At 68.9% G+C, this 112693-nt stretch carries 110 protein-coding genes and 2 tRNA genes (2 of these 112 cut by a window edge); 51 read left to right on the top strand and 61 right to left on the bottom strand.

Going from position 1 to position 112693, the window contains the following annotated elements:
• From CQ034_RS11440 to CQ034_RS11420, 5 genes are all read right to left on the bottom strand, one after another.
• Positions 1 to 957, bottom strand: the 5' portion of a protein-coding gene (locus tag CQ034_RS11440; protein ID WP_105711134.1) for an AAA family ATPase. It extends 2031 nt beyond the left edge of the window; 957 of the gene's 2988 nt are visible here — the first part of the coding sequence; its start codon is at positions 955 to 957; the stop codon falls past the left edge of the window.
• Complete coding sequence (locus CQ034_RS11435) at positions 958 to 2127, bottom strand: exonuclease SbcCD subunit D (RefSeq protein ID WP_105711133.1); 1170 nt, start codon at positions 2125 to 2127, stop codon at positions 958 to 960.
• 110 nt (positions 2128 to 2237) lie between these two features.
• Positions 2238 to 3683, bottom strand: coding sequence for an MFS transporter (locus CQ034_RS11430; RefSeq protein ID WP_105711132.1), 1446 nt, complete (start codon positions 3681 to 3683; stop codon positions 2238 to 2240).
• 310 nt (positions 3684 to 3993) lie between these two features.
• Positions 3994 to 4476: a DIP1984 family protein gene (locus CQ034_RS11425; RefSeq protein ID WP_105711131.1), complete on the bottom strand. Its 483-nt coding sequence runs from the start codon at positions 4474 to 4476 to the stop codon at positions 3994 to 3996.
• Positions 4477 to 4528: 52 nt separating this feature from the next.
• Complete coding sequence (locus CQ034_RS11420; protein ID WP_029263834.1) at positions 4529 to 4837, bottom strand: GNAT family N-acetyltransferase; 309 nt, start codon at positions 4835 to 4837, stop codon at positions 4529 to 4531.
• 332 nt (positions 4838 to 5169) lie between these two features.
• On the opposite strand from CQ034_RS11420, the gene CQ034_RS11415 reads away from it, so the two are divergent.
• Genes CQ034_RS11415 through CQ034_RS11405 form a run of 3 tightly spaced genes read left to right on the top strand, consistent with a single transcriptional unit; the run spans position 5170 to position 7101 of the window.
• Complete coding sequence (locus CQ034_RS11415; RefSeq protein ID WP_105711130.1) at positions 5170 to 5877, top strand: winged helix-turn-helix domain-containing protein; 708 nt, start codon at positions 5170 to 5172, stop codon at positions 5875 to 5877.
• Between the two features lie 43 nt (positions 5878 to 5920).
• Positions 5921 to 6880 carry a DNA-3-methyladenine glycosylase gene (locus tag CQ034_RS11410; RefSeq protein ID WP_105711129.1) on the top strand — a complete coding sequence of 320 codons (960 nt, stop codon included), beginning with the start codon at positions 5921 to 5923 and terminating at the stop codon, positions 6878 to 6880.
• 23 nt (positions 6881 to 6903) lie between these two features.
• A complete protein-coding gene (locus CQ034_RS11405) occupies positions 6904 to 7101 on the top strand; it encodes a hypothetical protein (RefSeq protein ID WP_105711128.1) in 198 nt (65 codons plus the stop codon).
• 24 nt (positions 7102 to 7125) lie between these two features.
• On the opposite strand, the gene CQ034_RS11400 is transcribed toward CQ034_RS11405, so the two are convergent.
• Genes CQ034_RS11400 through CQ034_RS11385 form a run of 4 tightly spaced genes read right to left on the bottom strand, consistent with a single transcriptional unit; the run spans position 7126 to position 10941 of the window.
• Complete coding sequence (locus tag CQ034_RS11400; protein WP_105711127.1) at positions 7126 to 7881, bottom strand: ABC transporter ATP-binding protein; 756 nt, start codon at positions 7879 to 7881, stop codon at positions 7126 to 7128.
• The gene (locus CQ034_RS11395) at positions 7878 to 8921 is read right to left on the bottom strand and encodes an iron chelate uptake ABC transporter family permease subunit (RefSeq protein ID WP_258134185.1); all 1044 of its coding nucleotides are present in this window, start codon (positions 8919 to 8921) and stop codon (positions 7878 to 7880) included. Before CQ034_RS11395 ends, CQ034_RS11400 begins: the two co-directional genes overlap by 4 nt.
• Positions 8914 to 9900 carry an ABC transporter permease gene (locus CQ034_RS11390; RefSeq protein WP_105711125.1) on the bottom strand — a complete coding sequence of 329 codons (987 nt, stop codon included), beginning with the start codon at positions 9898 to 9900 and terminating at the stop codon, positions 8914 to 8916. Before CQ034_RS11390 ends, CQ034_RS11395 begins: the two co-directional genes overlap by 8 nt.
• 48 nt (positions 9901 to 9948) lie before the next feature.
• Complete coding sequence (locus tag CQ034_RS11385; RefSeq protein WP_105711124.1) at positions 9949 to 10941, bottom strand: siderophore ABC transporter substrate-binding protein; 993 nt, start codon at positions 10939 to 10941, stop codon at positions 9949 to 9951.
• Positions 10942 to 11041: 100 nt separating this feature from the next.
• Between CQ034_RS11385 and CQ034_RS11380 the strand changes: the two genes are divergently transcribed.
• From CQ034_RS11380 to CQ034_RS11360, 5 genes are all read left to right on the top strand, one after another.
• On the top strand, positions 11042 to 11809 hold the full coding sequence (locus CQ034_RS11380) for a siderophore-interacting protein (RefSeq protein ID WP_091035461.1): 768 nt from the start codon (positions 11042 to 11044) through the stop codon (positions 11807 to 11809).
• A 91-nt stretch (positions 11810 to 11900) separates the two neighbouring features.
• Positions 11901 to 12287 carry an MmcQ/YjbR family DNA-binding protein gene (locus CQ034_RS11375; protein WP_105711123.1) on the top strand — a complete coding sequence of 129 codons (387 nt, stop codon included), beginning with the start codon at positions 11901 to 11903 and terminating at the stop codon, positions 12285 to 12287.
• A 32-nt stretch (positions 12288 to 12319) separates the two neighbouring features.
• Positions 12320 to 12724, top strand: a complete 405-nt coding sequence (locus tag CQ034_RS11370; RefSeq protein WP_105711122.1) for a VOC family protein — start codon at positions 12320 to 12322, stop codon at positions 12722 to 12724.
• Positions 12725 to 12999: 275 nt separating this feature from the next.
• Positions 13000 to 14169 (top strand): RtcB family protein, encoded by a 1170-nt coding sequence (locus CQ034_RS11365; protein WP_105711121.1) that lies wholly within the window; start codon positions 13000 to 13002, stop codon positions 14167 to 14169.
• Positions 14170 to 14365: 196 nt separating this feature from the next.
• Positions 14366 to 14632: a hypothetical protein gene (locus tag CQ034_RS11360; RefSeq protein ID WP_258134189.1), complete on the top strand. Its 267-nt coding sequence runs from the start codon at positions 14366 to 14368 to the stop codon at positions 14630 to 14632.
• A 12-nt stretch (positions 14633 to 14644) separates the two neighbouring features.
• Here CQ034_RS11360 and CQ034_RS11355 read toward each other — a convergent pair whose 3' ends face one another.
• The 3 genes from CQ034_RS11355 to CQ034_RS11345 form a co-directional block, all read right to left on the bottom strand.
• Positions 14645 to 16105 (bottom strand): MFS transporter, encoded by a 1461-nt coding sequence (locus tag CQ034_RS11355; RefSeq protein WP_105711119.1) that lies wholly within the window; start codon positions 16103 to 16105, stop codon positions 14645 to 14647.
• A gap of 55 nt (positions 16106 to 16160) precedes the next feature.
• The gene (locus CQ034_RS11350) at positions 16161 to 17501 is read right to left on the bottom strand and encodes a M20/M25/M40 family metallo-hydrolase (RefSeq protein ID WP_105711180.1); all 1341 of its coding nucleotides are present in this window, start codon (positions 17499 to 17501) and stop codon (positions 16161 to 16163) included.
• Positions 17502 to 17569: 68 nt separating this feature from the next.
• The gene (locus CQ034_RS11345; RefSeq protein ID WP_181156296.1) at positions 17570 to 18391 is read right to left on the bottom strand and encodes a MerR family transcriptional regulator; all 822 of its coding nucleotides are present in this window, start codon (positions 18389 to 18391) and stop codon (positions 17570 to 17572) included.
• Between the two features lie 152 nt (positions 18392 to 18543).
• On the opposite strand from CQ034_RS11345, the gene CQ034_RS11340 reads away from it, so the two are divergent.
• The 3 genes from CQ034_RS11340 (at position 18544) to CQ034_RS11330 (ending at position 20131) form a co-directional block, all read left to right on the top strand.
• Entirely contained in the window at positions 18544 to 19281 is a 738-nt protein-coding gene (locus tag CQ034_RS11340; RefSeq protein ID WP_105711179.1) for an SDR family oxidoreductase, read from the top strand.
• A 69-nt stretch (positions 19282 to 19350) separates the two neighbouring features.
• Entirely contained in the window at positions 19351 to 19617 is a 267-nt protein-coding gene (locus CQ034_RS11335; RefSeq protein WP_105711117.1) for a glutaredoxin domain-containing protein, read from the top strand.
• 100 nt (positions 19618 to 19717) lie between these two features.
• Positions 19718 to 20131 (top strand): VOC family protein, encoded by a 414-nt coding sequence (locus CQ034_RS11330; RefSeq protein WP_105711116.1) that lies wholly within the window; start codon positions 19718 to 19720, stop codon positions 20129 to 20131.
• An 11-nt stretch (positions 20132 to 20142) separates the two neighbouring features.
• Here CQ034_RS11330 and CQ034_RS11325 read toward each other — a convergent pair whose 3' ends face one another.
• From CQ034_RS11325 to CQ034_RS11275, 11 genes are all read right to left on the bottom strand, one after another.
• On the bottom strand, positions 20143 to 21657 hold the full coding sequence (locus tag CQ034_RS11325; protein ID WP_029263815.1) for a CdaR family transcriptional regulator: 1515 nt from the start codon (positions 21655 to 21657) through the stop codon (positions 20143 to 20145).
• A complete protein-coding gene (locus CQ034_RS11320) occupies positions 21654 to 22682 on the bottom strand; it encodes a DUF917 family protein (RefSeq protein WP_105711115.1) in 1029 nt (342 codons plus the stop codon). The genes CQ034_RS11325 and CQ034_RS11320 overlap by 4 nt, the downstream gene beginning before the upstream one ends.
• A gap of 10 nt (positions 22683 to 22692) precedes the next feature.
• A complete protein-coding gene (locus CQ034_RS11315; RefSeq protein ID WP_029263813.1) occupies positions 22693 to 23811 on the bottom strand; it encodes a DUF917 domain-containing protein in 1119 nt (372 codons plus the stop codon).
• Positions 23808 to 24908: a DUF917 domain-containing protein gene (locus CQ034_RS11310; RefSeq protein ID WP_105711114.1), complete on the bottom strand. Its 1101-nt coding sequence runs from the start codon at positions 24906 to 24908 to the stop codon at positions 23808 to 23810. Before CQ034_RS11310 ends, CQ034_RS11315 begins: the two co-directional genes overlap by 4 nt.
• Position 24909: 1 nt before the next feature.
• Complete coding sequence (locus CQ034_RS11305) at positions 24910 to 26457, bottom strand: hydantoinase/oxoprolinase N-terminal domain-containing protein (RefSeq protein ID WP_029263811.1); 1548 nt, start codon at positions 26455 to 26457, stop codon at positions 24910 to 24912.
• Between the two features lie 40 nt (positions 26458 to 26497).
• Positions 26498 to 27835: a cytosine permease gene (locus tag CQ034_RS11300; protein WP_105711113.1), complete on the bottom strand. Its 1338-nt coding sequence runs from the start codon at positions 27833 to 27835 to the stop codon at positions 26498 to 26500.
• Between the two features lie 243 nt (positions 27836 to 28078).
• The gene (gene thrC, locus CQ034_RS11295; RefSeq protein WP_105711112.1) at positions 28079 to 29482 is read right to left on the bottom strand and encodes a threonine synthase; all 1404 of its coding nucleotides are present in this window, start codon (positions 29480 to 29482) and stop codon (positions 28079 to 28081) included.
• Between the two features lie 89 nt (positions 29483 to 29571).
• Positions 29572 to 30078 (bottom strand): methylated-DNA--[protein]-cysteine S-methyltransferase, encoded by a 507-nt coding sequence (locus CQ034_RS11290; RefSeq protein WP_105711111.1) that lies wholly within the window; start codon positions 30076 to 30078, stop codon positions 29572 to 29574.
• Between the two features lie 91 nt (positions 30079 to 30169).
• Positions 30170 to 30934: an rRNA adenine dimethyltransferase family protein gene (locus tag CQ034_RS11285; protein ID WP_105711178.1), complete on the bottom strand. Its 765-nt coding sequence runs from the start codon at positions 30932 to 30934 to the stop codon at positions 30170 to 30172.
• Between the two features lie 225 nt (positions 30935 to 31159).
• Positions 31160 to 31762, bottom strand: a complete 603-nt coding sequence (locus CQ034_RS11280; RefSeq protein WP_105711110.1) for a response regulator transcription factor — start codon at positions 31760 to 31762, stop codon at positions 31160 to 31162.
• Positions 31759 to 32958 carry a sensor histidine kinase gene (locus CQ034_RS11275; protein WP_105711109.1) on the bottom strand — a complete coding sequence of 400 codons (1200 nt, stop codon included), beginning with the start codon at positions 32956 to 32958 and terminating at the stop codon, positions 31759 to 31761. The genes CQ034_RS11280 and CQ034_RS11275 overlap by 4 nt, the downstream gene beginning before the upstream one ends.
• Before the next feature lie 156 nt (positions 32959 to 33114).
• Between CQ034_RS11275 and CQ034_RS11270 the strand changes: the two genes are divergently transcribed.
• The 5 genes from CQ034_RS11270 (at position 33115) to CQ034_RS11250 (ending at position 36645) form a co-directional block, all read left to right on the top strand.
• Complete coding sequence (locus tag CQ034_RS11270) at positions 33115 to 33657, top strand: hypothetical protein (protein ID WP_029263804.1); 543 nt, start codon at positions 33115 to 33117, stop codon at positions 33655 to 33657.
• A 94-nt stretch (positions 33658 to 33751) separates the two neighbouring features.
• The gene (locus CQ034_RS11265) at positions 33752 to 34090 is read left to right on the top strand and encodes a helix-turn-helix transcriptional regulator (RefSeq protein ID WP_105711108.1); all 339 of its coding nucleotides are present in this window, start codon (positions 33752 to 33754) and stop codon (positions 34088 to 34090) included.
• Positions 34090 to 34758, top strand: coding sequence for a cation transporter (locus CQ034_RS11260; protein ID WP_105711107.1), 669 nt, complete (start codon positions 34090 to 34092; stop codon positions 34756 to 34758). The genes CQ034_RS11265 and CQ034_RS11260 overlap by 1 nt, the downstream gene beginning before the upstream one ends.
• Before the next feature lie 35 nt (positions 34759 to 34793).
• Positions 34794 to 35699, top strand: a complete 906-nt coding sequence (locus CQ034_RS11255; RefSeq protein WP_105711106.1) for an SDR family NAD(P)-dependent oxidoreductase — start codon at positions 34794 to 34796, stop codon at positions 35697 to 35699.
• A 40-nt stretch (positions 35700 to 35739) separates the two neighbouring features.
• Positions 35740 to 36645 carry an arginase family protein gene (locus CQ034_RS11250; RefSeq protein WP_105711105.1) on the top strand — a complete coding sequence of 302 codons (906 nt, stop codon included), beginning with the start codon at positions 35740 to 35742 and terminating at the stop codon, positions 36643 to 36645.
• Positions 36646 to 36663: 18 nt separating this feature from the next.
• Here CQ034_RS11250 and CQ034_RS11245 read toward each other — a convergent pair whose 3' ends face one another.
• The 3 genes from CQ034_RS11245 to CQ034_RS11235 all read right to left on the bottom strand — a co-directional run bounded on the left by CQ034_RS11245 (position 36664) and on the right by CQ034_RS11235 (position 39909).
• Positions 36664 to 37944: a hemolysin family protein gene (locus tag CQ034_RS11245; protein ID WP_105711104.1), complete on the bottom strand. Its 1281-nt coding sequence runs from the start codon at positions 37942 to 37944 to the stop codon at positions 36664 to 36666.
• A gap of 94 nt (positions 37945 to 38038) precedes the next feature.
• Positions 38039 to 39061 carry a TerC family protein gene (locus tag CQ034_RS11240; protein ID WP_105711103.1) on the bottom strand — a complete coding sequence of 341 codons (1023 nt, stop codon included), beginning with the start codon at positions 39059 to 39061 and terminating at the stop codon, positions 38039 to 38041.
• 197 nt (positions 39062 to 39258) lie between these two features.
• The gene (locus tag CQ034_RS11235) at positions 39259 to 39909 is read right to left on the bottom strand and encodes a GntR family transcriptional regulator (RefSeq protein ID WP_029273773.1); all 651 of its coding nucleotides are present in this window, start codon (positions 39907 to 39909) and stop codon (positions 39259 to 39261) included.
• 464 nt (positions 39910 to 40373) lie between these two features.
• Between CQ034_RS11235 and CQ034_RS11230 the strand changes: the two genes are divergently transcribed.
• The 6 genes from CQ034_RS11230 to CQ034_RS11205 are packed head-to-tail and all read left to right on the top strand — an operon-like array spanning position 40374 to position 46421.
• The gene (locus CQ034_RS11230) at positions 40374 to 41321 is read left to right on the top strand and encodes an ABC transporter ATP-binding protein (RefSeq protein ID WP_105711102.1); all 948 of its coding nucleotides are present in this window, start codon (positions 40374 to 40376) and stop codon (positions 41319 to 41321) included.
• Entirely contained in the window at positions 41311 to 42075 is a 765-nt protein-coding gene (locus CQ034_RS11225; RefSeq protein ID WP_181156295.1) for an ABC transporter permease, read from the top strand. The genes CQ034_RS11230 and CQ034_RS11225 overlap by 11 nt, the downstream gene beginning before the upstream one ends.
• Positions 42072 to 42746, top strand: a complete 675-nt coding sequence (locus tag CQ034_RS11220; RefSeq protein WP_105711100.1) for a TetR/AcrR family transcriptional regulator — start codon at positions 42072 to 42074, stop codon at positions 42744 to 42746. Before CQ034_RS11225 ends, CQ034_RS11220 begins: the two co-directional genes overlap by 4 nt.
• 53 nt (positions 42747 to 42799) lie before the next feature.
• On the top strand, positions 42800 to 45067 hold the full coding sequence (locus tag CQ034_RS11215) for an FtsX-like permease family protein (RefSeq protein ID WP_181156294.1): 2268 nt from the start codon (positions 42800 to 42802) through the stop codon (positions 45065 to 45067).
• A 5-nt stretch (positions 45068 to 45072) separates the two neighbouring features.
• A complete protein-coding gene (locus CQ034_RS11210; protein WP_181156293.1) occupies positions 45073 to 45813 on the top strand; it encodes an ABC transporter ATP-binding protein in 741 nt (246 codons plus the stop codon).
• 11 nt (positions 45814 to 45824) lie between these two features.
• On the top strand, positions 45825 to 46421 hold the full coding sequence (locus CQ034_RS11205; RefSeq protein WP_105711097.1) for a DUF1349 domain-containing protein: 597 nt from the start codon (positions 45825 to 45827) through the stop codon (positions 46419 to 46421).
• A 17-nt stretch (positions 46422 to 46438) separates the two neighbouring features.
• Here CQ034_RS11205 and CQ034_RS11200 read toward each other — a convergent pair whose 3' ends face one another.
• On the bottom strand, positions 46439 to 47380 hold the full coding sequence (locus CQ034_RS11200; protein WP_105711096.1) for an alpha/beta fold hydrolase: 942 nt from the start codon (positions 47378 to 47380) through the stop codon (positions 46439 to 46441).
• A 110-nt stretch (positions 47381 to 47490) separates the two neighbouring features.
• Here CQ034_RS11200 and CQ034_RS11195 point away from each other — a divergent pair, with 110 nt between their 5' ends.
• The 3 genes from CQ034_RS11195 to CQ034_RS11185 all read left to right on the top strand — a co-directional run bounded on the left by CQ034_RS11195 (position 47491) and on the right by CQ034_RS11185 (position 50128).
• Positions 47491 to 48465, top strand: coding sequence for a YafY family protein (locus CQ034_RS11195; protein ID WP_105711177.1), 975 nt, complete (start codon positions 47491 to 47493; stop codon positions 48463 to 48465).
• 45 nt (positions 48466 to 48510) lie between these two features.
• Complete coding sequence (locus tag CQ034_RS11190) at positions 48511 to 49035, top strand: hypothetical protein (RefSeq protein WP_146114835.1); 525 nt, start codon at positions 48511 to 48513, stop codon at positions 49033 to 49035.
• 91 nt (positions 49036 to 49126) lie between these two features.
• Positions 49127 to 50128, top strand: coding sequence for a LacI family DNA-binding transcriptional regulator (locus tag CQ034_RS11185; protein ID WP_181156292.1), 1002 nt, complete (start codon positions 49127 to 49129; stop codon positions 50126 to 50128).
• On the opposite strand, the gene CQ034_RS11180 is transcribed toward CQ034_RS11185, so the two are convergent.
• From CQ034_RS11180 to CQ034_RS11160, 5 genes are all read right to left on the bottom strand, one after another.
• On the bottom strand, positions 50082 to 52682 hold the full coding sequence (locus CQ034_RS11180; protein ID WP_105711093.1) for an alpha-L-rhamnosidase: 2601 nt from the start codon (positions 52680 to 52682) through the stop codon (positions 50082 to 50084). The genes CQ034_RS11185 and CQ034_RS11180 overlap by 47 nt on opposite strands.
• The gene (locus CQ034_RS11175; protein ID WP_181156291.1) at positions 52679 to 53809 is read right to left on the bottom strand and encodes a glycoside hydrolase family 99-like domain-containing protein; all 1131 of its coding nucleotides are present in this window, start codon (positions 53807 to 53809) and stop codon (positions 52679 to 52681) included. Before CQ034_RS11175 ends, CQ034_RS11180 begins: the two co-directional genes overlap by 4 nt.
• 14 nt (positions 53810 to 53823) lie before the next feature.
• Positions 53824 to 54612, bottom strand: a complete 789-nt coding sequence (locus tag CQ034_RS11170; RefSeq protein ID WP_105711091.1) for a carbohydrate ABC transporter permease — start codon at positions 54610 to 54612, stop codon at positions 53824 to 53826.
• Between the two features lies 1 nt (position 54613).
• Positions 54614 to 55522, bottom strand: coding sequence for a carbohydrate ABC transporter permease (locus CQ034_RS11165; RefSeq protein WP_181156290.1), 909 nt, complete (start codon positions 55520 to 55522; stop codon positions 54614 to 54616).
• 73 nt (positions 55523 to 55595) lie between these two features.
• Entirely contained in the window at positions 55596 to 56915 is a 1320-nt protein-coding gene (locus tag CQ034_RS11160) for an ABC transporter substrate-binding protein (protein ID WP_105711089.1), read from the bottom strand.
• Between the two features lie 163 nt (positions 56916 to 57078).
• Here CQ034_RS11160 and CQ034_RS11155 point away from each other — a divergent pair, with 163 nt between their 5' ends.
• On the top strand, positions 57079 to 59337 hold the full coding sequence (locus tag CQ034_RS11155) for a right-handed parallel beta-helix repeat-containing protein (protein WP_181156289.1): 2259 nt from the start codon (positions 57079 to 57081) through the stop codon (positions 59335 to 59337).
• Positions 59338 to 59625: 288 nt separating this feature from the next.
• Here CQ034_RS11155 and CQ034_RS11150 read toward each other — a convergent pair whose 3' ends face one another.
• Complete coding sequence (locus tag CQ034_RS11150) at positions 59626 to 60201, bottom strand: VanZ family protein (protein WP_105711087.1); 576 nt, start codon at positions 60199 to 60201, stop codon at positions 59626 to 59628.
• A gap of 291 nt (positions 60202 to 60492) precedes the next feature.
• On the opposite strand from CQ034_RS11150, the gene CQ034_RS11145 reads away from it, so the two are divergent.
• The 3 genes from CQ034_RS11145 to hrpB all read left to right on the top strand — a co-directional run bounded on the left by CQ034_RS11145 (position 60493) and on the right by hrpB (position 65275).
• The gene (locus tag CQ034_RS11145) at positions 60493 to 60921 is read left to right on the top strand and encodes a MarR family winged helix-turn-helix transcriptional regulator (RefSeq protein ID WP_029263791.1); all 429 of its coding nucleotides are present in this window, start codon (positions 60493 to 60495) and stop codon (positions 60919 to 60921) included.
• 112 nt (positions 60922 to 61033) lie between these two features.
• Entirely contained in the window at positions 61034 to 62635 is a 1602-nt protein-coding gene (locus CQ034_RS11140) for an SPFH domain-containing protein (protein WP_105711086.1), read from the top strand.
• 84 nt (positions 62636 to 62719) lie between these two features.
• Complete coding sequence (hrpB, locus tag CQ034_RS11135) at positions 62720 to 65275, top strand: ATP-dependent helicase HrpB (protein WP_105711085.1); 2556 nt, start codon at positions 62720 to 62722, stop codon at positions 65273 to 65275.
• Between the two features lie 19 nt (positions 65276 to 65294).
• Here the strand turns inward: hrpB and CQ034_RS11130 are convergent, their stop codons facing one another.
• The 4 genes from CQ034_RS11130 to CQ034_RS11115 all read right to left on the bottom strand — a co-directional run bounded on the left by CQ034_RS11130 (position 65295) and on the right by CQ034_RS11115 (position 69181).
• Complete coding sequence (locus CQ034_RS11130; protein WP_105711084.1) at positions 65295 to 66029, bottom strand: ABC transporter permease; 735 nt, start codon at positions 66027 to 66029, stop codon at positions 65295 to 65297.
• Complete coding sequence (locus tag CQ034_RS11125) at positions 66026 to 66808, bottom strand: ABC transporter ATP-binding protein (RefSeq protein WP_105711083.1); 783 nt, start codon at positions 66806 to 66808, stop codon at positions 66026 to 66028. The genes CQ034_RS11130 and CQ034_RS11125 overlap by 4 nt, the downstream gene beginning before the upstream one ends.
• 51 nt (positions 66809 to 66859) lie before the next feature.
• Complete coding sequence (locus tag CQ034_RS11120) at positions 66860 to 67615, bottom strand: AAA family ATPase (RefSeq protein ID WP_029263786.1); 756 nt, start codon at positions 67613 to 67615, stop codon at positions 66860 to 66862.
• A gap of 69 nt (positions 67616 to 67684) precedes the next feature.
• Positions 67685 to 69181, bottom strand: a complete 1497-nt coding sequence (locus CQ034_RS11115; protein ID WP_105711082.1) for an L-serine ammonia-lyase, iron-sulfur-dependent, subunit alpha — start codon at positions 69179 to 69181, stop codon at positions 67685 to 67687.
• Between the two features lie 125 nt (positions 69182 to 69306).
• Between CQ034_RS11115 and CQ034_RS11110 the strand changes: the two genes are divergently transcribed.
• Entirely contained in the window at positions 69307 to 69588 is a 282-nt protein-coding gene (locus tag CQ034_RS11110) for a hypothetical protein (protein WP_105711081.1), read from the top strand.
• Positions 69589 to 69681: 93 nt separating this feature from the next.
• Here the strand turns inward: CQ034_RS11110 and CQ034_RS11105 are convergent, their stop codons facing one another.
• On the bottom strand, positions 69682 to 71412 hold the full coding sequence (locus CQ034_RS11105) for an L-aspartate oxidase (protein ID WP_105711080.1): 1731 nt from the start codon (positions 71410 to 71412) through the stop codon (positions 69682 to 69684).
• A 71-nt stretch (positions 71413 to 71483) separates the two neighbouring features.
• On the opposite strand from CQ034_RS11105, the gene CQ034_RS11100 reads away from it, so the two are divergent.
• The gene (locus tag CQ034_RS11100) at positions 71484 to 72419 is read left to right on the top strand and encodes a LysR family transcriptional regulator (RefSeq protein WP_105711079.1); all 936 of its coding nucleotides are present in this window, start codon (positions 71484 to 71486) and stop codon (positions 72417 to 72419) included.
• Positions 72420 to 72533: 114 nt separating this feature from the next.
• Here CQ034_RS11100 and CQ034_RS11095 read toward each other — a convergent pair.
• A tRNA-Arg gene (locus CQ034_RS11095) sits at positions 72534 to 72606 on the bottom strand.
• Between the two features lie 64 nt (positions 72607 to 72670).
• Positions 72671 to 73255, bottom strand: a complete 585-nt coding sequence (locus tag CQ034_RS11090; protein ID WP_029263781.1) for a hypothetical protein — start codon at positions 73253 to 73255, stop codon at positions 72671 to 72673.
• A gap of 130 nt (positions 73256 to 73385) precedes the next feature.
• On the opposite strand from CQ034_RS11090, the gene CQ034_RS11085 reads away from it, so the two are divergent.
• Positions 73386 to 74225: an SDR family oxidoreductase gene (locus CQ034_RS11085; RefSeq protein WP_105711078.1), complete on the top strand. Its 840-nt coding sequence runs from the start codon at positions 73386 to 73388 to the stop codon at positions 74223 to 74225.
• 15 nt (positions 74226 to 74240) lie between these two features.
• On the opposite strand, the gene CQ034_RS11080 is transcribed toward CQ034_RS11085, so the two are convergent.
• The 8 genes from CQ034_RS11080 to CQ034_RS11045 form a co-directional block, all read right to left on the bottom strand.
• Entirely contained in the window at positions 74241 to 75101 is an 861-nt protein-coding gene (locus tag CQ034_RS11080; protein ID WP_105711176.1) for a hypothetical protein, read from the bottom strand.
• A complete protein-coding gene (locus tag CQ034_RS11075) occupies positions 75101 to 75346 on the bottom strand; it encodes a hypothetical protein (protein WP_029263778.1) in 246 nt (81 codons plus the stop codon). The genes CQ034_RS11080 and CQ034_RS11075 overlap by 1 nt, the downstream gene beginning before the upstream one ends.
• Before the next feature lie 109 nt (positions 75347 to 75455).
• On the bottom strand, positions 75456 to 76109 hold the full coding sequence (locus CQ034_RS11070) for a GntR family transcriptional regulator (RefSeq protein WP_258134184.1): 654 nt from the start codon (positions 76107 to 76109) through the stop codon (positions 75456 to 75458).
• Between the two features lie 136 nt (positions 76110 to 76245).
• Entirely contained in the window at positions 76246 to 76887 is a 642-nt protein-coding gene (locus tag CQ034_RS11065; RefSeq protein WP_105711076.1) for an NADPH-dependent F420 reductase, read from the bottom strand.
• Between the two features lie 68 nt (positions 76888 to 76955).
• Positions 76956 to 77897: a GNAT family N-acetyltransferase gene (locus CQ034_RS11060; protein ID WP_181156287.1), complete on the bottom strand. Its 942-nt coding sequence runs from the start codon at positions 77895 to 77897 to the stop codon at positions 76956 to 76958.
• Positions 77898 to 77913: 16 nt separating this feature from the next.
• Positions 77914 to 78348: a Fe-S cluster assembly sulfur transfer protein SufU gene (gene sufU, locus CQ034_RS11055; protein WP_105711074.1), complete on the bottom strand. Its 435-nt coding sequence runs from the start codon at positions 78346 to 78348 to the stop codon at positions 77914 to 77916.
• Complete coding sequence (locus CQ034_RS11050) at positions 78345 to 79652, bottom strand: aminotransferase class V-fold PLP-dependent enzyme (RefSeq protein ID WP_105711073.1); 1308 nt, start codon at positions 79650 to 79652, stop codon at positions 78345 to 78347. The genes sufU and CQ034_RS11050 overlap by 4 nt, the downstream gene beginning before the upstream one ends.
• Positions 79653 to 79694: 42 nt before the next feature.
• On the bottom strand, positions 79695 to 80075 hold the full coding sequence (locus CQ034_RS11045; RefSeq protein ID WP_105711072.1) for a helix-turn-helix domain-containing protein: 381 nt from the start codon (positions 80073 to 80075) through the stop codon (positions 79695 to 79697).
• Positions 80076 to 80164: 89 nt separating this feature from the next.
• Between CQ034_RS11045 and CQ034_RS11040 the strand changes: the two genes are divergently transcribed.
• Both CQ034_RS11040 and CQ034_RS11035 read left to right on the top strand, forming a co-directional pair.
• Complete coding sequence (locus tag CQ034_RS11040) at positions 80165 to 80557, top strand: nuclear transport factor 2 family protein (RefSeq protein WP_029263771.1); 393 nt, start codon at positions 80165 to 80167, stop codon at positions 80555 to 80557.
• Between the two features lie 62 nt (positions 80558 to 80619).
• Entirely contained in the window at positions 80620 to 81267 is a 648-nt protein-coding gene (locus CQ034_RS11035) for a LysE family translocator (protein ID WP_029263770.1), read from the top strand.
• 19 nt (positions 81268 to 81286) lie between these two features.
• Here the strand turns inward: CQ034_RS11035 and CQ034_RS11030 are convergent, their stop codons facing one another.
• Positions 81287 to 82087 carry a DUF1206 domain-containing protein gene (locus tag CQ034_RS11030; RefSeq protein WP_105711175.1) on the bottom strand — a complete coding sequence of 267 codons (801 nt, stop codon included), beginning with the start codon at positions 82085 to 82087 and terminating at the stop codon, positions 81287 to 81289.
• A 64-nt stretch (positions 82088 to 82151) separates the two neighbouring features.
• Positions 82152 to 82787: a GyrI-like domain-containing protein gene (locus CQ034_RS11025; protein WP_105711071.1), complete on the bottom strand. Its 636-nt coding sequence runs from the start codon at positions 82785 to 82787 to the stop codon at positions 82152 to 82154.
• 307 nt (positions 82788 to 83094) lie between these two features.
• On the opposite strand from CQ034_RS11025, the gene chvE reads away from it, so the two are divergent.
• From chvE to CQ034_RS11000, 5 genes are all read left to right on the top strand, one after another.
• Positions 83095 to 84246: a multiple monosaccharide ABC transporter substrate-binding protein gene (gene chvE, locus CQ034_RS11020; RefSeq protein WP_105711070.1), complete on the top strand. Its 1152-nt coding sequence runs from the start codon at positions 83095 to 83097 to the stop codon at positions 84244 to 84246.
• 64 nt (positions 84247 to 84310) lie between these two features.
• Positions 84311 to 85852 carry a multiple monosaccharide ABC transporter ATP-binding protein gene (mmsA, locus tag CQ034_RS11015; protein WP_105711069.1) on the top strand — a complete coding sequence of 514 codons (1542 nt, stop codon included), beginning with the start codon at positions 84311 to 84313 and terminating at the stop codon, positions 85850 to 85852.
• Positions 85849 to 87027: a multiple monosaccharide ABC transporter permease gene (gene mmsB / locus CQ034_RS11010; RefSeq protein WP_105711068.1), complete on the top strand. Its 1179-nt coding sequence runs from the start codon at positions 85849 to 85851 to the stop codon at positions 87025 to 87027. The genes mmsA and mmsB overlap by 4 nt, the downstream gene beginning before the upstream one ends.
• A gap of 37 nt (positions 87028 to 87064) precedes the next feature.
• A complete protein-coding gene (locus CQ034_RS11005; RefSeq protein WP_036304176.1) occupies positions 87065 to 88243 on the top strand; it encodes an ROK family transcriptional regulator in 1179 nt (392 codons plus the stop codon).
• Entirely contained in the window at positions 88240 to 89019 is a 780-nt protein-coding gene (locus tag CQ034_RS11000; protein ID WP_029263763.1) for an ATP-binding cassette domain-containing protein, read from the top strand. Before CQ034_RS11005 ends, CQ034_RS11000 begins: the two co-directional genes overlap by 4 nt.
• Positions 89020 to 89046: 27 nt before the next feature.
• On the opposite strand, the gene CQ034_RS10995 is transcribed toward CQ034_RS11000, so the two are convergent.
• The 3 genes from CQ034_RS10995 to CQ034_RS10985 form a co-directional block, all read right to left on the bottom strand.
• Positions 89047 to 89910, bottom strand: coding sequence for a GyrI-like domain-containing protein (locus tag CQ034_RS10995; RefSeq protein ID WP_105711067.1), 864 nt, complete (start codon positions 89908 to 89910; stop codon positions 89047 to 89049).
• Between the two features lie 93 nt (positions 89911 to 90003).
• On the bottom strand, positions 90004 to 90138 hold the full coding sequence (locus tag CQ034_RS10990; RefSeq protein WP_081859865.1) for a methionine/alanine import family NSS transporter small subunit: 135 nt from the start codon (positions 90136 to 90138) through the stop codon (positions 90004 to 90006).
• Positions 90135 to 91757: a sodium-dependent transporter gene (locus tag CQ034_RS10985; protein WP_105711174.1), complete on the bottom strand. Its 1623-nt coding sequence runs from the start codon at positions 91755 to 91757 to the stop codon at positions 90135 to 90137. The genes CQ034_RS10990 and CQ034_RS10985 overlap by 4 nt, the downstream gene beginning before the upstream one ends.
• Positions 91758 to 91913: 156 nt before the next feature.
• Between CQ034_RS10985 and CQ034_RS10980 the strand changes: the two genes are divergently transcribed.
• Positions 91914 to 92426, top strand: coding sequence for a hypothetical protein (locus tag CQ034_RS10980; RefSeq protein WP_105711066.1), 513 nt, complete (start codon positions 91914 to 91916; stop codon positions 92424 to 92426).
• A gap of 47 nt (positions 92427 to 92473) precedes the next feature.
• Here CQ034_RS10980 and CQ034_RS10975 read toward each other — a convergent pair whose 3' ends face one another.
• Both CQ034_RS10975 and CQ034_RS10970 read right to left on the bottom strand, forming a co-directional pair.
• On the bottom strand, positions 92474 to 93148 hold the full coding sequence (locus CQ034_RS10975) for a haloacid dehalogenase type II (RefSeq protein WP_105711065.1): 675 nt from the start codon (positions 93146 to 93148) through the stop codon (positions 92474 to 92476).
• Positions 93149 to 93206: 58 nt separating this feature from the next.
• Positions 93207 to 93295: transfer RNA gene (locus tag CQ034_RS10970), tRNA-Ser, on the bottom strand.
• A gap of 186 nt (positions 93296 to 93481) precedes the next feature.
• Here CQ034_RS10970 and CQ034_RS10965 point away from each other — a divergent pair.
• The 5 genes from CQ034_RS10965 (at position 93482) to CQ034_RS10945 (ending at position 100826) form a co-directional block, all read left to right on the top strand.
• Positions 93482 to 94192, top strand: a complete 711-nt coding sequence (locus tag CQ034_RS10965; RefSeq protein WP_105711064.1) for a potassium channel family protein — start codon at positions 93482 to 93484, stop codon at positions 94190 to 94192.
• 187 nt (positions 94193 to 94379) lie between these two features.
• A complete protein-coding gene (locus CQ034_RS10960) occupies positions 94380 to 95855 on the top strand; it encodes a DUF2252 domain-containing protein (protein WP_105711063.1) in 1476 nt (491 codons plus the stop codon).
• Positions 95852 to 96577 carry an ion channel gene (locus CQ034_RS10955; RefSeq protein WP_105711062.1) on the top strand — a complete coding sequence of 242 codons (726 nt, stop codon included), beginning with the start codon at positions 95852 to 95854 and terminating at the stop codon, positions 96575 to 96577. Before CQ034_RS10960 ends, CQ034_RS10955 begins: the two co-directional genes overlap by 4 nt.
• Positions 96574 to 98187: an MFS transporter gene (locus CQ034_RS10950; protein WP_105711061.1), complete on the top strand. Its 1614-nt coding sequence runs from the start codon at positions 96574 to 96576 to the stop codon at positions 98185 to 98187. The genes CQ034_RS10955 and CQ034_RS10950 overlap by 4 nt, the downstream gene beginning before the upstream one ends.
• A 44-nt stretch (positions 98188 to 98231) precedes the next feature.
• Positions 98232 to 100826: a glycoside hydrolase family 78 protein gene (locus CQ034_RS10945; protein ID WP_105711060.1), complete on the top strand. Its 2595-nt coding sequence runs from the start codon at positions 98232 to 98234 to the stop codon at positions 100824 to 100826.
• An 87-nt stretch (positions 100827 to 100913) separates the two neighbouring features.
• Here the strand turns inward: CQ034_RS10945 and CQ034_RS10940 are convergent, their stop codons facing one another.
• The 3 genes from CQ034_RS10940 to CQ034_RS10935 form a co-directional block, all read right to left on the bottom strand.
• Positions 100914 to 101297, bottom strand: coding sequence for a helix-turn-helix domain-containing protein (locus tag CQ034_RS10940; protein ID WP_105711059.1), 384 nt, complete (start codon positions 101295 to 101297; stop codon positions 100914 to 100916).
• Complete coding sequence (locus CQ034_RS19435; RefSeq protein WP_146114834.1) at positions 101294 to 101635, bottom strand: type II toxin-antitoxin system RelE/ParE family toxin; 342 nt, start codon at positions 101633 to 101635, stop codon at positions 101294 to 101296. The genes CQ034_RS10940 and CQ034_RS19435 overlap by 4 nt, the downstream gene beginning before the upstream one ends.
• Positions 101636 to 101752: 117 nt before the next feature.
• Positions 101753 to 102760: a LacI family DNA-binding transcriptional regulator gene (locus CQ034_RS10935; protein ID WP_181156286.1), complete on the bottom strand. Its 1008-nt coding sequence runs from the start codon at positions 102758 to 102760 to the stop codon at positions 101753 to 101755.
• Between the two features lie 142 nt (positions 102761 to 102902).
• On the opposite strand from CQ034_RS10935, the gene CQ034_RS10930 reads away from it, so the two are divergent.
• From CQ034_RS10930 to CQ034_RS10905, 6 genes are all read left to right on the top strand, one after another.
• Positions 102903 to 103301 carry an L-rhamnose mutarotase gene (locus CQ034_RS10930; RefSeq protein ID WP_105711058.1) on the top strand — a complete coding sequence of 133 codons (399 nt, stop codon included), beginning with the start codon at positions 102903 to 102905 and terminating at the stop codon, positions 103299 to 103301.
• A complete protein-coding gene (rhaI, locus tag CQ034_RS10925) occupies positions 103298 to 104464 on the top strand; it encodes an L-rhamnose isomerase (RefSeq protein WP_105711057.1) in 1167 nt (388 codons plus the stop codon). Before CQ034_RS10930 ends, rhaI begins: the two co-directional genes overlap by 4 nt.
• Before the next feature lie 45 nt (positions 104465 to 104509).
• Positions 104510 to 105919, top strand: a complete 1410-nt coding sequence (locus tag CQ034_RS10920; protein WP_105711056.1) for a hypothetical protein — start codon at positions 104510 to 104512, stop codon at positions 105917 to 105919.
• A 34-nt stretch (positions 105920 to 105953) separates the two neighbouring features.
• On the top strand, positions 105954 to 106715 hold the full coding sequence (locus CQ034_RS10915; RefSeq protein ID WP_105711055.1) for a DeoR/GlpR family DNA-binding transcription regulator: 762 nt from the start codon (positions 105954 to 105956) through the stop codon (positions 106713 to 106715).
• Positions 106716 to 106809: 94 nt separating this feature from the next.
• Positions 106810 to 108846 carry a bifunctional aldolase/short-chain dehydrogenase gene (locus CQ034_RS10910; protein ID WP_105711054.1) on the top strand — a complete coding sequence of 679 codons (2037 nt, stop codon included), beginning with the start codon at positions 106810 to 106812 and terminating at the stop codon, positions 108844 to 108846.
• Positions 108847 to 108952: 106 nt separating this feature from the next.
• Positions 108953 to 110350: a rhamnulokinase family protein gene (locus CQ034_RS10905; RefSeq protein WP_105711053.1), complete on the top strand. Its 1398-nt coding sequence runs from the start codon at positions 108953 to 108955 to the stop codon at positions 110348 to 110350.
• Between the two features lie 176 nt (positions 110351 to 110526).
• Here CQ034_RS10905 and rhaS read toward each other — a convergent pair whose 3' ends face one another.
• The 3 genes in view from rhaS to CQ034_RS10890 are tightly spaced (at most 55 nt apart) and all read right to left on the bottom strand, a layout consistent with a single transcriptional unit that may run on beyond the window.
• On the bottom strand, positions 110527 to 111570 hold the full coding sequence (gene rhaS / locus CQ034_RS10900) for a rhamnose ABC transporter substrate-binding protein (protein ID WP_105711052.1): 1044 nt from the start codon (positions 111568 to 111570) through the stop codon (positions 110527 to 110529).
• 55 nt (positions 111571 to 111625) lie between these two features.
• A complete protein-coding gene (locus tag CQ034_RS10895; protein ID WP_029263746.1) occupies positions 111626 to 112675 on the bottom strand; it encodes an ABC transporter permease in 1050 nt (349 codons plus the stop codon).
• Positions 112672 to 112693: the end of an ABC transporter permease gene (locus CQ034_RS10890; protein ID WP_105711051.1), read on the bottom strand. Its footprint extends 1007 nt past the window's final position; only the last 22 of its 1029 coding nucleotides appear in the window; its start codon lies beyond the right edge, outside the window — the gene reads right to left on this strand; it ends in the stop codon at positions 112672 to 112674. The genes CQ034_RS10895 and CQ034_RS10890 overlap by 4 nt, the downstream gene beginning before the upstream one ends.

The following is a 112693-nucleotide window of genomic DNA, read 5'->3' as shown; positions in this document are numbered from 1 at the left end:
TGCCCGGGCCGCGTCGATCGACGGCGCATCGGCATCCAGCCGCTCGAGCGCTGTCCGGGCGCGATCACGTTCCCCCTGGGCATGCTTCTCTTCGCGAGCGGTGGCGAGCGCCGCATCGGCATCGGCCGCACGCTTCTCCGCCTCCACCCGCTCCGAGGCGCGGCGCTCCGCCCGATAGTCGGCACGCGCCCTCGCTCGTCGGAGTGCCTCGAGACGCCCTTCTATCGGCGGGGGGCCGGACACCGCCGCGTCCTCGGTCGGCGCTGTCACGTCGTCGGAGAGCCCGCTGGTGATCACGAGCTGCTCGGCCTCGTCGATACGCGCATTCACCGTCGCGAGCCGAGCGCCGAGTGTCTGTTCCGCCTCCCGGCGCCGCTCGTCGAACCGTGCCTGCACGTCTTCGAACCGCTGCGTGCCGAACAGCCGCCGCAGCAGTGCCTGGCGGTCTCTGCTGCCCGCGAGCAGGAACTCCGAGAATCGGTTCTGCGCGAGGAGGATCACCTGGAGGAACTGCTCGCGGCTGAGCTGGAGGATCTCATCGAGCTCGCCTGCGACATCGACGGCGCGAGCGGCGCGACCCACCCAGCCGGCATCGGTCCACTCGTCGAGGGCGACGGTCGAGGCCTGCTTGGTCATGCCGCCGCCACGTTTGGCGGGACGCAGGTACTCCGGTGAACGGGTCACACGGAAACGGCCCGCCGGAGTGCTGAACTCGACCACCACCTCCGACGGATCGTCGGGCTCGCAGTGATCGCTGCGCAGCCGCTTCTCACCGCCGTCGTAACGCGGCACCCCGCCGTAGAGTCCGAAGCACACGGCGTCGAGGATGCTCGATTTACCTGCCCCCGTGCGGCCGGCGATGAGGAAGATGCCGTCGTCGGCGAACGCGTCGAAATCGACGACCTGCCGCGAACGGAAGGGACCGAAGCCCTCGACCTCCAGGCGATGGAGACGCATCTAGACGAGTGCCTCCGCGCGCACGCGCTCATCGAGCACCGCACGGATCAGCTCGTGCTCGACCTCGGTGGGCCCGTGACCTGCCCGCACATGCTCGAGGAACGCCTCGATGCGGTCGGCGTCGGTGACGGCGGAGCGCAGCCGCTGCACGTACGACTTCTCCTCCACCTCTGCGACAGCTGCGGGCTGGTGCTGAACCATCGCGCAGTGGGGATAGCTCTCTCGCAGACGCCGCATCGGCTCGGACTGCGGCACCGCATCCGTGTAGACGGCGCAGACCCAGTCGTCGGCGTGTGCGGCGACGGTGTCGGCTGCGAGGATCTCTTCGAGCGAGCCCGTGAGCGTGACGAGCCGACGCGGAACCGGCAGGTCGAGCCACTCGACCGCGGCGAGGCCGTCGGCATCGAGGTCGACGAGCCAGGATCCGCGCGGCTTGTCCTGCTCGCCGAAGCTGTAGTGCAGCGGAGCACCCGCGTACCGGACGCGCTCGCTGATCTGCTGGCGCCCGTGGATGTGCCCGAGCGCGACGTAATCGGGGCCGTCGAAGACGCTCAGCGGCACGACGTCGAGTCCGCCCTGACGCACCTCGCGTTCGAGCCCGACGGTCGCGTCGACGCCGGCCGCGAAGCAGTGCGCGATCGCCACTGAACGTCCCTCGTGCTCGCGCATGCCGGCGCGGACCAGATCCATCGCATGGGCCATGGTCTGCGCCTGCGTGCGCAGCTGCCGCCCCGAACTGTCACCCTCGGGCCAGTGCTGACGGACGATCGCCGGTTCGAGGTAGGGGATTCCGAAGAAGTGAACAGGCCCCTCGGGGTCGGCGATGGTGACCGGCACGCCGACCGCGAGCGGATCTGTCAGCACGTGGATGCCCTCGCGGAGCAGCCGGGCCTGGAAACCGAGTCGCGCGGCCGAGTCGTGGTTGCCGCTCGTGACGATGACGCGGGCGCCCGTCTCGTGCAGTGACACCAGCGCATCGCCGAGCAGCGTGTACGCGGCGCCCGACGGCGTCGCGGAGTCGAAGACGTCGCCCGCGACGACGACGACGTCGACTGCGTTCTCGCGAACCTGCTCCGTGAGCGCGCCGAGCACCTCGGCCAGCGCGTCCATGGTCGAGTTGCCATGGAACGTCCGGCCGATGTGCCAGTCGGAGGTGTGCAGGATTCGCATACTCACACGGTACGAACACCCTCGGACATTACGTCCGAGGCGTGCCGCGGCATCCGTTCCCGGGGCGGGAATCGGGCGATCTACGCCGGGACGGATGCCGCGACCACGGCTCAGTGCGCGGCGAGGGCCCGCTCGCCCTGCGTGGGCATCAGCTCCTCCTTGGTGCCGCGCACCAGGAACATCGCGATCACGGAGGCGGCGACCATGAAGATCGCGGCGGCGATGAACGTCCAGCCGTATGCGTCGGTCAACTGCGACGGCGTGACGTCGGCCTGAGCGTGCCCGCCCACGGAAGCCGCGTACACGGCGGTGAACACCGACAGCCCGATCGATCCGCCGATCTGCATCGCCGAGTTCGCCATGGCGGACGCGACGCCGGCATCGTGCGGGGCCACCCCCGACAGCGCCAGGTTCTGCAGCGGGATGAAGATGAAAGCCATGCCGACACCGAGCACCACCAGCGCAGGGGCGACCTGCAGGAGGTACGCGCCGTCCGGCGTGATCCCCGAGAGGTAGACCATCCCCGCCGCGGCGAGCAGCGGTCCGACGATGAGCATCGGCCGCGGTCCGATCACCGGCAGCAGCCGGGTCGCGATCGGGGCGATGATCATGGTCGCGATCGGCAGGGGCAGCGTGGCGAGTCCTGCCGGGAACGCCCCCATCCCGAGCACGAACTGCAGGTGGAACGTGAGGTACATCGTGGCGCCGATCATGATGGCGCCGGCGACACCCTGGATGAGAAACGCGCCGCCCCGGACGCGGTCGGCCACGATCCGCAACGGCAGCAGCGGCTGCGCGACCCGGCTCTCGATCCAGACGAAGACCGCGAGCAGGACGACACCGAGCGCCAGGAACGTGATCGTCAGTGGATCGCCCCAGCCGTGCTCGGCGAGGCTGAACCCGTAGACGAGGGCCCCGAGCCCGAGGGTCACCGTGATGGTCCCCCAGACGTCGTACCGGTTCTCACCCTCGGCCTTGCTCTCGGTGAGGAAGAGGGCGCCGCCGATGAGCCCGACCACGACGAAGAAGATGTTCACGAAGAGGCACCAGCGCCAGTCGGCGAACTCGGTCAGCAGCCCGCCGAGCAGGAGGCCGACCGCTGCCCCCGTTCCCGCGACGGTGCCGAACACGGCGAAGGCGGTGTTGCGCTCACGGCCGGAGGGGAACGTCACCGTCAGCAGGGCCAGTGCCGCCGGTGCGAGCAGCGCCGCGAAGACGCCCTGGAGTCCGCGCGCGAGGATGAGCTCCCACCCCTGCTGCGCGGATCCGCCGTACAGCGATGCCGCGCCGAATCCGATCATGCCGATCATGAAGATGCGCTTGCGGCCGATGTAGTCGGCGAGGCGTCCGCCGAAGAGGAGGAGCGCACCGAACGCGAGGGCGTAAGCCGTGACGACCCACTGCCGCTGTCCGTCGGTGAGACCGAGAGCGGCCTGTGCACGCGGCAGCGCGATGCTCACGATGGTGCCGTCGAGCACCACGACGAGCTGGGTGAGGGAGATGACGATGAGTGCCCACCACCGGGAATGTGGACGGGCGCGCAGGGATGAAGACATGGAAAAACCTCCGGTGTCTGATGAGGATGCCGGAGGTTTCGAGCCTCGGATCAGCGCGCCTCTCGGCGCCTGACCACCTCAGCCAACGGGGCTGAGCAGAACTCCATTCTATCGCATGATGTTCGAGGAGGAAGCGGAAGGTCCCCTGACCCACCCTCGTCGCGACGATCGGCACGCGGTGATGCGAGATGCGCTGTGCACCTTCACCTGTGCGGCGTGCGGGGCTGCGCGATGCGATATCAGGGCTGCCCTCCGCCCGACAGGTGCCGGCTTGCCCCGCCGGCTGAGGGTTGTGCCCGCTTCGTCGTGACTACCGACTTCCGCTCTCCTCCTCGAGGTCGTTCGACCAGTTCGCCTGCTGGATCCGGTTATCGAGCTCCCGCAGCTCCTGCGCGACGGCGTCGGCCCTCGATCGCAGCTGCGCGACCGGCAGCGCCGAGACCTGCCGCAGCTCCGACCGCATCTGGCGCAGGTACTGGTCGTTGGATCCGGATGCCGCGGCGGCCGCATCCGTCAGCACGGAGTGGCGCAGACGCAGCACGTCGCGGGCGGCGAGCGCATCCGTCATCGTGCCGTCCGCGCCGAGATCGAGTCGTGCGTTGGTCGCGTTGATGCGACGGATCAGATCGCGCAGCTGGGTCAGTGCGGCGTCCGCTTCGACGATGAGGGCCGCGGCATCCTCAGCCGGCTCCTCCCCCTCCTGGAAGCGGGCGTTCGCGACGATGCGGGCACGCAGCTGCTCGATGCGGCGCTGCAGATCGGCTCGTGCGGTGAGGGCCTCAGCGAGTTTCATGGGCCCATCCTCGCAGCAGGCGGCTGTAACACGGCGTCATACAGCAGGCGAGTCAGCGCGAGCGCAGCAGCGGGGCGTGCTCGGGGTTCGCTGCGAACCAGTCCGCGACGTACCAGCAGACGGCGTCGACCTTGCGGTCTCCGCGCTCCTCGATGTCGGCGACGGCCCCCTCGACGACCTTTCCGGCATAGCCGTTGCCGCGGAAAGTCGGGACCGTGAAGGCTCGCGTCAGGGCGATCGTGTGTCCGTCGTCGCGGTAGTCGAGAACGCTCACGAGCTTTCCGTCGCGCATGAGCGTGTAGCGCGACGCATCCTTCTCGTCGGTCAGGATGAAACCGCCGACAGTGTGCGAGATCGTCATCCGCACAACGTTACGCCCGCTCACGGACGCCCGGGCGTTTTGACATGAGCGGTCATGATCGGACATAATCCCCCCATGACCACCAACGCAAGCCCTTTGTCCGCCCAGGAGGCGAACAGGACTGCCGGGATGATGATGCCCGGTCGCGTTGGCATGTGTTGCCGAATGTGTCGCTGAACGAACAGCCACCCCGCCTGACCTGACGCCTCGCCATCTGCGAGGTCAGAGTCACCGAGCATCCACCCTTTGCTCGCTTCCCGGCTCCGCCGGTCATTCATGCAACGCATCAGAGCCCCGCTCGATCCGGGCTCACGTCCTGAGGACTCATCATCATGTCGAACACCGCACTTCTCGAGCGTCCCGCCACCACCGCCGCGATCCGCACGCAGCCGGACGCCGCTGCTCCCCTGGCCGCCGCCGGAGCCGATCTGCCCGCCGTCCGCTCGCCCCGCGGCTTCGCCCTCTACGTCGGACTCGACGAGATCAAGGCAGCCGAAGCCGGAGTGAGCCTCCCCCTCCTCGTCGACGCACTGCGCCGCACTCTCGCCGAGCTCGCACCGGGCGCCGAGACGCACGCCACGGTCGCCCTCGCTCCCCATGGCTCCGGAGGCCGCGACCTCGACGTCGTCCGCCTCGCCCTGCAGGAGCCGGGTGCCATCGCCCGCACCAAGGCCGCCGCCGAAGAGGAGACCGTGGAAGAGGAGACCGGCGTGACCGTCGACATCTCCCGCAAGCGCGTGCTCATCGACGGAGAGTCCGCGGCCTTCACCTACAAGGAGTTCGAGCTGCTGCAGTACCTGGTGCTCCGTGAGGGACGCACGATCGAGCGCAGCGAGCTGGTCTCCGCGCTCTGGCAGGCACAGGATGACGAGACGCCCGGCGAGCGCACGATCGACGTGCACGTCCGCCGCCTTCGCGCCAAGCTCGGCCGCTACGAGGACATCGTCCGGACCGTGCGCGGCATCGGGTACCGGTTCGACCGCCACGCCGACGTCGTCATCCGCTACGGCCACGGCACCCCCTCGCCCGACCGCTTCTGAGTCACCCCGGGTCGGTGTCAGGACCGGCGCGTAGGGTGGGCGCATGACCCTGATCGAGCACCCTGCAGCGGCCGACGCCGCGTCCGCGGATGCTCGATGGGAGACCGTCTACCGGCCGCCGCATCCGCTCGATCTTCGACGCACCGTCGGCATGCTCCGCCGCGGCGGCACCGATCCGACGATGATCGTCGACGGCGGCGTCATCTGGCGTGCCGTGCGCACGCCGCTCGGCCCCGCGACACTCGCCCTGCGCATGTCCGGCAACGAGGTCAGGGGCTCGGCCTGGGGTTCCGGAGCCGAGCACGCTCTCGAGGGCGTTCCCGCACTCTGCGGCGCATACGACGAGCCCGGCGACTTCGACGCGTCGCTGCATCCGCTCATCGCAGAGTCCGCCCGGCGCACCCCCGGACTGCGGCTCGCCCGCACCGACGCGGTGTTCGATGCTCTCGCCTGCGCGATCATCGAGCAGAAAGTCACCGGCATGCAGGCCTTCGGCGCCTGGCGCTGGCTCGTCTCCCGCTTCGGCGAGCGTGCGCCCGGCCCCACGCCGCGACCGATGTTCGTCGCGCCGACCGCCGAGCAGTGGTACCGCATCCCCTCGTGGGCCTGGCACCGCGCCGGCGTCGAGCCCCCGCAGTCCCGCACCATCGTGCGCGCAGCCGAGCGCGGTGACCGCATCGCCCGTGCCGTGAGCGCGGCCACGACCGGCGCCGACCGCGACCGCGTGCTCACCAGCCTCCCGGGAGTCGGCGTCTGGACCTCGGCGGAGACCCGCATCCGCGCGCTGGGTGATCCCGATGCCGTCAGCGTCGGCGACTACCACCTGGCGCACGAGGTAGGACATGCGCTCACCGGGAAGCGCACCGACGACGACGGGATGCTCGAGCTCCTCGAGCCCTGGGCGGGTCAGCGGCAGCGTGTCATCCGTCTCATCTTCGCCAGCGGGGTTCAGGAACCGCGCCGCGGACCCCGTCTCGCCCCCGAGGACCATCGCGGTCGCTGACTCCGTCCGCCTATGCTGGGGCCATGTCCCGTTCTGCGCTACGCATCTCCATCACCGTCGGCCTGCTCGTCGTCGGAGTCGTCGTCGGGTTGATCTTCCAGAACGTCTGGCTCGGTGTGCTCCTCGCCGCCATCGTGTGGCTGGGATGGTTCCTCGGCTACGAGTCGCGTCGTGGCAACAACGCCGGCGTCAACGACGAGGATCACGGCATCGAGCTCTGAGGCCCCTGGCACCGTATCGTCCGCTCAGTAGTAGACGGCGAGCGGCCCCGACGGACCGTCGACGACGCGCACCGGGGTGTCGAACACCCGGGTGAGCACCTCGTCGGTCATGATCTCGGCCGGGGACCCGAACTCCACCACCGCTCCGTCTTTCATGGCGCAGATGTGGTCGGAGTAGTGCCCGGCGAAGTTGATGTCGTGCAGCACGATGACGATCGTGCGTCCGAGTTCCTCCGCAGCCCGGCGCAGGTGTTTCATCATCTGCACCGCGTGCCGCATGTCGAGGTTGTTCAGCGGCTCGTCCAACAGCACGAACTCGGTGTCCTGCGCTAAGACCATCGCGACGTAGGCGCGCTGGCGTTGCCCGCCGGAGAGCTCGTCGAGATAGCGCCCTTCGAGCGGTCCGAGATCGAGGAAGTCGATCGCCTGGCTGATGATCTCCTCGTCCGCCCGGGTCAGCCGCCCCTTCGAGTGCGGGAAGCGTCCGAAGCCGACCAGCTGCCGCACTGTGAGCCGGGTGACGAAGTGGTTCTCCTGCCGCAGGATCGACACGACCTTCGCGAGGTCCTTCGACTTGGTGGAGGCGACGTCGAGCCCGGCGATCTCGATCGCACCGGCGTCCATGCCGTTCAAGCGACCCATCATCGTCAGCAGCGTCGACTTGCCGGCGCCGTTCGGTCCGATGAGCGCGGTGATGCCACCGGCGGGGATCTCGAGGTCGACGGGGCCGATCGCGACCTCGCTGCTGTAGTCACGGCGGACGCCGTCGAGTGCGATCACAGTCGGCCCTTTCTGAGGATGACGATGAGGAACACGGTGCCGCCGACGAGCTCGATCAGGATCGACACCATCCCCTGCGCGTAGAAGACGTTCTTCATCACGAAGTACGCGCCCGCGAGGATCGTGAAGGCCGTGAGCACCGCGACGGGGAAGATGAGCCGATGGTCGTGCGTGTCGGCGAACTGATACGCGAGGGTCGCCACCAGGAATCCGAGGAACGTCATCGGGCCGACGAGCGCGGTCGAGGTCGCCATCAGCACGGCCACCAGGAAGAGCACGAGGAAGAGCTCGCGGCGATGGTCGACGCCGAGGGAGCGCGCGGCATCCGGCCCCAAGGCCATCAGGTTCAGCCGACGGGATCGCAGCCACAACAGTGCGGATGCCGCGACGACGAGCGGGATCGCCAACGGGAGGTACGAGGGATCGGCGTTGGACACGTTGCCGAACAGCCGGGCGGCGAGCACGTCGAACTCGCTCGGGGTGAGCAGTCGCTGCATGAACGTGGCGATCGCGCCCAGCCCCCCGCCGATCACGATGCCCACCAGGAGCATGATCTGCAGGTTCCCGTATCGACCGGACAGCAGCCAGCCGTAGAGCGCGACCGCGAGCCCGACCATGATCGCGACCTGGATCGCGAACTGGCCGACCCCCTGGATCGCCACGAGCCCGGCCACCCCGAACAGGTACACGGTCGAGGTCTGCACGACGCGGTAGAGCGACTCGAAGCCCATGATCGACGGCGTGATGATGCGGTTGTTGGTGACCGTCTGGAAGCTCACGGTGGCGATGGCCTGCGCGACCGCGACGAGCGCCATCACCGTCACATCGATCGCGCGATGCTGGGCGATGCGCCAGAACCCCGTCGAGCCGACGGGCATGGGGTTCCCCCACGCGAGGAGGCCGAATCCGGATCCCGCGGCCAGGACGATGAGGATGCCCAGCACGATCAGGTAACGCCGACGCGCACGCGGGGTCGTGAACGAGCCGGCCGAGCGCGTCGCCGGGGTCGTCGTCAGCTGCTCCCCCACGCCGCTAACCACGTCGACGCTGCCTCAGCAGAAGTAGCACGAACACCACGGCCCCGACGACGCCGAGGATCAGCGACACCGGTACCTCGAACGGCATAATGATCGTGCGCCCGATGATGTCGCACACCGTGACGATCGCGATGCCGAGCAGGCACACCCAGGGCAGGTTGCTGCGCAGGTCGTCGCCGCGCACCATCGAGACGATGTTGGGCACGATCAGTCCGAGGAAGGGCAGGTTGCCGACGACGACCGTGACCACGCCCGTGGTGATCGCGATGAGGACGGTGCCGAGCAGGATGATCCGGTTGTAGTTCACGCCGACGTTCGTGGCCACCTCTTCGCCGAGTCCGGCGATGGTCAGCCGATCGGCGACGAGGAAGACGATCACACCGATGATCGCCACGATCCACAGCATCTCGTACTGGCCGCGCATCACCGAGGTGAAGCTGCCGGCGAACCACACGCCCAGGATCTGCAGCGAGTTGGTCGCCAGTGCGAGATACGTCGACAGGGCGCCGACGACCGCGCCGAGCATGATGCCGACGATCGGGACGATGAGCGAGGACTTGAGGGCGACGCGGCGCAGGAAGGCGAAGAACACCATCGTGCCGACGAACGCCGCGAGCACTGCCCCCGCCATCCGTAACGGGAGCGACGGCTGCGGGACGAGGATCATGACCATGAGGAGTCCGAGCCCCGCCCACTCGGTGGTTCCGGTCGTCGTCGGCTCGACGAAACGGTTCTGGGTGAGCAGCTGCATCACGAGGCCTGCCATCGCCATCGCCGCGCCCGAGAGGACGAGGGCGATCGTGCGGGGCACGCGCGTGATCTGGAACATCTCCGCGCCGTCGTCGGCTCCGGCGATGTCGTACACGCCGGTGAACAGCGAGATGACGAGGAGAACGACGACGACGAGCACGCCGATGAGCAGCGTGCCGTCGAAGAGCCGCCCGGTGTACCGGGGCGGCGGGGTGATGTCGGTGGAGACCATGATGACGGTGCGGCGGCACCCGAATCATCCGGATGCCGCCGCGTTGCCTCAGTTCTTCGCGGCCTCGAGGGCGTCGGCGAAGTCCTCGAGGAACGTCGTGTACGTCTGGATTCCCTCGTTCAAGTAGGTGTCGGTGGGCATGTAGACGATCTGCTCGTCCTTCACCGCCGTGACACCGGCGAGCGCCTCGGAGTTCTCCAGGATCTCGGCCGCCTGCACGTAGTCGGGGGTCTCCGCAGCGAACACGGCGTCGCGGTCGAGCACGAGGATCCAGTCGGGGTTCGAAGCCGCGATCGCCTCGACCGAGATGTCGTCGCCCTGGTGATCGTCGGTCGCGTCCTCGACCTCGAGCGCCGGCGTGAGTCCGAGGATGTCGTAGATCGGGCCGAGCGAGCGGCCGACGGTCGGGGCGAGGTACCCGATCTCACCGCCGGAGGTGTTCACAGCCATGACGGTGTCGGCGTCATCGTAGGCGGCCTGGGCGCGCTCGACGGCGGCGTCGAAGTCATCCACCAGCTTCTGCGCCTCGTCCTGCTTGCCGAAGATCTCGCCCAGCGCGGTGACCTGGCGCTTGAGCTCCTCGTCGAAGGGCTCGCCTTCACGCGGCTCGAGGTCGATGATCGTGGCTTCGGGCACGAGATCGGCGATGGCCGCGTTGTGCTGGGTGAAGCGCTGACCGCTGATGATGAGGTCGGGTTCGACCGCGACGACGGCCTCGAGGTCGGGTTCGCTGTGCAGTCCGATGTCGACGATGCCGTCGTCCTTCACGTACGACACGGTCTCGGGCATGAGCGCGACGGCGCCGGCCGAGAGCTCGACTCCCCAGTCGGAGAGCGTCTGGAAAGTGCGGTTGTCGAGGGCGACGACGGAGGCCGGAGGGGTCGCGATCTCGTGCGTGCCGGTGTTGTCCTCGATCGTGACGGATGCCGCCGCAGGTTCGTCCTTCGCAGGTTCCGCCGTGCTGCCGGAAGCGCAGCCGGCGAGGGCGAGGAGGCCGACGAGCGCGACGCTCGTGGCGGTGAGGGTTCTGGGCACGGACATGGAGAGACTCCTGTTCTGCGGGATCTGTGCGCACACGGTGGCGCTGGGAGGTCGAGGTTAGGGTGCCCTTCCCTCGACATATTTAGGTTAGCCTTACTTCATGAGCGATACGAAATCCGGCTTCTCGATCGAGCGTCGCGGCCTCGAGCTGCGCTTCCGCACCGTGACTCTGAGCGCCCGCGAATGGCTGGCTCCGGACTTCGTGCGGGTGCGACTCACCGGCTCCGACCTCGCCGGCTTCGAGTCGCTGGGTTCCGACGACCACATGCGGCTGTTCTTCCCGGCAGGGCCGGTCGGCTCCGTCGAGGAGCTGCGCGCGTCTCCGAGCCGTGAGTACACGCCGCTGGACTGGGGCGACGACTGGCTCGACGTCGAGTTCGCCGTGCACGGCGATCAGGGTGTCGCGGCGCCGTGGGCGGCGACCGCGCCGCTCGGTTCATCCATCGGCGTCGGTGGCCCCCGCGGGTCGGCCGTGCTGGTCGGCGAGCCCGGTGGATGGCTGCTCGTCGGCGACGAGACGGCGATCCCCGCGATCCGCCGCTTTGCCGCGCTGATCCCCGAGGGAACCCCGGCACGCATCGTGGTGGAAACCGTCAATCAGGGCCGCGAGTTCGACATCGAAGCGCCGGTCGAGGTCGAGTGGCTGCACCGCGGCGATGCTCCTTCCGGCTCCGCGCTCATCGCCTTCCTCGAGCGCCTGACCGCCGAAGATGCCGTGGGCTCCGACCCGTTCGTCTTCATCGCCGCCGAGCAGTCGATCGTCAAGCCGGGTCGGGCACTCCTCGGCCGGTGGGGCGTCGACACCGCGAACGCCGTTGTGAAGGGCTACTGGAAGCGCGGCGAAGCGGAGTACCACGCACCGCACTGAGCCCGTTCCGGCTCCGTGGCCTCCACTGTCGGTGGGAGGCCGTACGGTGGTGCGTACGGTCGTTTGGCACCGTTTCGGAAGAGGAGTGCTCATGAAAGGTGACCGCCTGCAGCAGTGTGCGCGCGACCGCGCCGAGGAACTGCCGGGGGCTCGACTCGAGCATCCTTTCGGGCCCGAATGGGACGTGTTCAAGGTGCGCGACAAGGTGTTCATGCTGCTCACATCGGCCACGGGCGAGGCCATGGTGACCCTCAAGGCGGCGCCCGAAGACGGCGACGCGCTCCGCCGCCAGTTCGATGACATCATCCCCGGCTATCACATGAACAAGAAGCACTGGATCTCGCTCCGCCCCGGCGGCAAGCTGCCCCAGGACCTCGTCCGGGAGCTGGTGACCGAGTCGTACCTCCTCGTCGTGGAGAACCTCCCTCGTCGCCAACGGCCCGTCGACCCCGCCACATTCGGGAAGATCGCTCCCTGACGCCGTGGGGCGTTTCTGGAAGACTGGGCCGCATGGCACTTCTGGATCATCTGGGCATCACCGTCGACGACCTCGAGCGCGGCCGAGCGCAGTTCCATCCGGTCCTCACCGCCCTGGGCTATCAGAGCGGCGGCGAAGACGACCATTCGATCTCGTGGCACAACGGCGAAGAGACCGAGATCATCCTGTACACCTGGGACGAGGACTCCGCCCCGCACCGGCACGGCAAGGTCGGCTGGCAGCACATCGCCTTCGCCGTTCCGACGCGCGACGAGGTCGAACGCCTGCACGCGATCGCGTTGGATGCGGGCTGGACCGCCGTGCGTGACCCCAAGGAGTATCCCCGCTACTCCGAGCGCTACTACGCCTCATTCGTCGAGGACGCCGACGGCATCCGCATCGAATTCATGTACAACCCGCCGCGCGAGACGGCTTGACTCCCGGGCGTGTCGCCCCCTAATGTGGCAAAGCTGTGCCGATCGGCCCAGCACGCCAGCCGAGGAGTCGACGGATGACCGCCCAGCGGAACCTTCCCATCGGAGCGGTGTTGCAGCTTCAGTCGAAGCGCAATGACCGCAACGAGTCGTACCCTCCGGCGCGCGCCGTGTGACAGCATCCGCTCTCGCAACGCCCCGCACCGTCAGGTCCGGGGCGTTTTCCGTTCGGAGAGCACCCTGACCTGTGGCTGACCACCACCACAAGGAAAGGAATCATGGAGAGGCTCTCCGCACGGCTGCTGTCGTGGGCGTCGCTGATCGACGAGAAGACACTCGCTCAGGCGCACACCACGGCCCGCATGCCGTTCATCCACCCGCACCTGGCGCTGATGCCGGATGCGCACCTCGGCAAGGGGGCGACGGTCGGCTCGGTCATCCCGACGCTCGGCGCGATCATCCCCGCAGCCGTCGGCGTCGACATCGGCTGCGGCATGATCGCCGTCCGCACCCAGTTCACGAGGAACGACCTCGAAGGTCGCGACCTCGCCGAGCTTCGGGAGCAGATCGAACGCGCCATCCCGTTGTCGGCAGGTCGGTACAACCGCAAGGTCGTCACGACCGCCGAGCCGCGCATCGCCGAGCTCGAGCAGCTCGCCGAGAAGAACGGCTTCGACCCCGCGAGCTACGCCGGCAACTGGCGCCTGCAGCTGGGCACGCTCGGCTCCGGCAACCACTTCATCGAGGTGTCGGTCGACGAGCTCGACCGGGTGTGGCTGTTCCTGCACTCGGGCTCCCGGGGTGTCGGCAACAAGATCGCTATGAAGCACATCTCGGTCGCGCAACGGCTATGCAAGCAGTGGTGGATCGACCTCCCCGACCCCGACCTGGCGTACCTGGTCGAAGGCACCGAGGAGTTCACGCGGTACATCCGAGAGCTGCGGTGGGCCCAGCAGTTCGCCCTGCTGAACCGGGAGGAGATGATGGACCGGGTCGTGCGGCAGGTGTCCGAGTTCCTCGGCACCGCGGTCGACGAGCAGGAGCGCATCAACTGCCACCACAACTTCACCGAGTCGGAGAAGCACTACGGCAAGCAGGTATGGGTGTCCCGGAAGGGCGCGATCCAGGCGGACGCCGGTCGTCCGGGACTCATCCCCGGATCGATGGGCACCGCGTCCTACGTGGTCGAAGGGCTCGGCGACCCGCAGTCACTGAACTCCTCACCGCACGGCGCGGGTCGGGAGTACTCCCGGTCGGCCGCGAGGCGGGCGTTCACACACGACCAGCTGCGGGAGGCGATGACGGGCATCGAGTTCCGTGACACCGACGCCTTCGTCGACGAGATCCCGCAGGCGTACAAGCCGATCGACCAGGTGATGGCGGATGCCGCGAGCCTCGTGTCGATCCGGCACACGCTGCGGCAGCTCGTCAACGTGAAGGGCGATTGAGACAAGGAGCCGGGCGGCGGAGATCGCGCCGCCCGGCTCCGGCGGCATCCTCGTCGCCCTCGTCAGAGCGGCTCGACTACTCCTCCCCGGGCACGCTCGAAAACGTCTTGTCCCCACCTCCCGGGTCACCGATATCTTCGCTGCCCGCGGCCTGGCAAGCTTGCGGAATCGATGCGACGATGACGGGGTGGAATTCATGAATGACGCGCAGATCTGGACCATGATCGGGGCGTTCAGCGCGCTGATGTTCAGCACTCTCACCGTGGTCTCCACGCTGTTCATCCACGTCGTCCGCAGTGAGATCGGCGGACTCCGCAACGAGATGAACGCCCGATTCGACGCGGTGAACACGCGCTTCGACGCCGTGGACACGCGGTTCGATGCGGTGAACGCGCGCATCGACGGTGTCGACGGCGACGTGCAGGCCATCGTGAAGCGGACGTTCGGTCTCGATCGGGAATGATCAGAACCGACGTCAGACGACCGGGGCGACCTCCGCGTCGACGGACCGGTCGGTGAACGCGGCCTTCGGCACGAACACGAGGATGACGGCTGCGACAAGTGCGGTGACACCGCAGACGATCCAGACGGTGAAGTACCCCGCCAGCGAACCGGCCGTCCCCTCGGTCGCGCCGGCGGTCGTGGCGACACCGTGCAGCAGCGCGATGCCGAAGACGCACGAGGCGATCGCCCCGCCCACGGTCTTCACCGAGTTGGTGAGCCCCGTCGCGACACCGGTCTGCGTGGCGGGCGCGGCCGATGCGGCGGCAGCGGGAAGAGCGGCGACCAGCGCGCCGGAACCGAGGCCCACGACGACCATGTTCGTGATGACCTGACCATAGGTGTCATGGAACGGCAGGAACAACAGGAAGCCGAGCCCCACCAGCACCGAAGCGCCTATCAGCGTGACCCGTGGAGTCGCCCATCGTGCGATGGTCGGGAACAGCAGCGCACCCGCGATCATCGCCACGAGGTACACGCCGATGATGAGCGAGGTCGCGAACCCGCTCGTGCCGAGACCGTAACCGTAGACCGACGGATCGGTCCGCGCGAACGTCGACAGCGGCGCCTGAGCACCGAGCACGCTGACTCCGAAGAGGCCCGCGGTGAGGAACACCGGTCCGAGCGCGGGCGAGCGGAACATGCGCACGTCGATGAGCGGGTCTTCGCACCGCAGCTCCCAGAGCACGAACGGGATCACCAGCAGCACGCCGAAGACGACCACGGCCCAGGACCACGGATTCACGAGACCGCCCTCGAGGCGGAGCAGGCTGAGTCCGCCGGTGAAGCAGACGAGGGCCAGGGAGATCAGCACGAGGCCGACCGTGTCGAAGATGCCGCCGGTCGGCTCGGGAGATTCCTTGACCCCGAACAGGATCACGAAGAAGCACACCACGATGAGCACAGCCGGAACCAGGAGGACGACCGTGAGGGGCAGGACGTCGATCAGCGCGCCGCCCACGAGAGCGCCGATGATCGCACCACCTTCGAGGGCGGCGACCAGGAGACCTGCCGCCTTGGCCGTGATGGAGGAGCGTCCTTCCATGCGGCGCGACCGCGACCAGATCAGGGCGATCTCGAGCGGGAGCCACACGACGTAGAAACCCATGAGCGCCCAGGCCGCGAGGAACACGCCGAAGGAGTCCGTGAACGGCAGCACCAGGGCCGCCGCCGCGGTGACGGCGGTGGAGATCAGCAGCATCCGCTTGTGGCCGACCATGTCGCCGAGCTTCGCGAACGCCGGGACGACGAGCGCCGACAGCATGAGCTGCGCACCCTCGAGCCAGTTCACGTCGGCGTCGTGGATGCCGAGGTGCCGGGCGATGTCGCTGAGCATGGGCGTGTAGTACCCCTGCAGCACACCACTCGTGAACTCCACGAACGCGAGGAAGCCGACGACGACGGCGAGGGTGCCCAGAGTGCGGGTGCGCGTCATCGCGTCTCCTGCTTCTTGTTCGGGTACTCCCACTCGAGGCGGGAGGAGGGTGAGATCACCCTAGCCGTTCGAGAAGCGCGCGATGGAATCGCTCTCCGCGCTCCAGCGCGGCGATCTCGACGCTCTCGTCGACGCCGTGGATCGAGGCGCGCTGCGCGTTCGACATGTCCAACGGAGCGAAGCGGTAGACCGCCGGCGAGAAGCGGTGGAAGTGCCGGGAGTCGGTGGCGGCCATCATCACGTAGGGCACTGCCGGAACCCCGGGATGCGAGACCTCGAGCGCGGCCGCAAGCAGCGCGAACTGCGCGTTGTCGGTGGGCGATTCCGGCGAGGGCTCGCTGGCCTCGACCACCTCGACGGACACGAGCGGATCGCGGATGCGGCGGCGCACCCGGAACACGGTCTGCTGCGTCGTCTCCCCCAGCGCGATGCGGAGGTTGACGGTCGCGGAGGCCTGGGAGGGCAGCACATTCGCCGCCGTCCCGCCGGACTGCATCGTCGGGGCGACCGTCGTGCGCACGAGCGCCGCCGGTTCACCGCCGAGCGCCGCGAACACCTGACCGGTGACGAGCGGCGCCGCTCCGAGGAACCGCAGCAGGTGGCGAGCCGGACCGGGTGTCTGGGCGGCCAGCTGCGACAGCATCCGCAGGACCGCTTTCGAGGCACGAGGGCGGAAGGTGGCGGGTCCGAGACGGTCGACGGCCCTCCCGATGCGTCGCACAGCGGTGAGTGACGGCGGAGCCGAGGCATGACCGCCCTCGCCGCGCGCCGACAACCGGAGCGTCATCACGCCCTTCTCGCCGACGCCGATCATCGCCGCCCGACCGGGGACGAACGGCAGAGGCGCGTCGACGACGGCACCGCCCTCATCGACCACGAGCCAGGGCACGACGCCGCGTTCGCGCAGGACCCGGGCGATCTCCTCCGCCGCCTTCCCGTAGGTCTCCTCGTTGCCGCCGAACGAGAGATACACGTCGCGGGGCGGAACGAATCCGTCGGCGAGCAGATTCTCGACCGCTTCGAGCACGACGATGAGCGGACCCTTGTCGTCCAAGGCGCCGCGGCCGAACACCGAACCGTCGGCGATCACGCCGTCGAAGGGCGGATGGGTCCAGGCGTCGCTCTCATCGACCGGGACGACGTCGTAGTGCGCCATCAGCACGACCGGTCCACCCGATGCCGCGCCCGTGCCCTCCCAGTGGAACAGCAGCCCGAAGTCGGTGTGCCGTTCGAGGCGCAGCTTCGCGTGCGTCAGGGGATAGAGCTCGGCGATCAGTGCGACGAACTCCTCGAACGGCGCGGCACCGCGCTCGTCGAGCTCAGCCGAGACCGTCGGGATCCGGATCATCTGCGAAAGCCGCTCGGCGATGCCGGGGCGCACGGTCGATGTGGTCACAGTCGCCATCGTACCGAGCGCCCCGGCTCCGCCTGCATCCACCCGGACACAGTGCCGCCCGGCGTCGCTTACGCGTAGTGCCAGAGCACCGTCATGCGCGCCGGACGCGTCTCGTCCCACGGAAGCACATGCCAGATCTCCCGCGGCGGCCCCACCCTGGTCGCCTTCTGCTCGTCGATCCACTCGCAGCCGCGATCGTAGGCGGCGAGGATCGCGGGGAACGCCGTGTCGTCGCCTTCGACCGTGACGGCGACGGCCGCACCGCCGCCGAGTCGATGGCTCCGGATGCCCTCCGGGGTGTCCCGGATGACGCGGTCGACCGGAAGGCACACCTCGATGGGGCCGTCGCTGTCGGCGGTGATCGGGGCGTGGAAGATGCCGAACGCGTCGGAGGGGACGGTGAGACCGCGCTCGGCCGCCAGTGCACTCAACCGCTCGTGCGCCTCGCGGATGCGTTCGTCGAGCTCGCCGACGTACGTCGTGACGAGCAGGCTGAGCACCGCCTGCTCGGGGCGGATGTCGGTCGTGAGGGACTTCGTGTTCATCGGTGATCCTCTGAAATGGCCACGCGCCTGATCGAGGAGCGTGGCGGTCGAGGCTGCGGACGTCCGTACCTGATCCCGGAATGCATCCAGAGCCGCGACCGCGTCGCGGTCGGGCAGCGCGATCACCTCCTGGATCGCATCGAGGCTCATGCCCGCCGTCCGCAGCAGGGAGATGAGCCGTCCCGTCCTCGCCTGCTCGATCCGATAGAAGCGGTACCCGTTGTCCGGGTCCACCGCATGCGGCACCAGGAGCCCGCGCTTCTCGTAGAGGCGCAGGGCCTTCGGCGAGAGCAGAGCGGCCTCGGAGAAGGGACCGATGCTGAGGAGGTCGATGGAGTGGCTCACAGGGTTCACGATGCTCTCTGCCCTCGGGACAAGGTCAAGCGGTCACCCGCTCCGGGGAATCGTAGCGAGCAATTTCCGCCGATGTCTCACATTTCGCGCACCTGTCCGGTCAGCCATGGAGAAGGATGTACCGAGAAGACGAAGGAGCACGCATGAGAATCGCCGTCGCAGGAGGAACCGGGACCGTAGGCCGGCACACCGTGGAGGCGGTGCGGGCCGCAGGACATGAGGCGGTCGTTCTCAGCCGGTCGCAGGGAGTCGACCTGGTGACCGGGCAGGGCCTGGATGCTGCCCTGGCCGGTGCGGACGCGGTGATCGACGTGGCGAGCATCCAGACGCTCAAGGCGAGCGCGGCGATCGAGTTCTTCACCGCCGCGACCGGGAACCTGCTGTCGGCGGCAGCGGATGCAGGGGTTTCGCACGCCGTGCTGCTGTCGATCGTCGGGATCGATCGCATCCCCTACGACTACTACGCGGGAAAGGTCGCGCAGGAGAAGGTCGTCGAGGCCTCACGCGTGCCGTGGACGATCCTCCGCGCGACGCAGTTCCATGAGTTCGCGGGCCAGATGTTCGAGAACGCGAAGGTGGGGCCGCTGCACCTCGCCCCGAACGCGCGGACGCAGCCCGTGGCTGCCGCCGAAGTGGGCGCGCGCCTCGCTGCCCTCGCCGCAGCGGAGCCGCAGGGCCGCGTGCGCGACTTCGCCGGCCCGCGCGAGGAGAGCCTCGCGACCATGATCCGCGCCTTCGCCCGCCGCGAGGGATACCGCGGGTGGATTCCGGCTGTGAACGTGCCGGGCCCCCAGATGGCGGGGATGCGCGCGGGGCATGCGCTGCCCGGCCCCGATGCGGACCTGGGTGTCCAGACGTTCGACGAGTGGCTCGCGTCCTAGCTCCGGGAACAGGCCGGCACGGTCGTCGGTTGCATCCGGGAGAAGCATCGCGGATCCGAGGAGGCGGGGATGGAGCTGACCCTGGTGTCATCGTCGTTCTGCGGCGCCTGCGCACGCACTCGGTCGGTGTTGGCCGACGCCGCTCGATTCCTGCCGGATGCGACGGTGACCGAGATCGATGTCGCTCAGGATCCGGACGCCGCGGAGGCACTCGACATCGACCACACGCCGACCGTGATCATCCGCGACGCGTCGGGAGTCGAGGTGTTCCGAGCCACGGGGGTGCCCACGGTTCCCCAGGTGCTCACCGCAGCGGTCAAGGCTCTCCCGGCCTGAGCCCGCCCGTCCTCGTCGGATCTCTTGCGGAGGCAAGGCCCGCGGCGCAGACTGAGCGTCAGCGGTGCCGTAGTCTCACCTCTCACCTCCTGGAGTCCTCATGCCTGCCCTCAACCCGTATCTCTCGTTCCGCACCGAAGCCCGCGAGGCGATGGAGTTCTATCAGGGGGTGCTCGGCGGTGAGCTCGTGATCAACACCTTCGGAGAGTTCCCCGACATGGTGCAGGATCCGAGCCAGAAGGATCTCGTCATGCATGCCCAGCTCGATGCACCCGGCGGACTCGTCCTCATGGCATCCGATTCTCCCGACGGCATGCCCTACGAGAAGCCGCAGGGCTTCTCGGTCTCGCTCAGCGGCAACTCGCAGGACGCGACCCGTGCGGTGTGGGAGAAGCTGGCCGACGGGGCCACGATCACGATGCCCCTGGACGTGCCGCCGTGGGGCGGCCTCTTCGGGATGCTCGTCGACCGCTTCGGCATCCCGTGGATGCTGCACGGCGATCCGGAGGAGTGAGCGGGCACCGCTCAGCGCGGCTGCACGGCGCGACACGCGAGGTGCAGGGCCAGCCGCGCCTCGGGGTCGGTCATGTCGATACCGAGGAGTTCCTGCACGCGCCGGATCCGGACCATGACCGTGTTGCGGTGCAGGCCGAGCGCACTCGCCGTCGCCGCGATGCCGGACTCGTGATCGAGGTAGGCGGAGAGCGTGGTGAGCAGCTCCCCACCGCCGTCGCGCAACGGCGCCAACAGCGATTCCGCCGCCGGGACGAAGGTGTCGTTCCCGGTCCAGGCGAGCAGCAGCTGCTCCAGGCCGAGGCTGTCGACACGCACGAACCACCCGGTCGCGGATCGCGATGCGGCGATGCGCGCCGCGTCGCCGGCCTCGTCCAGGGTCGTGGCCAGACCTTCCGCCCCGGCCTGCAGCGACCCGACACCGGTCGCCACCGCGAAATCGCGCAGCACGGCGAGGTGGAGTTCCCGCAGTGAGGCGACGGCGCGCTCCACCCGATCCGGATGCGGGGCTTCCGGGAACGACAGCCATCCGCTGAGTCCGCGTCCCGCCGTGGTCGCATGCGCCTCGCCGTCGATCGCGGAGAGACCGGCGCTCACCGAACGCAGCAGCGAGAAGGAATCGAGTCGTCCCCTCGCCACCACACGGAAGCCGATGTGGTGCCCGCCCGTGCGCCAGCCGCGCTCCGCCATGCGACGCTCGACGTCGGCATCGGCGGCCCCGTGCAGGTCGACGAAGTCCCGAAGCAGACCTGACGACACGGCGACGTCGTTCACGGCCGCCACCTCGTCGATCAGGATGCGCGCCGCGACTGCCGGCATCGCGATCTCTGCCGCGACCGAGAGCGACTGCACCTGCGCCTCTCCGAGCCCGCGACCGAAGAGCACGAGCCGCAGGCCGCTGCGCCCTGGACTGTCGACGCGCACCGAAGCCGCCGCGGAGTCGCCGGCCTTCGCCTGATCGAGCCAGGAATCGAAGCCGATCGCGGCATGCAGGTGTTCGTCGAGGTGGGCCCCTGCCTCCTGGAGAACCCCGGACGAGTCGATCAATGCGGCCCCGACACCGAGGTTCGCCGCGATGTGCCCCAGCAGGTCGGCGAGGTCGTCGGCGGCGTACTCGAAGGACTGGGCGACCTTGCGCACCTGGCTGAGCGTCAGCGCGTCACGGGCCTCGAGCAGCATCCAGCAGGCCTTCGCGAGCTGCACAGGGCGCTCGACGTCGAGCAGACACAGGCCGATGCGGTCGGCGAGCCGGAACGCGCCCGCATCGAAGCCGGCCGCGCCGGGGAGGGCGAGTCCCGTGAAACCGCGGTCCCGCAGTCGTCGCAGCAGCGCGTCCTGCTGCCAGGTCGCGCTCGGGGCCGTCGAGGTGACGATCGCCAGGCGGTCCGCACCGCTGTCCGTCAGCTCCGCCTCCCCCGCTCCGACGGCGACTGCCTCCCAGGCGGTATCCGCAGGACCGGCGATTCGCCGAAGCCCGCCGTTCTCCGCATGGGCGAGCAATGCGCTCAACCGCAGCCGCTCGATCACGCTGCGTCCAGATCGTCGAGGCCGTACGCCGACGGCACCACCTGGGACCGCCGGTCGGGCCGCGCGTTCCACCACTCGGGCGCGGGGACGGCGAAGACCGCCACGTTCCGGGCGAGACCCAGCTCGGTGACCTCGAGGATCTCCCGGGACACCGCATCGACGATCACGATGATGGTGGGGGCCGAGGCGACGAGGAGTCCGTCGGTGAGCACGGCCAGCGCCTCGGATCGGGTGACCACGCGGTGCACCGCGCCGCCGAGACCGCTGATCTCGACCGCGTTCACGTGCGGGTCCTGGAGCGAGGGTGCGACCGAGACGATACGTCCTTCGGCGAGCAGCTCGGCCCCCAGAGCGTCGGCGAGGAGGGGAAGCGGAGCAGCGGCGGCGGCGAGGTAGGCCCTGCCGAGCTCGAGCGCGTACGCGAGGTGGCCTCCGATCGCGTGCTCCCGCAGATCGCCGACGGTGAAGCCGCCGAGCACCGCACAGCCGACACCGCCGGCCTGGATGATCGCCGATCGCACGACGCGCTCGGCGTCGATGGCCCGATGCGCCTCGACGAGCGCGACTCCGTCGGCACCCGTGTCGCAGGCGAAGACGAGCCCCGGCACGCTGTCGACGAAGAGCGACATCTGGTCCAGCCCCGGCACGGCGCGGCCGGTGCAGTCCGCGTCGAGAACGACGTGCGATCCGGCGAGCGTCAGCGGTGCGAGCCCGTTCATCCCCCCGCCTTCGAGCGAGCAGACCGCGGGAACCGGATGCCCGACCCAGCGCTCGACCGCGTCGAGGAGGCGGGCGAACGGCTCCTCCCCCGGAAGCCGCTCCCCGAGCAGCATCGTCGACCCCACGAACGCGACCCCGAGACAGGGCGTGGCGGGGTCGAGCGAGGAGACCGGGGAGACCTCGATGGGCCAGTCCGTCGCCCGCGCGAGCATGAGTTCGAGCATGGTGGTCGAGCCGCCGCCGCCCGAGCCGAGCAGCGCATAGCCGCGGGCGAGCGCCGTGAGGTCGTCGCGCTGCAGCATCATGCGCTCCAGCCTAGGGAGAAACGCCCTCGCCTGCGGACAGCGTCTCCACCGGGACGAACTCCGCCGAGAGCCCGAATGCGGACGGGCCGAACGCGGCGAGCGCATCGGGAGTGCGCATCATCTCGGGAGTGGAGATGCCCAGCACCCGCACGCGCTGTCCGTACCGGAGCCCCTCGGTCGTGATCGGCTCGGCGGTCTCGTGGTCGACGACGCAGATGAGGTCGGGCACGATCGCCACGAGCGTCTCTCCACGGTGGGCGATGAGGTTCTCGTTCTGGAAGGAGATCTCGAACGTGTCGCCCTCCTCCGCCCCGAGCGGTGCGATGACCGCCCGCCCCTTGGCGAAGCCCTCTGTCGTGCGGCGTTCCACGTCGATGACCTTGCCGACGCAGAGCTCACGCAGGTGCGGGTAGAGAGTCGTCGAGAGGGTGTCGGCGATCGCCTCGAACGGCGAACGGTGCTCCTCTCGGGCGACCCGGATGGCGCGGCCGAGCGCGAGTGCCATCGAGATCGTGCGGGGCACGGCCGTTCGCCGGACGTCGGCTCCGGTCATCGCGTACTCCGCGATGTGACCGACGCCACCGAGGCGGATGGTGATGCCGCGGGCGAGCCACTCCATCTGCCGGTCGTCGTCGCCGGTGTCGATCACGACCTTCTCGCCGCGTTCCCCGGCGAGCGCGAGCGGCGACCCGTGCACGCCGTACACGGCGAAGGTCTCCATGGACAGCTCGGGGAACGCGCGGCCCATGCCGTCGGCGTCCACCACCGGGAGCCCGGTCTCGGCCGCGACGATGAGCGGGATCATCGAGTTGATGCCGCCGCACTCGATCGGCATGGTCGCGTCCGCGGTCCGTCCGAGGTGCTCCTCGAGCGTGCGCAGGGCGAGCGTGGGCTCCGTCCCGGCCGGGATCTTCTCGATCATCACGGTCGGGGCGCCCATCTGCGCCGTCGGGATCACGAACAGGTCGTCGGCGAGCTCGTCCGGGTCGAGGATCGTGATGCTCCCCTTCCCCAGCACCCGCTCGACCAGCATCTTGCCGATGTAGGGGTCGCCGCCTCCGCCCGTGCCGAGGAGCGTCGCGCCGCGGGCGAGATCGGGGAGGTCGGCAGCCGTGAGCTGCCAGCTCATGCCGCGGCTCCCGCCGACGCCGATCCGGTGGAGATGCTGCCGTCGTAGCGGTGCGCCGCCATGTCGTAGCCGAAGTAGCCGGGGCCCACCATCGCGAGGGCGGCCTCCGAATGCCAGCGCTCATCCGCCGGAGCCGCGATCACCCGCACCCGCTGCCCGTAGCGCAGGCCCTCGGTCGTGATCGGCTCGCCGGACTCACCGTCGAGCACCATGATCAGGTCGGGAGTAGTCGCGAGAACCGCCCCGTCGGCCTCGGCCACGAGGTGCTCGTTCTGGAACTGGAGAGTCAGCGTCGCACCGGCGTCACCGTCGATGCGTGCGCGCCCGCGTGCGAAGCCGGTCGTGGTGGCCCGGTGCACGTCGACGACCTTGCCGTCGAACAGCTCTCGGCCGCCCAGGAGATCGACGACCGCGTCGACCGGGTCGGTCTTCTCGTCGCGGGCCGTGGCGATGCGCTGCCCGATCTCGATGCAGCGCGACAGTGAACCGGAGACGAGCGACTCCCGCGCGGCCGTGCCGGACATGGAGAACCCGGAGATCATGACCGAGCAGCCCATCTCGACGCAGGCCACGCGGGCGATGCGCTCGGTCCAGGAGTTGTCCGCCGTCTGCAGCACGCCGGTGTTGCCCTTCTCGTCGCTGAACGCGAGGGGCGATGCCGTGACGCCGTAAAGGGTCGGGAGCACCATCTGCAGCTCGGGGAAAGCGCGCCCCATGCCGTCGGCGTCGACCAACGGCAGCCCGAGCGCGGCGGCCGCGGCGATCGGGATGGTCGAGTTGACACCGCCGACCTCTGCGCAGGCGATGTGCGTGACGGGACGACCGAGGTGGATGGCGAGCGCCTTGACGGGCTCCACGACCTCGGCCAGGCTCGGGAGCTTCTCGACCATGACGGTCGGCGCGCCCATCATCGCGACGAACAGCACCAGCGCGTCGTCGGGCACCTCGTCGAGACCGACGACGGTGACGTCGCCGGAAGTCAGCGCCTGACGGGCGAGGAGCGCGCCGATGTAGGGGTCTCCTCCCCCACCGGTGCCGAGAACGGCGGCGCCGCGGGCGAGTCCGTCGATGTGTGCGGGAGTGATGGTCCAGCTCATGTCACGCCCCCATGTCGAGGTCGCCGACGGCTTTCACGCGGATGCGCGTCGCGTTGCCGGGGAGGTACGGGATGGGCACCTCGTCGAAGTCGATGATCGACACGGTCGAGGGTTTGGCGCCGGCGGCGATGGCCTTGTCGACGGCCTCGGCCCGCACCTCGGCGAGCGTCTCCTCGCGGCGACCGGGTTCGATCGCGTAGACCTTGTCGATCTCGCCGCCGACCTGTGCGATCGAGGCGCCGATGGCGTTCGCGACCGCGTAGTTCTCCGGCCGGTGCACCGTGCCGAACAGCGGCAGCTCGTCGGGGAGCAGGATGGATCCGCCGCCGACCGCGACCACCGCGATGGGCTCGGGCGAGGTGCGCATGCGGTCGACGGCCTCGGACACGCGCTCGGCGATGCGCGCGAGCACCCGCTCGACGAACGCCGGGTCGAGGTGCGCGACCTTGCTCGCATCCCCGACCTGCGCGCGACCGGCCGCGACGGCGATGTCGGTGGCGGTCAGAGTCGATCCGCCGAAGACCAGTGCCTCTGTGGTCAGCTTGTAGCCGACGGAAGCCGGGCCGACCTCGGCCGTCTCCTCGTCGACGATGCTGCCGCCGCCGATGCCGAGCGAGAGCACATCGGGCATCCGGAAGTTGGTGCGGATGCCGGCGACCTTGACCTCGTTCGCCGTCTCGCGTGGGAAGCCGTTGATCAGCAACCCGATGTCGGCGGTGGTGCCGCCCACGTCGATCACGGCGCAGTCGTCGAGGCCGCTGGTGGCCGCTGCCCCGCGCATCGAGTTGGTCGGGCCGGACGCGAAGGTCGCGACCGGGTAGCGGCGCACGTACTCCTCGTCCATCAGCGTGCCGTCGTTCTGGCTGAGGAAGATCGGCGCCTCGATGCCCTGGGCGCGAACGGCCGAGGTGAGCCCGTCGACGATCTCGGAGGCGAGTTCGCGCAGCGCGGCGTTGATGATCGTCGCGTTCTCGCGCTCCAGGAGCCCGATGCGTCCGATCTCGTGCGACAGCGAGATGGCGGCGTCCGCCCCCAGCACCTCCGCGACGATCTCGGCCGCCCGCACCTCGAGGTCGTGGTTCACGGGGCTGAACACCGAGGAGATGGCGACCGAGCGGATGCCGTGCGCCTTCATGTCCTCGGCGTGCGCCCGGATCTCGTCGGGGTCGAGCGGTGAGATCGGTCGGCCGTCGAACTCGTAGCCGCCGTGCGCGAGGTAGCTGCGGGCCTGGGTCGCTTCGACCAGCACCTCGGGCCAATCGATCAGGGGCGGCAGCGCACGGGTGGCGGGCAGCCCGAGCCGGAGGGCCGCGACCGGGGCGAGACGGCTCGCCTGCACGAGCGCGTTGATGAAGTGCGTCGTGCCGATCATGACGGCATCGATGTCGGCGCCCTCGAACGAGTGTCCGGCCCGCAGGTCCTCGATCGCCTGGATGATGCCGCTGGTGACGTCGGGGGTGGTCGAGTGCTTCACCCCCGCCAGGGTGCGGGTGCCGTCCATGAGGACTGCGTCGGTGTTGGTGCCGCCGACGTCGATGCCGATGTGCATGATGCTCGCTTTCCTGTGAGGGGTGTCTGTCTGCGGCGGCTCAGGCCGCTGCTGTCTGTTCGACCGGTGCGGCCTGCCGTGTGGTGGCCACGCCGACGCCGCGCACCCAGCCGAGCTTGCCCGCGACGATGTAGAGGGCCATCGAGAGGAAAAGGCTGAGAAGCGACGGGATGCCCCACGTCACGAAGTAGCCGACCAGCGCGGAGACCAGCCAGACGACGATCGTCGCGGGGACGATGCGCGGGGCGGTCGCCGGGAGGGTGCCTTCGTCGCGCGTCGCGTCGAGGTCGGGACGCCAGCGACGCACGATGTAGTACTCGGCGACCATGATGCCGGCGATCGGGGGGAACGCGACGCTCAGCACGATCAGGAACTCGGTGAACTGTCCGAGGATGCCGACCGCGGCGAGCACGGATCCGACGACGCCCAGCACGATGGTCGTGGTGACGCGGTGCAGGTTCTTCCCGAACGCGGTCGAGATGAAGTTCACCAGGCCCAGTGTGGAGGAGTACAGGTTCCAGTCGTTGATCTTCAGGGTGCCGGTGAGCACGATGAACAGGCCGATGAACCCGACCGAGGAGGTCACGATCGCGACGATGTCCCCCGTGGCCGCGGCGTGCGCCAGCAGCACGCCGGCGAGGCCGATCACGAACTCGCCGAGGGAGACGCCGACCACGGTCTGCTTGATGACGTCGGCGCGCGAGCGGTTGAAGCGGGTCATGTCGCCCGTGATGATCGCGCCGACGATGAGGCCACCCGCGACGATGCCGGTTCCGGCCCACACGCTCATCGTGGGTCCGGGCGCGGGGCCCGTGAGCAGTTCGCCGATGTCGTGACGGCTCAGCTCGGAGATGACCGACCAGCCGACGAGGACGAGGAACAGCGGCACGGTGATGTTCGCGAGCCACTGCATCCCGACGAAGCCGAAGGCCACGATCGCGGTGACCGCGAGGCCGAAGATGAGGCTCCAGGCCCAGACCGGCAGAGCGCCGGGCATGAGGGCATCGAGCGACTGCGCCGAGATGGCGGACTGGATGCCGAACCAGCCGATCAGGCTGATGCCGATCGCGAGCCCGACGAGGGAGGCGCCGATCTCGCCGAAGCCGGTCCAGCGTGCGAGGAGGGCGGTGTTGAGGCCCTCGCGCTGGCCGATGAAGCCGACCACGCACATGATCACCTCGAGGATGAGCGAGCCGAAGAGGAAGGCGAGGACAGCCTCGCCGAAAGTCATGCTGTAGCCGAGGGTCGCGCCGAGAAGGAACTGAGAGAGGGCCGAGACCTGTCCGAATCGCTGCACGGCGATGCCGAACCAGGGTTTGCGGGCCTCGGGAGTCACCCGGGAGAGCGCGAAGTCGTCTGCGTGCGCCGTGCGTGCCATGAGGATCCTTCGGGAGGAGGAGGGGAACGGGTTGTGCGCCACAGTAGCCACGCTCGAACACCGCACGACATGTGCATATCGCACGAGAATCGAACCCGGATGTGCGCATCGCACGTACCGGCTCGGCGTCACGCCCGCGACAGCTCGTGTGGAGACCCCCGGAAACACCGAGACCCCCTCCTGCCGACAGCGGCACGAGGGGGTCTCGACGTGAAGTGGGGGTCTCGACGACCACCGCGAAGGTCAGTGCAGCGCGTTCGTCTCGATGAAGGCGCGGAGAGCCTGCTCGTCGTCACCCATCTCGGTCACGTGCTGGGGCGCGTCGAGCATTTGCTGCAACTCCGGCGCGTAACCGAGCTCGACACCGATGGCCTCGTGGATCGTCTCTGCGAACTTCTCCGGCTTCGCCGTCTCGAGCACGAGCATCGGGACACCCGGCTCGACGAACTCGCGCGCGACCTTGACGCCGTCGGCCGTGTGCGGGTCGATGACCTCACCCGTCGTCTCGTACACCGAGCGGATCGTCGCCAGCCTGTCCTCGTGCGTCGAGGTGCCGCTGACGATGCCGAACTCCTCGAGGAAGCGCTCCTGATCAGCAGAGAAGTCGAAGTAGCCCTGGGCCTCGAGGTCATCCCACGCCCCCACGACGCGCGCGGGGTCGCGGCCGACGAGCTCGAAGATGAAGCGTTCGAGGTTCGACGCCTTGGAGATGTCCATCGAGGGGCTCGAGGTCGCGAGCGTCTGGGCGGCGCTGCGCGGGCGGTAGACGCCGGAGCGGAAGAACTCGTCGAGGACGTTGTTCTCGTTCGCGGCGAGTACCAGGCGACGGATCGGGAGACCCATCTGCTTGGCGAAGAAGCCGGAGAGGATGTTGCCGAAGTTACCGGAGGGCACCGTGAAGGACAGCTCGGTCCAGCCACCGGCATCCGTCGCCCGCAGCCACGCCCAGAAGTAGTAGACGGTCTGCGCCGTGATGCGCGCGAGGTTGATCGAGTTCACCGCGCCCAGGTGCTGCGCGCGCTTGAAGTCCAGATCGCCGGCGAGCTTCTTCACGAGGTTCTGGCAGTCGTCGAAGACGCCCTCGACCGCGATGTTGTGCACGTTCGCGTCGTCGAGAGAGAACATCTGCGCCCGCTGGAACGCACTCATGCGGCCCTGCGGCGACAGCATGAACACCGCGACGCGCTCCTTGCCGCGGAGGGCGTGCTCGGCCGCAGAACCGGTGTCGCCCGAGGTCGCGCCGAGGATGTTGAGCACGGCGTCGTTGCGCTCCAGCGTGTACTCGAGCACCTGTCCGAGGAACTGCATCGCCATGTCCTTGAACGCGAGCGTCGGCCCCTCGGAGAGTCCGACGAGCGTCAGCTCGTCGTCGATGGCCCGCAGCGGCACGACGCCGTCGGGGAAGCCGGCGTATGCCGCATCGGTCATCCGCGCGAGATCCGCGCGCGGGATGTCGGTCGCGAACAGCCCGAGCACCTCGGTCGCCAGCTGCGGGTACGTCAGCGCACGCCAGCGCTCGAGCGTCTCGCCGTCGACGGTCGGCATGACCTCGGGCACCGCCAGTCCGCCGTCGGGCGCGAGGCCCTCCAACAGCGTCTCGCTGAACGACTGCGGCTGCATGCCGCCGCGGGTGGAGATGAACTGCACGTTGGCTCCTCGGCTCGGGACTCGGCACGTCCATTCTCGCAGGGTGTTCGTCGGTGAGATGACGGGATGACGGATGCCGCAGCGCCGGCTCAGAACAGCGAGGTCGGCAGAGCTCCCTCATGCTCCAGCAGCCAGCGCTTGGTCTCGAGGCCCTGGCCCGCATCGCCGCCGGAGTATCCGCCGAGGCCGTCGCCGGCCACCACCCGATGACAGGGCACGATCAGGGGGACGGGGTTCGCACCCATGATCGAACCGATCCCCCGGGCGGGGACGTCGGTGCCGCTGCGCGCGGCGAGGCCGCCGTACGTGATCGTCTCTCCGTGCCCGACCGTCTCGTGGAGGGCCGTGAGGACGGCTCGCGTCGCCACGGTTTGCACGCCGAGGTCGACCGGCACGTCGAAGCGGCGCAGGCTGCCCGCGAAGTAGGCGGCCAGCTGCGCGAGTGCCTCGGCGAGCAGCGGATCAGCAGTCGGGCTGGCCGGGAGTGCGCTGCCCTCAGGCGGAGTGGACCGCCACGTGACGCGGGTGATCGCCACGCTGTCGCTGACCACCCCGATCACCCCGACCGGGGTCGCGAGCGTGGCGAAGGCGGACATGCGTCGAGGCTACCCGGATGCTCCGACATCGGGCTCACGACGACGAGACCGGGCCGTCACGCAGAGGCGTCTGCGAGACGGCCCGGCCGTGTCAGCCGCGGGAGAGGTGCCGCCAGAGCGCGGCCCAGTGCTCCGGACGGAGGTCACGGGGAAGACGCCGGTCGTGGGCACCCGCCGCCGCGACGGACCGTCGCGCACGGGACATCGGGATGCCTGCCGCCGTGGCCAGCACCGCAGCGAGGTTCGATCCCCGTCCCGTGAACATGGCCCGCACGAACACCTCGTACTCCCGGCGGTCGGATGCCGGGACGAGCGGTGAGCCGCGACGGGTGATGGCCAGCACCCCGCCGTCGACACTCGGCTGCGGTGAGAACCCCCAGGCCGGGACGCGGCCCTCCAGAGAGAACTCGAACCACGGCGCGGACTGGGCGGTCATCATCGTGCCGCCGCCCACGCCGGCGCGCTTGCGCGCCACCTCCCACTGCGTCAGCAGCACCGCCTGACTCCACCGACCGCTGGACAGCAGTCGCCGGAGGATCGGTGTCGTCACATGGAACGGGATGTTGCCGACGACCACCTCGGCGTCGAGCGGATGGCGAGTCGCATCCGCGACCTCGATGCGCACGCCCGGCAGCGTCTTTCGCAGACGATGCACCCGATGCTCGTCGACGTCGATCGCCGCGAGGGGTCGCTCCAACCTTGCGAGCGAGCGGGTGAGTGCGCCGTCACCGCACCCGAGCTCGAGGATCGAGCCCGAGGTGCGCCCGACGAGGTCGGTGATGCGGGCGAGGGTCGGACGATGGGTGAGGAAGTTCTGGCCGAGTTCGTGTCGGCCGCCATGGATTGAACGAGGCATGAGTGCGCTCCAGAAGAAGAATCGGAGCACCTCGAAGGAGGGGAGGACGCGAAGAGGCGTCAGAGAGGACTGCCCGTCCCGAGGTGCGATGACATCTCGGTGGACGGCGCGCAGATGCGTGCGGAGAGCGAGCGCGCCGTCAGGCGCGGCGGTCGCGGATCGCGTAGATGCGCCCCATCATGGGCGCAGCGCATATTGTTCCCATGCCCGACAGCATATCGGCCGTCAGATCCATCCGCGCTCCTCGGCGATGAGCACGGCCTGCTGGCGGGTGCCGACGGAGAGCTTTCCGAGGATGACCGAGATGTGGTTGCGCACGGTGCCCGGCGCGAGCGCGAGTGCCCGCGCGATCTGACCGGTCGTCTCGCCCCGGCGTCCGGCGCGCAGCACGTCGAGTTCCCGGTCGGTGAGCGGCGAGCGCTCGTCGCTCAAGGCGTCGGCGGCGATCTCGGGATCCACGTAGCGAGCGCCCGCGGCGACCCGGCGGATGACGGCAGCGACCTCGTCGGCACCGCGGGACTTCGGCAGGAAGCCCGAGACGCCGGAGGCGAGCGCGCGACGGAGCACACCGGGTCGCGCATGACGGGTGACGACCACGCAGCGCGTCGCGATCGCCCTGTGCAGCTTCTCGGCGACCTGCACCCCGTCGAGTCCCGGCATCTCGAGGTCGAGCAGGCACACGTCCGGCTGCAGGCGCAGGGCTTCGGCGACCGCCTGCTCGCCGTCGGCGCATTCGGCGACCACCTCGATGTCGGGTTCCAGGCGCAGCAGCGCTGCGAGAGCGGAGCGGATCATCGCCTCGTCATCGGCGAGCAGCACGCGGATCATCGAGCGCCCTCACCCTGCGTCGGCACCGTCACGACCACCACGAACTCGTCGGCGTCGCGTCGCACCTCGAGGGAGCCGTGCGCCTCCTCGATCCTGCGGCGCACACCTCCCAGCCCGGAGCCGTCGTGCTCGACGTCGACGCCGGGGACCACATCGTTCGCGATCTCGTACCGCCACGCATCCGCGGTCCTGCGGAGCGCCAGCCGCGCCCGCGCTCCCCCGCCGTGCCGCAGCACGTTCGTCGTCGTCTCCCTGATCACGGGGCCCAGCGCGGATGCCGGAGCGGAATCGGCATCCGCGTCGATGGCGGACTCCACCTCGAGCCCGGCCGCGGTGAGAAGGTCGCGGGCGTTGGCCAGCTCATCCCCCAACGGCACCGAACGGAAGCGGGTCGCGAGGTCCCTGGTCCCCTGGCGCGCCTCGTCGACGCTCACCCGGGCGGCACGGAGCTGCTCCATCCCCGCGTCCGGGTCGGTCGGCAGCAGACGCTCCGCGAGTTCCAGCTGCAGAGCGATGACCTGCAGGTGGTGCCCCTGCAGATCGTGCACATCGGTGGCGACCCGCAGCCGCTCCTGCGTGGCGGCGAGCCTCGCCTCGGATGCGCGGGCGCGGTCGAGCGTGATCAGCACGTCCCACCACCACAGCGAGCTGACCAGCATCACCGGGAAGAAGACGGTGTACACGGCGGGGATCAGGAACGGGTTGTCGTCGGCGACGTCGAGAGCGGAATCCGCGATGCCGAGGAGGATGAGGGCGATCGTCGCCGTGATCACCACCTTGTACCGCACCCCGCGCGGCCAGTTCAGCAGGACGAGCGTCAGCACGAGGGGCATCACTGCGAGCTGCCAACTGCCGACCACGACGCCGGCGACGACTCCGTAGATCAGGGCGACGAGCAACGGCAGCAGCAGACGCATCCAGCGCACGCCCGGTTCGGCGTCCAGTCGGTGCCGGTAGTCGAGCAGCAACGGGATCGTGGACGCGCACCAGAGGATGCCGCCGACGCCGACCACGAGGCCGACGAAACCCTCGAGGTCGTCCGCGAGGGACGTGAGCGTCCACGAAACGATCAGCGCGAGCTCGAACGCGATCACGGCGGTCACGGTGTACCACCACGTGGCCGTGACGCCGCGGGACAGCTGTCGCGCCCCCGGACTCGGCTCGACGGGGGCGAGGGGCTCGGCGCGGCTGCTCACGCTCCCACGATAGGGCCGTGACAGTTGTCACGGATGCCGCGTGCGATCCACCCGGGAATCGGTGACGGCCCGACACTGCCGCCACGCCCTCGCGTCGAGTGGACTGGGGTCATCGCAGCGGAGAGACCGTTCGCACCGACATCAGGGAGCACCCCCATGAACCTCATCGAGACCTTCCAGGACCTGGTCGCCCAGGTTCCCGAGCTCGTGCAGCCCCTCATCGTCGCCCTCGCCGGCGCGATCCCCTTCATCGAGGGCGAGGGGGCGGTGAGCATCGGCATCATCGGCGGCATCCCACCCGTGGTCGCCGCGATCGCCGCGATCGTGGGCAACTTCCTGTGCGTCCTGGTGGTGGTGCTGGTGAGTTCGGGGGCCCGGCAGGCCGTCGTGAACCGCTCGCGAGCCAAGGCGGTCGCCCTCGCCGGCGGCGGCACGACGGAAGAGGGTGCGGTGGGCACCGCGGACACCGTGCACAGCACCCCGCGTCGCGAGAAGTTCCAGCGCGCGTTCGAGCGCTACGGCGTCCCGGGAGTCAGCCTGCTCGGCCCCCTCCTGCTGCCGACGCAGTTCACGGCGACGATGCTCGCCGCCTCCGGCGTCGGCAAGGCCCGCATCCTCTTCTGGCAGGCGCTCGCGATCATCGGTTGGACGACCATCGTCGCCGTCATCGTCGGCAGCGCGGTGTACGCGATCCGCTGAGCAGGTCAGGGTGCGGGGGCGTGACATCTCGTCGCGTCCCCACATCTTTGAGTTCAGCCTGTTCTGAATTCATTGTCTTCTGTACAGTGGTCACGTGACCACCGCCCTCGCCTCTTCCCCCACGCACACGGCCGCCGTCGCTCGCCTCGGGCACGCACTCTCCGACCCCACGCGCGCCGGCGTCCTGCTCACCCTGCGGGAGGGCTCCGCCTATCCCGCCGACCTCGCCGAAGCGCTCGGCGTCTCGCGCCAGGCCATGTCGAACCATCTCGCGTGCCTCCGCGGCTGCGGCCTCGTCGAGAGCGTGCCGGACGGCCGCCGCAGCAGCTATCGCCTGGCAGACCGGCACCTCGCACCCGCGCTCGACATGCTCATGCGGGTGACGCTCATCGTGGAACCGGACTGCTGCTCCGGTGAAGGCTGCACCTGCTGATGACCGCCACGCTCGCCCTCACCCGTCGCGAGACCCTGCATCGCCGCATCCGCCTCATCGTCGGCATCACGATCGCCTACAACCTGATCGAGGCGGTCGTCGCGATCGCCGCCGGATCCGTCGCCTCCTCGGCCGCGCTCATCGGGTTCGGCCTGGACTCCACGATCGAGGTCCTGTCTGCGGGCGCGGTCGCCTGGCAGTTCACCCGCCGTGATCCGGAGCGCTGGGAGAAGCCGACGCTCCGCGTCATCGCGGTCGCCTTCTTCGCCCTCGCGGTCTACGTCACCGCGACCTCGGTGATGGCACTGGTCGCCGCCGAGCACCCGGAGCACAGCACCGTCGGCATCGTCCTGACCGCCGTCAGCGTCGCGGTCATGCCCTTCCTGTCGTTCGCGGAGCGCCGTGCGGGTCGCGAGCTCGGCTCCGCCACCGCCGTCGCGGACTCGAAGCAGACGCTCATCTGCACGTACCTCTCGGCCGCGGTGCTGATCGGGCTGGTCGCGAACTCCCTGCTCGGGTGGTGGTGGGCGGATGCCGTCGCCGGACTGGTCATCGCGGCCTTCGCCGTGCGCGAGGGAATCGAGGCGTGGAGGGGCGACGCCTGCGCGACGTCGGTCGGCATGCTCCTCGAGGAAGAAGACGACGAGCATCACGACCACGATCACTGAGGTGCGAGACATCCGCGCGGCCTAGGTTGGGGGGGATGGATGCCGCCCCTCCTCTCCCCCGCGACCACTTCGGGCGCACCATGCTCGTCACCGGAGCGAACGCGGGCATCGGGTACTGGTGCGCGGAGCAGCTCGCCGCACGGGGTGCGCGGGTTGTGCTCGGATGCCGTTCCGCCGAGCGCGCGACGACAGCGGTCACGGCGATCCGCGCACAGGTGCCCGACGCCGACCTGCGCGTGCTGCCGCTCGACCTCGGCTCCCTCGACAGCGTGACCGAAGCGGCAGCCGACGTCGGCGAACGGCTCGACGCGGTCATCTGCAATGCCGGGGTCAAGGCGGCCGACCGCTCGGCCCGCACGAGCGACGGTTTCGACCTCATGGTCGGCACCAACTTCCTCGGTCACTTCGCCCTCGTGGCGCAGCTCGAGTCGAGCCTCGGGCCGGACGCCCGTGTCGTCGCGGTGGGCTCGATCGCCCACCGCTTCGCGACCCTCGCCCCGGCGACCCTCGACGCCCCGTGGACCGGCGCTTCGCTCCGGCAATACGGGCGGTCGAAGGCGGCGCTGATGGCCTTCGCCTTCGAACTGTCCCGACGGTGGTCGGACTCCTCCCGCTCGGCTGTCTGTGCACACCCGGGCTATGCGGTCGACCCGCTCACGCCTGCGCGTCCCGGTCTCGCCGAGGTGTCCGGCGTCGTCCGCGCCCTGTCCGCGCCGACCCGCCTGCTCGTGCAGGGCAAGGACGGCGGCGCGCTGCCCGTCGTCCACGCGGCCACGGCCGCAGACGTGAGGAACGGCGACTACTGGGGCCCCGGCGGTCTGCTCGAGTTCCGCGGAGCGCCGGCGCGGGTGGCCGCATCGGACGAGGTGCGTTCCGCGGCGATCGGGTCCGCAATGTGGGCGGCTGCGGAGCGCATCACCGGGGTGCGCTTCCCTGCCTGATCCCCGCGCGAATGTCCGACCCCCGGTTCAGGATGCAGGCATGATCACGATGCTGTCGGCTCCGTCCAACCTCGGCCTGCGTCCGCCCGAGCCGGGCAGCGTCCCCGGCGCAGCGAAGGCACCGGAGGCTCTGCGCGAGGCCGGCCTGTTCGCCCGTTTCGCCGAGCTCGGGGCGACCGACTCCGGCGTCGTCCTGGCCGGCCGCTACGTCGACGACGATGCCACGAGACCGCCGGGACACGTACGCAACGAGAGCGCCACCATCGATCATTCGCGGCGTCTGGCGGCACGCATCGGCGCGGCGCTCGACAGGGGCGAGACTCCGCTCGTGATCGGCGGCGACTGCGCGATCCTGCTCGGCGCGGGTCTCGCGACCGTGCGCCGCGGCGGCATCGGACTGGTGCATGTCGACGGTCACACCGACTTCCGGCGTCCGGGCAACAGCGACGAGTGCGCGAGCGTGGCCGGAGAGGCTCTCGCCGCGGCGATCGGCAGGCACTGGCTGGCCGTCGCCGACATCGACGGGCTCGGCCCTTCCTTCGCGGCCGAGCACACCGCGCACATCGGCCACCGCGACGATGACGAAGATCTGCCGGAGGTGCGCAGCATCCTGGGCGGTGTCTTCTCTTCCGCCGACATCCTCTCCCTCGGCGCCGCCCACGTCGGCGCGGAGGCCGCCGCCGTCGCGGGTTCCGCATACTGGCTCCAGGTCGACGTCGACGTGCTCGATGCCGCGATCATGCCCGCCGTCGACAGCCCCGACCCCGGGGGGATCGGGGCGGCAGAGCTCACGACTCTGTTACGCGAACTCGCACCGGGCGCGGTCGGCGCGTCGATCACGGTGTTCGACCCCGACCTCGATCCCGACGGACGCTATGCCCGCCTGCTGGTCGAGATCCTCACCGAAGGCCTCAGCGACCTCGGCACGCGCGTGCAGCGCCCCTGACACCCGACGATCGCGCGGTCAGACCTGCGGCTCCCCGACCTGCTCGAGTGTGACCCGCACACGCGAAATCCGACGTCGATCGAGCTCCGCCACCTGGATCGTCGCGCCCGGAACCTCGACCGTGTCGCCGACGACGGCGAGTCGCCCCAGCTGCTCCGTCACGAATCCGGCGATGGTGTCGGACGAGCCGCGCGGCATCGCCAGGCCAGTGGCCTCCTCGAAGTCCTGCAGGTTGAGTCGCCCGTCGAGTCCGTCGTCTGCGGAGATGAACACCTCGGCGTCATACTCGTCGAAGATCTCGCCGACCACCTCCTCCACGAGGTCTTCCAGGGTGACGAGGCCGTCGGTGCCGCCGTACTCGTCGACGACGACGGCGATGTGGTGCCCTTCCGCACGCATCCGGGTCAGGGTCGGCAGCACACGCGCGGACGAGGGGATGTACGGGATCTCGCGCATGAGCGCGCGCAGCGGCCGCGTCGGATCGTCGGACGCGGCCTCGAACAGATCACGGACGTGCACGAACCCGGTGATGTCGTCGATCGAGGTCTCGGAGACGGGGTAGCGCGAGAACGGAAGATCACGCACCTGCGCCATCACCTCGCCGACGCTCGCGGCCTCGTCGAGGGCGACGACCTCCGGGCGCGGGCGCATGACCTCGCTGACCTGCCGCCCCCGCAGGGAGAGCACGTCGTCGAGGATGCGTCGCTCGTCATCCGGCAGCCCCTGATGGCTGGCCACGATGTCGCGCACCTCCTCATCGGTCATCTCGTCACTCGTCTTGTGCGGGTCTCCACCGAGCAGCCGGACGAGGGCGTTCGTCGACACCGAGAGCAGCCAGATCACCGGGCGCATGACCGTCGCGAACCCGTTGAGTGCGGGCGCGACCGCGTAGGCGAACTGCGCGTTGCGCTGGATCGCGAGGCGCTTGGGCACGAGCTCTCCGAGCACGAGCGACAGGTAGGCGATCACGAGCGTGAGCACGAGTGTCGCGACCGTGAGGGCGAGAGCCGGCGCCAGCCCCCACGACTCGAGCACGGGCGCCAGGGACGGCGCGATCGATGTCGCACCGTACGCCGCCGAGGCGAACCCGGCGACGGTCACACCGATCTGCACCGCCGAGAGGAAGGTGTTGGGGTTGCGGGCGAGGGCCGCGACCTTCGCCCCGCGGCGCCCGCGTTGACCGATCGCGTTGATCTGGCTCTCGCGCAGCGTGACGAGCGCCATCTCCGTGGCGGCGAAGAGACCGCCGATGAGCACGAACGCGAAGACGAGGGCGATGTTCCAGAGGAGGTCGCCCATCAGCGGGCCGCCTCCTCTGTGGTGGGGTGAGCGCCCGGGATGAACCGGGCGCTCGTACTGTCGGAGTCCGAAGAGTCAGAACAGCGCTGCGCGCTCAAGAGTGCTCCTTCTGGGTGATGGTGGGGGTGGTGTCGGTGGGCGTGGTGACGGCATCCGGGGCACGACGGGTCTTGATGAGACTCGCCGCCGTCGCCACCGCGATGGTCAGGCCGATGAACAGCAGCGAGAACCAGATCGGGATCTCCGGCGCCCACTCGACGCCCTGACCGCCGTTGATGAACGGCAGCTCGTTGACGTGCAGCGCGTGCAGGACGAGCTTGACGCCGATGAACCCGAGGATGACCGCGAGGCCCTGGGCCAGGTAGACGAGCCGCTCGAGCAGTCCGCCGATGAGGAAGTAGAGCTGTCGGAGACCCATGAGCGCGAAGGCGTTGGCGGTGAAGACGATGTACGCCTGGTCGGTGAGACCGTAGATCGCGGGGATCGAGTCGACGGCGAACACCAGGTCGATGAACCCGATCGCGATGATCGTGAGCAGCATCGGCGTGACGAAGCGCTTGCCGTTCTTGACGACGGTCAGCTTGTCGCCGTGGTACTCGTCGCTGACGGGCAGGTGTCGACGGACGAACGTCATGAAGCGCCCGTTCGCGGGGTTGCTCTCGTGGTTACTGAACGCCTGACGGTAGGCGAGCACGAGGAGCAGTGCGCCGAACAGGTAGAAGATCCAGGAGAAGTTCTCGATGAGAGTCGCGCCGACGGCGATGAAGATGCCGCGCAGGATCAGCGCGATCACGATGCCGATCATCAGAACCTTCTGCTGATAGATCTTCGGCACTGCGAAGCCGGTCATCACGATGAGGAAGACGAACAGGTTGTCGATCGACAGCGCCTTCTCGGTCAGATAACCGGCGAAGTACTCACCGCCGAACGTCCAGCCGGAGAAGACGCCGATGCCGACGCCGAACAGCAGCGCGAGGCTGATGTAGAAGATCGACCAGCGCGCCGACTCCGCGATCGTCGGCTCGTGAGGTGTGCGCACGTGCGCGAAGAACTCATAGACGAAGAACGCGATCGTGACCGCGATCGTGATGATCCAGATCAGGGGGGTGATGTCCAAACGGGCTCCAGACTTCGGGGTACGACTGCACCGCCAAAGTCTTCTCCATTCCTGAACAGGAACCGGTGGCCCGGGATGCGACGTGCATCCGTAATGACGACCCGACCGTATCGGAGTACTCCCCTTGGGATCTCCAGGCTAGAAGACGACCCTTTGCGATTCCTGTGGGTTCGCCTGGAATGCCGGCACCGGTGGACTCAGTCCTCGTCGATGATGTCCACACCCGCGACTTCGGCACGGTCGATCGTCGCGGGGAGCACGTCGTCGAAGAGCGTGACGAGCACTGCTCGGGTCTGGACCGCATCGCGCGCGTTGATCGCTTCGCGCATGGCGACGGTGAAGGCCTCGATCTTGTCCCACTCGAAAGCGTCCCGCGAGTGCTCGCCGAAGCGCCGGATCTGCGGTCCGAGACGTTCGATGATGACCGCTCGCGCAGCGTTGCCCTCGATGCGGGCGAAGCCGGTGGCGATGGCGCGCAGCGCAGTCCCGAAGCCCGTCACATCACGTGACTTCACCGACCGCGACATGTCGTCGGCGAGATCCGTGAGGTACGCGACGTCGTCATCCTGGATCACCGGCATGACATGGCGCACGGAGCCGATCCAGATGTCGCCGAAGAGGTCGACGGCGTTGCGGACCCGATCGAGGTCGATCGGCGCGACTCGCGTGTAACGGTTGCGCTGCATCTCGACCAGGCCGTGATCGGCCAAGCGGTCCAGCGCGTGGCGGATCGGCGTCTTCGAGGTACCGAGCCGCTCGGCGAGCTCGTAGTCCCGCAGACGCTCACCGGGGCGCAGCTCGCCACTGATGATCGCTTCCTGCAACCGGGCATATGCCTCGTCACTCATGGATCTGCGCTCGAGGGGTCCACCTGAGAGTGCCAATTTTCCTCCACTCGAACAGAAAGCGACGTAGAGCCTGAAGTTCTACCTACCATGCAATGTATCGCATCCCAGAGGCCGACGACCGTGGAAACCGCCGTGAGGGCGCTAGCATCCGCATGATCGGCCACCGGGTGCTGGTGTTCCTCGCGCTCTCCTCCGTCGAAGATCCCAGACGAGGAGCCGCGTCCGGCCTTAGAGAGTTCGAGCCATCGGGCAATGTCCTCACGGTGCCAGGCCGGGGTGCAGAAGCCTTCCGGTCGCAGCGGCTCCCACAGCGACAGGTCATCTCCGGCCAGGTGCCGATGTCAATCCGGGGCATCGACGACAGAGCATGACGCGCGGATCATCCCCTCGTCGATCCCTTCGTCGACCCAGCCCACGCGGTGGCTTTTCAGTTAGTCTACGATGTAGATCTACGAAGGGGAATCATGAGCGACACACGATTGCGGTTGAGCGGCATCCGGCGATCCTTCGGCGAGCGCGCGGTGCTCTCCGGCGTCGATCTCGCCCTGCCGGCGGGTCAGATCCTGGGCCTCCTCGGACCCAACGGCGCGGGCAAGTCGACCCTGATCGCCATCGCCAACGGGTCGCTGGCACCCGATTCCGGGTCGGTCACCGTCGACGGCATCGACCTCGCCTCCCGCCGGGATGCCGCCGCCGCCCTGATCGGCAGCGCGCCGCAACGTCTCGGTATCTACCCCTCCCTCACCGTGCGCGAGAACGTCGCGGGGTTCGCTCGCCTTCACGGCGTGCGCGGGCGTGAGCTGCGCGCACGATGCGCGGAGGTGATCGAGGGGCTGGGGCTGACGAGGAGCACCGGCATCCGCGCCGATCAGCTCAGCGGCGGCCAACAGCGCCGACTGCACCTCGCGATGGCGCTCACCCACAGCCCGCGCCTGTTGTTCCTCGACGAGCCGACCGTCGGTGCCGACGTGGAGTCGCGCCAGCAGATCCTCGACCTGGTGCGCCGCATCGCCGACGACGGAGCATCCGTGCTCTACACCACCCACTACCTCACCGAGCTCGAGCAGCTCCCGTCACGGCTCACTCTCCTGCACGACGGTGTGCTGCGAGATCTCGGAGACGTCAGCGAGGTGGTGAGGTCGCAGGGCGACGGCGTGCGCGTGCGCCTGCAGCCGAATACTCAGCCGCCGGCCGGTTGGGTGCGCGAGGGCAACTGGCTCGTGAGCGGATCGACGGGCACCAGCGCGGGTGAGCTGCTCGCCGAGCTGATCGCGCGTCTCGGCGTGAGCGCGAGCGCGATCACCGATGTGCGGTTCCCTCGCCCGACCCTCGAAAGCGCGTACGTGCGCCTGCTCCACGAGCAGGAGACGCCGACACTCGACGACGCGGAGGTGCACGGTGTTGCGGCATAGTCTCGCGGTCGCAGCGATCGACGCACGGATCCTGTGGCGCGACCCGTCTCCGGTCGTCGTCATGACGGTGATCCCGCTCGTGTTCGTCCCGTTCTTCGTTCCCGGTGCGCGGGGGCAGCTCGCCGCCGCCGGTTACGCCTCCGCGTCCGGTGTCGAGTACGCCGTCCCCGGCCTGGCCGTGCTGTTCGCCCTCCTGTGCGTCCAGCAGGTCGTCACGGCATTCTTCCGTGATCATCAGTGGGGCACGTGGGACCGGCTGCGGACATCACCGGCCCGCAGCGTCGACCTCCTCCTCGGCAAGTCATTGACGGCATTCGCCGCGCAGCTGCTGCAGTTCGTCGCGGTGCTCCTCGGCGGCGCGCTCCTCTTCGGATACCGCCCCAACGGCTCCGTGCTCGGGCTGGTCCTGGTGCTCGTGGCGTTCTCGGCGGCGATGATCGGCTTCGGACTGCTCCTGGTGTCGGCATCCCGATCCCTCGAGCTCGCACTGGTCATCGGCAACATGCTCGCCATGCTCATGGCGGGGATCGGCGGCGCGTTCGGGCCGGTCGAGTCGCTGCCGACCTGGATGCAGACCATCGCTCCGGCGTCGCCCGCATACTGGGCACTGCAGGCCATGCGGTCGCTCACCCTGGATCATGCCGGAGCGCTCGACACGCTCGGCCCGTCGATGGCACTCTTCGGCTTCGCTGCGGGCTTCGTCCTGCTCGCCGTCGCACTGCTCGCCCTGCGCAGGCGGAAAGGAATCTCATGATGACACCTCGACCGGAGCGGATCTCCCGCGCCGACGTACTGTCGGCAGCGCTCGAGTTGATCGACGCCGACGGTCTGGATCAGCTCACCATGCGCCGCCTGGGCACCGCGCTCGGGGCGGACCCGATGACCGCCTATCGGCACTTCGCCGGGAAGTCGGACCTCGCCGCCGCGCTCGCCGACGAGTTCTGGACAGGACTCTCGCTTCCCTCCACCTCCGGGGTGCCCGATTGGCGCGCCTACGCGCACGAACTGATGCGGGCCATCCGCACCGAGCTCGCCGCGCATTCCGGACTCATCCCGATCGTCGCGACACACCCGATCACCTCCCCCGCGGCGCTCGCCGTGGCCGACGAGGCCATCGGCATCCTGCTCGACCTCGGGGCTCCGGTCGATCCGGCCCTCGGCGACCTCGTCAACGTGCTCGTGATGATCACCGTCGCCTCGGCGATGGGAGAGTTCAGCGCTCCCGCGGGGTCGGAGTCCACCGCTGCGGAGACGACCGAGACCGAGGGCGAGCACGACGACACCGAGGCAGCACTGCTGTCGCAGCTGCCCCACCTCGGCCGGATCATCGCCGCGGGGTGGGCCCCGTCGGCCGAACGGCAGTTCGAGGCGGGCATCGGCGCCATCCTGCACGGCTGGCCGTTCGCCCTCCCCCCGACATCGTGAGGGCGGCCTCGACCGCGTGGCGGATGGCATTCGCACGCATCCGTGGGAATCCCGTGAGCAGCGTCTCGCTGATCCTGCTGATGGCGATCAGCTCCGCCACCGCCGGCGCGGGTGTCGCCACCCTCGTCTCGACGATCGGGGCGACGGAGCGGCTCTTCGCGCTCGCGGAAGCGCCGGACGCCGTGCAGATGCACGTCGGTCCACTGGAGACCTCATCGCTGGATTCCTTCGCCGCGACGCACCAGGACATCGTCGAGGACCACCAGGTGCAGGATGCGCTCCAGCTCGACAACCAGAACCTTCGGATGCACGGGATGACGGATGCCGCGCGCGACGGTGTGATGGACCTCCTGCTGGTCACCCAGAGCCCTCGATTCGACTTCCTGCTCGGACCCGACGGCACGCCGACCAACGTCCGCGACGGCGAGATCGCCGTGCCCGGCTACTACGCCGACGCCTACGACCTCGCGCGCGGTGACACGGTCGAGATCGCCGTGCAGGGTGACGTGCAGACGTTCACGGTCGCCGACACCGTCAGCGACGCCCAGATGGGGCCGAGTCTGGTCAACTCGAAGCGGTTCGTGGTGTCCGAAGGGGATTGGAACGACCTTGCCGAACGGCTCCCCGTGGAGCACATCCTCACCTTCCGCCTGGTCGACGACGCAGGAGATCGATTCGCGGAGGCCTACCGTCTGGCCGGACTCCCGGCCAACGGTGCTGCCGTCGACGGGAGCCTGCTGCGTCTGATCGCCGCGCTGACCGACGGTCTGGTCGCCATTCTCACCATCACGGTGAGCATCGCCCTGCTCGCCATCACGCTGCTGTGTCTGCGGATCATGGTCCTCACCGCCCTCGAACAGGACGCCCGTCGGATCGGTGTGATGCGGGCCATCGGCTTCTCGCACCGCGAGGTCTCCTCGACCCTGCTTCTCGGATACGCCGTGCAGTCGGGTGTCGCGGTGCTGGTCGCCCTGCTCCTGGTCTTCCCTGCATCCGCGCTTCTGCGGGGCGGCGACGTCGTCCTTTCGAGCGGGCACGGCACCACCGGGACCATCGTGATGCTGCTGGCCGTCGTGGTCGCATCCGCGATCCCGACCGCGCTCGCGGCGCAGCTGCTGCGCCGGGTGCGGCGCATCAGCCCGCTGCTCGCTCTGACCAGGCCCGGGGTATCGGTACAGAACCGACGTCGTCCGCGTGCGCTGCGATGGGATCTTCCGATTCCTGTCAGCATCCGCCTCGCCGCACGCGGCCTCACCACCCGGGGCACCACCGCCGTGCTGCTGATCGTCATGGTCGGCTTCGCGGTCGCGCTGGCGGCCCTGCCCCAGCGCGTGACCCAGACGATCGCGGCGCCCGACTTCATCACCACCATGGGCGTCGGCCAGAGCGACCTCCGTGCCTTCGTCCGCGAGGGTGCGGAAGCCGGCGCGGGCGACGCGCTCGAGCGCTCTCTGCGCGACGACCCCGACATCGCGCGGTTCGCGAAGGTGACCAGTTTCCGGGTCGCGCTCATCGGCGCTGACCACACCGATGACGTCGCCCTGGAGGTGGGCGACGCCTCGGCCTTCCCCCTCGCCTATGCCCGTGGCGAAGCACCCGCAGGGCCCGGGGAGCTGGCGCTGTCGACCCTCGCTGCGCAGACGGCCGGAGTGGATGTCGGCCAGTCCGTCCAGGTGGACTCGGCCGGTTCGACCCATCGATACCGCATCACGGGCCTGTATCACGACATCACCAACGGTGGCCGATCGGGGAAAGCCGTCGAGCTGCCCGGTGGTGACGGCATCCCCCTGTGGCAGACGTTCATGGTCGACCTCCGAGACGGCGTCGACCAGGGCGGGAAGGCCTCGGCGCTCGCGCTCGACCACCCGTCGGCGTCGTTCACCGAGCTGGACCGGTTCGTCCACTACACGCTGGGCGACACGGTCGAGCGGCTGAAGACGGCATCGATGATCGCCGGGGCGGCCGCCGCAGTGGTGATGCTCCTGGTGTTCGCTCTCCGCGGGCGACTCGAGGCGACGCGCGACGAGTCCGATCTGCGTCTGCTGCGGCTCCTCGGATGGTCTCGCGGCGAACTGCGCACGATCACCCTGTTCCGGGCGATGAGCGTCGCCGGGGCGGGTCTTCTCCTCGGGTGGATCGCGACGGAGTCGCTCGGCCCGGGAGTTCTCGGCGCCACACTCTCCTCGTTCGGCGGAGGCGCCACCGACCTCGTCGCAGCCAACGGCTGGAGCCTGATCACCGGCCCCGTGGTGGCGGCTGCCGCCGTGGTCGGCGGCCTCATCGCCTCAGCCCACAGCCCCGCACTCCTCAACGAAAGCTGACCGACATGCCCCCATCGCCCGCACTCATCACGGCGCGCGCAGTCACCCGCCGCTTCGAGTCGGCCGCCGGCGACTTCGCGACCGTGCTCGAGGGGATCGACCTCGACGTCGCCGAAGGCGACTACCTGGCTCTCACCGGCCCCAGCGGCTCCGGCAAGACGACTCTGCTCTCGTGCCTGAGCGGCCTGGACCAGCCGTCATCGGGGTCGGTGCGCATCGGCGACGACGATCTCTCCGCGCTCGACGACAAGGCCCTCGCACACATCCGTCGCACCACGCTCGGCTTCGTGTTCCAGCGCACCGACCTCCTCGACGAGCTGGCGGTGATCGACAACATCCTGCTCCCGGCGGTGCGACGACGCGGCCGGGTCTCCGCAGACACCCTGGCGAATACCGCACAGCTCATGGATCGGCTCGGGATCGGACACCTCGGCGCCCGCGCACCGCACGAACTCTCCGGCGGCCAGCGGCAGCGGGTCGGCATCTGCCGCGCACTCGTGAATCGTCCGCCGATCCTCATCGCGGACGAGCCGACCGGTGCCCTGCACCGGGAGGCCACGGACGACGTGCTCGACGTGTTCGACGAACTGAACGCCTCAGGCATGACCATCATCGTCGTCACGCACGACGATGTGGTCGCTCAGCGGGCGCGGTCCCGCCGTCATCTGGTCGACGGCCGGATGGTCGACGCCGTCCATCTCACCGAGGGGCCCGGGCCACACGATATGTTGACGTCATCACACTGAGGAGAACGACCATGCGGATACCTGCCCTGCCGACGCTCGAATGGACCAACGGCGAACTGGATGCGAGCTACGACGGCGACACCGGCGAGCTCACCCTCCATGCGGCACCGGGAGGAGATTGGACCAACGACTCGCTCGGCGGTCCCACTCAGCACGGCGCGAGCTTGCTGGGCTTTCGGACCGATGGCGACTTCACGCTGAGTGCCAGGGTTCGCGTCGTCGGGGAGCGGACGACGTTCGACGCCGCCGTGCTGGGACTGTGGTGCGATGAGCAGTACTGGGCCAAGCTCTGCTTCGAGTATTCGCCCGACGGGCGGGCGATGGTCGTCAGCGTCGTGACCAACGAGTTCTCCGACGACTGCAACTCCACCCTCGTCGAGCGCGAGTTCGTGTATCTCCGCGTCTCTCGCGTCGGAGACGCGTTCGCCTTCCACGCCTCCGACGACGGCGACCGCTGGGAGTTCGTCCGGGTGTTCCGCCTGAAGACCGACCTCCCCGTGACGGTGGGCTTCATGTCGCAGGCGCCGATGGGAGAGGACTGCGACTCGCGCTTCGACCGGATCCGTTTCTCGGCGGGAGCTCCGGCCGACCTGCGCGACGGTTCCTGAGGCCGGGCCGTCCGATCTCATCGCGCGTCCTGTCGCTGCAGCCACCTCACGATCGCCTCGTTGAGCTCGATGGGCTTCTCCTGCTGGATCCAGTGCCCGCAGTCGAGGTTGACGACGTCCACGTTCGGCACGAAGTCCGCGAGCGTCTCGGACTTGTGGACCATGTCTCTGTCGGCGTAGATCATGAGTGCGGGCTGGTGGATGATCGGGTCCACGTCGGCGAGCAGGTGCCAGTTGCGGTCGAGGTTCCGGTACCAATTCACACCGCCCGCGAATCCCGAGGTTTCGAAAGCGGAGACGAGAACGGCGAGTTCGTCGTCGCTCATGACGGGCTCGCCGAGCGGTGCCTCCGCTCGGGCGAGATCGATGAACTCCATGCCCGGCTGAGGCGGCCGAGGGGGTTCGTTCTTCCGGTACAGGTTGCGAAGGAACCGGGACGTGTTCTCATCGAACACGGCGTCCGCGACGCCGGGCTGACGATTGAAGTGCACGAAGTAGAAGTCATCGCCGAGCACGGCTTCCATGAGTTCGATCCACGGAATCTCTCCGCGCTCCTGATAGGGCAGGCTCAGATTGATCACCTTGTCCACACGGTCCGGGTGCAGCAGGGTCAGCCCCCAGACGACGCTTGCGCCCCAGTCGTGACCGACGAAGATCGCCTTGTCGTAGCCATGGTGATCGAGAAGTCCGACGAGGTCGCCCGCGAGATGTTCGATGTCGTAGGCCGTCACATCGGTCGGCCGCGAAGAGTTGCCGTAACCGCGCTGGTTCGGGACGATGACGTGGTACCCCGCAGCGACGAGGGCCGGCACCTGATGCCGCCACACGGAGGCATGCCCCGGCCATCCGTGGCACAGCACGATGGGGTTCCCGGCGTTCTCTCGCCCGGCCTCGAAGACTTCGAGTTCAACGCCGTTGACAGGAATGAGGATGGGGTCGGGGAAGTCGGACGGGTTCACGGATGCTCCTCTGGGTTCGGCACCGATCGCAGGTCTGGATCGGCGGCTACTCGGACCGTACGGAGCATCCTGGACACCGGATGTCCGAGATCCTCGGCAGGCTGAGAATCATGAGAACCAATCCCACGGGCAGAGCCCTGCAGTTGTTGTCGCTTCTGCAGACCCACCGCTTCTGGCCCTGTGCGGAACTGGCGGATCGGCTCGGGGTGACCGAACGAACGGTGCGGCGCGACCTCGACCGCCTTCGCGAGATCGGCTACCCGGTCGATTCCACCTCGGGGAGGTACGGAGGTTACCGGCTCGCGACGGGAACGCATGTGCCGCCCCTGATCCTCGATGATGAGGAGGCCGTCGCGGTGGCGATCGGCTTGCGTTATGCCGCGGAAGCCGCCGTCAGCGGGATCGAAGAGACGTCGCTGCGCGCGCTGGCGAAGATCGAGGCACTTCTGCCTCAGCGGCTTCGTCGACGCGTGTCGGCGCTGCATTCGAGCGTCGCCTCACTGCGGCGGGCCGTCGATGACGACGTCATCCATCCCGAGTCGCTGAGCGTGTTCGCCGCAGCATGTCGCGACCATGAGCACGTGCGGTTCGACTACCTGCGAAGCGACGGCGAGAGCAGCGGGCGGCACGTCGAGCCGCACCAGCTCGTCACGGCCGGACGACGGTGGTATCTCGTCGCGTGGGATGGGCAACGCGACGATTGGCGGACGTTTCGACTGGACCGGATCCGGGAGCCGCGGCCGGTCAGCAGTCATTTCGCGCCCCGCGCGATTCCCGGTGGAGATGCGGCCGACTTCGTCGCGAGATCGATCGGCCGCAGTGCCCGCGATCACGAGGCGACCCTCGTCATCCACAAACCGTTCGCGGAGGTTGAGGGCGTCCTCCAGTGGGCCGACCACGCTCTGAGGGAGGAGCACGCAGAACACTGCGTCGTCGGAATCCGCAGCGAAGACCTCGGACGGCTCGCGATGACCGTCGCCGAGATAGCGCTCACCGCTCCGGTGTCTGTCATCGAGCCGGCCGAACTCGCGGGCGCCGTCGAGCAGCTCGCCACTCACCTCACCGACCGCGCACACCTGGCGTGAACAGCTCAGAAGCGTCCAGATGCCGCGCCGCCATATCCTGACTGGGTGATCCCGCGCCCCCTCCAACCAGACCTCGAGACCGCTGAAGCGCGGTACGACGCTGTGCTGCACGAGCTGCAGGCGTACGTGCGATTCGTCGACGAGCACGGCGACGAGGAAAGATCCGCGTACGAGTCGATGTCGGCCCGGGTCCGACAGCTGACAGGTAAAGACACCAGCTCCTTCAACCTCGCGGAATGGTGGGAAGGCGAAGGCGCCGAGGTACTGGCCTTCCGGCTGGCGCTCCCGGATCCCCCGACCGTCGCACTCGGAAGCGACGATATCCGTGCCGTCGTGCACTGGCTCAAGGCGCCCCGGCTGCCGCGCTCCGGTTCCTTCGCCGACGAGTTCGAGATCTATCTCGATGACTACTACTACGAACTTCTCCGCAAGAACTGCAGCCACTATGACCATCGGGGGCTGTTCGGCTCTCGGCGGGGCCCCGACGGTACGAGAACCGAGATGACGGTGGAAGAAGCGGTCGAATGGTTGACGGCCTCCGGGAAGCCGGTCCGTCCTCAGAGGAGTTGACGATTCCGCGGATCTCCACGCCCCCTCCCGTTCGAGCTCATTGTCTTCACGAACTGCAAAACGTTTAGACTCGTCGTGAGGTGATGTGGTGGTGGGCATTCGCGAGGTGGCGGAGCATGCGGGCGTCTCCACGGCGACCGTGTCGTTCTATCTAAACAAGCCGGACAAGGTCCGCCCCGAGACGGCCGAACGAGTGAGAGTCGCGATCGAGGCGCTGGGTTACGTGCGCAACGATGCCGCCCGCCAGCTCAAGGCCGGCAAGAGCCGAATGCTCGCACTCATCGGCTTCGACGTGACCGACCCGTTCTTCGCCGCCGTCGCCCGCGGCATCAGGGCGGCCGCGACCCAGCACGGCCTCTACGTGGTTCTCGCCGACAGTGACAGCCAGGTTGACCTGGAGACGGAGTACCTCCACCTTTTCGAGGAACAGAGGGTGCGCGGCCTCCTCCTCGCTCCCGTCGCAGACCCGTCCCCCTACCTGGTCGAGGGGAAGGCTCGCGTCCCCATCGTGCTGCTGGACTACAGCCCCGACGAAGGCACGCTCCCCGCCGTGGCCATCGACGGGCGCGCGGGAGGCAGGATGGCCGCAGAGCACCTCCTGCAGTGCGGACGCCGCCGGCTCGCGTTCGTCGGCGGCCCGAGCGAGATCCACCAGGTCGCAGAGCGCCTCGAGGGCTTCCGCGGTGCTGCGGCCGGCGTCGCAGATGCGACCGTCGAGCTGATCGAGACCACCGAGCGCAACGCCCGTCAGGGGCGGGAGCTCGGCCGCCGCATCGCCGACCGACCGGAGTCGGAGCGCCCGGACGGGATCTTCGCGGTGAACGACCTCGTCGCCGTCGGTCTCCTCCAGGCACTGGTCGTCGAGCGCGGGCTACCGGTGCCCGATGCCATCTCGGTCGTCGGGTACAACGACGCCCTCGCCGACGAGTACTCACCCCTCGAGCTCACCACGCTCCACCCGCCGCAGGCGGAACTCGGGGCGACGGCCGTGGAGCTGCTGCTCGCGGCGGAGGCATCACCGGCTCCCCCGCCTCGCACGGTCGTGTTCATGCCCGAACTGATCGTCCGAGAGTCATCGGTGCCACGTAGCTGAGCGGTGCGTCGGTCGTGAAGCGATGGCGCCCCGCGGGCACCTCATGCGGAACGATGCCCTCGATGTCGATCCAGCCGGTGGCCCCGGTCGGGACGACGAGCTGCACGTCGAGGCACCCGTCGCCGATCCGCCACTCGATCGATGCGGACCCGAACGGCGTCTCGTGGTGCGTCCGAGCGCTCGTGATGCCCCCGCCCGGGCGCGGAGCGAAGCGGATCCGCCGAAAGCCGGCGGCCTCCGGCTCGAGGCCGCCGACCCTGCGGTGCAGCCAGTCCGCGATCGCACCGAGGGCGTAGTGGTTGAAGCTCGTCATCGAGCCCGGGTTGATCGAGCCGTCGGGGAGCATCGAGTCCCACCGTTCCCACACCGTGGTGGCACCCATCGTCACGGCGTACAGCCATGACGGGCACTCCGTCTGCAAGAGCAGGGCGTAGGCATCCTCGAGGTGTCCGTTGTCGGCGAGCGCGTCGAGCACGAGGGGCGTCCCGACGAAGCCGGTCCCGATCCGGAAGTAGTTCGCGCGCACGAGCTGTGCGAGCCGCTCGGCCACGCGCGGCCGGTGCTCCGAGGCGCCGAGGTTCCACTGCAGCACCATGGCGCAGGCCGTCTGGGTGTCGTCGCGGGGAAGACCGCCGTCGTCCAGGTATCGACCGGCGAACGCCTGGCGCACGTCGTCCGCCAGGCGCTGCATCCGGTCTGCGGACGTGGCCCCGATGACCCGCCCGATCCTCGCCAGACGCTCGGCCGCGTGCGCGAAGCATCCTGTGGCGACGAATCCGGTGGATGTCACGGCGCGGAACGGGTCGTCAGGCGGGGCCAGCGGATCCAGCCAGTCTCCGAACTGGAACCCCTCGTCCCAGAGGAGATCGTCACCGGCGAGCTCACGGACGCGCTCGATCCAGCGCTCCCCGATCTCGAAGTGGCGCCTCAGGATCTCTGGATCGCCGTAACGCTCGTGCAGGGTGTCCGGCACGAGGACGGCCGCATCGCCCCACGCCGCGACCGGCGGGCTCGTGTCGTAGTCGAGCGGCAGCCAGGGCACGTAGATGGGGACGGTGCCGTCGGGCGATTGCTCGGCTGCGAGATCGTCGAGCCAGTCCAGAGCGAAACCGGAGATGTCATAGAGGAACGAGGCGGCGGGGGCGAAGACTTGGAAGTCCGCCGTCCACCCCAATCGCTCGTCCCGTTGCGGGCAGTCCGTGGGCAACGAGACCATGTTGCCGAGCAGACCCCATCGAACGTTCTCGTGGAAGCGATTCAGGAGCGGGTTGTCCGTCTCAAACGAGCCGGACGGCCGCATCTGCGTCGTGTAGGCGATCGCACACACGTCGAGTTCTGCCGGCGCACCACCCCACCCGGTCACGGTGGCGTAGCGGAAGCCGTGCATCGTGAACCGCGGCTCCCACTGCTCCTCCCCTCCGCCCTGCACGTAGCGGTCGGTCGCCGCTGCCGAACGCAGCGGACGCAGAGCGAGATCGCCGTTTTCGAGCACCTCGGCGTGGCGCAGCACGAGTTCCTCCCCTTGGCGCGTACGCGCCATCGACAGACGAAGGCGCCCCGAGATGTTCTGCCCGAAGTCGAACAGGATGCTGCCGTCTGCCTGCACCGTCGTCGTCCGAGGCGCGAGCTCCGCATGGCGACGCACAGGAGCGCTACGCGGCGCGAACAGAGTCACCGGGTCCCGGTCGCCCACGACGGCCGGCACCCATTCACCGCCGCGCCAGTCGTCGCCGATGCGGGCGTCATAGGTCTCACCGTCGTAGAGACTGCTGCTCAGGATCGGTCCGGTGGTGGCCTCCCATCCCGGCTCCCCCGTCGCGATCACGATCGTTCGGTCGTCGTAGCGGATTTCGAGCTGGGCGATGAGCGCGAGATCGTCCCCGTAGTAGTCGCGAAGGTTCTCCACATAGCCGAGACGGCCTCGATACCACCCGTCGGCGAGGTGCGCGCCGAAGACGTTCTCGCCTCCGACCAGCAAATCGGTGACGTCGTAGGTGCGGTATGCGAGGCGGTGACGATAGCTCGTCCAGCCCGGCACGAGTGTGTCGTCTCCGACACGCTCATCGTTGAGGAAGCCGTCGACGACGCCGTGCGCGCTGATGTAGAGCCGGGCGGAGCGGAACCCGCCGTCGAGGTCGAAGCGCCGACGCATCCGGCTCGGTCGCCGCTCGGTTCCCGGCGTCTCGGGCCACGGCGCTGAGACCGGGCGAGCCTGCCAATCGGCCGGGTCGAGCAGACCTGCCTCCACGAAGAGCGGCGCGCTCCAGGGCGTCCGCTCGGTACCGTCGTCATTCACCGCGCGGATGCGCACCGCCACGCGCTCGCGCGACGCCAGCGGCCGAAAGGGCCAGGACGCCAGGACTTCATCCCGCGCATCGAGGGGCGCGACCGTGACCGCACCGGTCTCATCCTCGAGCTGCGCCTCCGCGTTGCCGGGTTCCCAGTCGGATGGTGCATCGAGCGTCCAGGCGAGCCGCGGCTTCGACGTGCCGATACCGAGGCTCTCGGCGTGGTGCTCGACGGACACGGAGACGATGCGTGCAGCAGAACTCATCGAGGGAAGACCTCCGTGATCGTCTCCAGGAATCGCGTTCCGAAGTGGGTGTCGGGAAGGAGCGCCGCCCCCTCCGTCCACTCATTCCAGGCGTTGATCGTGAGCAGCGGGCTGGTGACGGGGTGGTCGGCGAGGAACTGGCGCGCGGTGAGCAGCCCCTGTCGGAAGTCATCCGGCGAGGCGTCGAACACGGTCATCCACGGATAGGTGCCGTCCTCCCATTCGGCCGACTGCACCGTACGCGGCGACGGGTCCCACCCGACGCTGACGTTGGGGTGGAAGGGCACAGGCAGCGCCTCGACGTATCCTTCGTAGGCGTCGAACGCATCGCGCTGCACGTCGCACCAGTCTCCGAGCGGCCACGGGTGGCGTTCGGTGGCGGTGTGATGGATCCACACGTACGAGGTCGCACTGTCGGCGCCCAGCGCGCGCATGAGGGTGGCCGGATCCGCCACCGTCACCGCGGTGGGCAGAACGCCGAAGCCCCAGACCACCATGTCGAGGTGCAGTCCGGGGAAGCCGGCGGCGATCGTCTCCCGGCGGAACCAGTCGAGCGCATCGCGGGCGCCTTCGACGCCGCCGAGGCCCTCGAGAAGGGTTCCGACCTCGTAGACGGAGAAGAACGGCTTGCCGTCGATGAGCAGATGGTTCGGATGCGTGAAGTAGGTGTCGATCACGTGCCGCGCCATCCGCTCGAAGGCCGGCCTGTCGATCGCCCCGGACTTCAACACCGGCGGCTCCCGATGCGGGTGCCGCGAGGGGAAGATGTCGACGAGCTCGTGGTTCGCCCACATCAGCGCGATGCGGAAGTCGTCGGGCATCTCTGCCGCCAGCATCCCCTCGTCGAGGGCGCGGTTCAGATAGGGCCCGTCGTCGTACCAGTAGAAGTCCACGAGGAATCCGTCGATCCCGTGCCGGTGCGCGAGCTCGATCTGACGCGCCATCACCGCCGGATCGGCGTCGTCCTCCTCACCCGCAACGGGGACCCGCGGCTGGCGATGGCCGTCGAACCGCGGGGTGGCGCGGCGCAGCAGCTCCCACTCGGTCCAACCCTCACCGAACCACGCGTCGTTGCGCGCGTCGGTCTGCCAGTCGGGGAAGAAGTAGGCCAGGACAGTGGGCCGCATCGGGGATCCTTCGTTCATTTGATGGCACCCGCGGAGAGACCGCGTTGGAAGGTGCGCTGCAGTGCGATGTAGAGGACGACGACGGGGAGGCTGATGAGCACGTTCGCCGCGAAGATCTTGGGGGTGTCGACCAGCCGCTGGCTCTGGAAGTACGTCGGCACCTGGGTGAGGACCTGCATGTCGGTGTTCTGAATGAAGATCAGAGGCAGGAGGTACTCGTTCCAGGCGCTCAGGAAGGTGAAGATCACCACCACGGCGAGGATGGGCCGGCACATCGGCAACAGCACCCGCCAGAAGTACTGCCAGTCGGTGGCGCCGTCGACCTTGGCCGCCTCGTAGACCTCGACGGGCAGCGACCGGATGTAGTTCGATGCGACGAGCACACCGAACGGCAGGGAGATCGCGGCGAGCGGGATGATCACCGCCCAGTAGGTGTTGAGGAGTCCGAGTGACTGCACGGCGTAGAAGAGGGGCACGACGAGCGCGATGGCCGGAAGCGCGAGCCCGGCGATGAGCAGCAGCTGCGCGATCCCAGCTCCCCGGGGACGGAGCACCGACGTGGCGAACGCGGCCATCGTCGCGGTGAGGGTCACCAGAACGACGGTGGAGACGGAGACGATCGCACTGTTGACGAAGAACCGGACGAACGGGGTGCCCTCGAGGACGCGGAGATAGTTGACCGGCCCCTCCCCCTGCACGCTCACGAACAGGATCATTCCCAGAGGCAGCACCAGCACCCCGACCGCGATGAGGAGGAGGATCTGGCTGATGACCCGCGCGGGAAGCGATTGATGAGAGAACATGTCAGGCGTTCCTTGCCAGTCGGACTTGGAGCGCCGCGAAGACGGCGGCGACGAGGACGACCACGATCGAGATGGCCGAGGCGTATCCCGCGTGGAACCTCGCGATCGCCTGCTCGTAGATGTATCCGGTGAGCACCTGAGTCGAGTTGCCCGGCCCACCTCCGGTCGTGAGGAAGACCAGCTCGAACATCTTCAGGGAGCTGACGAATCCGAGCACGATGAGCACGAGGTGGGATCCGGACACCGTCGGAAGCAGGATGCTCTTCGTGAGCCGCCAGGTGCCGGCACCGTCGAGCCGCGCCGCCTCGATCATCGAGGGATCGACCTGGCCGAGCGCCGCGTCGTAGATCACGAAGCTGTATCCGGTGTACTGCCACACGTTGATGGCGATGAGGGTGAGGAGAGCGATCGACGGATTCGCGAGCCACGCCTGTGTCAGCCACCCGAACCCGAGCGATTCCAACGTCTGGTTGAAAGCGCCATCGGGGGTGAGGAGCAGTCGGAAGGAGACGGCAACGACGGCAGGTGACAGCACCACCGGCACGAAGACGAGAGTGCGCAGGAGACCGCGACCAACCACTCGCGTGCGTACCAGGAGCGCGAGACCGAAGCCCAGCACCATCTGGATGAAGACCGTGCCGACGGCGAACGTCAGGGTGTTGCGCAGTGCGGTAAGGAACGTCGCATCGGTGACCAGGGCCATGTAGTTACCGGAGCCGACGTTCTCGGCGTCGGTGGAGACGCCGTTCCACTCGAGAGTCGAGTAGGACACGTTCGCCAGGATCGCCGCGTGGATGACGCCTCCGACGAGGATCAGTGCCGGCACCGCCCAGATCCACTTCTGCAGTGACCGGTATACCCGCACCGGCGCGCGCCCGGTGGCGGGCCTCGCCGGAGTTGCCGTCATCATGGAGTTCCTCTCGTGGCTGCGAAGTGGCGCGGAGTCCGGGGCGCGCTCGACGACCGAGCCCGCCCCGGACGGATCACTCGCGGTCAAGACCGGCCGACACCGACTCGACGCTCTCGAGCGCGGCCTCCGGAGTCGCGGCACCGGCCGCCACCTGGGAGAGCGCGTCGATGAGGGCGGCATCCAGGTCGGGGTAGGGGATCTGGCGCAGCCCGACCAGGTCGTCGATGCTCGCCTGCTGGCGCTCGATGTCCTCGACCTGCCGCGGATCCACGACGTCCTCCGTCGAGACTGCGACGTCGCGCACGGCCGGGATGTTGCCGCCGCTGGCCTGATTCTCCTGCCCGTACCCGGTGGTGAGGAAGTCGAGGAAGGCGAGGGCCGCCTCCTCTGACGGCGTGTTGGCCGCGACCGCCCAGCCGTTGTCCGGGCCGCCGAAGGGACTCGTCGGTGCCCCACCCGACTCCGCGGCGGGGAAGGGCGCCGACAGGAAGACGTTGTCGATGGGCGTGCTGACGCCCTTCTGCGCCTCGGCGATGCCCGCAGCGGTCATCGTCTGCGAGGTGTTCCAGGTGCCCAGGGCGACGAAGGCGGCGTTCCCCTCAAGGAAGGCCGAGAACGCGTCGGGGTACTCGGCCATGGCGGTCGCTCCCTCGGCGACGATGCCGTTCGTGAAAAGAGATCCCCACGCGGTCATCGCGGCGACGAGGTCGGGATCCGTCCAGGAGGTATCTCCCTCGATCGCCTCGTAGACGAGTCCGGGAGACACGCTGTTGGCCAGGGAGAGGAACACGTCCTCATTGACCCAGCCGTCCTTCGCGCCGTGCGCAAGGCAGGCGTACCCGGCCTCGACGATCGTCGCGCAGTCCGCTTCCCACTGGTCGAGATCGCTGGGCACGTCGAGGCCGAGCTCTTCGAGGATGTCGGCGTTGTAGTAGACGAGGCCGGCGGCGCTCATGTAATTCGGAAGCGCGACTTGCTCCCCGTCGGCCTGCAGCGCTTCCAGACCGGCAGGGTAGAAGCGATCTTGCCAGTCCACCCCGTGCACGGACTCCATGTGCTCCGAGGGATCGACGGCGAGCGGACCGAAGTTGGTGACGAGCGCGCCGGGCTGCATCTGGAAGACATCGGGCCCGTCGCTGCCAGTGAGAGCCGGGCGCAGAGCCGTGACGTAGTCGTCGAACGCGTAGTTCTTGTACTCGACGGTGATCCCGGGGTTGGCGGCTTCGAACTCGTCGATCACCTGCTCGTACTGGAAGTTGTTCCACCCCCACCAGGTCAGGGTGACGTCGCCGTCAGCGGATGGGGCGTCAGATGTTCCGACGCAGCCGGCGAGCGCGACGGCGACGACGCCGACAGTGGCGACGGCCGCAACTCGGGTACGGATCGTGAGCATGTGATCGGCTCCTTTGCGTGATCATTCGGGGGTGGCGGCCAGGGAAACTAAACGTTTAGAATCGGCCGTACTGAGCAGATTACGAGGTGATCGCCTCGCGGTCAAACTCGAAGCCGAAACTCAACGACGAGGTGGTACTTCCATGCGAAGGATCTTTGCCCTGATGACCGCGGCGGCCCTCTCCGCCGCCCTGCTCGGTGCGCCGGCCACGGCATCCGCTGCCGGCACGACGCGATACGTGAATCCGATCGCCGGGTGCAGCAACGCTGGGCCGGGAACGACCACGGATGCGCCGTGGTGCGATTTCGTGCCGGTCGCCGCCACGGACTTCGCTGCGGGCGATGAGCTCCTTCTGGCCCGCGGGGCGAGTTGGAACCAGCAGCTCGAGATCTCGGGGTCCGGCACGAGCAGCGCGCCGATCACGGTCGCGGCCTACGGAAGCGGAGCGCGACCGCTGATCTCCCGCGACGCCGCGGACGACGACCGTGGGGTCTACCTCGAGAACGTGTCGCACGTGACGGTACGCGACCTCGAAGTCGCGAACGCCGCCGTCGGCGTCCAGGCCTACTACGACGAGCTCGACCATGAGGGCCTGACGATCGAGAACGTGTACGCGCACCACATCACCGGCATCGCCCAGGGCAACTCGCAGGCGTACGACGGCACGTGCTCGTCGTCGCCCATTCCCGGCCTCTACACCTCCGCCGGAGTAGCGATCACGGGACCGGCGGTCAACGATGCCACCGGCAAGGCCACGGTCGCGCCTTTCCCCTTCACGAGCTCCGACGTCGGCCTTCGTGACCTCCGCATCTCCGGCGTGGAGGTCGCGCACTCGAACATGGGGGTCGAGATCGCCTGGTGCAACGGGATCCGCACCCATGACGGGACCGACGGCGCCAACCTGGTACAGGATGCAGTCTTGGAAGACCTCTACATCCACGACCTCGACGGCGGCGGTGACATGCGCGCCGACTGCCCGAACGGCATCACCCTGATCAATACACGCAATGCCGTGGTGCGCGACTCCATCGTCCAGAACGCCGGCGCCTGCCCGTCGAAGAACGGCACCACGGGCCTCCTGCTCTCCCGCAACGAGGGGCCCGTCATCGTCAACAACCTCATCGTGCAGACGCCCGACGTCGGCACCCCCAACGATCAGATGGGCATCGATCTCGAGTACGCGAATCGGGACGTGAAGATCCTCTACAACTACATCGCGGAGAATCATGGGCCCGGCGTCGACGTCCTGGCCATCCGCAACCCGGCGACATGCCCCGGCAGCAGTAACGATCCGTTCGACCACAGCGACGACACCCTGATCGACGGCAACCTCTTCGAGGACAACGGCGAAGGCGCTGTGCACCGCGTATCGAACTGCTTTGTCCCCACCGGCACGGTGACCAACAACCTCTACGACGAGCCGCACGGCCTCGCGGTCTCCGGCGTCGGCGAGGACTTCCGCGGGTTCAGCTTCCTCGACAACCACGATGTCGGCACCTCCACCCGCACCTCTCAAGCCGCTCGGGACTTCACGGGAACAGCCGGTCAGCACGGATGGAAGCATGAGTCGCGGACCGGCACTTCGTGGACCGCCATGACCTTCGATGCTGCAGCACAGCAGTGGAACGGGACATCCACCGCGTCCGGCCGATTCGCGCGCGTGCCCGCTACCGGCGAATCGGTCGCCCTGGCCTGGACCGCGCCGGCCACGGGCTACGTGAACATCCGTGGGCGCGCCCTGAGCACGGGTGCGGGAACGCCGACGGTCCGTGTGGAGAAGAACGGCGTCGCGGTCGTGACCGCGCAGAGCGTTCCCGCCACGAGGGTAGGAGTCGCCACGAATGCGGACGGTCTCGCTGTGACCGCCGGCGACACGATTCGCTTCATCACGCAGGGCTCGACGGGCGCCGAGGTCTCATGGATGCCGTCGATCGGGTACGACGCGGGCGCGCCGATCCTGGACCAGGCCAACACTTTCGGCACCTTCTATCCCTATAGCGATCTGCGAAGCACGCTCGGCAGGATGCAGACGTTCCGCCCGCAGACGGCCGCGACGCGCGTCGACTTCTGGGCTTACCGTGCCGGGAGCCCCGCCGGAAACCTCGAGATCCGGGTGTATGAGCTGGGCGCTGGCGGTCAGCCCGTGGCGACAGTCGGGCAGAGGACGCTCGCGCCCGGCGACGTCCCGTCGACCTCCGCGCCGGTATCCGTATCGACGAGTGCTCTCGATCCGGCGAAGTCCTACGGTGTCGCCGCGACCTCACCCCTGACGCCGAACGCCGGTACGAGCAACTCCTACGGGTTCGAGTACTTCGATGGCGATCCCTACGCGCGGGGTGCCGCATGGTTCAGCACCGACGGGGGCACGACGTGGAGCCCGGACGTAAGCAGCCGCGATATCAAATTCGCAACCTATCGATGAACGCGGAGCGGGCACAGCGGCCGGGCCTTGCGTTCGCTGTGCCCGCGACAGCGACCGCACCAATCCTCCTCAGTACCGCGGCAAGCGCTCGATGGACGCATGCCCGGAGGCCAGGAGAGTCTGAAGTGCAGGCGACGTCAGAACCGCCAGAAATCAACAAGTGTCAGGGGAAGCGACAGCACCGCCGTCATCTCCGTTGTCTCGGGAGTCGGCAGCGGGTAAGCGCGATGGCCAGTGCTCGAGTGGGCCGTCACAATCGCCTGGACCTGCCAGTGCGTCAGCTGGGTTTCAGGCCGGCTGGCTGCTCGCGCGCTCACGCGTCGGCCACCGAAACCGTTGGACGAATCCGGCGATCGTCTTCGAGCGCGTCGCGAGGACGAACAGTCCGTACCCGATGATCCCGCCCAGGATGTTCGTCAGCCAGTCGTTGATGTCCGCGAGATGTCCGCTGAGGGCGAGGCGCGAGGCGGCCATCTGCGTCAGCTCGATGGCGAGGCTCGCACCGGCGACGATCGCCAACACCTTCCACCAGCTCGGACGCGCGGTGAGCAACGGGACGAGCACGCCGAGCGGGACGAACACGGCGACGTTGATGAGAGCGTCCTCGAACCCGTAGTCGACGAACGGCACGAGGTAGAGCGACAACGGGCGCGGCCCGTCATAGAAGCCCGTCCCGACGCGAAGGAAGATCGGGAAGACCGTGTTGGCGAGCACTCCGCCCGCGTAGACCGCGAGGATGGCCGCGACGCTCGCCCGGGCGAGCGTGACGCGCCCACGGGAGCGGAGGACCCAGATCAGCACGAGGAAGATCACGACTTCGAAGGGGATCACGATCGGGAGCATGGGGACTTCGACGAACTTCATTCACTGCTTCCGGTGATTCCATGGTGCGGTGCAAGAGCGCCGCACTGATCGTACAAGAACCGGGACCTGCGACGGTCGTCGCCGGCCTCGACCGACGCGACTGATCCCGCCACGGAACTTTCCGTGACCAAACCGTTGCATTCGTTATCTCGCCGTTATACAGTGATCACACGGTGAATGTTTGCTGTGGCATACACCGCATGTGATTGCAGGACACTCTTGGTGCAAGGGACAAGGGCCGGTCGGGAGCCTCTCCGACCGGCCCTTTACTGTTCCCACTATTCTGTGAACATGACCGATCGCAAGCTCGCCCTGGAGGCCTGGGAGAGCCTGTTCCGTGCGCAGCACGAGTTGTTCACCGAGATGATGTCGGACTTCGAGCACAGCGACCTGGGTCAGGCCGAGTACGACGTGCTGCTCACCGTCACCCGCTCCCCCGGCATGACCGCGCGGCTGCGCGACATCACCGCGAACATGCTGATCAGCCAGCCGAGCGTCTCGCGCCTGGTCGACCGCATGGTCACGCGCGGGCTCGTGGCCAAGTGTGCCGACCCCGACGACGGACGCGGTGCGCTGATCCGCGCGACCGACGAAGGGGCACGGGCGTTCCGCTCACTCGCCACCGTCCACGGTCGCTCGATCGCCGACCGGATGTCGCGCCTCGGCGACGACGAGCTGCGCACGCTGCGCGACCTCGCGGAGAAGCTCCGCACCCGCTGACCCGCGGCCGCGAGAACGGCCCGCTTCCGTTTCTGGCAGGGTGGGGTGCGTACGCCCGCTGTGTCGCGGGCACGTCAGACCGCCCCCTCGGGGGGAACCAGGGAGGTCATCCATGGAGATCGCCGGAATCGTCGGCATCCTCGTCATCGTCGGTATCGCAGTCGTCGTCGCCGTCGTCCTGCTGCTCATCCTGCTGCTGTTCGCACGCAGCTGGATCAAGGTCGCCCGAGCCGACGAGGCCCTCGTCATCTCGGGCCGCAAGCAGAAGGTGCAGACCGCGGTCATCGCGACCGACGGGTCGAGCCGCTCCGAGATGTCGGAGTCGCCCGTCACCGTCATCGTCAACGGCAAGTCGCTCGTCAACCCGATCACGCAGCGCCATGAGATCATCTCGCTGCGCTCGCGCCAGGTCTCGCTCAACGCCGAGGCGCAGTCGCTCGACAGCGTGACCCTGAACGTCGACGGTGTCGCGATCGTGAAGATCGGCTCCGACCCCATCCTGGTGCGCCGTGCCGCCGAGCGCTTCGCCTCGCAGGACAAGGCCATCGAGCAGTTCACCACCGAACAGCTCGAAGGTGCACTCCGTGGAATCGTCGCGACCCTGTCGGTCGTCGAGCTGATGCGCGAGCGGAAGAAGTTCTCCGACCAGATCGCCGCCGACGTCTCGCAGGAGCTCGCCGAGCAGGGCCTCATCCTGGACTCGTTCCAGATCAAGGGCATCACCGACAAGGTCGGCTACATCCAGTCGCTCGGCGCTCCCGAGATCCAGGCGAAGCGTCAGTCCGCCGAGATCTCGCAGACCAACGCCGACCGCGCGATCAACCAGAAGAACATCGCGAACCAGGAAGCCAACCTGATCGAGCAGACCGCGCTCGACACGAACACCGCCAACTCGAACGCCGGCATCGGTCGTGCACGCGCCGAGGCGGAGCAGGCCGAGAACCTCGCCCGCGAGCAGGCGCAGCAGGCCGTGCTGCAGCAGCAGGCCGAGAACAAGCAGGCCCAGCTCGACGCCGACGTCAAGCGCGTCGCCGACGCGCAGCGGTACGAGGCCGAGACCCGCGCTCAGGCCGAGCTCTACACCCGCGAGCGGGCGGCCGAGGCCGCCGCGATCGAGCAGGTCAAGCAGGCCGAGGCCCGCACCCGCATCGCCGAGCAGCAGGCAGAGGCCGACAAGGCCCGCGCCGCCGGTGAGGCCGCGGCTGCCGTCGCGAGCGCCACCGGTGAGGCCGACGCGCTGCGCTCGAAGGCCGAGGCCGAGGCTCACGCCCGACGCCTGCAGGCTGCTGCCGAAGCCGAGGCGATCCGCGCCGAGGGTGACGCGCGCGCCGCAGCTCTCGAGGCCGAGGCCAAGGCCATCGCCTCGAACCAGGACGCCTTCCTCTCGCAGCGCGTGCTCGAGGTGCTGCCGTCGATCATGGCCGAGTTCTCGAAGGGGTACGCGGCGATCGGCAACGTGTCGATCATCGGCGGCTCAGGCCAGGACGGCGCATCGGACGTCGTCGGTGCCGACAACGCCAAGGCCCTGGCCTCGGTGTTCGAGAGCGTCCACTCGGCCACCGGGCTCGACCTCGCCGGCATCATCCAGGGTCAGGCCGTCGGCCGCGGCTTCGGAGCCGGTGTCGCGGAAGCTACGCCTGCCGCGCCCGCACCGCGCGTCTCGACGCCGACCACCCCGCCGCCGCCCGCACCGCCGGCTCCGGCAGCGGACTAGTCACACCTTCACGACAGCGGATGCCGCGACCTCTCCGGTCGCGGCATCCGCTGTTTCGTCTCTGCGACCGGGCAGACTGGACGGATGATGTCCGCCGCCTTCGACCTCGCCGCCATCGGCGCGGGGCTGTCGTTCGCGGCCGCGCTCGACGAACTGTCCTCGGCACTCGATGCGAGCGGATCGGTGGTCGTCACCGCCCCACCCGGCACGGGCAAGACCACCCTCGTGCCCCCGCTCCTCGCCTCGCGGAGCACCGGTCGCGTGATCGTCACCCAGCCCCGCCGCGTCGCCGCCCGCGCCGCCGCCCGACGCCTCGCCCACCTCGACGGGTCGCCCCTCGGTTCACGCGTGGGATTCACCGTCCGCGGCGAGCGCTCGGCAGGACCCGAGACGCAGGTCGAGTTCGTCACGGCCGGAGTCCTGCTTCGACGGATGCTCGATGACCCGGGACTCGACGGTGTGGATGCCGTGATCCTCGACGAGGTACACGAACGCGCGCTCGAGACCGACCTCCTGATCGGGCTGCTCTCGGAGGTGCGCGAGCTGCGGGATGACCTGGTGGTGATCGCCATGTCCGCCACCCTCGACGCGGCGCGCATCGCCGCCGTCATCGGCACGGACGACTCCCCCGCGCCGATCGTCGACCACGATGTCCCCGCCTTCCCCCTCACCGTGCAGTGGGCTCCGAGCCCCGTGCCACGTCTCGACGAGCGCGGAGTCACGTGGGGGTTCCTCGACCACGTCGCGGCCGTCACGGCAGCCGGGGCCCGGGACCTGGTGCGCGAAGACCCGAAGGCGGACGTGCTGGTCTTCGCGCCAGGGGCCCGCGAGGTGTCGGAGATCGCCCGCCGCGTCCGCGCTGCGAGCGATGCCTTCGATGTACGGGAGCTGCACGGCCAGATCCCGCCGGCCGAGCAGGATGCCGTGATCCGCGGCCGCGCGCCGGCCGACCGTCCGCGCATCATCGTCACGACATCGCTCGCGGAGTCCTCGCTCACCGTGCCGGGGGTGCGCCTCGTCGTGGACAGCTGCCTCTCGCGGCATCCGCAGCGCGACGCCGGCCGCGGTATGACGGGCCTCGTCACCACCGCCGCATCGCGCTCGTCGTGCGTGCAGCGTGCGGGGCGCGGCACCCGTCAGGGCCCCGGCACGGTCATCCGCTGCGTCGACGAACGCACCTACGCGGCGGCGCCCGCCCGTCCCGTGCCCGAGATCGCGGTGATCGACCTCGCGGATGCCGCGCTGCTTCTCGCCTGCTGGGGTGCCCCGGGCGGCATCGGACTGCGGATGATCGACCCGCTGCCGGCCGAGAACCTGGCCGATGCGATCGCGGTGCTTCGGGGGCTCGGCGCGATCGATGACGACGGTCGCGCCACCGCGGAGGGCCGCGTCCTCGCACGGATTCCGACCGATCCTCGACTCGCCCGCGCACTTCGCGACGGCAGCCCGGTCGTCGGAAGCCGACTCGCGGCCGAGGTCGTCGCGTTGGTGGGTGGCGAGCTGCGCGTCTCGGATGCCGACATCGCGCAGGCCCTCATCGCGCTGCGCGGCGGTCGGAGCCCGGAATCCCGCCGATGGCGCGACGATGCGAACCGCCTCGAACGCACGGTCCGGGAGACGCCGGGCATCCGGTCGGACCTCGACGGAGTCGGCCTCGTGATCGCGCTGGCGTTCCCCGGGCGGATCGCGCATCGCGTCGAGCGCACCGCCGAAGGGGCGACGTTCCTGCTGGCCTCCGGAACCCGGGCCGGGGTGCGGGGTCCGCTCGCAGCAGAGGAGTGGCTCGCCGTCGCCGACGTCGCGCGCGCCACCGCGCGCGCCGCGGCCAGGTCCGGCGCGATCATCCGGTCGGCCGCTGTGCTCACCGAAGCGCAGATGGAGCAGGCGGCGAGCCACCTGATGACCGACCGCGTCGAGGCGGAGTTCGTCGGAGGCCGCGTCCAGGCTCGACGCGAGCGGCGGATCGGCGCCATTCCGCGGTCCTCGGCGCCCGTGAAGGCGTCGGCACAGGAGGGCCGCGACGCCGTGCGCCGGGCGCTCCGCCGCGACGGGCTCGGTATGTTCACCCGGTCCGACACCGCAGACGCGCTGCGCCGGCGACTCGCACTGTTGCGACGAGAGCTCGGCGATCCGTGGCCCGATGTCTCGGATGCCGGGCTGGTCGACTCCCTCGACGTGTGGCTCGCGCCAGAGCTCGATCGCCTCGCGTCCGGCACCCCCGCAGCACGGCTGGAACTCTCGTCACCGCTCCGGCGCCTGCTGCCGTGGCCCGATGCCGTGCGCCTCGATGAGCTCGCGCCGGAGCGCCTCGAGGTGCCCAGCGGATCCCGCGTCCGCATCACCTACCCGGAGCCCGACGGCGACCCGCACGCACGGCCGGTCGTCGCCGTGAAGCTGCAGGAGTGCTTCGGGTGGGCCGAGACTCCGCGCCTCGTCGATGGGCGGGTGCCGGTCTTGTTCCATCTGCTGTCCCCCGCGGGGCGTCCGCTCGCGGTCACCGACGACCTCGCCTCGTTCTGGTCCGGCCCCTACAGTCAGGTGCGCGCCGAGATGCGCGGCCGCTACCCCCGGCATCCGTGGCCTGAGGACCCGTGGGCCGCCGCGCCGACCAAGCACACGAAGAACCGCGCGGGGCGCTGAGCAGCGACCGGAGTCGAACTCAGCGCGTGCGCCGCCGCAGCGTGAGCGACGCGAGCACGAGGGCGCCCGCGGCGAAGGCCACCACGATCAGCAGCGGACCGAACACGTCCCAGCCCTCGTCGCCCGCGGCCACCGCGTTGATCGTGTCGATCGCGTAGCTGAGCGGGAGCCAGTCCGAGATGGCGTAGAGGACATGCGGCATCTGGTCGCGGGGCATGAACAGGCCGCCGAGGATGATCTGCGGGAACACGAGCAACGGCATGAACTGCACCGCCTGGAACTCGGTCTGGGCGAACGCGCTGGCGAGGAGCCCGAGGGCCGTGCCGAGCAGCGCATCGACGACCGCGACGAGTCCGAGCTGCCACAGCGGCCCGTCGACATCGAGGCCGCACACCCCGACCGCGAACGACACCGTGATCACCGCCTGCAGCAGAGCCATCAACCCGAACGCGAGCGCATAACCGAGGATGAAGTCGGCCTTCTCGAGAGGTGTGGTCATCAGACGCTCGAGGGTTCCCGAACGGCGCTCGCGCAGGGTGGTGATCGACGTGATGAGGAACATCACGATGAACGGGAACAGCGCCAGGATCGCCCCGCCGAACTGGTCGAAGACGCCCTCCTGGTCGCTGAACAGCCAGGCGAAGAGACCGACCAGCAGGCTCGGCGCGACGAGCATCAGGGCGATCGACCGCGGATCGTGCCGCAGCTGGGCGAGCACGCGCCCGGCGGTGGCGAGCATCCGGCGGCCGTTCATCCTCCGGCCCCCTCTCGGTGCTCGCGGGCTTCTCGCCGCGAACGAGGGACGTCGGTATCGCCGTTGCGGTCCCGTTCGATCAGTGTCAGGAACGCGGACTCGGCATCGGTCGCGCCGGTGTCGGCCAGGAGCGACGACGGGGTGGTGTCGGCGATGATCCGCCCCTCCCGCATCAGCAGCAGCCGGTCGCAGCGCACCGCCTCGTCCATCACGTGGCTCGACACGATGAGGGTCACGCCGCGGTCCGCCAGGCCTCGGAACAATGCCCACAGCTCGGCGCGCAGCACGGGGTCAAGTCCGACCGTCGGCTCGTCGAGCACGACCAGCTCGGGGGAGCCGATGAGCGCGACCGCGAGCGATACCCGCGTCGCCTGGCCGCCGCTGAGCGCGTCGACGCGCTGCCCCGCCTGGGCCCGCAGCCCGACTTCGTCGATCACCCTGTCCACATCGCCCTTCGGCGCCTTGAGCAGCGAGGCGAAGTACGAGAGGTTCTGGCGCACGCTGAGGTCGCCATAGACCGCAGCACCCTGTGTGCCGTAGGCGACGCGGTGGCGGAGCTGCCGTGATCCGCCCGGCTCGCCGAGGACGGTGACGTCACCCCCGGTGATCCGCTGCACACCGACGATCGAGCGCATCAGGGTGGTCTTGCCGCCTCCCGACGGCCCGAGCAGCCCCGTGATCTGTCCACGCGGGATCGTGAGGTCGATCCCGTCGAAGACCTGCACTGCCCCGCGATGCACGCGTAGCTGCGCGATCTCGACGGCCGAGTCATTCATCATGTGATGAATTATGCGCCTACGCCTCGAGCACGCAGAAGAGGTCGGCCTTCCTCAGTCGAGCAGGTGGCGGAGGTAGCGTGTCGGATGCTCGAGGAACGAGCGCCAGTGGTTCACGATCTCGAGGTCGCCCCATTCGGCGGGACGGACTCCCCACTCCCCCACTTCGAGGATCTTCGCGCCGGGCAGCGCCGCGAGCACCGGCGAGTGCGTGGCGCACAGCACCTGCCCACCGTCGTCGGCGATGCGCCGCAGCACGGCGATGAGCGCCAGGGTCGAGTTGAACGACAGGGCGGCCTCCGGCTCGTCGAGGCAGTAGAAGCCCGGCTCGTCGAAGCGGCTCTCCAGCAGCGCGAGGAACGACTCGCCGTGGCTCATCTCGTGGAACGGCACATCGGCGCCGGCGGTCGACGGGTTGTCTTCGAGATAGGTGTAGAACGAGTGCATCGTCTCGGCCCGCAGGAAGAAGCCCCAGCGGTTGGCTCCCACACCGCGCTGCAGCCGGATCCACTCCGACAACGGGGACTCGGTCGCTCGCGTGCTGTGCCGCGCCTGTCGCGAACCGCCCTCGGGCGAGAGGCCGTAGGCGAGTGCGACGCCTTCGACCAGGGTCGACTTGCCGCTGCCGTTCTCGCCCACGAGGAACGTCACCCCGGGGTCGAGATCGATCCCCTCCCGCAGCACCTGGGCGACCGCGGGAATGCTCGTCGGCCATTCCCCATCCGGCGTCGGGGCGTCGTCGTTCGGGCGCACCGCCACGACCGGTTGCTGCCGCCGTCGGCGAGAGCTCGGCTCCCAGAACGCCTCCATCGTGCTCCCTCCGCGTGGTGTCAGGTGGAGGCTACCGGCATCCGCGGACACGGAGTCGGGCGGGCGCGATCAGCACTCGATGACGTTGACCGCGAGGCCGCCCTCGCTGGTCTCCTTGTACTTGGTCGACATGTCGGCACCCGTCTGACGCATCGTCTCGACGACCGCATCCAGTGAGACATAGTGGCTGCCGTCGCCGCGCAGTGCGAGACGAGCCGCCGTGACCGCCGTCGACGCCGCGATCGCGTTGCGCTCGATGCACGGGATCTGCACGAGTCCGCCGATCGGGTCGCAGGTGAGCCCCAGGTGGTGCTCCATCGCGATCTCGGCGGCGTTCTCGATCTGACGGTTCGTGCCACCCATCACCGCGGTGAGGCCGCCGGCCGCCATGGCGCACGCGGAGCCGACCTCGGCCTGGCATCCGCCCTCCGCTCCGGAGATCGACGCGTTCGCCTTGAACAGCGACCCGAGTGCGGTCGCGGTCAGCAGGAAGCGACGGATGCCGCGGCGACGGTTGGCCTCTGCCGTCAGCTCCTCGTCGAGGTCGCTCGCGGTGTCCAGCGCCCGGACGTCCGGCTCGAAGCCCAGCAGCGCGCTGCCGACCAGCTCACCGTAGGGAGTCACGGCGTTGCCCGCGCCGAGCCCCGAGTCGGCGAGGAACCGCCACCAATACATGGCGACAGCGGGGAGGATGCCGGCGGCACCGTTCGTCGGTGCGGTCACGACCCGGCCGCCCGCCGCATTCTCCTCGTTGACGGCCAGCGCGAAAGCGCCGAGCCACTCGCCCGGCAGTTCTCGATGCCCGTCGGCCTCGACCGCTTCGAGCTGGCCGCGGATCACTCCGGCCCGCCGCTTGACCTTGAGGATGCCGGGCAGCGTGCCGTCGGCGTGGAGGCCGGCATCGACGCACCCCGACATCGCATCCCAGATCGCGTCGAGCCCGGCCGCGACCTCCTCCTCGCCGCGCAGCGAGGTCTCGTTGAGCCGCGCGACCTCGGCGATCGACAGTCCGTTCTCGTCGCACAGGGCGAGCAGCGACGCGGCATCCGCATACGAATAGGGGAACCCCGCGGTCGTGAGTTTCGCGTCCTCTCCGTCCCGGCGGATGAAGCCGCCGCCGACCGAGTAATAGGTCTCCTCGGCGACGACCTGCTCCGCGGCATCCCACGCGGTGATCGTCATGGCGTTCGGATGACCGGGCAGCCGGGTGCGCGGCGCGAAGACGATGTCATCCTTCGCGAACGGGACGTCATGGATGCCGTCGATCGACAGCGCGCCGCCCACTGGGAAATCCGTCCAGGCGGATCTCACGTCGGCGGGGTCGCACGTCTCCGGCGCGAGTCCGCGGAGCCCGGCGACCACGGCATCCGGAGTCCCGTGCCCGATCCCGGTAGCACCGAGCGAGCCGTACAGCGTGCTGCCGACGCGCGCCACGCGCGGGAGGGCGCCCGTCGCGGAGAGCCGACGCGCGAAGTCGAGGGCGGCCCGCATCGGTCCGACCGTATGGGAGCTCGAAGGCCCCACTCCGATGGAGAAGAGGTCGAAGGCCGAGACGTACGCAGTCACCCCTCCAGGCTACGCCGCATCCGCGCCTTCGGTTCACCCCGGTTAACTCGGCGCCGCGTCAAGCCCCTTCAGCCGCGCGTGCTTCCGAGGCATCCTGATCGGACGACACCAGGAAAGGGGCCACCATGACGAACAGCACTCCCGAGCCGGATCCTGCCGAGGCGCAGACGCCCACTCCCACGCCGGCCTCCGACACAAGCGCGGGCGAGGCGACCACACCCGCCGAGGCCGAATCGCCCGAAGACGCCGACCCGAGCGAGGTGCCGAGCACCGAAGACCTCGAAGAGCCGAGCACCGAGAAGGACCCGGGCGAGGAGCCCCAGGCTCCGAAGCGCGAAGAACCCGAGCCCGACCACGAGGCCGTGGGGATCGGGGTCGTCGACACGGAAGAGCCGCAGGCCGGCTGAGCAACTCGCTGAGACACCGGATCACCGCCGAGACCCCGCCCTGCAGACATCAGCAGGGCGGGGTCTCGGCGCGGACGCGGGGCCTCGGCGGACCTACTCGACGAGCTTTCCCGCGGTGTCGACCTCGCGCATGAGTTCGGCGATCTCGGGCGAGACCTCCGGGATCTCCTCGCGGGTGACGCCCGCGGTCGGCGACCACACCAGGTTCACCTGCAGGGTCGGGTCGGTGTCGGGGAAGTCGCTGCGGTTGTGGCATCCGCGCGTCTCCCGGCGCTCCAGCGCGGCCTCGAGCGTGGCACGAGCGGCGAGCGCCGAGGCCTTGAGGTCGAACGCGTGCGCGAGGTCCTGGAAACCGGCGATGTCGGGGTGGATCCCCACATCTTCCATGCGCCCCTCGATCATGTCGAGGTCGGCGAGGCCGGCACGCAGCCCGTCTTCCGAACGGACGACGCCTGCGTACTCGGTCATGAGGTTGCGGATGGCGCGCTGCAGGGCGCGCACGTTCTCGCGCCCCTCCGCGGCCAGCAGGTCGTCGATCTCGGCCCGTGCTGCCGCGACGGCCGTCGCCGACCGGCGCTGCGCGTCGAGCCCGGCCGCGTGCTCCATCGCGGCCTGCCCGACGATGCGCCCGTAGACCAGCAGCTCGATGAGCGAGTTGCCGCCGAGCCGGTTCGCGCCGTGGAGTCCACTGGAGGCCTCGCCGATCGCGTACAGCCCCTCGACGTCGGTCTGGTGGTCCTCCGGACGAACCCAGACCCCACCCATCGAGTAGTGCGCGGTGGGGGCGATCTCGATCGGGTCGGTCGTGATGTCGAGCATCTGCAGCTCCATCATCGTCTGGTAGACGCGCGGCAGCCGGGTCATGATCGTCTCGCGCGGCAGGTGCGACACGTCGAGCCAGACGCCGCCGTTCTCGGTGCCGCGTCCTTCCTTGATCTCGGTGTACGCGGCGAGCGCGACGCGGTCGCGGGTCGACAGTTCCATCCGCTCAGGGTCGTACTTCTCCATGAACCGCTCACCGAGGGCGTTGCGGAGGATGCCGCCCTCCCCGCGTGCGGCCTCGGAGATCAGTGTTCCCGCGGCACTCTCCGGCTCGATGATGCCGGACGGGTGGAACTGCACGAGTTCCGGATCGCGCAGGCGCGCTCCAGCGTCGACCGCGAGACGGAAGGAGTCGCCGGTGTTCTCGTCGCGACGGGACGAGGTGCGGCGCCAGATGCGGTTGTGCCCGCCGGCTGCGAGGATCACGGCATCCGCGTGGATCAGGTAGCGGGTGCCGTCGGCCTGGTCGAAGCCGTAGGCGCCGAACACCACGTTGTCGCGCACGAGCAGACGGGTGATGTAGACGTGGTCGAGGATCGGGACCTCGAGCTGCTCGGCCTTGCGCACGAGCGTGCGCTGGATCTCGAGTCCGGTGTAGTCGCCCGCGAAGGCGGTGCGGCGGAAGGTGTGCGCGCCGAAGAAGCGCTGCGAGATGCGGCCGTCGTCTTCGCGGGCGAAGTCCATGCCCCACCGCTCGAGGTCGCGGATGCCGCGCTCGGCGCCCTGGGTGACGATCTCGACCGTGTGCGGGTTGGCGAGCAGGTAGCTCTCCTTGATGGTGTCGGCCGCGTGCTGCTGCCAGCTGTCCTCGGCGTCCATGGTGCCCAGCGCCGCGTTGATGCCGCCGGCCGCGAGGGAGGTGTGCGCGTCCTGACGCGCACGTTTGCCGACGGCGAGGACATCGACGCCGTGTTCGGCGATCTCGATCGCTGCGCGCAGACCGGAGCCGCCGGTGCCGATCACGAGGACGGTGGTGGATATCTGACGTTCGGGGGTAGACATGCTTTCCACGCTAATTAGGGGACCCTAATAACTCCAATGCATAGTTCGAGTGGAAACGATGCCGGTAGGCTATGACCATGAACCTCGAGCAGCTCCGCGGGTTCGTCGAGGTCGCACGCCTCGGACATTTCACCCGCGCCTCCGAGCACCTGCACCTGGCACAGCCGTCGCTGAGCCGACAGATCTCCACCCTCGAACGCGAGCTCGGCGCCGAACTGTTCCACCGCGCACGCGGCCACATCGCGCTCACCGCAGCGGGAGAGACGCTCCTCCCCCGTGCACAGCGCATGCTCGCCGAAGCCGACGCCATCCGCGACGAGATGGGCGAGCTGGCCGGTCTTCGCCGTGGACGCGTACGGCTGGGCGCGCCGCCCACGCTCTGCATCAGCCTCGTCGCCGAGGCGATCAGCGTGTTCCACGCCAGCCATCCGGGCGTCGATCTGCATCTGACCGAGAGCGGCTCCCGACGGCTCGTCGAGCAGTTGGCCGTCGGCGCCGTCGACATCGCCCTCATCACCGAATCCGACGGTCCACCACCGTCGGGCTTCAGCCTCACGCGCATGCCACTGCTCGCCGAAGAGCTCGTCGTCATCTCCGCCGCGACAGAGCCACCGGTCTCGACCATGCCCGCGATGAGCCTCTCCCACCTGGCCACCCTCCCGCTCATCGCCCTCGACGAGACGTACGAGCTGCGAGCGACCACCGACGCCGCCTTCCGCGCGGAGGGCCTGGTGCCCACGCACGTGCTCGAGGGCGCCGAGATGGATGCGGTGCTGCGCTTCGTCGAGCGCGGTGTCGGCGTCGCGGTGGTCCCGGCGATGGTGCTGCTCGATCGCCCCGCGCTGCGCTCGGTGCGGTTGACACACCCGATGATGACCCGCACCGTGAGCCTCGCCCACCGAGCGGACGTCACTCCTGCGGTCGCGGTCGCCGCGATCCGCGAGGTCATCGTCGCCACGGCCGCAGAGGTCGCCCGCCGCGACCCTGCGATCACCAGCCTGCTCTGAGCTGCCGGCGGTCAACCCGAGAGCACACCATCAGCTGCCTCGATGAAGCGGCCCGGATACAGCAGAATCCCCGCCGCTTTCGCGACGGGGATTCTGTACTGTCTCAACACAGTGTGCGCCCGAAGGGACTCGAACCCCTAACCTTCTGATCCGTAGTCAGATGCTCTATCCATTGAGCTACGGGCGCCCAGCCCGCTCAGCGGGCCGTGGAACAGCCTACAACAGTCCTGACGCGAAAGCGAAACGAGGCCTCAGTCGCTCGCCGCCTCGGCTTTCTGCTGCTTCTTGCGCCGTTTGGCCCGCGCGCGCTGCTCGGAGGAGAGCGCCTGCAGGTCGACGAGACGCAGCGCCTGCATGCGTGCCTCGCGCATGCGCCCGTAGTCGGGATCTTGATCCGGTCGCATGCCCTCGACCCGCAATCGGCGGTCGAGATTGTGGCGCACGTCGGCCCAGGCGGCGTCCCGCGCCTCTTCGACGATCTGCGCCAGACGTTCCCGGTCTTCCATCATCTCGCGCAGGCGCTGGCCGACCCCGGTGGACTGCTTGGCCCGGCGGCGCAGGTTTCGCACATCGCGGTCGCGGTAGTCGTGCGTGCCCACCGGATCGGAGTGCCGACCCCTGGCCCGCTTACGCAGCGCGGTGACGTTGGCGGCCGCTTCTTCCGATTCCTCGGCCATCGCCCGCAGCGCCTCCCGCGCGTCGTCGATGTACTTCTCCATGTCGAAGACACCGTCTTCGGCGATGGTGCCGATGAGGATGTGATTCTTCACGGCGAGGCGCGCGGCAGCCGTCGCGATCGCGACGCCTTCGGCGATGGCATCCGCTGTCCGTCCCACCGGTACCTCCTCTCCACGAGCGTACCGGTATCACTGGGGCCCGGTGTCGGCCAGAATGGTTCCGGATCAGCATGCCCCACCCCTCCGACATCCGCAGCCACGGCCCCGGATCGCGCACCGCAGGAGACTCATGAAACACCTCGATCTCGCCGGCAGCACCACCGTGATCACGGGCGCCGCGAACGGCATGGGCGCCGACATCGCCCGCCTGCTGGCCACCCGAGGAGCGCACCTCGCCCTGATCGACCACGACAGTGCCGCCCTGGCGACCATCGCCGCGGAACTGAGCGGGTCGACGGTGACCACGCATGTGGTCGATCTCCGCGACGACGACGCCGTGTTCGCCGCAGCCGACGAGATCACTTCGACGCACCCGAGGGTCAACGCCCTCATCACCTGCGCCGGCTCGTCGATGCTCGGAAACCTCGACCAGCTCACGATGGAGGAGATGCGCTGGCTCACCGACGTGAATCTCTGGGGCACGGTGTCGATCACCAAGGCGCTGCTGCCCGCCCTCCGCGCTGCGCCCGCCGCGCACATCACCCACTTCGCGAGCGTGTATGCGCTCGCCGCTCCAGCCGGGCGCATCCCGTACGCGCTGAGCAAGTTCGCCGTGCGGGGCTTCTCCGAGGCACTGCGGCACGAGCTGGAGGGCACCACGGTCAGCGTCGGCGCCGTCTATCCGGCCGGCGTCCGCACCGGAATCATCCTGCACGGGCGCTACGCCGCCGCGATCGATCCGGAAGTCGCCGCTCGTGCCGCCGCCGCACAGGCCGCGATGTACCACACCGACCCGGCGGACGCTGCGGCCCGCATCGTCCGCGCGACCGAGCGACGGGCTGCCCGCACGATGGTCGGACGGGAGGCACGACTGATCGACGTGCTCACGCGCATCGCCCCGTCGTCGTACTGGCGCGTGATGCGACGGCCGCTGCGCGCGGCGATCGACACGACGACGCCGGTCGCCTGACCGCACCGGGCCGGGTCAGCGGACCGCGCCCACCCAGATCCCCGACGCCCACGCCTGCTGATCGCCGTTGCACCCCACCGAGCCGGGGTAGCCGCGGACGACGGCCATGCAGTTGGCGAGGAACTCCGGGTCGTTGCCGAACATCGAGGCGTACGCGCCGGAAGACGTGAGCGCACCCCAGACCCGGAACTGGTAGATGTGCGCGAGCTCGTGCGCCATGGCCCAGTTCAACCGGCCCGCACTCCAGTTCGCGATGTCGCCGCGGTACTTGATGTAGCCGTTGCTGTTGGCGCAGGCCGGCGCGTTCCCGCCCGCGCACGACGACGACTCGTACAGCCCGACACCACCTCCGCCGACGAGGTCGAGCGCCGCCCGCACCCGCGCGTACCCGTCCGGCCCGCTCGATGTCCAGGCCGGGCCACCCGGTCCTGCGCTCTGCGCGGCCTGCACCGAGGCGACCTGGGTGCCGACCTTCTCGGCGAGCGCATGCACCGTGGCCGTGGCCGCCGTGACCGTGGCGGGGTCCCTCGACTCGGCCAGCACGGTCTGCTGGGCCGACAGCGCGGCAGCCCGATGAGAGGCGGTGTCGACCATCCCCTGTGCATTGTCGAAGACGCGGCTCAGGGCCGTGATCTCGGCGACGAACGCCGGCCGCACCGCGAGCACCGCCGCGCGGTCGGCCGTGTCCTGCTCCGCCTGCGCGATCGTCGCCTCGAGATACTCGGTGCGCTGCCTGGCCTCGTGGTATTCCTGCGACAGGCTGCCGAATTCCGCCACGACCGCGACGCGCTCCCGATCGAGGGCATCCGCCCGCGCGAGCACTCCGGCGGACAGCACGACCGCCGCCGCGAGCGTGACCGCCAGCACCCGGCGCATCACTGCAGGAACCCCGTGGTGTCGCCGATCTCGGCATCCTGCTCAGCGATCTGCGACCGCAGCGCGGTGAGCTTCTGCGCGAGCTCGAGGTTCTCCCCGTGGGATTCCTCCAGGGCGCGCTCGACACGGACGATCTCCGCTTTGACGGCGGTGAGGGCTGCCACCCGCTCCTGATCGGCGATCGCGACCAGCGCGACTCCCCCGAGAAGCAGCAGGCACCCGACCGCGACAGCAAGACTCCGCATCTCGCTCCCCAGAACAGCGCAACGTTTCCGGACCGACTCCGATCGGACCAATATACAACTGGACCCGTCGTCGGTGTTCCCGAATGTGCGCGAGCGGGACGGCGGCGGTTCAGACCAACAGGTCGCTACCGTCGGCGAGACGACGCTCGGCTGCCGACTGGCCGCTGGCGAGGTGAGCGGGCACGATACGGCGGAGCGCCTCCGTGTCGCGTGCGGCCATCGCCTCGAGGATGATGCGGTGCTCTTCGGCCATGGCGAGCAGATCGTCGTGCTGTCCGAACAGCCACCGCAGCCGGGTGAGGAACACCGCGATGAGCTCCCCGAGCATCTCGTTCCCCGCGAGTTCGACCGCGACCTCGTGGAATTCGGCCGCCGCGATCCGCGCAGCCTCCGAGTCCTGGGCCGTGGCCGCCGCGAACTCGCGCTCGTAGGCGGCTCTGATCCGGGCGATACCCGCCTCATCGTGACGCTCGGCGGCGAAGACGAAGATGAGCGTCTCGATGGCCTCACGGACCTCGGCGAAATCCTGGATGTCGCGGCGGGTGAACTCGCGCACGACCGCCCAGGTGCGGGGGCGTGCGACGACGACCCCTTCGGCCACGAGGGTGCGGATGGCCTCGCGGACCGGGAGGCGGGAGACGCTCAGCTCGGCCGCGATGTCGCGCTCGACCAGACGCGACCCGGGCGCACGTCGGCCCAGCACGATGTCGTCGCGCAAGATGCGCGTGACCCTGACCGATTCGAGTTCGCCGCTTGTCCCCATAGCCCCCGCCATCTGGGCATTCTCGCATCACGGGCCGGGTTACTCAACTTTTGGTATCCCAACACGCCCGGGATGCCTCGGTCCGGGACGAGCGCGCGAGACGCGGAAGGTCTCGGTCGCGCTCGCCCCGGAGACCTCAGGGGAGGCGGTTGGCGATCGCGATGTTCGCGGTCAGCTCGTCGGCGTTCTGCCGCACGACGTACGCCGGGCGATCACGCTCGACCCGCCACGACTCGCTCAGCGGCCCGACGTTGACCGTGTCGAAGCCGGCCTCGTCGTAGAAGCGCGTCGCGAACGCGACGGCCTCGGCGTCGTCGCCGGCGGTGGCCAGCGCACGACGGTTCGGAGCTCCGGCCGGCTTGCCGTCGGTCGTGATCTCGGCCGCGAAGATGTGGTTGAACGCCTTGGCGATCTTCGAGTCCGGCAGCGCGCGCTGCACCAGCTCCGACGTCGTCGTCTCTCCCTTGTCCAGAGCCTCGATGTGGCCGTCGCGCTCGAAGTAGTAGTTGTTCGTGTCGAGCACGATCTTCCCGGCGAGCTCTGCGGCGGGAAGCGCGTCGATCGCGCGAAGCGGGACGGTCACGACCGCGACGTCCGCGGCTGCCGCGGCGTCTTCCGCCGTGGCGGCCTTCGCGCGGGGCCCGAGCTCCTCCACGAGGTCCGCGAGCGTCTCCGGACCGCGGGAGTTGGCGATCACGACGTCGTAGCCGTTCGCCACCGCGACCCGCGCGACCTGGCTGCCGATGTGTCCTGCACCGATGATTCCGAGAGTAGTCATGCTGGGGGCAACGTCGAGCACCGCGGACTATTCCCTTCGTGTCGGGCTGTGTCGTCCCGTGACCGAGGTCACAGTTCGCGTAGCAGCGTCTCTTCGGTCCGCCGGTAGCCGAGGCTCTCGTACAGCTCGACGGCAGCGGCGTTGAAGCCGAATACGTGCAGCCCGATCGAGTCGGCGCCGAGTCGTCGGGCCTCGCGTTCGGCAGCGTGCATCAGCTCGCGCCCGTACCCCTTGCGGCGCTGATCCGCGGCGACCTCGATGTCGAGCACGAACGCATGCGCATGTCCGTCGCGTTCGCGCATGCCGAGCCAGAGGATGCCGACCTCGACACCGTCGACGGTCGCCGTGAAGAGCTCCTGCCCCGGGGTGGCGAGTCCGTCCGGCAACTCCTCGACCAGCTGACGGTGCGACTCCGCCGCGGCGTCCTCCGGGGAGAACCGACCGGATGCCACGAGGTCCTGGGCGAATCCCTCTTCCGAAGCCGTGACGAAGCGGGGGAACCTCTCCGCGGTCATCGGCAGCACCTCCACGTGTGCGGCGACATCACGCGAGGGCAGCGGCTCGAGCACCATCTGGATCGACGCGACCGTGAAGCCGCGATCGTCGACCAGCGCGTGACCCGCCGCATCCTGCGGGAGCAGCGGCACACTGATCTGCGTGGCGCCCATGTCGTGCGCGATGGTGAGGATCCGCGCGACCAGCTCGTCGTTCTGAGTGCCGGTCAGCTCGGTCTCGACGGCGAGGTCGAGGAGGAACAGCTTCGTGCCGGCGAGCACCAGCCACAGGGTGCCGAGCTCGCGCCGACGCTCATCGACGATCCGCATGACCTGTGCCGTCGGCGTCGCCGCCCCGTGCGGCAGCAGCTCGTCGAAATACTCATCGGCGAACGCGACCGCATCATCCCCGACACGCCTCCCCGATGCGCGGTTGCCGTCGATGAGGCGCTGTCTGGCCGCGCCTCGCCACTCGTCGAAGCGTCCAGCGGGCAGGGGCTTCAGATGCACGGGCATGCATCCATCCTGCACCTCAGCTGCGGGTGAGCGCGTCCTCGGCGGCGACCCAGGCGAGCATGGCGCACTTGACCCGCGCCACGTACTTCGACACCCCGCCGAGGGCCGCGGCATCGCCGAGCAGCTCCTCGTCGGGCTCGATCTTGCCGCGGGAGCGCATCGCCTCGCGGAACGCCGCGATACGCACCTCGAGGTCTTCGACGCTGAGTCCTTCGGCGAGCTCGGCGAGGAGCGAGGCGGAGGCCTGCGAGATCGCGCATCCATGGCCCTCCCACGCGATCGCCTCGACGCCCCCGTCGGGACCACGGTGCACCTGCAGCGTGATCTCGTCGCCGCAGGTCGGGTTGAGCTGGTGCGACTGCGCCGGGATCTCGTCACGCAGCCCGTAGCCGTGCGGGGTGCGCGAGTGATCCAGGATCAGCTCCTGATACAGGTTCTGCAGGTCGCTCATGCGCCCCTCCGGAAGAAGTCGATCGCTCCGGCGACACCCTCGATCACGGCGTCCACCTCGGCCTCTGTCGTGTACAGGTAGGTGCTCGCCCTGGTGGACGAGGTGACGCCGAGGCGTCGGTGCAACGGTTGGGCGCAGTGGTGTCCGACCCGCACGGCGATGCCGAGGTCGTCGAGGAACTGCCCGACGTCGTGCGAGTGGATGCCGGCGACGTCGAAGCTCGCGAGCCCCACGCGCGACAGGTCGATCCCGGCACCGAGCACGCGGACCCCGTCGATCGCGCTCAGCCCGTCGACGAGCCGACGCCCGAAGGCGGCCTCATGCGCGGCGATGCGCGGCATCCCCACCTCAGTCAGGTAGTCCACGGCCGCGGCGAGCGCGATGGCCTGCGACACCCGCTGCGTGCCGGCCTCGAACCGCTGCGGCGGCGGCAGGTACTCGGCTTCGGTCGTGGTGACGGTGGTGATCATCGAGCCGCCGGTGAGGAACGGGGGCATCGCGGCCAGGACCTCGCGCCGGCCGTAGAGCACCCCGATGCCGGTGGGACCGAGCATCTTGTGCCCGGACAGCACGGCGAAGTCGACGTCGAGCGCGCGCACGTCGAGCGGCAGGTGCGGTGCCGACTGGCAGGCGTCGAGCAGGGTCAGGGCGCCGACCTCGCGGGCCAGGGCGACCAGGCGCTCGACCGGGTTGATCACGCCGAGCACGTTGGAGACGTGCGTGAACGCCACGAGCTTCGTCCGGGCCGTGATGAGTTCGGCGGCGGCGTCGAGCCGCAGTGCACCGTCGTCGTCGAGAGAGATCACCTTCAGTGTCGCTCCGGTGCGGGCCGCGAGCTCCTGCCACGGGATGAGGTTCGCGTGGTGCTCCATCTCGGTCGTGACGATCTCGTCACCCTCACGCAAGCGGAGCCGCTCGGCGGCCGCTCCCCCGCGCCCGAGCGACGCGTTCGACAGCGAGTAGGCGACGAGGTTGATCGCCTCAGTCGCGTTCGAGGCCCAGACGACCTCGTCGTCGTCGGCGCCGATGAAGCGCGCGAGAGTGCCGCGAGCATCCTCGAAAAGCTCGGTGGCCTCGGCGGCCAGCGTGTGCGCCCCACGGTGCACGGCCGAGTTCATGGTGGTCGAGAACTCGCGCTCGGCATCCAGCACGGCCGACGGACGCTGCGAGGTCGCGCCCGAGTCGAGGTACACGAGCGGATGCCCCTGCACCTGCGTGTGCAGGATCGGGAAGTCCTCGCGGATACGCCGCACCTCGGCCTCGCTCAGAGGGGCGATCACGTCGACACCGGAAGAAACGCTCATCGTTCCAGTTTCCCACCTGCGAGCCCGGGGTGGGCCCGCGGGTCAGCGACCGTCGAGCGTCTTCGCGTCGGCGACCTCGTCGTAGCGGTCCTGCGCGTCGAGCACGTCCTCCACGTGGGACTCCGCCCAGATCTGCAGCGCCTGGAGCGGTTCATGCAGGCTTCGGCCGAGCGGGGTGAGCAGGTAGCGCGAATGACCGTCGTCGCCGACCGCTCGCTCCAGCATGCCGTCGCGTTCGAGGGCACGGAGCGTGTCGACGAGCACCTTCTTCGTGATCCCATCCATCCGGTGGTGCAGCTCGCCGAAGCGCAGCGGCTGCTCGTGCAGGAGGACCACGATCATCGCGGTCCACTTGTTCGCGATGCGGGCGAGCGACGCCCGAGACGGACAGCTGGCGGAGAACACCGTCCACGTGCGCGACATGCGCTGCTCCTCCCGGTGACGTTGAAGTAACCGCGCCCTCGGCGAGACGCTGGATGCTCCAGAGTACCGACCACACGAGAAGGAGCATCATGTCGGCGATCGACGTTGTAGGACAGTACGGTGCGGCCCTGGCCGCGGGAGACATGGGGGCACTGGCGGCCACCTTCCATCCGGATGCCGTGTGGCACCAGCCCGGCGCCAACCAGGCATCCGGCGACCACGTCGGCCCCGACGCGATCCTCGCCCACCTCGGCCGCTTCATGGAACTCAGCGGCGGCACGTTCGTGCTCGAGACCGACTCGGCGACGGAGGCCGGCGACCTCGTCTCCGCCACCGTGCGCTTCCGTGCGCAGCGCGCCGGACACGATGACCTCGACCAGCACGGCGTCGACGTCTTCCGCATCGCGGGCGACCGCATCGCCGAAGTCTGGCTCATCAGCGAGGACCAGGAGGCGGAGGACCGCTTCTGGGGTCAGGGCTGACCGACCGGCGTCGGGCGGTCGCACTCTCGACCGCTCGACGCCCGCGCCCCTAGGCTCGACCCATGATCGCCCCGGACACGCTGCTCGCCTTCGTCGTCGCGGCGTTCGTCATGGTCGTGATCCCCGGTCCGACCGTGCTGTTCACGATCGGCCGGGCCATGGCTCTCGGGCGGATGGGCGGGTTCCTCAGCATCCTCGGCACGGCGATCGGCTCGATCGTGCTGGTCGTCGCGGTCGCGCTCGGCGTCGGCACGATCATCGCCCAGTCGGCCGTGCTGTTCACCGTCGTCAAGGTGCTCGGCGCCGGCTACCTGATCTTCCTCGGCATCCAGGCCATCCGGCACCGGAAGGATGCGGCGCGCGCGATGATCGCCGCTCCGGCGCGGCGCTCGGGATGGCGGCTGCTCACCGAGGGCTTCGTCGTGGGAGTCACCAATCCGAAGTCCATCGCGTTCTTCCTCGCGATCCTGCCGCAGTTCGTCGATCTGCACGCGGGTTCCGTCCCCGCGCAGCTCTTCCTGCTCGGAGTGATCGTCGTCGTCATCGGCGTGACGTGCGATGCCGTCTGGGTGCTCCTCGCCAGCGCCGCCCGCGACTGGTTCGGCCGCTCACCTCGCCGCATCGAGGCGATGGGTGCCACCGGCGGCGGACTCATGATCGCGCTCGGGGCGTTCCTGCTGGTCTGGAGCGAGAAGCCCGCGACCGCGTGAGCGCCCGGCGCGACCCTGCTCACATGCGAGCGAAGCGCGCCCGGGCGATGCAGAAGACTCCGTAGATCGCGAAGCCCGCGCCGACCGCTCCCAGGACGAGTCCGCCGAGAGGCAGCTCCAGCAGACTGTGGAGCGCGGCATCGAGCCCCGCGCCCTTCTCCGGATCCTGCGTGACCGCGGCGACCACGAACAGCACGCCGGTCACGCCCACCGCGATGCCCTTGCCGAAGTAGCCGATCACCCCGAGCGTCACGATGCCACCGCGTGCGACTCCCGTCGGCAGATCGAGCAGCTTCTCGAAGCCGCGCGTGAAGCCGCCCACGACGAAGCCGATCCCCACGCCGACCACGGACAGTCCGATGACGACGAGCAGCGCGACGCCGCCCGGAGCGGAAAGCACCACGGAGCTGAGGGTCTTCGACGCCGTCTCCGAGTCGGCGTCGCCACCCAGCGCGTAGATGAGGGCCATGCCCGCGACCACGAGGTAGGCGAGGGCGATGCCGAAGAGCTTGACGCGCTGCCCCCACTTCTTCGTCTCGGCGGGGTCGGCGGCGAGGAACGCACTCGCGATCTGCCACACGGCCAGAGCGATCAGCCCCGTGGCGACGAGCACGAGCAGCAATCCGCCGACCGGGTTGTTCCGGATCTGCTCCATCGCCCCGTCCTGGTCGGCGTCGCCCGAGGCCCCCGCGGCAATGGTGATGGCGATCGCGCCGATGATGACGTGGATCAGGCCGAGGACGACGAACCCGACACGGGCGATGCGGCGGAAGGCGGTGGACCCCTTGGCGACGCGCGCAGCGTGCTTGACCGTGCTCATCATTGAAGGGTATCGCCGGCAGCGGACGCGGTGGAGGGGCTTGCTTTCCCGGCGCCTCTCGGCATCAGACGCTCGAAGACACCGGCTGCCGGAGAATGGTGCGCAGCTTCGCCGGGTCGGTGCGACGCAGGTCGCTCAGGTAGATCTCATGATGCAGACCGCTCATCGTCAGACCGTGCTCGGGGATGAAGCGGTGATGCAGGTCGTCGAGGACCGGCCCCTCATCGTCGAACGGACCGACGTGCAGAGTCTGCACGCTCATCCCCTCGTCGAGGGTCTCCAGCCGCACGGAGCCGAGTGCGGGCACCGGCTGCTTCTTCTTCGCCGCTTTCTGCGCCACGGACTCCACCGCGTCGGCGAACATCGAAGACGTGATGTGGTCGCCGACCATGATCATCAGCGTCCACTGCCAGGCCGACTTGTCGCGATGAGTGGTGAACGACTCCATGTCCGATGCGTGCCAGAGCCCTTCGAGGGGCATCACGACCGTGTCGATGCCGAGCTCATCGCGGCTCGCGAACTTGAGCGTGTAGGCCAGGGGGAACAGAGCCGAGACGGCCTCCGCATAGGCCGGGGAGGTGTTCGGGTCTCCGGCGCCGTCGATCATCAGGTACTGCATCGGCGGCACCTCGAGGATGCGGAATTGACCGTGCTTCGCCCGATACGCGTCGAGCGTCTTCTTGGGATCGATCGCCGCCATGACGTGCCTTCCTGGTTCGTGCGCCCAGTGTGACACGGGGCACAGACACCGGCTATCGCCCGCGGGAGTTAGCTTCGAGTCTCGAAGATAAGTCCCGGATTTCCCACCTTCTGACGACAAAACTCCGGTCATCGGAGAAGAAATCCTTGTCCGAAGCGGCCCAGTCTCAATCATCACGAAACCATCACGTTCGCTTGACTTCGAGTCTCGAACTCAAGAAAGTGATCCGAGGCGGATCCCGAATGGCCGGGACGCCCACCCTCCGGACTTCGGCCGGAGGACGCATTGCACAGCAAAGGAGCTCGGAATGAAGAAGAAGTACGCACTCGCGGCCCTCGGTCTCGCGGGAGTCCTCGCCCTCGCCGGTTGTGGCGGAGGAGGAGCCGGCTCCGCGGGCGGCGGCGAGAAGGCTTCCGGCGACAAGGGCGACCTGCTGATCGGCGTGTCCATGCCGACGCAGACCTCCGAGCGCTGGATCGCCGACGGCACCGCCGTGCAGGAGGGGCTGGAGAAGGCCGGCTATCAGGTCGAGCTGCAGTACGCCGGCGACGACATCCCGACGCAGGGCCAGCAGATCGACCAGATGATCACCAAGGGGGCGGATCTCCTGGTCATCGCCGCGATCGACGGCACCGCCCTGTCGTCGCAGCTCGACGCCGCTGCGGCAGCGAAGATCCCGGTCATCTCCTACGACCGCCTCATCCGCGACAGCGAGAACGTCGACTTCTACGTGACGTTCGACAACTACAAGGTCGGCGTGCAGCAGGCCACCTCGCTGCTGGTCGGCCTCGGCGTGCTCGATCAGGACGGCAAGGACACCGGAGAGAAGGGCCCGTTCAACATCGAGCTCTTCGCCGGCTCTCTCGACGACAACAACGCCCACTTCTTCTGGCAGGGGGCGATGGACACGCTGCAGCCTTACATCGACGAGGGCGTGCTCACGGTGCCGTCGGGGCAGACCGACATCGAGCAGGCGGCGATCCTGCGCTGGCAGCAGGAGACCGCGCAGAAGCGCATGGAGGATCTGCTCACCTCGACGTACGGCGGCGGCACGAAGCTCGACGGCGTGCTCTCCCCCTACGACGGGATCTCCCGCGGCATCATCACGGCACTCCAGGGCACCGGCGGTCTCGGCGCCACCATCGCCGACGGTCTCCCGATCGTCACCGGACAGGATGCGGAGATCGGCTCCATCAGTCTGATCGACCAGGGCGTGCAGTTCTCGTCCATCTTCAAGGACACGCGCAAGCTCGCCGAGCAGTCGGTCGTGGTGGCGGAGGACATGCTCGAGGGCGAGGAGCCCGAGGCGAACGACACGGAGACCTACGACAACGGCGTGAAGGTCGTGCCGTCGTACCTCCTGCAGTCGGACATCGTCTACAAGGACAACATCACCTCGCTGCTGGTCGACTCGGGCTACTGGACCCAGGCCGAGGTCGACGCCGGCGTCGCCGAGTAGTCATCGCTCCGGGGCGTGACGTCGACACGGCGTCACGCCCCTCTCGACGGAAAGGAGCCGGTTCATGACGACACCGGTACTGCAGATGCGGGAGATCGAGAAGAGCTTTCCCGGCGTCAAGGCGCTCCAGGGCGTCGACCTCGATGTCCGCCGCGGCGAGATCCACGCGATCTGCGGCGAGAACGGCGCGGGGAAGTCCACCCTCATGAAGGTGCTGTCGGGTGTCTACCCGCACGGGGCGTACGAGGGAGAGATCGTCTACGAGGGCGAAGAGGCGAAGTTCGGATCCATCAGCGACTCCGAGCACGTCGGCATCGTGATCATCCATCAGGAGCTCGCGCTGATCCCCTACCTCAGCGTCGCGGAGAACATCTTCCTCGGCAACGAGCGTCGGGGAGCGGGCGGACTCATCGACTGGGACCGCGCGAACTCCGAGGCCTCGCAACTGCTCGCCCAGGTCGGTCTCGACGAGAACCCCGCCACGCCGGTCGGCCAGCTCGGCGTGGGCAAGCAGCAGCTCGTCGAGATCGCGAAGGCACTGTCGAAGAACGTGCGCCTGCTCATCCTCGACGAGCCGACCGCCGCGCTCAACGACACCGACTCGGCCCACCTGCTCGACCTGCTCCGGCGCCTGCGCGACGGCGGGATGACGTCGATCATCATCTCGCACAAGCTCAACGAGATCGACGCGATCGCCGACCGCACGACGATCCTCCGCGACGGTCGGTCCATCGAGACGCTCGACATGAGCGATCCGGCCTCGACGCAGGACCGGATCATCCGCGGCATGGTCGGACGCGACCTCGCCCATCGTTTCCCCGAGCGCGTGCCGGAGCTCGGAGAGGAGGTGCTGCGGATCGAGAACTGGACCGTGCATCACCCGACCCAGCCCGGACGGGTCATGGTCGACGATGCCTCCCTCACCGTGCGTGCAGGAGAGGTCGTGGGCATCGCCGGGCTGATGGGCGCCGGACGCACGGAACTCGCCATGAGCGTGTTCGGCCGCACCTACGGGCGCAACGCGAAGGGGCGAGTCCTCGTCCGCGGCAAAGAGGTCGACACGTCGACCACGAGCGCCGCCATCCGCGCCGGGATCGCGTACGCGACCGAGGACCGGAAGAAGTTCGGGCTCAACCTCATCGACGACATCCGCCACAACATCACCCTCGCGTCGCTGCGGATGATCAGCCCCGGCGGCTGGATCGACGCGAACCGGGAACTCCGGATCGCAGAGCAGTACCGCGCCGAGATGAACATCAAGACGCCCAGTGTGCTCCAGCTCGTGGGCAACCTCTCCGGCGGCAACCAGCAGAAGGTCGTGCTCAGCAAGTGGATCCAGACGGAGCCCGACGTGCTGATCCTCGATGAGCCCACGCGCGGCATCGACATCGGCGCCAAGTACGAGATCTACACGATCATCAACCGCCTGGTCGCGGCGGGGAAGGGCGTGCTCGTCATCTCCTCCGAGCTGCCCGAGCTGCTGGGCATCTGCGACCGCATCTACACCCTGGCCTTCGGCAGGATCACCGGCGAGCTGCCGGCCGCCGAGGCCACCCAGGAGAACCTCATGCAACTCATGACTGTCGAAAGGACGGCCGAACGATGACCGGCGTCACCAACCTGTTGAGCCTCGCCACGCGCAACCTGCGTCAGAGCGGCATCCTCGTCGCCTTCGTCGCGATCGTGGCCTTCTTCGCCATCCTGAACCCGACGTTCCTCTCCCCGGGGAACCTCACGAACATCGTGCTGCAGTACTCCTACATCCTGATCCTCGCGATCGGCATGGTGATCGTCATCATCGCCGGTCACATCGACCTCTCCGTCGGCTCGGTCGTCGCCCTCACCGGTGCCACCGCCGCGGTCCTCGTGATCCGGATGCAGCTGCCCTGGTGGGTCGGCGTCATCGCCGCGCTGGTGGTCGGCCTCCTGGTCGGCGCGTGGCAGGGGTTCTGGGTGGCATTCGTCGGCATCCCGGCGTTCATCGTGACGCTCGCCGGCATGCTGCTCTTCCGCGGCCTGACCTTCATCGTGCTGGGCAACGTCTCACTCTCGCCCTTCGGCGGCACCTACTACTCGATAGCCAACGGATTCTTCAACGGACTCTTCGGCGGCTACGGGGTCGACGTGTTCACCCTCGTGATCTTCGCCATCGGCGTGGGCGGCTATGCGGTGTGGCAGGTGCGCAGCCGACGCTCGAAGGTCGCGCACCAGCAGTCGGTCGAGGCGCTGGGCTGGTTCATCCTGAAGATCGCCCTGATCGCCGCCGTCGTGATGTGGTTCGGCTACCAGCTGTCCACCAGCCGCGGTCTGCCGTTCGTGCTGATCCTCCTCGCCGTGCTGATCATCGCCTACTCGGTCATCACGCAGAAGAGCGTATTCGGGCGTCACGTCTACGCGATCGGCGGCAACCTGCACGCCGCACTGCTGAGCGGCGTGAACGTGCGCCGCGTCAACTTCTGGATCTTCGTGAACATGGGACTGCTCGCCGGTGTCGCCGGCGTCGTCTTCTCCTCGCGCACGAACGGCGCGCAGCCGGGAGCAGGGAACATGTTCGAGCTCGACGCGATCGCCGCCTGCTTCATCGGCGGCGCCGCGGTCACCGGTGGCGTGGGGCGCGTCGGCGGGGCGATCGTCGGCGGTCTGATCATGGCGGTGATGAGCAACGGCATGCAGCTCATGGGCCTCGACCAGGCGACACAGCAGGTCGTGAAGGGCCTGGTGCTCCTGATCGCCGTGGCCTTCGACGTCTGGAACAAGCGTCGGGCGGGTGCCGCCCGCTGACCCCGGCGGTGCCGATCCCACGCGATATGCTCCCGCTATGAGCAGATGGTCGAGCGGTTCCCAGTCGGGATTGCGCGAGGCCAACACGGCCAAGATCGTCGACGCGGTCAAGCGCTTCGGCGGGCTCACCCAGGTCGAGCTCGCCGAAGCGACCACCCTGTCGACGGCGACGGTGTCGGCGATCGTGAAGGAGCTCTCGCTCTCGGGTCTGGTGGAGACCCACCCGACCTCGCGGAGTGGCCGTCGCGCACAGCTCGTCACCATCGCCCGGCGTGCCGGGCTGGTGGCCGCCGTGCACATCGGAAGCCGCAGCATGCGGGTGCGTCTCAACGACGTCGGGCAGTCCGTGCTCGCCGACCGGTCGATGCCGCTGCCGGCCGACCACGCCGAGGACACGGTGCTCGATCGCATCACGCTCCTCATCATCGAGATGCTGGACATGATCGCGGCGCAGGCCGACGAGCTGATCGGCCTCTGCATCGCGATTCCGGCCCCGATCGACCCCGACACCGGTCTGGTCGCCTATCCGGGCGTCATGAGGCGGTGGGAATCGCAGCCCATCGCCGCGGTCGTCGAACAACGCCTCGGATGCCCGGTGCTGGTCGAGAAGGACGCCAACCTCGCCGCGCTCGCCGAGGCGACGCTCGGCACGGCACGGGACGTCGCGGACAGCCTGTTCATCAACGCCTCGTACACGACGAGTGCCGGCGTGATCATCGATTCGCGGCTCTACCGCGGACGCGGGGGCACGGCGGGTGAGATCGGACACGTGCAGGTCGACCCCGCCGGATCCATCTGCCCCTGCGGGCAGCGCGGTTGCCTCGAGACCGTCGTCGGAGCCGAGGCCGTCACGGCACCGCTGCGGGCCGCCTACGGCCAGGTCACGTTCAAGGACGTCATCGCCCGTGCCGCCGCCGGCGACCCCGGCTGCGCGCGGGTCGTCTCCGATGCGGGCGCGACGCTCGGCCGTGTGGTCGCGGGTGTCTGTCAGACGCTCGACCCCGAGATCATCACGATCGGCGGCGAGCTCACCGACGCCGGCCCGGTCTTCCTACTGCCGTTCGGCGCCGCCCTGCGCGAGCACGCGCCGCAGCGCCGCGCTCCTCGCCGCGAACCGATCCCCGCGTCGTTCGGCAAGGACACGGTGCTCGTCGGCGCGACCATCCACATCCTGCAGTCGACCGATCCGTCCCAGCTTCTCGAGGGCCGCTCATGACTCTCTCGGCGTCGCAGGCGGAGCCGCTGCTCACCCTGCGCGGCATCACGAAGCGCTTCGGTGCTGTCGAGGCGCTCACCGACGTCGATTTCACGGTGAACGCGCGCGAGGTGGTCGGTCTCGTCGGCGACAACGCCGCCGGCAAGTCGACGCTGGCAAAGGTCATCGCGGGTGCTCTCACCCCGACCTCCGGCGAGATCCGCATCAACGGCGAGCGCGTCGACATCTCCTCCCCCGCCGAGGCGAACCGACTCGGCATCGCGACGGTCTTCCAGGACCTCGCCGTCTGCGAGAACCTCGACGTGACGGCCAACGTCTTCCTCGGACGCGAGCTGCGCACATCCAAAGGCATGCTGCGCGAGGGCGAGATGGAGAACGCGACGCGGCAGGCGCTGACCGATCTGGCCGCCAACATCCCGTCGACCCGCACGCCGCTCAACTCCCTGTCCGGTGGCCAGCGACAGGCCGTGGCGATCGCGCGCACCCTCATCAGCCAGCCCCGGCTGGTCGTGCTCGATGAGCCGACCGCTTCGCTCAGCGTCGCGCAGACCGCCGACGTGCTCACCCATATCGAGCAGCTCCGCGAGCTCGGGCTGGGCGTCGTGTTCATCAGTCACAACATCGCCGACGTGCAGGCGGTGTCCGACCGTGTCGAGGTGCTGCGGCACGGCCGCAACAACGGCAGCTTCTCCAGCCAGGACGCCGCCTACTCCGATCTCATCGCCGCGATCATCGGTACCTATCGCCCGCCCAGGAAGGGCGATGCCCCGCGCTGATCGACGTCGACGCGGGGCATCGGGTGTTCAGCCCTGTTCGACGGGCAGCCAGAGCTCGCACGACGCGAAGTCGCCGGTGAACTCGAGGTAGCGCACGATCGAGGGGCCGGGCCGCAGCCGCCACGGGTTCGACGGGAACCACTCGGTCGCCGTGGCCGCCCACAGGTTCTGCAGGGTCGCCGGGAACGGACCCCGCGCGGCGAAGACCGCCCAGGACCCTTCGTCGAGGCGCAGGGAATCGAGGTCGTCGGGCACCGCGGTGGTGTCCTGCAGCGCGACGCCGTGCAGGTATGTGAGCGGCGTGCCCTCCGCAGCATCCGGCTCGATGTCGGCGGTGATCGCGAGGATCCCGGCCGGTTCGGCGTCGGCGAGCGCCTTGAGGCGCGCGTGCTCCTCGGGCGGGATGGCGGCGATGTGCGCCTGGATGTGCGGGTTGACGCCCTCGTGGATCAGCGGGACCTCGGCGGCGTGACCGGCGAGGACGAACGCGGGACGGTGGGTGATGGTGACGTCCATCGGGGTGCTCCCTTCGACGCTCAGGCGGAACCGGAGCGTGGGTTGTGTACGGAGAGGACCCCCGTCTCGGCGCGCGTCGGCCGGCCCGATGCCGTGCACCGCACGGAAGGCGCGACCGAAAGCCTCGACCGAGCCGTATCCGTGGCGCACGGCCACATCGAGCAGGCTCGAGGCGCCGGCGGCGAGTTCCGCGCCGGCGAGCGTCATGCGACGGCGCCGCACGTACTCCGACAGCGGCATGCCGGCCAGCGCCGAGAACATCCGCCGCAGGTGGTATTCGGTCGTGCCGTGCTCGCGTGCGAACCCGGCGACGTCGAGCTCGTCGGAGCGAGTGGCTTCGACGAGATCGACCAGGGCGTTGAGCGTTCCGATCATGAGGTCCTCCTTTCCCCACCATCGTCGCCGCGCCCGGGCCGCCGGCACCCGACTTCTCAGGTCGGATGCGATCGGCTCGCCGTCAGCGCGCGGTCACAGCTCGACGGGCGGTGCCGGCTCGTTCTCCGCGGCCTCGGGATGACGGGCGAGATTCACGATCGCGGCGACGAGGCCGCCCCAGATCGTGACCATGGCGATGATCATCATGACGATCGCTGTCGTGGTCATGCGCGTTCTCCCTTCTCCGGCGTCGCGACGATCGGAACAGCCGACGTCTCCGCATCCGGCTCGTACTGCTCCTCGGCCAGGAACTCGTCGTACTCCGGGTCGTCCTTCGCGTGCGAGCGTCCGCTCCACGGCAGCGCCGACAGCAGCAGCGCCAGCACGACGAGGGCGATCACCATGCCCCAGCCGAAGATCGCGAGGAACCACCCCGGATACCCGCTGTACGGCTCATTGAGCTTCGTCATGAGCTCGCTGACGAGCAGGTAACCGAGCACCAGCGGCGCGAGCACGCCGACGAGCAGCTTCCAGAGCAGTCCGACCCGGAAGCTGGAGCGGCGGTTGAGGTGCTCGACGAACACCGGGAGCTTGTGCAGCAGCCACGCGACGATGATCACCGCCACCAGCGCGACGGCCATGATGCCGAACGCATTGACGAAGGCATCCGCCGTATCGAGCACCGACAAAGCCGTGGTCGTCGAGAAGAGCGCCATCGAGACGATCGCGAGCGGGATGGCCACCGTGAGCGTCGTGCGCACGCGCGCCCAGCCCAGCTTGTCCTGCAGCGCGGCGACGATCACTTCGAGGATCGAGATGAGTGAGGTGACCCCCGCGAACACGAGCGCGCCGAAGAACAGCACGCCGATGATCGAGCCCCCGGTGGCCTGCGAGACGATCGTCGGGAAGGCGATGAACGCCAACCCGATGCCCGAGGACGCGACGCCGGCGACCTCGGTCCCCTGTGCCTGCGCCATGAACCCGAGTGCGGCGAAGACGCCGATACCGGCGAGGATCTCGAAGCCGGAGTTGGCGAAAGCCACGACCAGCCCGGATCCGGTGAGGTCGGTCTTGCGCTTCAGATAGGAGGAATAGGTCACCATGATGCCGAAGGCGACCGACAGCGAGAAGAAGATGTGCCCATAGGCGGAGGCCCAGACGCCCGGGTCGGCGAGCGCCTCCCAGTTCGGGGTGAAGAACGCGTTCAGACCTTCCATCGCACCGGGGAGGAAGAGCGACTGCACCACGAGGATCGCGAACATCACGGTGAGCAACGGCATCAGGATCATGTTCGCGCGGCCGATGCCGCGCTTCACGCCGAGCGCCATGATCACGATCACGATCAGCCAGACCACGACCAGGGGGATGCCGACCTGCGGCACGAACTCGGTCGAGACCCCGACCTCCGCGACGTCCGCCGACCGCAGGAAGTCGATGAAGAAGAAGTCGTTCTCGTTCCCCGGCCCCCAGGTGAGCTGGGCCGAGAACCAGGTGTACATGGCCGCCCACGCGATGATCACCGCGTAGTACACCGCGATAACGACGCAGATCAGCACCTGCCACCAGCCGAGGGGCTCGGCCGCCCGGTGCATGCGGCGGAACGCCAGCGGCGCCGAACCGCGGAACCGGTGCCCGATCGCGTAGTCGAAGAACAGCAGCGGGATGCCCGCCGTCAGCAGCGCGCACAGATACGGGATGAGGAAGGCCCCACCGCCGCCCTCATAGGCGACATAGGGGAACCGCCAGATGTTCCCGAGGCCGACCGCAGATCCGATCGCCGACAGGATGAACACGTTCCGCGATCCGAAAGCCTCGCGTTTATGGGTCTGCGTCGATGCGGTGGCCATGCCGGTGAGACTACCGGAGGGCCACGACGAACGCAGCACACCTCGTCGGCGTCGCCCCGCACCCCTGGTGCCCCTTCACATTCGGCGTTCAGAATTTGTGAACCGCGATCACATACTCTCGAACGGTCGGGGGATCTCTGGGGAGAGCGAATAGCCATGAACGTGAACGACCTGCTCATCGGCGTACGCGGCGAGCTTCCGATGCTGCCGGACGAGGAGAATCCGTTCCTGACGGATGATGCGCTGGTGGGCTCCCAGATCACACGGATCCTCGTCGATGTGCTCGGCGGGACTGTCGGCGTGCTCCTGGAACTGGGGCAGTCGACACGTCTGCGCGGCACCACTGCACTGTTGCGGGTGACCGGCGTGGAGCAGCAGAGCTGGCGCTGCACGCCGATGGCGGATGAGTTCACGGCCTGGTCGATCACCGGGATGACCGTGCAGCAGCGCGATGACGAGTTCCACCTCGTGATCGACTGCTTCCCGGTCGGAGCCCTGCTGGTGGTGGGCGCTGCGGCCGACTTCACCCTTCTCCACGCAGTGGCGCCCGATGTCGCACCACCGGATGACCATTTCGACCCGCGCGCGCTGATCCGCTTCGGCATCGCGGACGAGTCGACGGAGGTCGAGCCCATCGGCAGCGCGCGCTCGGCGGGCGGCTGCTGCTGAGAGAAAGGGCAGCTGCTGCTGAGAGAAGAGGATCGATCCGCCGCGCTCTAGATGAGCGCGTCGGCGAGCTGCTGAAGTCCGTCGAATCGACCGTCGAACGTGTCTGACGGAGTCGGCGGGTCCCCCACCGGGCGTCGCACGTATACAGTCCGCATTCCCACCGCCTGCGCGCCCCGCAGATCCCAGGCATGGGCCGCGACCATCAGCACGCGCGAAGGATCACCGCCCGCAGCTTCCACCGCCAGAGCGTAGACCTCGGGGGCAGGCTTGTAGGCGCGGACGGCGTCCGCCGAGAGCGCCAGATCCCATTCCAGGCCGGCGTGCGCTCCCAGCCGATGCAGCGTCTTCGTCGTCGCATTCGACAGCCCGAGCACGCGGAACCTCTGCGCGAGTCGCGCGACACCGTCGGCGGAGTCGTCCCAGGGCGGAAGCCGCTCAGCCGCGGATGCCAGTCGATCGATGCGGGCCTGTCCCTCGACTCCCGCAGCCGCGCCCACCCGCAGAGCCGCCTCGCGATCGAGGGTCTCGGTATCGGCGTAGTCGCGTACGCCCCGCGCGATGCGCGCCTGCTCACGTTCGATGTGACCCTGCCAGATGCCGAGCAGCTCTTCGGAGTCGCAGCCCGGGCCTCCCACTTCGGCGATGGCGGTGCGAAGGCCGCGGGGTTCGTCGACGAGGGTGCCGAGCACGTCGAAGACGACGGTCGTGATGTCGCGGAACATGCTCTCGAGTCTGCCGTGAACGACAGACGACCGGGCCCGAAAGCGAAGAAAGAAAGTGCGGAGACGAGGGGATTTGAACCCCTGGTCCCCGTGAGGGGACTCCACCTTAGCAGGGTGGTGCACTCGGCCGGACTATGCGACGTCTCCGTGGATCCGACCCGAAGATCGGATGCACTCAGCCATCATAACGGGTTCGGCGGACAGTCTCGAACCGGGGCCGCGACTCCCGTTCCCGCCGACGCGCACTCGCCCTGAGAGGGGATGCGCCCCGGCGCTGGGATACTGGCCGCACATCATGGACGACGGCGTCCATCGCACCGAAGTGGAGTCGCCATGCCCCTGACAGAAGCGGTGGACGAGCAGCACGTCAGAGGTCGGCTCGGCCGCCGGTGGGATGACCGCGCTCTCGGGTACGGGATCGTCCTCATCCTGCTCATCGTGTCGTACGGCCTATGCGCGATACAGCCCAGCACCGACCCGAGCCCGTGGGCCTTCCTCCCCATGCTTGCGACGGTCGCCATGGTCTTTCATGTGACCCGGGCCCGACGCATGGTGCAGCGGGTCTCCTGGGTCGTGCTCTCCGTCGCCGGGGTCACCGCCGTCATCGCCGACCTGTTCGGACTCGAAGGACCATTGCTCGCCATCCCACTCTCGGCCGCGTCGATGATCGCACTGCTCGTCGCCCCGTGGGTCGTCATCGCCCACCAGGTGACCCGGCGCGGCCTCAATCTGGAGGCGCTGCTGGCGGCGATCACCGCCTACATCCTCGTCGGCATGTTCTTCGCCTTCGTGTACAACCTGATGTCGCAGATCTCGGTGGATCCGCTGTTCGGCGAGGCAAGCCTCGACTCGCTCGGCAATCAGCTGTTCTTCTCCTTCACGGCGCTCACGACGACCGGTTACGGAAATCTCGTGCCGGTCGGTACCGGCGGCCAGGCGGTGGCCATCGCCGAGGGCATCACCGGTCAGCTGTTCCTGATCACGGCGGTCGCGCGGATCATGCGGGGCGCGAGCGCGAAGCGCGCCACGACCAGCGACGCCTGAAGGCGAGGCGGTCCGCCCCTCGCCCTCGCCCACGCCCTCGCCCTCGCCCGAAAAGGGTGACGTGAACCACGTCGAGCCCGTCGTGCGCTGCCACGATGAGCGATGCGACGCCGCCCGCACCCGACCCCGGGGATCCGCCCCGGTCACCCGGATCCCGCGCCGTCATCAGACGGGTGCGAGGTGCGACATGGCCGGTGACCGAAACGCCGACGGGCGCGACGACTTCGCGGCGCCGGATGCGGTCGCGCCGGAGTTCGTCCTCAGACGCAACCGGGGACGCGACGCGCGCACCCGCGCACCCCGCTCGCAGCAGGGGCCGTGGCTTCCGGGCGCGGATCGCCCCGACCCGGTCGCGCTGCTCGAGGGGCAGGCCACGACCCGCGATCTCGACATCGTGCCCCTACGATACGAGCGGATGTCCGCCTCGCCGTTCGCCTTCTTCCGGGGGTCCGCGTTGCTCATGGCGTCGGACCTCGCCACCGCCGCGCACACCGGCATCACCGTGCAGCTGTGCGGCGACGCGCATCTGTCGAACTTCGGCCTGTTCGGCACCCCGGAGCGTCGACTGATCTTCGACATGAACGATTTCGACGAGACGTTCCCGGGGCCGTTCGAGTGGGATCTCAAACGGCTGGCGACGAGCTTCGCGGTGGCCGGGCGGCAGCGCGGCTTCTCGACGGAGGAGATCGACGCCTGCGTCCGCGCATCGATCGTCGGGTACCGGAAGGCGATGCGGCGGGCCGCCGATGCCCACGTCCTCGACGCCTGGTACGACCGGTTCGACGCCGACGGCGCACGCCGTCGAATCCGGGCGGAGCGCGACCGCGGAAGAGCCGAGGACGAGACCGTCGCGCGGCTCGATGCCGCCATCAAGAAGGCGCGCAAGCGCGACCGGATGAGATCGTTCGCGAAACTCGTGCACGTGCAGGACGGACAGCTGCGGATCATCCCGAACCCACCACTGGTGACGCCGGTCGAAGATCTCCTTCCCGGAGCCGTTCAGGATCTCGACGAGGTCGGCATCATGCGAGATCTCCTCGCGGCGTATCAGCACACGCTGCCGGGCGACCGGCATCCGATCTCCGAGTACCGCTACCGACACATGGCCAGGACGGTCGGCGGGATCGGCAGCGTCGGCACGCGGGCATGGGTGATCCTGCTCAGCGGGAGGGATGACAGCGACCCGCTGCTTCTACAGGCCAAGACCGCACAGCCGTCGGTGCTCGAACGCTTCCTCGGTCCCGGCGCTCATGAGACCGAGGGCGAGCGCGTCGTGCGCGGGCAACGGCTCATGCAGGCAGCCAGTGACCTCTTCCTCGGCTGGCAGCAGGCGACCGGCGCCGAGGGCGTCACGCGGGACTTCTACGTGCGCCAGCTCCACGACTGGAAGGGCGGAATCGATCCGGAGACGATGACCCCGAGAGGGGCTGCGCTCTACGCGCGCATCTGCGGCGAGACCCTCGCACGGGCGCATGCTCGGGGCGGGGATCGCCTCGAGATCGCCGGCTACCTCGGCCGGGGCCGGGCGTTCGAGGACGCCATCTGCGCCTTCGCCGACTCCTACGCCGATCAGAACGAGGAGGACTATGCGGCATTCCTCGCCGCCCGCGCGTCCGGACGACTGCCGACCACGGCCACCGCCACCGGGGAGCCCGGACGGTGAGCGCCTCCGCACGGACAGCGAGATCCCGCGTCGAGCAACGGCGCCCCGATCTGCTCTTCAGCGGGGCATCCGGGTATGCGGTCGTCGCCGCCCTGGTCGTCGTGTCGTATGCGCTGTGCGCCGCGCAGCGTGGCCCCAACCCGAGCCCGTGGGCCTTCCTGGTGACCCTCATGACGGTCGCCGTGGTCTTCCGGGTCACCGCCGCGCCCCGCATGGTGCAGCACGTGGCGTGGGTGATCCTGTCGGCCGCCGGGGTGGCCACGATCGTGGCGACGCTCCTCGGCGCGAGCGGGCACATCCTCGACATCGCGTTCTCCGCGGCGACGATGATCGCGCTGCTCGCATCCCCCGTCGCTATCATCGGGGACCAGGTGAAGCGCCGCGGGCTCAATGCCGAGGCCCTGCTGGCGGCCGTCACGGCCTACGTGCTGGTCGGCCTGTTCTTCACCTTCGTCTTCAATCTGCTCTCCCTCGTCTCCCCCGAGCCGATGTTCGGCGGCCCCGACGACGACTCCCTCGCCAACCAGCTCTTCTTCTCGTTCACGACGCTCACGACCACCGGCTACGGCAACCTCGTCCCCGCAAATGCGACGTCGCAGGCGGTCGCGGTCGCGGAGGCGATCACCGGTCAGTTGTTCCTCATCACGGCGGTCGCGCGCATCATGCGCGGCGCCGGCGCGATCGCCGCCACCCCTGCTGCACCGTCGAAGGAGTCGTCATGAAGAAGTGGGGCGTCATCGCCGTCCTCGGGTCCGCGCAGTTCGTGATGGTGCTCGACGGCACCGTGATGAACGTCTCGATCTCGACCGTGGTCACCGACCTCGACACCACCGTCGCCGCGATGCAGGGCGCCATCACCTTCTACACGCTCACGATGGCCGCGTTCATGCTGCTGGGGGCGAAGCTCGGCGATGTGTGGGGGCGCCGCAGAGCGTTCGTGATCGGGTCGTGCGTCTACGGAGTGGGATCGCTGATCACGGCACTGAGTCCGAACGTGCAGTTCCTGTTCCTCGGTTGGTCGATCGTCGAAGGACTCGGTGCCGTGCTCGTCATCCCGGCGATCGCGGCGCTCGTCGCGGACAACTATGTCGGTCGCGAGCGGATCACCGCCTTCGCGATCATCGGCGCCGTCTCCGGCGCGGCCGTCGCAGCCGGACCCCTGATCGGTGGATTCGTGACGACGTACCTCGACTGGCGCTATGTCTTCGTTGCTGAGGTCTTCATCATGATCGGCGTCGTGCTGTGCGCACGGATCGTCACGGATCCGACCCCGAGGCAGAGTGTGCGCATCGACATCCTCAGCGTCGCGCTGTCGTCCGTCGGACTCGTCACGGTCGTGTTCGGGATGCTGCAGAGCAAGACCTGGGGGTGGGTCCTGCCGCTCAACCCTCCCGAGATCGGCGGAGTCTCCGTCGCTCCGCTCGGCATCTCCCCCGCCGCCTGGCTCATCGTGCTCGGGCTCGTGCTGCTCGCGCTGTTCCTCTCCCGGCAGCGGAGCCTCGAGCGCGCGGGACGGGCGCCCCTCGTGCACGTGGGGATGTTCTCGATCACCGCCCTCCGCAGCGGACTGTCGGTGCTCGGCGCGCAGTACACCGTGACGGCCGGCCTGTTCTTCATGGTGCCGGTGTACCTGCAGATGACGCTCGGTCTCGACGCATTGGAGACCGGCATCCGGATCTTCCCGCTGTCGATCGCCCTCGTGCTGTTCTCCATCGTCGGCACCCGGCTCTCGCGCATGCTGTCGCCGCGGACGATCGTGCGGATCGGTCAACTGGTGCTCGTCGTCAGCGCGCTCATCCTGCTCGGTTCCGCCACCAGCGATCTGCGCAGCGGATTCTTCGCCACCGGGATGTTCCTCGCCGGCGTCGCGCTCGGGTTGCTCGCCTCGCAGCTCGGCAACGTGAACATGTCGAGTGTGACCGAGAAGGAGACGAGCGAGGTCGGAGGCCTCCAGGGCGTGTTCCAGAACCTCGGCTCATCGCTGGGAACAGCGCTCATCGGCTCGATCCTCATCGGCGCACTGTCGACGTCGTTCGCGTCGGGGGTCGCGGCGAGCGATCTGCCCGACGCCACGAAGACGACCGTGGCGACCGCGACAGAGCACGGCGTCACGATCGTCCCCGCCGCGGACGTCGCCGCCATCGCCGAGGACGCGGGTCTGAGCGACGCGGATGCCGACACCCTAGCGACCGTCTATCGCGACTCGCAGCTGTCGTCGCTGCGCATCGCGTTCTTCGGGCTGATCCTGATCAGCCTCCTCTCGCTCCTCTTCTCGAAGGGGATACCGAGCGCGAAGGACGTGCATCGGCCCCGCCGGGAGACCGCGGCCTGAGGCCTGGGCGGCCGCGAGGGGGGCCATCCGCAAGGATGAACACCATGACGACCGTCTCCGCGCCGCGCATCGAACACCACCGAGAACCACTCGGCATCGGCGAATCGCGCCCGCGACTGAGCTGGACGCTCAGCGACGCTCCCGCCGACTGGAAACAGCAGTCCTATGCGGTGACCGTTGTCCACGCCGACGACGACGAGACCGTCGAGGTCGCCTCCTCCGAGCAGGTGCTGGTCCCCTGGCCGGGCCGCGCGCTGGAGTCCCGCGAACGCGTCGCCGTACGCGTTTCGGTGCAGGGTGCCGACGGCGGCTGGTCTGATCCGAGCCCGGAGACGTGGCTGGAGACGGGTCTGCTGCACCCGGAGGACTGGTCCGCGCGGCCGGTCGGGCTGGAGCTCGACGAGAACCCGGAGAGCGATGCCCGCCGGGCGACGCTGGTGCGGCGGGGATTCCGTGTCGACGGCGAGATCGCCCGCGCGCGGCTGTACGCCACCGCGCACGGCCTCTACGACGCCGAGATCAACGGCATCCGCGTCGGCTCCGACACCCTCTCCCCGGGCTGGACGGTCTATCGCGAGCGACTCCGCTACTACACGTACGACGTGACGGACCTGCTGCGCAACGGCGAGAACGCGCTCGGAGCCTGGCTCGGCGACGGCTGGTACCGAGGTCGACTCGGTTGGCGGGGCGGTCGCCGCAACATCTTCGGCGGGGACCTGTCGTTCCTCGGCCAGCTGGAGATCACCTACACCGACGGAACACGTCAGACCCTCTCGACGGACGACGCCTGGAAGGGCGCGCCCTCCCCCATCCTCCGTTCCGGCATCTACGACGGGGAGGACCACGACGCGCGACAGGAGGTGCCGGCCTGGTCGACCGCCGCCTTCGATGACGGTGTCTGGATGCCGGTCACCGTGCGCGATCGCGACCCGCGCACGCTCGTGGCGCCGACCGGACCGCCCGTCCGAGTGACCGAAGACGTCGCGCCCCTCGCCGTGCTCACCTCACCGCGCGGGGCACGCATCCTCGACTTCGGTCAGAACCTGGTCGGACGGGTGCGTATCCGCGTCACGGGGCCGCGGGGTTCGACCGTCACGCTCCGCACATCCGAGGTGCTGCAGGAGGGCGAGATCTACACGCGTCCTCTGCGCAGCGCCCGCTCCACCGACCACTACACGCTGGCCGGGCGCCCCGACGGTGAGGAGTGGGAGCCGCGCTTCACGTTCCACGGCTTCCGCTACGTCGAGATCGACGGCTGGCCGGGCGACCTCGATGCGGATGCCGCCGCCGGCGCGCTCACCGCGCGCGTGCTGCACACCGACCTCGAGCGCACCGGCTGGTTCGCCTGCTCGGACCCGCTGGTCGAGCAGCTGCACCGCAACGTCGTCTGGGGCATGCGGGGTAACTTCCTCGACATCCCGACCGACTGTCCGCAGCGCGACGAGCGCGTGGGGTGGACGGGCGACATCCAGGTGTTCGGCCCGACCGCGTCGACACTGTTCGACGTCTCGGGGATACTCTCCGGCTGGCTCCGCGATGTGGAGGCGGACCAGTTGCCCGACGGCACCGTCCCCTGGTTCGTCCCCGTCGTCCCCACACACAAGGTGTGGGATCCGATCCGGCCCGGCGCCGCCTGGGGTGATGTCGCGACGCTGCTGCCCTGGACGCTCCATCAGCGGTTCGGCGACGTCGGCGTGCTCGCCGCCCAGTTCGAGAGTGCCCGGCGATGGGTCGACAAGATCGAATCGGTCGCCGGCCCCGACCGGCTGTGGAACGAGGGCTTCCAGCTGGGCGATTGGCTCGACCCCGCAGCTCCTCCGCAGGATCCGGGCGCGGGGCGTACGGACCGCTACCTGGTGGCGACCGCCTATTTCGCGCGATCGGCGCGCGCCGTCGCCGACATGGCTCGCGTGCTCGACCGCTCAGCGGAGGCGGACCGGTACGCCGCTCTCGCCGCGGAGGTCGCGGCAGCCTTCCGTGCCGCGTATGTGAAGCCCGACGGCACGATGACCTCGGATGCGCAGACCGCGTACGCCCTCGCGATCGCGTTCGATCTGCTCCCTGACCCTGCCCAGCGCGCGAAAGCGGGTGACCGTCTCGCCGAACTCGTCCATGCCGACGGCAACCGCATCGCGACGGGCTTCGTCGGCACTCCCCTCGTCTGCGACGCCCTCACCCTCACCGGCCACGTCGACACCGCGTACGACCTACTGCTCGAGAAGGACTGCCCGTCATGGTTGTATCAGGTCGTGCACGGCGCGACGACGATCTGGGAGAGGTGGGATGCCCTGCTTCCGGACGGCACCGTCAACCCGGGGAGCATGACCTCGTTCAATCACTACGCGCTGGGAGCGGTCGCCGACTGGCTGCACCGCAGTGTCGCCGGGCTCGCCCCCGCCGACCCCGGCTACCGACGCATCCGGTTCGCGCCCCGACCAGGGGGCGGGCTGACTCATGCGTCGGCGACTCAGCTCACCCCGTACGGCGAGGCGTCGATCTCGTGGCGCATCGAGCAGGACGAGCTGAAGGTCGACCTCGTCGTTCCCGTCGGAGCGACCGCAGAACTCGACCTTCCGGGCCAGGACACGGAGAAGCTCGGGCACGGAGCACATACGCGCTCGGTGCCGCTGTCGGGGTGACCGCCGGTCGCCGACAGGCGGGTCAGCCGGCGGTCGACTGCCGCACGATCAGCTCGGGGCGGAACCGCACCCGGCGCTCATACCTGCTCAGGCGGTCGAGCTGGCGAGCCGCTTCACGTGATTCTCCGGATTATGCTTGCGGATCACCGAACCGGCTGAGTCAGCGTTCTTCACGATCGTGCCCTGCCGCTTGACCTGCACTTCGATCACGCCGGCGCGAGCCAACCGCTGGAGGGACTCCAGAGAGGGGGTGACGTCGCCGCGCTCCAGACGGGCGACGTGGGGCTGCTTCCAGCCGAGCCGGCGCGCAAACTCCGTCTGCGACAGGCGGTGCTCCTCACGGTAGCGAACGACAGCGACGCTGACGTCGTCGGCGAGCTTGGTGCGGGCCGCTTCGGCGGCGTACTCCGGATCCGATGCTCGGCGAGCATCGCGGACAGCCTGGTGGTCCTGAAGGTCCGACAAGTTCATGATGGTCCCTTCGTCACGGTGATCTGGTTGAGTCTTCTCACGGCGTCCTCGCAGGCCCTCTTGAAGCCTTTGGGGTTGCTCTCGGCTTCCGGTCCGTACGCCCCTATGACGAAGGTGTCGCCGATTTGCCGGTAGAACGCCCGCACAGGGCTTCGTCCAGCGCGGGGACGGAGTTCTCGGAGTTTCTGAGTGTTCTTGACATCGCTGGTATGCGGATATCCGAGGCTGGCCCCCACGACGCGGAGCTTTGCCACGGCGTTATCGATGGCGACGGCCTCTCGGGCGTTCAAAGCCGAATACTCCGAGGTCGCCTCTGGATGATCGACAACTTTCCACACACTCGAAGTATAACACGGACGTTATAGGTTCGATCATTGTTGACGATGTTCGCGAGGTAGCAGGAGCACGTGCGCGATCCACTCCCCAGTCGGCTGACCGCCGGGGCTGCCTGAAGGTCAGCCGGCGGTCGACTGCCGCACGATCAGCTCGGGGCGGAACCGCACCCGGCGCTCATACTCGCCGTCGGGATCACTGATCGACCGCAGCAGGAGCTCGACCGCCGTTCGCCCGATCAGCTGGGCAGGCTGGCGCACCGACGTCAACGGCACGACGGTGGCCGTCGCGAAGTCGATGTCGTCATAGCCGACCAGTGCGATGTCATCCGGCACTCGCAGCGAGTGGAACATCGTCAGGGCCTGGAGCAGGCCCACCGCGAGCAGATCGTTCGCGGCGAAGATCGCGTCCGGTCGATCCACCTCCCGGCGCGCGGCGATCTCCTCGCCGGCCGCGCGCCCATGCAGCACTGTGAGCGCCGGCATCCGGAGCACTTCGAGCGTCGCGTCGGGCACCTCGTCGACGGCGCGCTGCGCACCCCGGAGGCGGTTCATCACCTGCGCGATCGACTCCGGTCCCCCCACGAATGCCAGACGTCGCCGTCCGATCCGCAGCAGATGCTGCGCGGCCAGGAAGCCACCCTCGTCGTCGTCGACCGACACCGAGCAGAACACCGCTCCAGGCGCCTCGTGGTCGACGAGCACCACGGGCGTGCCCGCCGCCTGCACACGCAGCAGCTTGTCGATGTCGTCGGATGCCGGTGTGATGAGCACCCCGTTGACGCGCTGCTCGCGGAAGAGGTCGAGGTAGTTGTCCTCCCGCGAGGGGCTCTCATCGCTGTTGCCGAGCAGCACGGCGAGCGCGTCTTCGTCCGCGCGCGCCTCGGCGCCACGGGCGACGTCGGCGAAGAACGGGTTGCCCGCGTCGGGCACGACCAGGCCGATGCTCCGGCTGCGACCGGCACGGAGTTGACGGGCGGCGTCGTTGCGCACGAAGCCGAGTTCGGCGATCACTGCTTGCACCCGCTCGACCGTCGTCGCCGCGACCTTGTCCGGCTGGTTCAGGACGTTCGACACCGTACCGACCGACACACCTGCCGCCGCTGCGACGTCGCGCACACTCACTGCCACTGCTGCTCCTCGTCGCTTCGGATGCTGTGCGAGAGTGTACGGCAATCGTTCGAGCCACCCTCCGCTTGACGGGTGTCATCGGCTCGTCCTACGATGATGATTGAAACGATTCAGAAACTACGTCACTCGGCAGAGGAGCCCCATGACGCGCGTCGCCTTCCAGCTCCAGATCCGTGCCGAGCTGCTCGACGAGTACCTCGCACGGCATTCCCCGGTGTGGCCGGAGATGCTCGCCGAGATCGCCGCCGCCGGACGCCGCAACTACACGCTGTTCCTCGGCGACCACGGCACGCTCATCGGCTACTACGAGACCGATGACGATGCCGCCGCTCAGGCGTACCTCTCGGCTTCTCCGGTCGCTGCGCGTTGGGAGGCCGAGATGAGCCGGTTCTTCCACGGCCTCGACGGTCGGCCCGACCAGGCCGCCACTGCGCTCACCGAGGTCTTCCACCTCGAAGACCAGCTCGCCGCCGCCGGCGGGCACGCAGCATCCGACGACGACTCCAGATCCGGCAACGACTCAGAAAGCAGTGCATCGTGAGCATCCTCTCCCCCGACCACCTCGCAACCCTCGAGAAGCAGGGCATCGAGCTGCCCAGCTGGGCGTTCGGCAACTCCGGCACCCGGTTCAAGGTGTTCGGCGCCCCCGGCACCCCGCGCGACCCGTTCGAGAAGATCGCCGATGCGGCGCAGGTCCACAAGTACACCGCTCTCGCCCCCTCGGTCGCACTGCACATCCCGTGGGACCTCGTCGACTCGTACGACGATCTGCGCAAGCACGCCGAAGACCTGGGCGTCACGCTCGGCACCATCAACTCGAACACCTTCCAGGACGACGACTACAAGTTCGGCGCCCTCACGCACGAAGACGCAGGTGTCCGCCAGAAGGCCATCGACCACCACCTCGCCTGCATCGACGTGATGGACGCCACCGGCAGCCGTGACCTCAAGATCTGGCTGGCCGAGGGCTCGAACTACCCGGGCCAGGCAGACCTCCGCGGCCGGCAGGACCGGCTGCAGGAGTCGCTGCAGAAGATCTACGCGCGCCTCGGCGACGACCAGCGCCTCGTGCTCGAGTACAAGTTCTTCGAGCCGGCGTTCTACCACACCGACGTTCCCGACTGGGGCACGTCCTACGCCCAGGTCAGCGCCCTCGGCGAGAAGGCCATGGTCTGCCTCGACACCGGTCACCACGCCCCCGGAACCAACATCGAGTTCATCGTGATGCAGCTGCTGCGCCTCGGCAAGCTCGGCTCGTTCGACTTCAACTCGCGCTTCTACGCCGACGACGACCTGATCGTCGGCGCGGCCGATCCGTTCCAGCTGTTCCGCATCCTGTTCGAGGTGATCCGCGGTGGTGGCCTCAACAATCCCGACGTGGCATTCATGCTCGACCAGTGCCACAACGTCGAGGACAAGATCCCCGGCCAGATCCGCTCCGTGCTCAACGTGCAGGAGATGACCGCCCGCGCGCTGCTCGTCGACCACGATGCGCTCACCGCCGCGCAGAAGTCGGGCGACGTGCTCGCCGCGAACGCCGTCTTCATGGATGCGTTCTACACCGACGTGCGCCCGGCGCTGGCCGAATGGCGCGAGTCGCGCGGTCTGGCCGCCGACCCGATGGCCGCCTACGCCGCATCCGGCTACCAGCAGAAGATCGCTGCCGACCGCGTGGGTGGCGTGCAGGCCGGCTGGGGCGCCTGACCGCAACCCATCGACAGCGGGGGGCCCGGGGCGTACCTTCAAGACATGCCGGCCCTTCGCAGGTCACGCGTGCGTCGGTCGCTCCCCCTGGTGGGAGCGACCGCAGCGCTCGGCGTGATCATCGCGTCGGGCGCCTCGTCTGCTGCTGCCGCACCGGGGTCGCCTGGCGTCATGGCAGCGCCGACCGTGGTGCTGTACGAGGGATTCGAGGGCCCCGTTCCTCCGGCGACACCGGAGTTCGTGCAGACGATCGCGGACTACGACGACGGTGTCGCCCCACCGGTACCGGGATACGTCGGACGCGGCGGCGAGCGCTACAGCGCCGAGCCCGCATGGAACGGGCAGTTCTGCAACGGGCTCATCGTCGCCGGGGATGACGTCTCGACCGTTCCCACCGCCTCCCAGGCGGCGGACTGCCTGCAGGACGGCTGGAATCAGTCGCGCAGCCTCGCGAGGACCCTGGGATCCTGGGCCGCCGACCCCGACTACCCGTATCCGTCCGTGCCCCGCGCCGAGCCCACCGCGAATCACGCGGTGAGTTCCTACACCCAGGGAGACTCGCCCGCCGGAGTGATGGCCGCGACCGCGGTGCCGGTGATCGCCGGGCACTACTACACCGCGACGGTCGATGTGGCCCAGGCGAACTGCTGGACCACGAACCCCGTCGACCTGGCGGTGCAGCTCGACGACGGCGTTTCCCCTCCGGTCGCCGCCTTTCCCGGACCGATCGCCGCGTGCGACCTGCCCGTCCACCAGATCAACGGGAACAACGTGGGCACCTTCCGAGGATTCACGTCGCTGCTGGCGCAGTCGCCGAGCGTCGAGGTCGCGCTGCTCAACAACCTGGGTGGGGGCGGTGGCGACGACAACGCCTTCGACAATCTCGCCCTCATCGACACGACTCCGCAACTCGATGCGGTGATCGCGGCTCCCCCGAGCGGCGACTCCTACGCCTCCGACCAGCCGGCCCGATTCCTTCTCACCGTCACCAACACGCACCTCGCGGGATCGCCGGCGGTGCCCAGCGGCGCGAAGCCGGAATGGAGCTTCGACCTCGCTCTGCCCGCCGGTCTCGTTCCCGCCGAGAGCCCGGCCATCGAAACGGATTGCCCGAACGGCGCGCTCGACGTGACGTCGGCGGGCATCGTCGGTCGCGGGAGCCTCGGACCGACGGACGTCTCGTGCTCGCTCGCGCTGGACCTCGTCTCGTCCGGAGGCGAGTACGTCCTCGATCCGGCCGCATACGAACTCACCGGGCTCCTCGCGCCCGCAGCGACATCGGCTCGCTTCGCCTTCGCGCCCGGGCCGCCCGAACCGTCGCCGGGGAGCGGCCCGGTTCTGGCGGACAGCGGGTCCGACCCCCTCCCGGTGCTGCTCACCGGCGTGCTCGCGGTGGTGCTCGGAGGCGTCCTCATCCAGCTCTCCGTCGCGGCACGTCGACGACGCACCCGATAGCGTCGGACTCGGGCGCACCGGATAGATTCCTCCCATGGCTCTTTCCGGCAATCTCGAAGCGCAGCGCCGCAGAGACGAACTCGTCGAACTCGCGAACGGCCCCCAGGGCGTCATGATCGAGGCGGCCGCCGACCTCTTCTCCGTGTCGTCGATGACGATCCGGCGCGACCTGCTCGAGCTCGAGGCCGAGGGGCGCGTGCGTCGCGTGCGCGGCGGGGCGACCGCGGCTCCGCGAGCCCGCCCGTTCGATGCGCGGCGGGCCATCCGGGCGAGCGCGAAGCGGACGATCGCCGAGAAGGCGCTCCGGCTCGTCCCAGAACAGGGCAGCATCGCGCTCGACGCCTCCTCGACGGTCAACATGCTGGCCTCGATCATCGGCCCGAGAACCGGACTCACCGTGTACACGAACTCGTTCGAGTCATTCCAGCTCCTGCAACCACTCGACGGCGTCACGGCGGTGATCTCCGGCGGGACCGCCGAGCCGACCACGGGCAGCCTCGTCGGACCGATCGCGCGCCGGAGCATGCGGTCGGTGTACTTCGACATCTTCTTCTCGTCGGCGGATGCCCTCGACAGCGCGGACGGCACCTCGGAGGTGTCTGTCGACGAGGCGGAGCTGAAGCAGGCGATGGCCGCGAACGCCGGCACCACCGTGGTGTGCGTCGACTCCAGCAAGCTCGAGCGCCGCTCCGTGGCGCGGGCGCTGGAACGGGAGGAGATCTCGGTGCTCATCACGGAACTCGACCCGGGAGACGAGCGGTTGAGCCCCTTCCGGCAGACCGCCGACATCCTCTGAGCGCTTCCGGTAAACGTGGTTTCATGTTATCTTTCACATGAAGTAACAGCATGAGTGCACATGGTCGTGTGCATCGCCCCTGTCTTGGAGAGTCATGACGAACCCCACCGCCGCCGCCCTGATAGCCCGGTCGAACCGCCTCGGCGCCGACCCGAAGAACACGAACTACGCCGGCGGGAACACCTCCGCCAAGGGCACCGAGACCGACCCCGTGACGGGGCAGCCGGTCGAGCTGATGTGGGTCAAGGGCTCCGGCGGCGACCTGGGCACTCTGAAGGAGAGCGGCCTCGCCGTGCTGCGCCTCGACCGCATGCGCGCGCTGGTCGACGTGTACCCCGGCCTCGATCGTGAAGACGAGATGGTCGCCGCGTTCGACTACTGCCTGCACGGCAAGGGCGGAGCGGCTCCCTCGATCGACACCGCCATGCACGGGCTCGTGGATGCTGCGCACGTCGACCACCTCCACCCCGACTCGGGCATCGCGATCGCCACGGCCGCCGACGGCGAGGCGCTGACGGCGACCATCTTCGGCGACAAGGTCGTGTGGGTTCCCTGGCGTCGCCCCGGCTTCCAGCTCGGTCTCGACATCGCCGCGATCAAGGCCCAGAATCCGCAGGCGATCGGCACGATCCTCGGCGGCCACGGCATCACCGCCTGGGGCGACACCTCGGAGGAGGCCGAGGCGAACTCGCTGTGGATCATCGACACCGCCGCCGAGTACATCGCCGCACATGGCAAGGACCAGCCGTTCGGCGGCGTCCGCGCCGGATTCGAGGCCCTGGCCGCGGACGAGCGCCGGGAGCGTGCAGCCGCCCTCGCCGGGACCGTCCGCGGCATCGCATCGACTGACAAGCCGATGGTCGGACACTTCACCGACGCCGACGTGGTCCTCGACTTCCTGGCATCCGAGAAGGCGCCCGAGCTGGCCGCCCTCGGCACCAGCTGCCCCGATCACTTCCTCCGCACCAAGGTCAAGCCGCTGATCCTCGACCTGCCGGCCACGGCTTCCGCAGAGGAGCAGATCGCCCGTCTGCACGAGCTGCACGACCAGTACCGCGCCGACTACCAGGCCTACTACGACGCGCACGCCACCGCCGAGTCGCCCGCGATCCGCGGAGCCGACCCGCTCATCGTGCTGATCCCCGGTGTGGGCATGTTCTCGTACGGCGCGAACAAGCAGACCGCCCGGGTCGCTGGCGAGTTCTACGTCAATGCGATCAACGTGATGCGCGGCGCCGAGGCGCTGTCGACCTACGCGCCGATCTCGGATGCCGAGAAGTTCCGCATCGAGTACTGGGCGCTGGAAGAGGCCAAGCTGCAGCGCCTGCCGAAGCCGAAGACGCACCAGGGCCGTATCGCATTCGTCACCGGTGCCGCCTCCGGCATCGGCAAGGCCATCGCCACCCGTCTCGCCGCCGAGGGCGCCTGCGTCGTGATCGCCGACCTCGACCTCGAGAAGGCCCAGGCCGCCGCCGCGGAACTCGGGAACACGGATGTCGCGATCGGTGTCGCCGCGAACGTCGCGGATGCCGATGCCGTGCAGGCCGCGCTGAACGAGGCGGTGCTCGCGTTCGGCGGCGTCGACCTCGTCGTGAACAACGCCGGGCTCTCGCTCTCGAAGCCGCTCCTGGAGACCACGGAGAAGGACTGGGATCTGCAGCACGACGTCATGGCCAAGGGCTCGTTCCTCGTGTCGAAGGCCGCCGCGCGCGTGCTCATCGACCAGAAGCTCGGCGGCGACATCATCTACATCTCCTCGAAGAACTCGGTCTTCGCCGGCCCGAACAACATCGCCTACTCGGCGACCAAGGCCGACCAGGCCCACCAGGTGCGCCTGCTCGCGGTCGAGCTCGGCGAGTTCGGCATCCGCGTGAACGGCATCAACCCCGACGGTGTCGTGCGCGGCTCCGGCATCTTCGCCTCGGGCTGGGGCGCCAACCGCGCAGCGACCTACGGTGTCGCCGAAGAGGACCTCGGCCAGTACTACGCCAACCGCACGATCCTCAAGCGCGAGGTCGTCCCCGAGAACGTCGCTGACGCGGTCTACGTGCTCACGGGCCCCGAGCTCAGCCGCACCACGGGCCTGCACATCCCCGTCGACTCCGGCGTCGCCGCGGCGTTCCTGCGATGACTCCCGCCCGTCGAGTGCGCGGCTTCGCGCCGAAGGCACGACCTGTTCACGTCTCCCAGCCGTGCACTCGGGCGGATGCCGTGCACTCGACGAACGGAGAACCCCGATGAGCGTCCGCGCGGTCGCGGCGGTCGACCTCGGCGCGACCAGCGGGCGCGTGATGATCGGGCGCATCGGCGACGGACAGCTCGACCTCGAGCTCGTGTCGCGGTTCCCGAACGGACCGGTCGAGCGCGCAGACGGACTCCACTGGGACTTCGGCGCCCTGTACGAGCACGTCGTGTCAGGACTCGCCGAAGCTGTCCGCCGCGAACCGCGCATCGAGAGCATCGGCATCGACTCGTGGGCCGTCGACTACGGTCTGCTGAAAGACGGCGAGCTGCTCGCAGAGCCGTTCCACTACCGCGATGAGCGCTCTGCGCGTGGCGTCGACGAAGTGCACGCGATCGCGCCGTTCGCCGAGCTGTATCAGCGCAACGGCCTGCAGTTCCTGCCGTTCAACACGCTGTACCAGTACCGCGTCGACGAACGCCTCGCCGAGGCCGATACTGCGCTCCTGATCCCCGACCTCATCGCCTTCCTGCTCACCGGTGTCGCGGTGGCCGAGCGCACGAACGCCTCGACCACCGGGCTACTGGGCGTCGAATCCGGCGACTGGGACGACGAGCTGGCCGATCGCCTCGGCATCCCGTCCCGCATCCTGCCGCCGCTCGTCGATCCCGGCACGACCATCGGCCGCCTTCGGCCCGAGCTCGTGGCGACCATCGGCATCGACCTGCCCGTGATCGCGGTCGGCTCGCACGACACCGCATCGGCCGTCGTCGCCGCTCCCCTGTCAACACCGCACTCCGCGTACATCTCCTGCGGAACGTGGGGCCTGGTCGGCGTGGAACTCGCGCACCCGGTGCTGACGGATGCCGCTCGCACCGCGAACTTCACCCACGAACTCGGCGTGGATGGTCGCTATCGGTTCCTGCACAACGTCACGGGGCTCTGGCTCCTCAGCGAGACCGTGCGCGCCTGGGAGGCCGAAGACGGTGCCCGCATCGATCTGCCCGAGCTGCTCGCTGCGGCATCCGAGGTCACCGGCGACGTGCCCGTGTTCGATGCGAACGACTCGTCGTTGAGCGCACCCGGCGACATGCCGGGACGGATCGCGGCGCTCCTCGGCGACCGCGCCCCGAGCTCCCGACCGGCATTCGCCCGTTCGATCGTGGAGTCGATCGCCGCGGCCTTCGCGGACGCCGTGCAAACGGCCGCGGATCTCTCCGGCCGCGAGCTCGACAGCATCCATCTCGTGGGCGGCGGATCGCTCAACCGGCTCCTGTGCCAGGCCACGGCCGACCGCACGGGGTTGCCCGTGCTCGCGGGTCCGGTCGAGGCGACGGCTCTCGGCAACGTGCTCGTCCAGGCCCGAGCCCTCGGCGCCGCACCGGCGACACTCGAGGAGCTGCGCGCCGTGGTCGCCGCGACTCACGCTCCGACGCGCTTCGACCCGCGCTGATCCGCGCCGACCCGCGCTCGCGCGTCGCGGGGTCCACGCCTCAGGCGGAGTTCTCGCGTCGGGCGGACGATCGCGGGACAGGCATCCGCCCCACGCCGAGGCGTGCGCGCAGAGACCCCGAGGCGTACGCGAGAGGGCGCCGGAGCCGAAGCCCCGACGCCCTCTCGCGAGGCGACTCAGAAGTCGAAGTCGCCGATGTTGTCCGCGTTGAACACGAACGGGTCTCCCAGCAGGACCACGCCGTCGGCGCCGACCTCGTAATCGCCGAGGTCACCCGCCTCGAAGGTGTCGCCCTCCTTGCCGGTGATGTCGCCCTCGACGAGCGCCTTGGCGGCGAAGGCCGAGAGGTAGCCGAGGTCGGCCGGGTTCCACAGCGCGAACGAGGTGACGGTGCCGTCCTCCACGTATTCACGCATCTGGTTCGGCGTGCCGAGTCCGGTCAGCGCGACCTTGCCCTTGTAGTCCGACGTGGAGAGGTAGCGCGCCGCTGCCGCGATACCGACCGTGGTCGGCGAGACGATGCCCTTCAGCTCGGGGTGGCTCTGCAGCAGGGCCGCCGTCTTGTCGAACGAGGTCTGGTCTTCGTCGTCGCCGTAGACGGTCTCGACGATCGTGATGTCGGGGTAGTCGCTCGCGACGTACTCCTTCATCAGTTCGATCCAGGCGTTCTGGTTCGTGGCGTTGGCCGATGCCGACAGCACGGCGATCTCGCCCGCTCCGCCGATCTGCTCGGCGATCTGATCGATCTGCACCTTGGCGATTCCCTCGGAGTCGGCCTGGTTGATGAACAGGTCGCGGCACTCGGGGTTGGTGTCGGAGTCGAAGGTGACGACCTTCACACCGGCGTCCCGCGCCTCGTTGAGTGCGTCGCAGATGGCCTTCGGGTCGTTCGCCGAGACGACGAGCGCGCCGACCGCCTGCTGCGTGGCGGTGTTGATGTAGCTCACCTGGGCGTCGGGAGTGGCCTCGGCCGGTCCGACCTCGGCGAACGTGCCGCCGAACTCCTCGACGGCCTTCTTGCCGCCCTCGCTGGAGGTGTCGAAGTACGGGTTGCCGAGGTTCTTGGGCAGGAACGTGATCGACAGGTTGTCGGATCCGCCGCCCTCGCCGGAGCCTGCGTCGCCCGACCCGCTGCCGGTGTCGGCGCAGCCGGTCAGCACGAGCGCTGCGGCGACGGCCACGGCGGCGAACGCCGAGACCCTCTTGCGTGCAAACGTCATTGTTCTTCCTTTCGTGATGATCACCGCGGGCGGATGCCGACGGCGAGAGGCTGCCTCATGGTGCGGGAGAGGCTGCGACGCGGAGCGGTGGCCCGGCCTTGGCACGGACGCGCTGCGCCCAGGCGAGGATGCTGGCTGCGACGACCGAGAAGATCAGCAGGCCACCGGTGATGATGTTGATGACGTCAGAGGTGACGCCGGCGAGACGGAGCCCGCTGCCGAGCACCCCGATCAGGAGCACGGCGGCGACGACGCCGTGCAGGTGCCCGCGCCCGCCGAACACCGACACCCCGCCGAGGACCACGGCCGCGATGACCTGGAGCTCGAGCCCGGTGGCGTTGTCGCCGCGGGCACTGCCGAAGCGGAGCGTGTAGAAGATGCCGGCGAACGCGGCGACCACCCCCGACAGCATGAAGAGGATGAACTTCGTCCGCTCGACGTTCACGCCCGAGAACCGGGCGGCGTCTTTCGAGAGCCCGATCGCGTAGATGCCGCGACCGAACGGGGTGAAATGCAGCACCACGACGAAGATCGCGAGCAGGATCAGGAACGGGATCACGATGTAGGGGATGGTGGTGCCGGCGATCTTCGCCTTCGCCAGTGCCGTCCACATCTCCGGGAAATCGGTCACCGCAGTGGTCCCGAGCAGGCCGACCGCGAGTCCGCGGAACAGCGCCAGCGTTCCGATCGTGACGGCGAGTGACGGCAGCCCGACGACCGTGACGAGGAAGCCGTTGAACGCTCCGCCGATGACACCGACCGCGAGGGCGGCCAGGGCGGCGACCTCGAACGGCGCACCCGACTCGGTGAGCACCCCCGTGACGACGCTCGCGAGACCCACCATCGAACCGACCGAGAGGTCGATCTCGCCGGTGATCATGACGAGGGTCATCGGCAGGGCGATCAGCAGGATCGGGGCGACGTCGAGCAGCAGGTAGTTGACGGTGATGGGCTGCGCGAACCCGCGGATCGACACGGCGGACACGATCACGACCAGCACGAGCAGGCCGATGATCGCGAACTCGCGGTTGATGAGGATGCGCCGCCACAGCGGCTGGTCGTAGTCCCGGATCACTCGGACCCCGGAGGTGGTGGTCGTGGTCATGATTCGTCCCTTGCCTCG

Source organism: Microbacterium sp. MYb45 (assembly GCF_002979655.1).
Lineage (GTDB): Bacteria > Actinomycetota > Actinomycetes > Actinomycetales > Microbacteriaceae > Microbacterium.
The sequence above is the reverse complement of the archived record's forward strand: the minus strand, read 5'-3'. Positions and strand labels throughout refer to the sequence as shown.

Excerpts from the sequence above, each read along its gene's own strand:
- CQ034_RS11355 (WP_105711119.1), bottom strand. The coding sequence starts at position 16,105 with ATGACGCGCACCCGCACTCTGGGCACCCTCGCCGTCGTCGTCGGCTTC.
- mmsB (WP_105711068.1), top strand. The coding sequence starts at position 85,849 with ATGACCGGCGTCACCAACCTGTTGAGCCTCGCCACGCGCAACCTGCGT.
- CQ034_RS11065 (WP_105711076.1), bottom strand. The coding sequence starts at position 76,887 with ATGACTACTCTCGGAATCATCGGTGCAGGACACATCGGCAGCCAGGTC.
- CQ034_RS11390 (WP_105711125.1), bottom strand. The coding sequence starts at position 9,900 with ATGGTCTCCACCGACATCACCCCGCCGCCCCGGTACACCGGGCGGCTC.
- CQ034_RS11175 (WP_181156291.1), bottom strand. The coding sequence starts at position 53,809 with ATGCGGCCCACTGTCCTGGCCTACTTCTTCCCCGACTGGCAGACCGAC.
- CQ034_RS10910 (WP_105711054.1), top strand. The coding sequence starts at position 106,810 with ATGACGAACCCCACCGCCGCCGCCCTGATAGCCCGGTCGAACCGCCTC.
- CQ034_RS10965 (WP_105711064.1), top strand. The coding sequence starts at position 93,482 with ATGCCCCTGACAGAAGCGGTGGACGAGCAGCACGTCAGAGGTCGGCTC.
- CQ034_RS11375 (WP_105711123.1), top strand. The coding sequence starts at position 11,901 with ATGAAAGGTGACCGCCTGCAGCAGTGTGCGCGCGACCGCGCCGAGGAA.
- CQ034_RS11100 (WP_105711079.1), top strand. The coding sequence starts at position 71,484 with ATGACCATGAACCTCGAGCAGCTCCGCGGGTTCGTCGAGGTCGCACGC.
- CQ034_RS11145 (WP_029263791.1), top strand. The coding sequence starts at position 60,493 with ATGACCGATCGCAAGCTCGCCCTGGAGGCCTGGGAGAGCCTGTTCCGT.
- CQ034_RS10950 (WP_105711061.1), top strand. The coding sequence starts at position 96,574 with ATGAAGAAGTGGGGCGTCATCGCCGTCCTCGGGTCCGCGCAGTTCGTG.
- CQ034_RS11420 (WP_029263834.1), bottom strand. The coding sequence starts at position 4,837 with ATGACGATCTCGCACACTGTCGGCGGTTTCATCCTGACCGACGAGAAG.
- CQ034_RS11160 (WP_105711089.1), bottom strand. The coding sequence starts at position 56,915 with ATGCTCACGATCCGTACCCGAGTTGCGGCCGTCGCCACTGTCGGCGTC.
- CQ034_RS11205 (WP_105711097.1), top strand. The coding sequence starts at position 45,825 with ATGCGGATACCTGCCCTGCCGACGCTCGAATGGACCAACGGCGAACTG.
- CQ034_RS11000 (WP_029263763.1), top strand. The coding sequence starts at position 88,240 with ATGACTCTCTCGGCGTCGCAGGCGGAGCCGCTGCTCACCCTGCGCGGC.
- CQ034_RS11300 (WP_105711113.1), bottom strand. The coding sequence starts at position 27,835 with ATGGCACGCACGGCGCACGCAGACGACTTCGCGCTCTCCCGGGTGACT.
- CQ034_RS11105 (WP_105711080.1), bottom strand. The coding sequence starts at position 71,412 with ATGTCTACCCCCGAACGTCAGATATCCACCACCGTCCTCGTGATCGGC.
- CQ034_RS11140 (WP_105711086.1), top strand. The coding sequence starts at position 61,034 with ATGGAGATCGCCGGAATCGTCGGCATCCTCGTCATCGTCGGTATCGCA.
- CQ034_RS11025 (WP_105711071.1), bottom strand. The coding sequence starts at position 82,787 with ATGGCGGCGATCGATCCCAAGAAGACGCTCGACGCGTATCGGGCGAAG.
- CQ034_RS10940 (WP_105711059.1), bottom strand. The coding sequence starts at position 101,297 with ATGAACTTGTCGGACCTTCAGGACCACCAGGCTGTCCGCGATGCTCGC.
- CQ034_RS11270 (WP_029263804.1), top strand. The coding sequence starts at position 33,115 with ATGAACCTCATCGAGACCTTCCAGGACCTGGTCGCCCAGGTTCCCGAG.
- sufU (WP_105711074.1), bottom strand. The coding sequence starts at position 78,348 with ATGAGCGACCTGCAGAACCTGTATCAGGAGCTGATCCTGGATCACTCG.
- CQ034_RS11035 (WP_029263770.1), top strand. The coding sequence starts at position 80,620 with ATGATCGCCCCGGACACGCTGCTCGCCTTCGTCGTCGCGGCGTTCGTC.
- CQ034_RS11340 (WP_105711179.1), top strand. The coding sequence starts at position 18,544 with ATGAGAATCGCCGTCGCAGGAGGAACCGGGACCGTAGGCCGGCACACC.
- hrpB (WP_105711085.1), top strand. The coding sequence starts at position 62,720 with ATGATGTCCGCCGCCTTCGACCTCGCCGCCATCGGCGCGGGGCTGTCG.
- CQ034_RS10945 (WP_105711060.1), top strand. The coding sequence starts at position 98,232 with ATGACGACCGTCTCCGCGCCGCGCATCGAACACCACCGAGAACCACTC.
- CQ034_RS11045 (WP_105711072.1), bottom strand. The coding sequence starts at position 80,075 with ATGTCGCGCACGTGGACGGTGTTCTCCGCCAGCTGTCCGTCTCGGGCG.
- CQ034_RS10915 (WP_105711055.1), top strand. The coding sequence starts at position 105,954 with ATGGCTCTTTCCGGCAATCTCGAAGCGCAGCGCCGCAGAGACGAACTC.
- CQ034_RS10960 (WP_105711063.1), top strand. The coding sequence starts at position 94,380 with ATGGCCGGTGACCGAAACGCCGACGGGCGCGACGACTTCGCGGCGCCG.
- CQ034_RS10980 (WP_105711066.1), top strand. The coding sequence starts at position 91,914 with ATGAACGTGAACGACCTGCTCATCGGCGTACGCGGCGAGCTTCCGATG.
- CQ034_RS10985 (WP_105711174.1), bottom strand. The coding sequence starts at position 91,757 with ATGGCCACCGCATCGACGCAGACCCATAAACGCGAGGCTTTCGGATCG.
- CQ034_RS10895 (WP_029263746.1), bottom strand. The coding sequence starts at position 112,675 with ATGACCACGACCACCACCTCCGGGGTCCGAGTGATCCGGGACTACGAC.
- CQ034_RS11030 (WP_105711175.1), bottom strand. The coding sequence starts at position 82,087 with ATGAGCACGGTCAAGCACGCTGCGCGCGTCGCCAAGGGGTCCACCGCC.
- CQ034_RS10995 (WP_105711067.1), bottom strand. The coding sequence starts at position 89,910 with ATGATCGGAACGCTCAACGCCCTGGTCGATCTCGTCGAAGCCACTCGC.
- CQ034_RS11085 (WP_105711078.1), top strand. The coding sequence starts at position 73,386 with ATGAAACACCTCGATCTCGCCGGCAGCACCACCGTGATCACGGGCGCC.
- CQ034_RS11180 (WP_105711093.1), bottom strand. The coding sequence starts at position 52,682 with ATGAGTTCTGCTGCACGCATCGTCTCCGTGTCCGTCGAGCACCACGCC.
- CQ034_RS11415 (WP_105711130.1), top strand. The coding sequence starts at position 5,170 with ATGTCGAACACCGCACTTCTCGAGCGTCCCGCCACCACCGCCGCGATC.
- CQ034_RS10975 (WP_105711065.1), bottom strand. The coding sequence starts at position 93,148 with ATGTTCCGCGACATCACGACCGTCGTCTTCGACGTGCTCGGCACCCTC.
- CQ034_RS11405 (WP_105711128.1), top strand. The coding sequence starts at position 6,904 with ATGTCCCGTTCTGCGCTACGCATCTCCATCACCGTCGGCCTGCTCGTC.
- CQ034_RS11075 (WP_029263778.1), bottom strand. The coding sequence starts at position 75,346 with ATGCGGAGTCTTGCTGTCGCGGTCGGGTGCCTGCTGCTTCTCGGGGGA.
- CQ034_RS11130 (WP_105711084.1), bottom strand. The coding sequence starts at position 66,029 with ATGAACGGCCGCCGGATGCTCGCCACCGCCGGGCGCGTGCTCGCCCAG.
- rhaS (WP_105711052.1), bottom strand. The coding sequence starts at position 111,570 with ATGACGTTTGCACGCAAGAGGGTCTCGGCGTTCGCCGCCGTGGCCGTC.
- CQ034_RS11290 (WP_105711111.1), bottom strand. The coding sequence starts at position 30,078 with ATGTCCGCCTTCGCCACGCTCGCGACCCCGGTCGGGGTGATCGGGGTG.
- CQ034_RS11370 (WP_105711122.1), top strand. The coding sequence starts at position 12,320 with ATGGCACTTCTGGATCATCTGGGCATCACCGTCGACGACCTCGAGCGC.
- CQ034_RS11150 (WP_105711087.1), bottom strand. The coding sequence starts at position 60,201 with ATGAAGTTCGTCGAAGTCCCCATGCTCCCGATCGTGATCCCCTTCGAA.
- CQ034_RS11195 (WP_105711177.1), top strand. The coding sequence starts at position 47,491 with ATGAGAACCAATCCCACGGGCAGAGCCCTGCAGTTGTTGTCGCTTCTG.
- mmsA (WP_105711069.1), top strand. The coding sequence starts at position 84,311 with ATGACGACACCGGTACTGCAGATGCGGGAGATCGAGAAGAGCTTTCCC.
- CQ034_RS11120 (WP_029263786.1), bottom strand. The coding sequence starts at position 67,615 with ATGGAGGCGTTCTGGGAGCCGAGCTCTCGCCGACGGCGGCAGCAACCG.
- CQ034_RS11110 (WP_105711081.1), top strand. The coding sequence starts at position 69,307 with ATGACGAACAGCACTCCCGAGCCGGATCCTGCCGAGGCGCAGACGCCC.
- CQ034_RS11335 (WP_105711117.1), top strand. The coding sequence starts at position 19,351 with ATGGAGCTGACCCTGGTGTCATCGTCGTTCTGCGGCGCCTGCGCACGC.
- CQ034_RS11430 (WP_105711132.1), bottom strand. The coding sequence starts at position 3,683 with ATGTCTTCATCCCTGCGCGCCCGTCCACATTCCCGGTGGTGGGCACTC.
- CQ034_RS11005 (WP_036304176.1), top strand. The coding sequence starts at position 87,065 with ATGAGCAGATGGTCGAGCGGTTCCCAGTCGGGATTGCGCGAGGCCAAC.
- CQ034_RS10990 (WP_081859865.1), bottom strand. The coding sequence starts at position 90,138 with ATGACCACGACAGCGATCGTCATGATGATCATCGCCATGGTCACGATC.
- CQ034_RS11050 (WP_105711073.1), bottom strand. The coding sequence starts at position 79,652 with ATGAGCGTTTCTTCCGGTGTCGACGTGATCGCCCCTCTGAGCGAGGCC.
- CQ034_RS11165 (WP_181156290.1), bottom strand. The coding sequence starts at position 55,522 with ATGATGACGGCAACTCCGGCGAGGCCCGCCACCGGGCGCGCGCCGGTG.
- CQ034_RS11155 (WP_181156289.1), top strand. The coding sequence starts at position 57,079 with ATGACCGCGGCGGCCCTCTCCGCCGCCCTGCTCGGTGCGCCGGCCACG.
- CQ034_RS11315 (WP_029263813.1), bottom strand. The coding sequence starts at position 23,811 with ATGAGCTGGCAGCTCACGGCTGCCGACCTCCCCGATCTCGCCCGCGGC.
- CQ034_RS11320 (WP_105711115.1), bottom strand. The coding sequence starts at position 22,682 with ATGATGCTGCAGCGCGACGACCTCACGGCGCTCGCCCGCGGCTATGCG.
- CQ034_RS11245 (WP_105711104.1), bottom strand. The coding sequence starts at position 37,944 with ATGGGCGACCTCCTCTGGAACATCGCCCTCGTCTTCGCGTTCGTGCTC.
- CQ034_RS11255 (WP_105711106.1), top strand. The coding sequence starts at position 34,794 with ATGGATGCCGCCCCTCCTCTCCCCCGCGACCACTTCGGGCGCACCATG.
- CQ034_RS10905 (WP_105711053.1), top strand. The coding sequence starts at position 108,953 with ATGAGCGTCCGCGCGGTCGCGGCGGTCGACCTCGGCGCGACCAGCGGG.
- CQ034_RS11070 (WP_258134184.1), bottom strand. The coding sequence starts at position 76,109 with ATGGGGACAAGCGGCGAACTCGAATCGGTCAGGGTCACGCGCATCTTG.
- CQ034_RS11080 (WP_105711176.1), bottom strand. The coding sequence starts at position 75,101 with ATGCGCCGGGTGCTGGCGGTCACGCTCGCGGCGGCGGTCGTGCTGTCC.
- CQ034_RS11220 (WP_105711100.1), top strand. The coding sequence starts at position 42,072 with ATGATGACACCTCGACCGGAGCGGATCTCCCGCGCCGACGTACTGTCG.
- CQ034_RS11235 (WP_029273773.1), bottom strand. The coding sequence starts at position 39,909 with ATGAGTGACGAGGCATATGCCCGGTTGCAGGAAGCGATCATCAGTGGC.
- CQ034_RS11210 (WP_181156293.1), top strand. The coding sequence starts at position 45,073 with ATGCCCCCATCGCCCGCACTCATCACGGCGCGCGCAGTCACCCGCCGC.
- CQ034_RS11170 (WP_105711091.1), bottom strand. The coding sequence starts at position 54,612 with ATGTTCTCTCATCAATCGCTTCCCGCGCGGGTCATCAGCCAGATCCTC.
- CQ034_RS11310 (WP_105711114.1), bottom strand. The coding sequence starts at position 24,908 with ATGAGCTGGACCATCACTCCCGCACACATCGACGGACTCGCCCGCGGC.
- CQ034_RS11380 (WP_091035461.1), top strand. The coding sequence starts at position 11,042 with ATGAGCGATACGAAATCCGGCTTCTCGATCGAGCGTCGCGGCCTCGAG.
- chvE (WP_105711070.1), top strand. The coding sequence starts at position 83,095 with ATGAAGAAGAAGTACGCACTCGCGGCCCTCGGTCTCGCGGGAGTCCTC.
- CQ034_RS11410 (WP_105711129.1), top strand. The coding sequence starts at position 5,921 with ATGACCCTGATCGAGCACCCTGCAGCGGCCGACGCCGCGTCCGCGGAT.
- CQ034_RS11365 (WP_105711121.1), top strand. The coding sequence starts at position 13,000 with ATGGAGAGGCTCTCCGCACGGCTGCTGTCGTGGGCGTCGCTGATCGAC.
- CQ034_RS11260 (WP_105711107.1), top strand. The coding sequence starts at position 34,090 with ATGACCGCCACGCTCGCCCTCACCCGTCGCGAGACCCTGCATCGCCGC.
- CQ034_RS11305 (WP_029263811.1), bottom strand. The coding sequence starts at position 26,457 with ATGCACATCGGCATCGACGTCGGCGGCACCAACACCGACGCAGTCCTC.
- CQ034_RS11360 (WP_258134189.1), top strand. The coding sequence starts at position 14,366 with ATGAATGACGCGCAGATCTGGACCATGATCGGGGCGTTCAGCGCGCTG.
- CQ034_RS11125 (WP_105711083.1), bottom strand. The coding sequence starts at position 66,808 with ATGATGAATGACTCGGCCGTCGAGATCGCGCAGCTACGCGTGCATCGC.
- CQ034_RS11230 (WP_105711102.1), top strand. The coding sequence starts at position 40,374 with ATGAGCGACACACGATTGCGGTTGAGCGGCATCCGGCGATCCTTCGGC.
- CQ034_RS11435 (WP_105711133.1), bottom strand. The coding sequence starts at position 2,127 with ATGCGAATCCTGCACACCTCCGACTGGCACATCGGCCGGACGTTCCAT.
- CQ034_RS11040 (WP_029263771.1), top strand. The coding sequence starts at position 80,165 with ATGTCGGCGATCGACGTTGTAGGACAGTACGGTGCGGCCCTGGCCGCG.
- CQ034_RS11330 (WP_105711116.1), top strand. The coding sequence starts at position 19,718 with ATGCCTGCCCTCAACCCGTATCTCTCGTTCCGCACCGAAGCCCGCGAG.
- CQ034_RS11280 (WP_105711110.1), bottom strand. The coding sequence starts at position 31,762 with ATGATCCGCGTGCTGCTCGCCGATGACGAGGCGATGATCCGCTCCGCT.
- CQ034_RS10920 (WP_105711056.1), top strand. The coding sequence starts at position 104,510 with ATGCCGGCCCTTCGCAGGTCACGCGTGCGTCGGTCGCTCCCCCTGGTG.
- CQ034_RS11250 (WP_105711105.1), top strand. The coding sequence starts at position 35,740 with ATGATCACGATGCTGTCGGCTCCGTCCAACCTCGGCCTGCGTCCGCCC.
- CQ034_RS10930 (WP_105711058.1), top strand. The coding sequence starts at position 102,903 with ATGACGCGCGTCGCCTTCCAGCTCCAGATCCGTGCCGAGCTGCTCGAC.
- CQ034_RS11285 (WP_105711178.1), bottom strand. The coding sequence starts at position 30,934 with ATGCCTCGTTCAATCCATGGCGGCCGACACGAACTCGGCCAGAACTTC.
- CQ034_RS11425 (WP_105711131.1), bottom strand. The coding sequence starts at position 4,476 with ATGAAACTCGCTGAGGCCCTCACCGCACGAGCCGATCTGCAGCGCCGC.
- CQ034_RS11385 (WP_105711124.1), bottom strand. The coding sequence starts at position 10,941 with ATGTCCGTGCCCAGAACCCTCACCGCCACGAGCGTCGCGCTCGTCGGC.
- CQ034_RS11060 (WP_181156287.1), bottom strand. The coding sequence starts at position 77,897 with ATGCCCGTGCATCTGAAGCCCCTGCCCGCTGGACGCTTCGACGAGTGG.